This window comes from Helicobacter labetoulli, from assembly GCF_003670275.1.
Lineage (GTDB): Bacteria > Campylobacterota > Campylobacteria > Campylobacterales > Helicobacteraceae > Helicobacter_C > Helicobacter_C labetoulli.
Genome location: NZ_QXJF01000012.1, coordinates 1 through 91,349, shown reverse-complemented (window position 1 = coordinate 91,349; position 91,349 = coordinate 1). Strand labels below are relative to the sequence as shown.

General features: G+C 39.0%; 98 protein-coding genes, 4 tRNA genes and 2 pseudogenes. 38 read left to right on the top strand and 66 right to left on the bottom strand.

Annotated features, from left to right (window positions below; translation table 11 throughout):
• The first annotated feature begins 74 nt into the window (after window positions 1-74).
• From EBF12_RS07680 to EBF12_RS07660, 6 genes are all read left to right on the top strand, one after another.
• Window positions 75-299 carry a hypothetical protein gene (locus tag EBF12_RS07680; RefSeq protein ID WP_121727127.1) on the top strand — a complete coding sequence of 75 codons (225 nt, stop codon included), beginning with the start codon at window positions 75-77 and terminating at the stop codon, window positions 297-299.
• On the top strand, window positions 286-660 hold the full coding sequence (locus tag EBF12_RS07675) for a type II toxin-antitoxin system PemK/MazF family toxin (protein WP_121727126.1): 375 nt from the start codon (window positions 286-288) through the stop codon (window positions 658-660). The genes EBF12_RS07680 and EBF12_RS07675 overlap by 14 nt, the downstream gene beginning before the upstream one ends.
• A gap of 156 nt (window positions 661-816) precedes the next feature.
• The gene (locus tag EBF12_RS07670; RefSeq protein WP_244196452.1) at window positions 817-1,137 is read left to right on the top strand and encodes a hypothetical protein; all 321 of its coding nucleotides are present in this window, start codon (window positions 817-819) and stop codon (window positions 1,135-1,137) included.
• Window positions 1,138-1,162: 25 nt separating this feature from the next.
• Window positions 1,163-1,525 carry a hypothetical protein gene (locus EBF12_RS11905; protein WP_244196451.1) on the top strand — a complete coding sequence of 121 codons (363 nt, stop codon included), beginning with the start codon at window positions 1,163-1,165 and terminating at the stop codon, window positions 1,523-1,525.
• A 382-nt stretch (window positions 1,526-1,907) separates the two neighbouring features.
• The gene (locus tag EBF12_RS11285) at window positions 1,908-2,072 is read left to right on the top strand and encodes a hypothetical protein (RefSeq protein WP_167444797.1); all 165 of its coding nucleotides are present in this window, start codon (window positions 1,908-1,910) and stop codon (window positions 2,070-2,072) included.
• On the top strand, window positions 2,069-2,341 hold the full coding sequence (locus EBF12_RS07660; protein ID WP_121727124.1) for a hypothetical protein: 273 nt from the start codon (window positions 2,069-2,071) through the stop codon (window positions 2,339-2,341). Before EBF12_RS11285 ends, EBF12_RS07660 begins: the two co-directional genes overlap by 4 nt.
• Before the next feature lie 646 nt (window positions 2,342-2,987).
• Here the strand turns inward: EBF12_RS07660 and EBF12_RS07650 are convergent.
• Window positions 2,988-3,065, bottom strand: a tRNA-Pro gene (locus tag EBF12_RS07650).
• Between the two features lie 239 nt (window positions 3,066-3,304).
• On the opposite strand from EBF12_RS07650, the gene EBF12_RS07640 reads away from it, so the two are divergent.
• The 16 genes from EBF12_RS07640 to EBF12_RS07565 are packed head-to-tail and all read left to right on the top strand — an operon-like array spanning window position 3,305 to window position 20,405.
• Window positions 3,305-3,709: an NAD(P)H-quinone oxidoreductase subunit 3 gene (locus EBF12_RS07640; protein ID WP_121727122.1), complete on the top strand. Its 405-nt coding sequence runs from the start codon at window positions 3,305-3,307 to the stop codon at window positions 3,707-3,709.
• Complete coding sequence (locus EBF12_RS07635) at window positions 3,691-4,200, top strand: NuoB/complex I 20 kDa subunit family protein (protein ID WP_034588246.1); 510 nt, start codon at window positions 3,691-3,693, stop codon at window positions 4,198-4,200. Before EBF12_RS07640 ends, EBF12_RS07635 begins: the two co-directional genes overlap by 19 nt.
• A gap of 31 nt (window positions 4,201-4,231) precedes the next feature.
• Window positions 4,232-4,975, top strand: coding sequence for an NADH-quinone oxidoreductase subunit C (locus EBF12_RS07630; protein ID WP_121727121.1), 744 nt, complete (start codon window positions 4,232-4,234; stop codon window positions 4,973-4,975).
• Entirely contained in the window at window positions 4,972-6,201 is a 1,230-nt protein-coding gene (nuoD, locus tag EBF12_RS07625; RefSeq protein WP_121727120.1) for an NADH dehydrogenase (quinone) subunit D, read from the top strand. Before EBF12_RS07630 ends, nuoD begins: the two co-directional genes overlap by 4 nt.
• 10 nt (window positions 6,202-6,211) lie before the next feature.
• Window positions 6,212-6,439, top strand: a complete 228-nt coding sequence (locus EBF12_RS07620) for an NADH-ubiquinone oxidoreductase subunit E family protein (protein ID WP_121727119.1) — start codon at window positions 6,212-6,214, stop codon at window positions 6,437-6,439.
• Entirely contained in the window at window positions 6,436-7,317 is an 882-nt protein-coding gene (locus tag EBF12_RS07615; RefSeq protein WP_121727118.1) for a hypothetical protein, read from the top strand. The genes EBF12_RS07620 and EBF12_RS07615 overlap by 4 nt, the downstream gene beginning before the upstream one ends.
• Window positions 7,314-9,794, top strand: a complete 2,481-nt coding sequence (locus EBF12_RS07610; RefSeq protein WP_121727117.1) for an NADH-quinone oxidoreductase subunit G — start codon at window positions 7,314-7,316, stop codon at window positions 9,792-9,794. Before EBF12_RS07615 ends, EBF12_RS07610 begins: the two co-directional genes overlap by 4 nt.
• Before the next feature lie 5 nt (window positions 9,795-9,799).
• Window positions 9,800-10,789: an NADH-quinone oxidoreductase subunit NuoH gene (nuoH, locus tag EBF12_RS07605; protein ID WP_208630964.1), complete on the top strand. Its 990-nt coding sequence runs from the start codon at window positions 9,800-9,802 to the stop codon at window positions 10,787-10,789.
• 8 nt (window positions 10,790-10,797) lie between these two features.
• Window positions 10,798-11,466 (top strand): NADH-quinone oxidoreductase subunit NuoI, encoded by a 669-nt coding sequence (nuoI, locus tag EBF12_RS07600; RefSeq protein ID WP_121727115.1) that lies wholly within the window; start codon window positions 10,798-10,800, stop codon window positions 11,464-11,466.
• Window positions 11,459-11,980 (top strand): NADH-quinone oxidoreductase subunit J, encoded by a 522-nt coding sequence (locus EBF12_RS07595; protein WP_121727114.1) that lies wholly within the window; start codon window positions 11,459-11,461, stop codon window positions 11,978-11,980. Before nuoI ends, EBF12_RS07595 begins: the two co-directional genes overlap by 8 nt.
• Window positions 11,977-12,279, top strand: coding sequence for an NADH-quinone oxidoreductase subunit NuoK (gene nuoK, locus EBF12_RS07590; RefSeq protein WP_121727113.1), 303 nt, complete (start codon window positions 11,977-11,979; stop codon window positions 12,277-12,279). The genes EBF12_RS07595 and nuoK overlap by 4 nt, the downstream gene beginning before the upstream one ends.
• Before the next feature lie 3 nt (window positions 12,280-12,282).
• Window positions 12,283-14,154, top strand: a complete 1,872-nt coding sequence (gene nuoL / locus EBF12_RS07585; protein ID WP_121727112.1) for an NADH-quinone oxidoreductase subunit L — start codon at window positions 12,283-12,285, stop codon at window positions 14,152-14,154.
• Between the two features lie 3 nt (window positions 14,155-14,157).
• On the top strand, window positions 14,158-15,738 hold the full coding sequence (locus tag EBF12_RS07580; RefSeq protein WP_121727111.1) for an NADH-quinone oxidoreductase subunit M: 1,581 nt from the start codon (window positions 14,158-14,160) through the stop codon (window positions 15,736-15,738).
• A gap of 1 nt (window position 15,739) precedes the next feature.
• Window positions 15,740-17,203 carry an NADH-quinone oxidoreductase subunit NuoN gene (gene nuoN, locus EBF12_RS07575; RefSeq protein ID WP_121727110.1) on the top strand — a complete coding sequence of 488 codons (1,464 nt, stop codon included), beginning with the start codon at window positions 15,740-15,742 and terminating at the stop codon, window positions 17,201-17,203.
• A 37-nt stretch (window positions 17,204-17,240) separates the two neighbouring features.
• Window positions 17,241-19,601, top strand: coding sequence for a DUF7494 domain-containing protein (locus EBF12_RS07570; RefSeq protein WP_121727109.1), 2,361 nt, complete (start codon window positions 17,241-17,243; stop codon window positions 19,599-19,601).
• 3 nt (window positions 19,602-19,604) lie between these two features.
• On the top strand, window positions 19,605-20,405 hold the full coding sequence (locus tag EBF12_RS07565; protein WP_121727134.1) for a HesA/MoeB/ThiF family protein: 801 nt from the start codon (window positions 19,605-19,607) through the stop codon (window positions 20,403-20,405).
• Between the two features lie 92 nt (window positions 20,406-20,497).
• On the opposite strand, the gene glf is transcribed toward EBF12_RS07565, so the two are convergent.
• From glf to EBF12_RS07525, 9 genes and pseudogenes are all read right to left on the bottom strand, one after another.
• The gene (gene glf, locus EBF12_RS07560) at window positions 20,498-21,616 is read right to left on the bottom strand and encodes a UDP-galactopyranose mutase (RefSeq protein ID WP_121727108.1); all 1,119 of its coding nucleotides are present in this window, start codon (window positions 21,614-21,616) and stop codon (window positions 20,498-20,500) included.
• A 19-nt stretch (window positions 21,617-21,635) separates the two neighbouring features.
• Entirely contained in the window at window positions 21,636-22,499 is an 864-nt protein-coding gene (locus EBF12_RS07555) for a radical SAM protein (RefSeq protein WP_157979075.1), read from the bottom strand.
• An 83-nt stretch (window positions 22,500-22,582) separates the two neighbouring features.
• Window positions 22,583-23,107 carry a hypothetical protein gene (locus EBF12_RS11900; RefSeq protein ID WP_244196450.1) on the bottom strand — a complete coding sequence of 175 codons (525 nt, stop codon included), beginning with the start codon at window positions 23,105-23,107 and terminating at the stop codon, window positions 22,583-22,585.
• A gap of 82 nt (window positions 23,108-23,189) precedes the next feature.
• Window positions 23,190-23,681: a glycosyltransferase family 2 protein gene (locus EBF12_RS11895; RefSeq protein WP_244196449.1), complete on the bottom strand. Its 492-nt coding sequence runs from the start codon at window positions 23,679-23,681 to the stop codon at window positions 23,190-23,192.
• Window positions 23,671-25,047: an O-antigen ligase family protein gene (locus EBF12_RS07545; RefSeq protein WP_244196453.1), complete on the bottom strand. Its 1,377-nt coding sequence runs from the start codon at window positions 25,045-25,047 to the stop codon at window positions 23,671-23,673. The genes EBF12_RS11895 and EBF12_RS07545 overlap by 11 nt, the downstream gene beginning before the upstream one ends.
• A 67-nt stretch (window positions 25,048-25,114) precedes the next feature.
• Window positions 25,115-26,021: pseudogene (locus tag EBF12_RS07540) on the bottom strand (DUF4422 domain-containing protein).
• Window positions 26,022-26,221: 200 nt separating this feature from the next.
• Window positions 26,222-26,413 carry a hypothetical protein gene (locus EBF12_RS07535; protein WP_157979074.1) on the bottom strand — a complete coding sequence of 64 codons (192 nt, stop codon included), beginning with the start codon at window positions 26,411-26,413 and terminating at the stop codon, window positions 26,222-26,224.
• Window positions 26,414-26,425: 12 nt separating this feature from the next.
• On the bottom strand, window positions 26,426-27,484 hold the full coding sequence (locus EBF12_RS07530; RefSeq protein ID WP_121727104.1) for a bifunctional 3,4-dihydroxy-2-butanone 4-phosphate synthase/GTP cyclohydrolase II: 1,059 nt from the start codon (window positions 27,482-27,484) through the stop codon (window positions 26,426-26,428).
• Between the two features lie 157 nt (window positions 27,485-27,641).
• Window positions 27,642-28,079, bottom strand: coding sequence for a Dps family protein (locus EBF12_RS07525; protein WP_121727103.1), 438 nt, complete (start codon window positions 28,077-28,079; stop codon window positions 27,642-27,644).
• Window positions 28,080-28,343: 264 nt separating this feature from the next.
• Between EBF12_RS07525 and EBF12_RS07520 the strand changes: the two genes are divergently transcribed.
• From EBF12_RS07520 to EBF12_RS07490, 7 genes are all read left to right on the top strand, one after another.
• Window positions 28,344-28,418 (top strand) — tRNA-Gln (locus EBF12_RS07520).
• Window positions 28,419-28,487: 69 nt separating this feature from the next.
• Window positions 28,488-28,564, top strand: a tRNA-Met gene (locus EBF12_RS07515).
• A 66-nt stretch (window positions 28,565-28,630) separates the two neighbouring features.
• A tRNA-Arg gene (locus tag EBF12_RS07510) sits at window positions 28,631-28,707 on the top strand.
• Window positions 28,708-28,799: 92 nt separating this feature from the next.
• Window positions 28,800-30,194, top strand: a complete 1,395-nt coding sequence (locus EBF12_RS07505; RefSeq protein ID WP_244196448.1) for a glycosyltransferase family 9 protein — start codon at window positions 28,800-28,802, stop codon at window positions 30,192-30,194.
• Window positions 30,191-30,961: a class I SAM-dependent methyltransferase gene (locus tag EBF12_RS07500; RefSeq protein WP_121727102.1), complete on the top strand. Its 771-nt coding sequence runs from the start codon at window positions 30,191-30,193 to the stop codon at window positions 30,959-30,961. Before EBF12_RS07505 ends, EBF12_RS07500 begins: the two co-directional genes overlap by 4 nt.
• A complete protein-coding gene (locus EBF12_RS07495; protein WP_244196447.1) occupies window positions 30,945-31,910 on the top strand; it encodes a hypothetical protein in 966 nt (321 codons plus the stop codon). The genes EBF12_RS07500 and EBF12_RS07495 overlap by 17 nt, the downstream gene beginning before the upstream one ends.
• Window positions 31,911-32,177: 267 nt before the next feature.
• On the top strand, window positions 32,178-32,936 hold the full coding sequence (locus EBF12_RS07490; RefSeq protein ID WP_121727101.1) for an FkbM family methyltransferase: 759 nt from the start codon (window positions 32,178-32,180) through the stop codon (window positions 32,934-32,936).
• Between the two features lie 4 nt (window positions 32,937-32,940).
• Here EBF12_RS07490 and EBF12_RS07485 read toward each other — a convergent pair whose 3' ends face one another.
• Complete coding sequence (locus tag EBF12_RS07485) at window positions 32,941-33,804, bottom strand: purine nucleoside phosphorylase YfiH/LACC1 family protein (RefSeq protein WP_121727100.1); 864 nt, start codon at window positions 33,802-33,804, stop codon at window positions 32,941-32,943.
• A gap of 128 nt (window positions 33,805-33,932) precedes the next feature.
• On the opposite strand from EBF12_RS07485, the gene nrfH reads away from it, so the two are divergent.
• The 4 genes from nrfH to EBF12_RS07465 all read left to right on the top strand — a co-directional run bounded on the left by nrfH (window position 33,933) and on the right by EBF12_RS07465 (window position 37,853).
• Entirely contained in the window at window positions 33,933-34,445 is a 513-nt protein-coding gene (nrfH, locus tag EBF12_RS07480; protein ID WP_002956289.1) for a cytochrome c nitrite reductase small subunit, read from the top strand.
• 24 nt (window positions 34,446-34,469) lie between these two features.
• Window positions 34,470-36,320: an ammonia-forming cytochrome c nitrite reductase subunit c552 gene (locus EBF12_RS07475; protein WP_121727099.1), complete on the top strand. Its 1,851-nt coding sequence runs from the start codon at window positions 34,470-34,472 to the stop codon at window positions 36,318-36,320.
• Between the two features lie 122 nt (window positions 36,321-36,442).
• Window positions 36,443-37,444, top strand: a complete 1,002-nt coding sequence (locus EBF12_RS07470) for a hypothetical protein (protein ID WP_121727098.1) — start codon at window positions 36,443-36,445, stop codon at window positions 37,442-37,444.
• 7 nt (window positions 37,445-37,451) lie between these two features.
• Window positions 37,452-37,853, top strand: coding sequence for a diacylglycerol kinase (locus EBF12_RS07465; protein WP_121727097.1), 402 nt, complete (start codon window positions 37,452-37,454; stop codon window positions 37,851-37,853).
• A gap of 3 nt (window positions 37,854-37,856) precedes the next feature.
• Here EBF12_RS07465 and EBF12_RS07460 read toward each other — a convergent pair whose 3' ends face one another.
• From EBF12_RS07460 to EBF12_RS07395, 13 genes are all read right to left on the bottom strand, one after another.
• Window positions 37,857-38,036 (bottom strand): hypothetical protein, encoded by a 180-nt coding sequence (locus EBF12_RS07460; RefSeq protein ID WP_121727096.1) that lies wholly within the window; start codon window positions 38,034-38,036, stop codon window positions 37,857-37,859.
• 189 nt (window positions 38,037-38,225) lie between these two features.
• Window positions 38,226-38,993, bottom strand: coding sequence for a M15 family metallopeptidase (locus EBF12_RS07455; RefSeq protein WP_244196446.1), 768 nt, complete (start codon window positions 38,991-38,993; stop codon window positions 38,226-38,228).
• Window positions 38,994-39,063: 70 nt separating this feature from the next.
• On the bottom strand, window positions 39,064-42,132 hold the full coding sequence (locus EBF12_RS07450; protein ID WP_121727095.1) for an efflux RND transporter permease subunit: 3,069 nt from the start codon (window positions 42,130-42,132) through the stop codon (window positions 39,064-39,066).
• Entirely contained in the window at window positions 42,132-42,830 is a 699-nt protein-coding gene (locus EBF12_RS07445) for an efflux RND transporter periplasmic adaptor subunit (RefSeq protein WP_121727094.1), read from the bottom strand. Before EBF12_RS07445 ends, EBF12_RS07450 begins: the two co-directional genes overlap by 1 nt.
• A gap of 35 nt (window positions 42,831-42,865) precedes the next feature.
• A complete protein-coding gene (locus tag EBF12_RS07440; protein ID WP_121727093.1) occupies window positions 42,866-44,287 on the bottom strand; it encodes a TolC family protein in 1,422 nt (473 codons plus the stop codon).
• Between the two features lie 108 nt (window positions 44,288-44,395).
• A complete protein-coding gene (gene fdhD, locus EBF12_RS07435; protein WP_121727130.1) occupies window positions 44,396-45,175 on the bottom strand; it encodes a formate dehydrogenase accessory sulfurtransferase FdhD in 780 nt (259 codons plus the stop codon).
• Between the two features lie 44 nt (window positions 45,176-45,219).
• The gene (locus tag EBF12_RS07430; RefSeq protein ID WP_121727092.1) at window positions 45,220-46,248 is read right to left on the bottom strand and encodes a formate dehydrogenase subunit gamma; all 1,029 of its coding nucleotides are present in this window, start codon (window positions 46,246-46,248) and stop codon (window positions 45,220-45,222) included.
• Between the two features lie 17 nt (window positions 46,249-46,265).
• Window positions 46,266-46,901 carry a formate dehydrogenase FDH3 subunit beta gene (gene fdh3B / locus EBF12_RS07425; protein ID WP_121727091.1) on the bottom strand — a complete coding sequence of 212 codons (636 nt, stop codon included), beginning with the start codon at window positions 46,899-46,901 and terminating at the stop codon, window positions 46,266-46,268.
• An 11-nt stretch (window positions 46,902-46,912) separates the two neighbouring features.
• Window positions 46,913-49,732, bottom strand: a complete 2,820-nt coding sequence (locus EBF12_RS07420; RefSeq protein ID WP_244196444.1) for a molybdopterin-dependent oxidoreductase — start codon at window positions 49,730-49,732, stop codon at window positions 46,913-46,915.
• Between the two features lie 16 nt (window positions 49,733-49,748).
• Window positions 49,749-49,964, bottom strand: coding sequence for a twin-arginine translocation signal domain-containing protein (locus EBF12_RS07410; RefSeq protein WP_034586595.1), 216 nt, complete (start codon window positions 49,962-49,964; stop codon window positions 49,749-49,751).
• Between the two features lie 115 nt (window positions 49,965-50,079).
• Window positions 50,080-50,760 carry a molecular chaperone TorD family protein gene (locus tag EBF12_RS07405; protein WP_121727088.1) on the bottom strand — a complete coding sequence of 227 codons (681 nt, stop codon included), beginning with the start codon at window positions 50,758-50,760 and terminating at the stop codon, window positions 50,080-50,082.
• Window positions 50,761-50,762: 2 nt separating this feature from the next.
• On the bottom strand, window positions 50,763-52,283 hold the full coding sequence (locus EBF12_RS07400; RefSeq protein WP_121727087.1) for a 4Fe-4S dicluster domain-containing protein: 1,521 nt from the start codon (window positions 52,281-52,283) through the stop codon (window positions 50,763-50,765).
• Window positions 52,284-52,492: 209 nt separating this feature from the next.
• A complete protein-coding gene (locus tag EBF12_RS07395; RefSeq protein WP_121727129.1) occupies window positions 52,493-53,086 on the bottom strand; it encodes an anthranilate synthase component II in 594 nt (197 codons plus the stop codon).
• A 243-nt stretch (window positions 53,087-53,329) separates the two neighbouring features.
• On the opposite strand from EBF12_RS07395, the gene EBF12_RS07390 reads away from it, so the two are divergent.
• Window positions 53,330-54,202, top strand: a complete 873-nt coding sequence (locus EBF12_RS07390) for a radical SAM family protein (RefSeq protein WP_157979073.1) — start codon at window positions 53,330-53,332, stop codon at window positions 54,200-54,202.
• Here EBF12_RS07390 and EBF12_RS07385 read toward each other — a convergent pair.
• The 36 genes and pseudogenes from EBF12_RS07385 to rplI form a co-directional block, all read right to left on the bottom strand.
• Complete coding sequence (locus EBF12_RS07385; protein ID WP_121727085.1) at window positions 54,199-56,076, bottom strand: chorismate-binding protein; 1,878 nt, start codon at window positions 56,074-56,076, stop codon at window positions 54,199-54,201. The genes EBF12_RS07390 and EBF12_RS07385 overlap by 4 nt on opposite strands.
• A 234-nt stretch (window positions 56,077-56,310) precedes the next feature.
• A complete protein-coding gene (gene rplQ, locus EBF12_RS07380; RefSeq protein WP_121727084.1) occupies window positions 56,311-56,661 on the bottom strand; it encodes a 50S ribosomal protein L17 in 351 nt (116 codons plus the stop codon).
• A gap of 10 nt (window positions 56,662-56,671) precedes the next feature.
• A complete protein-coding gene (locus EBF12_RS07375) occupies window positions 56,672-57,676 on the bottom strand; it encodes a DNA-directed RNA polymerase subunit alpha (protein ID WP_121727083.1) in 1,005 nt (334 codons plus the stop codon).
• A gap of 27 nt (window positions 57,677-57,703) precedes the next feature.
• Window positions 57,704-58,330, bottom strand: coding sequence for a 30S ribosomal protein S4 (gene rpsD, locus EBF12_RS07370; protein WP_034585996.1), 627 nt, complete (start codon window positions 58,328-58,330; stop codon window positions 57,704-57,706).
• 11 nt (window positions 58,331-58,341) lie between these two features.
• A complete protein-coding gene (rpsK, locus tag EBF12_RS07365; protein ID WP_121727082.1) occupies window positions 58,342-58,734 on the bottom strand; it encodes a 30S ribosomal protein S11 in 393 nt (130 codons plus the stop codon).
• 11 nt (window positions 58,735-58,745) lie between these two features.
• Entirely contained in the window at window positions 58,746-59,108 is a 363-nt protein-coding gene (gene rpsM, locus EBF12_RS07360; protein WP_002956267.1) for a 30S ribosomal protein S13, read from the bottom strand.
• Between the two features lie 3 nt (window positions 59,109-59,111).
• Window positions 59,112-59,225, bottom strand: coding sequence for a 50S ribosomal protein L36 (rpmJ, locus tag EBF12_RS07355; protein WP_002956266.1), 114 nt, complete (start codon window positions 59,223-59,225; stop codon window positions 59,112-59,114).
• A gap of 86 nt (window positions 59,226-59,311) precedes the next feature.
• Entirely contained in the window at window positions 59,312-59,530 is a 219-nt protein-coding gene (infA, locus tag EBF12_RS07350; RefSeq protein ID WP_011116239.1) for a translation initiation factor IF-1, read from the bottom strand.
• A 1-nt stretch (window position 59,531) separates the two neighbouring features.
• Entirely contained in the window at window positions 59,532-60,290 is a 759-nt protein-coding gene (map, locus tag EBF12_RS07345; protein ID WP_121727081.1) for a type I methionyl aminopeptidase, read from the bottom strand.
• Between the two features lie 3 nt (window positions 60,291-60,293).
• Window positions 60,294-61,544 (bottom strand): preprotein translocase subunit SecY, encoded by a 1,251-nt coding sequence (gene secY, locus EBF12_RS07340; protein ID WP_121727080.1) that lies wholly within the window; start codon window positions 61,542-61,544, stop codon window positions 60,294-60,296.
• Window positions 61,544-61,942, bottom strand: a complete 399-nt coding sequence (gene rplO, locus EBF12_RS07335) for a 50S ribosomal protein L15 (protein ID WP_121727079.1) — start codon at window positions 61,940-61,942, stop codon at window positions 61,544-61,546. The genes secY and rplO overlap by 1 nt, the downstream gene beginning before the upstream one ends.
• Before the next feature lie 10 nt (window positions 61,943-61,952).
• Window positions 61,953-62,393 (bottom strand): 30S ribosomal protein S5, encoded by a 441-nt coding sequence (gene rpsE, locus EBF12_RS07330; RefSeq protein ID WP_002956261.1) that lies wholly within the window; start codon window positions 62,391-62,393, stop codon window positions 61,953-61,955.
• A gap of 10 nt (window positions 62,394-62,403) precedes the next feature.
• Window positions 62,404-62,760: a 50S ribosomal protein L18 gene (rplR, locus tag EBF12_RS07325; RefSeq protein ID WP_121727078.1), complete on the bottom strand. Its 357-nt coding sequence runs from the start codon at window positions 62,758-62,760 to the stop codon at window positions 62,404-62,406.
• Window positions 62,761-62,774: 14 nt separating this feature from the next.
• On the bottom strand, window positions 62,775-63,311 hold the full coding sequence (gene rplF / locus EBF12_RS07320; protein ID WP_121727077.1) for a 50S ribosomal protein L6: 537 nt from the start codon (window positions 63,309-63,311) through the stop codon (window positions 62,775-62,777).
• A 9-nt stretch (window positions 63,312-63,320) separates the two neighbouring features.
• Window positions 63,321-63,716 carry a 30S ribosomal protein S8 gene (rpsH, locus tag EBF12_RS07315; RefSeq protein WP_121727076.1) on the bottom strand — a complete coding sequence of 132 codons (396 nt, stop codon included), beginning with the start codon at window positions 63,714-63,716 and terminating at the stop codon, window positions 63,321-63,323.
• A 10-nt stretch (window positions 63,717-63,726) separates the two neighbouring features.
• Window positions 63,727-63,912: a type Z 30S ribosomal protein S14 gene (locus tag EBF12_RS07310; protein ID WP_002956257.1), complete on the bottom strand. Its 186-nt coding sequence runs from the start codon at window positions 63,910-63,912 to the stop codon at window positions 63,727-63,729.
• 2 nt (window positions 63,913-63,914) lie between these two features.
• The gene (gene rplE / locus EBF12_RS07305) at window positions 63,915-64,460 is read right to left on the bottom strand and encodes a 50S ribosomal protein L5 (RefSeq protein ID WP_121727075.1); all 546 of its coding nucleotides are present in this window, start codon (window positions 64,458-64,460) and stop codon (window positions 63,915-63,917) included.
• Window positions 64,460-64,696, bottom strand: coding sequence for a 50S ribosomal protein L24 (gene rplX, locus EBF12_RS07300; RefSeq protein WP_121727074.1), 237 nt, complete (start codon window positions 64,694-64,696; stop codon window positions 64,460-64,462). The genes rplE and rplX overlap by 1 nt, the downstream gene beginning before the upstream one ends.
• Entirely contained in the window at window positions 64,696-65,064 is a 369-nt protein-coding gene (rplN, locus tag EBF12_RS07295; protein WP_121727073.1) for a 50S ribosomal protein L14, read from the bottom strand. The genes rplX and rplN overlap by 1 nt, the downstream gene beginning before the upstream one ends.
• Window positions 65,061-65,327 carry a 30S ribosomal protein S17 gene (gene rpsQ, locus EBF12_RS07290; protein WP_121727072.1) on the bottom strand — a complete coding sequence of 89 codons (267 nt, stop codon included), beginning with the start codon at window positions 65,325-65,327 and terminating at the stop codon, window positions 65,061-65,063. The genes rplN and rpsQ overlap by 4 nt, the downstream gene beginning before the upstream one ends.
• 21 nt (window positions 65,328-65,348) lie before the next feature.
• Window positions 65,349-65,537: a 50S ribosomal protein L29 gene (gene rpmC / locus EBF12_RS07285; protein WP_002956252.1), complete on the bottom strand. Its 189-nt coding sequence runs from the start codon at window positions 65,535-65,537 to the stop codon at window positions 65,349-65,351.
• Window positions 65,524-65,949, bottom strand: coding sequence for a 50S ribosomal protein L16 (rplP, locus tag EBF12_RS07280; protein WP_121727071.1), 426 nt, complete (start codon window positions 65,947-65,949; stop codon window positions 65,524-65,526). Before rplP ends, rpmC begins: the two co-directional genes overlap by 14 nt.
• Before the next feature lie 2 nt (window positions 65,950-65,951).
• Window positions 65,952-66,659 (bottom strand): 30S ribosomal protein S3, encoded by a 708-nt coding sequence (gene rpsC / locus EBF12_RS07275; RefSeq protein WP_121727070.1) that lies wholly within the window; start codon window positions 66,657-66,659, stop codon window positions 65,952-65,954.
• 113 nt (window positions 66,660-66,772) lie between these two features.
• Window positions 66,773-67,204 (bottom strand): annotated as a pseudogene (rplV, locus tag EBF12_RS07270) (50S ribosomal protein L22); the annotation flags it as partial.
• Between the two features lie 9 nt (window positions 67,205-67,213).
• Window positions 67,214-67,495, bottom strand: a complete 282-nt coding sequence (gene rpsS / locus EBF12_RS07265; RefSeq protein WP_002956248.1) for a 30S ribosomal protein S19 — start codon at window positions 67,493-67,495, stop codon at window positions 67,214-67,216.
• An 11-nt stretch (window positions 67,496-67,506) separates the two neighbouring features.
• The gene (gene rplB, locus EBF12_RS07260) at window positions 67,507-68,334 is read right to left on the bottom strand and encodes a 50S ribosomal protein L2 (RefSeq protein ID WP_121727068.1); all 828 of its coding nucleotides are present in this window, start codon (window positions 68,332-68,334) and stop codon (window positions 67,507-67,509) included.
• A 10-nt stretch (window positions 68,335-68,344) separates the two neighbouring features.
• Window positions 68,345-68,626 carry a 50S ribosomal protein L23 gene (locus EBF12_RS07255; RefSeq protein ID WP_121727067.1) on the bottom strand — a complete coding sequence of 94 codons (282 nt, stop codon included), beginning with the start codon at window positions 68,624-68,626 and terminating at the stop codon, window positions 68,345-68,347.
• On the bottom strand, window positions 68,627-69,250 hold the full coding sequence (gene rplD, locus EBF12_RS07250) for a 50S ribosomal protein L4 (RefSeq protein WP_121727066.1): 624 nt from the start codon (window positions 69,248-69,250) through the stop codon (window positions 68,627-68,629). It lies immediately after the preceding gene.
• Between the two features lie 11 nt (window positions 69,251-69,261).
• The gene (gene rplC / locus EBF12_RS07245) at window positions 69,262-69,840 is read right to left on the bottom strand and encodes a 50S ribosomal protein L3 (RefSeq protein WP_121727065.1); all 579 of its coding nucleotides are present in this window, start codon (window positions 69,838-69,840) and stop codon (window positions 69,262-69,264) included.
• Window positions 69,841-69,865: 25 nt separating this feature from the next.
• Window positions 69,866-70,177: a 30S ribosomal protein S10 gene (gene rpsJ / locus EBF12_RS07240; protein WP_002956243.1), complete on the bottom strand. Its 312-nt coding sequence runs from the start codon at window positions 70,175-70,177 to the stop codon at window positions 69,866-69,868.
• Window positions 70,178-70,378: 201 nt separating this feature from the next.
• Window positions 70,379-73,867 carry an acyl-[ACP]--phospholipid O-acyltransferase gene (locus EBF12_RS07235; RefSeq protein WP_121727064.1) on the bottom strand — a complete coding sequence of 1,163 codons (3,489 nt, stop codon included), beginning with the start codon at window positions 73,865-73,867 and terminating at the stop codon, window positions 70,379-70,381.
• Window positions 73,868-73,953: 86 nt separating this feature from the next.
• Window positions 73,954-74,961: a L,D-transpeptidase Cds6 family protein gene (locus tag EBF12_RS07230; RefSeq protein ID WP_121727063.1), complete on the bottom strand. Its 1,008-nt coding sequence runs from the start codon at window positions 74,959-74,961 to the stop codon at window positions 73,954-73,956.
• Window positions 74,962-74,978: 17 nt separating this feature from the next.
• A complete protein-coding gene (gene era / locus EBF12_RS07225) occupies window positions 74,979-75,935 on the bottom strand; it encodes a GTPase Era (protein WP_244196443.1) in 957 nt (318 codons plus the stop codon).
• A gap of 41 nt (window positions 75,936-75,976) precedes the next feature.
• Window positions 75,977-77,305: an HslU--HslV peptidase ATPase subunit gene (gene hslU, locus EBF12_RS07220; protein ID WP_121727062.1), complete on the bottom strand. Its 1,329-nt coding sequence runs from the start codon at window positions 77,303-77,305 to the stop codon at window positions 75,977-75,979.
• Window positions 77,306-77,315: 10 nt separating this feature from the next.
• On the bottom strand, window positions 77,316-77,858 hold the full coding sequence (gene hslV / locus EBF12_RS07215) for an ATP-dependent protease subunit HslV (RefSeq protein ID WP_121727061.1): 543 nt from the start codon (window positions 77,856-77,858) through the stop codon (window positions 77,316-77,318).
• Window positions 77,859-77,860: 2 nt separating this feature from the next.
• Window positions 77,861-78,310, bottom strand: coding sequence for a 50S ribosomal protein L9 (rplI, locus tag EBF12_RS07210; RefSeq protein ID WP_121727060.1), 450 nt, complete (start codon window positions 78,308-78,310; stop codon window positions 77,861-77,863).
• A gap of 58 nt (window positions 78,311-78,368) precedes the next feature.
• On the opposite strand from rplI, the gene EBF12_RS07205 reads away from it, so the two are divergent.
• On the top strand, window positions 78,369-79,046 hold the full coding sequence (locus EBF12_RS07205) for a M48 family metallopeptidase (RefSeq protein WP_121727059.1): 678 nt from the start codon (window positions 78,369-78,371) through the stop codon (window positions 79,044-79,046).
• A gap of 7 nt (window positions 79,047-79,053) precedes the next feature.
• On the opposite strand, the gene EBF12_RS07200 is transcribed toward EBF12_RS07205, so the two are convergent.
• The 3 genes from EBF12_RS07200 to lolA are packed head-to-tail and all read right to left on the bottom strand — an operon-like array spanning window position 79,054 to window position 82,798.
• Window positions 79,054-80,658, bottom strand: coding sequence for a bifunctional anthranilate synthase component II/anthranilate phosphoribosyltransferase (locus EBF12_RS07200; protein WP_121727058.1), 1,605 nt, complete (start codon window positions 80,656-80,658; stop codon window positions 79,054-79,056).
• Entirely contained in the window at window positions 80,655-82,238 is a 1,584-nt protein-coding gene (locus EBF12_RS07195; protein WP_121727057.1) for a chorismate-binding protein, read from the bottom strand. Before EBF12_RS07195 ends, EBF12_RS07200 begins: the two co-directional genes overlap by 4 nt.
• Before the next feature lie 23 nt (window positions 82,239-82,261).
• Window positions 82,262-82,798, bottom strand: coding sequence for a LolA-like outer membrane lipoprotein chaperone (gene lolA / locus EBF12_RS07190; RefSeq protein WP_121727056.1), 537 nt, complete (start codon window positions 82,796-82,798; stop codon window positions 82,262-82,264).
• Between the two features lie 133 nt (window positions 82,799-82,931).
• On the opposite strand from lolA, the gene secA reads away from it, so the two are divergent.
• From secA to EBF12_RS07175, 3 genes are all read left to right on the top strand, one after another.
• Window positions 82,932-85,487 (top strand): preprotein translocase subunit SecA, encoded by a 2,556-nt coding sequence (gene secA, locus EBF12_RS07185; protein ID WP_121727055.1) that lies wholly within the window; start codon window positions 82,932-82,934, stop codon window positions 85,485-85,487.
• Window positions 85,487-86,827 carry an FtsX-like permease family protein gene (locus EBF12_RS12335; protein ID WP_121727054.1) on the top strand — a complete coding sequence of 447 codons (1,341 nt, stop codon included), beginning with the start codon at window positions 85,487-85,489 and terminating at the stop codon, window positions 86,825-86,827. Before secA ends, EBF12_RS12335 begins: the two co-directional genes overlap by 1 nt.
• 95 nt (window positions 86,828-86,922) lie before the next feature.
• On the top strand, window positions 86,923-87,168 hold the full coding sequence (locus EBF12_RS07175) for an RNA recognition motif domain-containing protein (RefSeq protein ID WP_121727053.1): 246 nt from the start codon (window positions 86,923-86,925) through the stop codon (window positions 87,166-87,168).
• Window positions 87,169-87,472: 304 nt separating this feature from the next.
• Here EBF12_RS07175 and hypE read toward each other — a convergent pair whose 3' ends face one another.
• From hypE to hypD, 3 genes are read right to left on the bottom strand one after another with little or no spacing between them, the layout of a single operon-like run.
• Window positions 87,473-88,483 carry a hydrogenase expression/formation protein HypE gene (hypE, locus tag EBF12_RS07170; protein ID WP_121727052.1) on the bottom strand — a complete coding sequence of 337 codons (1,011 nt, stop codon included), beginning with the start codon at window positions 88,481-88,483 and terminating at the stop codon, window positions 87,473-87,475.
• Window positions 88,480-90,174: an AAA domain-containing protein gene (locus tag EBF12_RS07165; protein ID WP_121727051.1), complete on the bottom strand. Its 1,695-nt coding sequence runs from the start codon at window positions 90,172-90,174 to the stop codon at window positions 88,480-88,482. Before EBF12_RS07165 ends, hypE begins: the two co-directional genes overlap by 4 nt.
• A 9-nt stretch (window positions 90,175-90,183) precedes the next feature.
• Window positions 90,184-91,299, bottom strand: a complete 1,116-nt coding sequence (gene hypD, locus EBF12_RS07160) for a hydrogenase formation protein HypD (protein ID WP_167444796.1) — start codon at window positions 91,297-91,299, stop codon at window positions 90,184-90,186.
• Window positions 91,300-91,349 lie beyond the last annotated feature (50 nt).

Below are 91,349 nucleotides of genomic sequence, written 5' to 3'. Positions count from 1 at the left end.
CTACAAGACATGCAATATGTTGAGCATAGATTCTTAAAGGAGTTTGAGAGGTTGTTTAGGAATAAAGGAGCAAAATGAGTGAAAATGTGCTAAAATTAGTGCAAGTTACAAAAGGAGCTACGATGACTTCAGAGTTAATTAGCACTGATTTGGAAAAACAAAAACAAGAAAGAAAAGAAAAAGAAGAAAACATTCTGCAACAATATAGAGTGGCATACGCAATATATATAGCAGATGAAGAGAATAGAAAAGAGGAATTGGAGCTTGCAGAAGCTGGAATAGCCGATGGCATTGAATAAAAATACCATTTCTCGCGGAGAAATATGGTATGTAAAATTTGAGCCACAGGTTGGAAATGAAATCAGGAAAATTCGCCCTGCAATAGTGGTGGATGCTGATTTTGGACAACTTGTAGGGCAAGTCGTGCCAATTACTGCTTGGCAAGATAGGCTCTGTATTTTGCCCTATATGGTAAAGATACAAAATTTTGAAAGCCTTGGGCTTTCAAAGCCATCAACTGCAAACTGCAGCCAAATCAAATCTTGTGCTATAGAAAGGTTTATTGAGAAAATTGGTATCGTAGATGATGCTTTTTTGTTCGAGATACACCAAGCAACAGTAAGGATTTGGTCTCCTCTTTATACTCTCAATCATAATTAATTCTTTATTAATTCTTTTTCTTAGTCCCTAGGGGTACATTTTTTCTCCCCTAGGAGATATATTGTGTCCCCTTCATTTGTGTCTAAAACAATAAAGGAGAACACATGACAAAACAAAAAAATTAAAGAAAAAATGAGCCAGAAGCTCGAAAGAGAATTGGCTTATTACGATCATGGCACTTGGAACAATACAAACATTGTGGAGGTTGCTAGTTTGTTCAGCGGTCTCATAGTAATAGAGATTGCTAGAACAAATTTGGGAGACAGATTCAAATGGAATGCCTCGTTGTATTCCGCGAATGTTTGTCAGTTAGACAAACGAGAGCTCATAGCCGAATTTGGCGAAATGACAGCAGAAGATGCTGTTATAAGTGTAGATTCACTAGAGCAAGAAGTAGCAGTAGATACTGCTGCTGAGTGGGCTTACAATGCCCTAAAAAACAACTTTAACATTATAGGTTGGGGTTGTAGGAAATAAAAAATAAAACACAAAGGAGAAAAAAATGAGCGAAAAAATTATCTATGGGATCGTTTCAGAGGCTGTTGAAGTCTCTGATAACAGCACTCTATTTGCAATTTATACGAATAGAGAAATAAGGGATGCAGATTTTGTTGTTATAGCAGATAGTGTCAGACAACAATTTGATGAGGATTGGAATGATCCCATCGAAACCGTGGAAGATGCGGAATGCTTCTTCTGCGAGTCAATAGCCGATATGCCCTATAGATACAAGCGCGTTGAAAATGTGCTTGTAGAAAAGCAGGGAGAAAATTTGCAACACTATGTTGCAATGGGCTGGAAAGATAGCCTATTTAATGGCTATTCTAACAGCCATTCCTGCCTACAAAAGGCGGAAAAGAGCTAAAGAGTGTGATGAAAAGTCACCTCAGGAAGCTTGCTGCTAAGTTACAAGATCCAGACAACCACGAGTTGTCTGAGGAGGAAGATAGCTATACGTGTGCTGCGTATCAGCTAGATTCAGAATTAAGGTTTGCTCGTATCACGAGCTACCTTAATGGGGTAGAAGTTGCAAAGCGGACATATTCCTTTTGCGATTTGATAGATTCTGCCCTAACAGATGATCAAGTTGCTTGGGAGTATTACCCACAGTGCCCACTGGAGAAGTAATATTTCTACTAATAAGTTGTGCTGAATAAGCACTGAGATAGCCAAAGAGGCAGTATTTTTATTGCCTCTTTGGGCGATAAATGCTGTCTTTTTTTTTGGTAACACCAAAGGAGACAACAATGATGAAACAAATTTTAATTATAGGACTTTTCTTGTGTGGAATAGGAAGTGCAGTTGCATTTTCAACTACGCAGGAAAAAGAGAAGGTTTGCAAAATCCAAGGAGACAATGCGAAAGTATTGTTTCAAAGTGGTTTTAATCAAGCCACTGGAGCTTGCAAATGAGCCAAGTGCCACAAAGTAAAATACTCTACAACAGAGTATTTGCAGCGATTCTGCAATATTATGGGCATAACCCAAAAAATATGTGGAAACGCAATGGGATTTTTGGCTGCGGGAATAGTGGCTTTAGATTTTACCCAGATGAACTTACTTTTAGTAAGTGGGAAAAAGTCAGCCACTATGTAGGCGGAAAATACGAACACGAAAGTGTGGAAGTATTTTTCAAGGTGTCTGTTGATGCCAAGGGCATTGAATGGACTAAAGTCTCTTGATATAAATCAAGATGAGAATGGCGAAAGGAGTAAAAATGTCGCCTATATATATGAAGTGTAGCAAACACTTCTGGTAAAGAGTAGAAGAAAGAGGCATTGACCTCTCGGCGGTTGTTGATGTAGCTAAAAAGCTCAACAATGCCAAAATAGGAGAGGTTATTAAAGGAGGCAATGAGCGGACAACGATTATTGCCTCTCGTGATTCTGCTGGACACGCCACATTTATAACGGCGTATCCAAGCAGGAAAGAAAAATCTGTAGAAGTGGTCACAGAAGCACGACTGCAGAAAAAGGGATTAAGAATAGTCTCTAAAAATAAAAAATACCTAAAAAATAATTTTTGGTATTTTTCCTCGGATGAGGTTTTTCTTTTTTATCCTTATTTTTTTCAAATATAAACAAGAACAATAATCAAAATTAAACTATAAATTTTGGAACAAATTTTATGCCTTTTTTTGTTTTAAGTTTTTTGTTCCAAATTTGTTACCAAAAATTTCTATTTTTTTCAAAATGTCAGGAATCCACTCTTTAGGAAAAAAATATCATTTTTTGATTTTCCAAACTTTAGGAAAGCTTACAAAAGGTTATTTAAGTTTTATTCTATTTGTTTTTATTTATCTCTATTTTTGTTTATTTACAAAAGAGATGGTCGGAGTAGCGGGATTCAAACCCACGACCTCACCCACCCCAAGGGTGCGCGCTAATCAGGCTGCGCTATACTCCGCCAAAAGAAGCAAAGGCGACATTATATCAAATTTTGTTAATATACCTAACAAGACCCATACATTTAAGTCATCAAATAACGCTGTGTAGAATCTACCTAAATCAACATCACGCATAGTTTGAGGGTAAAAAAGTAACTCTTTTTTGATATTTGTAAAGTATTTTTTAACCAAAAAGGGTGTTTTTTAGAATCTATACATTACAATCCTCCCAAAAAAAATCAGCAAACAAAGAGAAAAGATGAGTCATTCTGTTTTTGAGCATCCATATTTTGGCGTTTTTGTGCTATTTGTGCTAACAAGCGTTGCTTTCACACTTACCCTAAGACTACAACGCATCATCTCAAGAAAAATGGCAAAAAAGGATAGAGAAAAGCTCAAGCTTTCAACCTATGAGTGCGGTCCCACACCAAACAAACAGCAAAATAGAATCTCCACGCATTTTTTTATCCTTGCTTTACTTTTTATCCTTTTTGATATTGAAGTGATTTTTATGATTCCTTGGGCGATAGATTTCAAGTCTTTCACATATATGGGGCTTGGTGGCTTTGTATTTTTTGAAATGTTAAGCTTTATTGCCTTTTTGATTGTAGGATTTATTTACGCGTGGAAGAAAGGAGCATTATCGTGGCAGAGCATCAAGTAAATTATACGCAAAGTGCGGGGCTTCCTATCGCTCTTAGCAGTGTAGATAAGCTATTAAATTGGAGTAGGAGCAACTCACTTTGGGGGCTTACCTATGGCTTGGCGTGTTGTGCTATTGAAATGATGGCAACAGGTGGCTCTCGCTTTGACCTTGATAGATTTGGGACCATCTTTCGTGCTTCACCTAGACAAGCGGACTTGATGATTGTATCAGGGACGGTTACCAAAAAGCACGCTGAATTTGTTCGCCGACTTTATGATCAAATGCCTGAGCCAAAATGGGTTATCTCTATGGGGAGCTGTGCTAATACAGGCGGAATGTTTAATACTTATTCAACTGTTCAAGGGGTAGATAGGATTATCCCTGTTGATATTTATCTCCCCGGCTGTGCACCTCGCCCAGAGACTTTACAATACGCGGTTATGGTGCTTCAACAAAAGATTCGCAAACAGAAAGCTATTCCACAAATCAAACCAAAGCGACTTGTATGAAAAATATAGCCCAAAACACAAGAGGTGCAAAATGATACGACAAAATCCCCCTAAAGCCAACGCACAAAAAAGTGTGTATTATACAAACCGCTTTGATGTAATGCCCACTTCGCCAATGCTTCCTTTGGGTGAATCTCAATCTTTTCTTCAAGCCTTGCATACGCCTATAACACAAAGCTATATTCAAAATGATCTCACCACACTTTGGGTAGAATCTACGCAGATTTTACCGCTTATCAAAGAGCTATTTGTTTTGGGCTATGACTTTTTGACGGAGATGAGTGCCATTGATAAGCTAGAGGAAAATAATGAATTTGAACTTTTTTACTTACTTCTTAAGCTTGAGGACACAAGCTCAAAGCGTCTTAAAATCAAAACAAAAATTAAAAAAGGAGAGCATATCACCTCACTCACTTCACTTTTTAAAAGTGCGAATTGGAGTGAAAGAGAGTGCTTTGATATGTTTGGGATTATCTTTGATGGACACCCTTATTTGCAACGATTGCTTATGCCAAAAGATTGGGTAGGACACCCATTACTTAAAAGCTATCCTTTACAAGGTGATGAATATGCTGCGTGGTATGAAGTAGATAAAATCTTTGGAAAAGAGTATCGCCAAATTATTGGACCAGAGCAACGCGATAGTGCAAGAATTGATAGAAATGATGATAAAAATTTCTCTGCTATTAGCTTTGAATCTCGCTATCAAGAGAGCAATGCGCCACTACTTATTAAAACTTTTAAATCCGGCAAAGAATTAAAGGAACGCCGATGAGACAAAACTATACCAAACTCAAACCAAACTTTGAAAACATATTTTTTGAAAAAGAAAATGATAAAATGGTGGTCAATTTTGGACCACAGCACCCCTCGGCTCACGGGCAACTCCGCCTTATCCTTGAGCTAGAAAATGAAAAAATCATAAAAGCAACACCTGATATTGGCTACCTTCATCGTGGTATTGAAAAAATGGCTGAAAATATGATTTACAATGAGTTTATGCCAACAACTGACAGGCTTGATTATATTGCTGCAACAAGCAATAACTACGCCTTTGCTCTAGGGGTGGAAAAGCTTATTGGCGTGGAAGTGCCACTGCGTGCTAAAGTCATTCGCACTATGCTTTTAGAGATTAATCGTATTATCTCACACATTTTCTTTCTTGGTGTGCATGGTATGGATGTTGGAGCATTATCCATCTTTTTATATTGTTTTATTGAGCGTGAATATGGGCTTGATTTGATGGAAGATTATTGCGGGGCAAGACTTACACATAATGCTATCCGCATAGGTGGTGTGCCACTTGATTTACCGCAAGGATTCTTACAAAGTGTAGAGAGATTCACCCAAAGTGTGCCTAAAACGCTTGATCTTGTGCGTGGGCTACTTGATAAAAATAGAATCTGGCGTATTCGGCTTGAAAATGTTGGCTATGTCTCACAAGACTTTATCAAGCAATGGGGACTAAGCGGAGTTATGGCACGAGGCAGTGGGATTAAGTGGGATATACGCAAACATAACCCTTATGAGCTATATAATGAGCTTGATTTTGAAGTGCCTGTGGCAAATGAGGGCGATTGCTATGCGCGTTATCAACTCTATATTGAAGAGATTTATGAATCTATTAAGATTCTTAAGCAGCTTATGACTATGTATCCAAGCACACCAAGTGAGATAATGGCAAAAGATGCTCGCTATATCTCCGCTCCAAAAGAAGATATTATGACTCAAAACTATTCTCTTATGCAGCATTTTGTGCTTGTTACACAAGGTATGCGTCCGCCTGTTGGTGAAGTCTATGTGCCAACAGAATCTCCAAAAGGAGAATTAGGGTTCTTTATCAACTCTCAAGGAATGCCTTCCCCGCATAGGCTTAAAATACGCACACCGAGTTTCTATCACACAGGAGCGTTACAGGAACTTTTAGTAGGGCATTATGTCGCGGATATTCCAACTATCATTGGCTCAACAAATATTGTTTTTGGCGAAGTGGATAGGTAAAAGGAGAGATATGAAAAGATACGACTTGCGACACTTGGCAAATGATTTTGAAAAACGCTTAAGTGAGCTGTGTGATGAGCTTTCTCAAGGTGAAGTGGCGATTTTTCTCTTTGAAGTAAGAGATTTTAACAATGTTCAAAAAGCCATTGATTGTGTGCTTAATCGCGGTGATGAGCTACTGAATAGTTTGCGATTTAACGAAGTGGATTGGACTATTGTAGTAAGGAGAGCAAAATGAAAGCATTTGCCCAGACTTTGAGCAATATTTCAAATAAGCCTATACAAACCACTTTGACACAACACGCAACGCTTTTGAGCTTTGGCTATTTATGGGAGAAAATACACATAGATTCTAAGCTCTTTTCTCAACTTTTTATCTTACATCCACTTCCGTTACTTGATGGGCTTGAGAATGACAAACAAATTGCACATTTTGCTAGATATGAGGTTGGCACAGAGTTTGGTGTAGCGTGGCTTTTAGCCCATACGCTTTCATCCACCTTTCAAGCAAACACAGCAGATTCTAATATAGCTCAACTTGACAAACTTCTTAATGACCTTGATGTAGGCTTTCTTGCATCAGAATCTAATCTTGCAGAAGAGGAGCTAGACAAGCTCAAAACTTTTATAAACCCCTCAAGTTTCGCCCTTGTTTTAGGTGCAGAATTAGCACAGCACCCAAATGCCAAAGACATTGCTCACATACTTGGACTTTTAAGCAAAATAACAAATATAGAAATTATTATGCCTGAACTTGCAGATTCTATTAAGCCAAATCAAAGTTTGCAAGCCGAGCTTTCAGTATGTGAGCAACTCCCAGAATCTAATGGCAATTTTATTTATATTATGCCTAAACGCAGCGTTGCTGACATTGCCCTAGATTCACCCATAAATTCACCCTTGCTTAAAACACCGCCCCTTTTTGCCAAAGCATTAAAATTACAAGACAAAACAAGCATTACACTAGGCTTTGAATCCCAGCAGATTCTAACGCAATGCCAATATGATAACTCGCTCAAAGGCACAATTGCCCTTTTGTATCTTCCTAGTCAATCCATCAAACAGCAGGAACTGAATCTAGGCTATCCTTACAAAAAAGTAGAGGTGATATTATGAGTAAAATTACCATTACAATCAATGATCAGGCTATCTCCTGTAATGAAGGAGAGAGTATTTTACAAATTGCTCGTAAAGAGGGCATTGAGATTCCAGCGATTTGCTATCTCTCTGGTTGCTCTCCTACTATGGCGTGTAAGCTCTGTATGATAGATATTGAAGGCAAACGCAGCTATTCTTGTAACACAAAGGCAAAAGATGGTATGAATATCCTTACCCATACGCCCGAGATTATGGAAGAACGCAATGCTATTATGCAAAGCTATGATGTCAATCACCCACTGCAATGCGGTGTGTGCGATAAAAGTGGGGAATGTGAGCTGCAAAACTACACGCTTAAAATGAATGTTACTTCGCAAAATTATCACATTAGAGAAAATGACAAGCCCCATAAAACTTGGGCAAAAGTCGTCTATGACCCTAATCTTTGCATTATGTGTGAGCGATGTGCCACAACCTGTAAGGACAACTTAGGGGAGAATAACTTAAAAGCACAAAAGGCGGATTTAGAGGTGCTTGACACAGCAGTATGGAAAGAGAAAATGCCAAAGGACGCCCTAAGCGTGTGGGCTAGAAAACAGAAGGCTTTAATCGCATTTGTGGGCGAAACGCCTTGCTTTGACTGCGGGGAGTGCATTAGCGTATGTCCTGTGGGGGCATTAAGCACAAATGACTTTAAATACAAAGCCAATGCGTGGGAACTCAAAAAGATAGATTCCACCTGTCCGCACTGCCCTATGGGCTGTAAAATCACCTATGATGTCCGTCATAATGATAGCCTTGGCACACCGCATATTTTCCGCGTAAAAAATGACTTCTACTTTAATCCCATTTGTGGGGCGGGACGCTATGCCTATGATGTCAGCTCAAGCCCGGAGCCTAAGCAGAATCTACAAACTGCTATTAACGCCTTTAAGAACGCAGATTCTATTAATGTAGGCAATCAAACAACAAATGAAGAGGCCTTTGTGCTAAATCACATCGCTAAGATACAGAATCTCACACTTCACAACCAAGAAGCTCTAGATTTTAAAAACTTTATCAATGCCTTTTTGACATACGCTCAAAAAACAAATCTCAATCATCTTGATGAGCTTAAGAATGCACAAAATGTCATTGTTCTAGGCAGTGCGATAAACTACCAAGTGCCAACTTTACGCTATATGCTTAACAACAAACTCAAACTCCAAAAAGGCTCTAACGCTATCTATATGCACCCACTTAATGATACACTAATGACAAGCTTAAGCAAATCTCTCACACATATTGCCTATCGTGAGGACGCCCTAAGCATTGCTATTGGAGCGATTGCCCTTGCATATTTAGACAATAATGACACGCAAGATGTAGAATTTGATACATTACGCGAGATTTTACAGCCACTACTCCAAAGTAAAACGACCATTACAGCACCTGTTGAAAAAGAAGTAAAAAAAATGGTAAAGACTACAAATGAAGCTGGAGAAGAGATTGAGCAAGAAATCATAGAGAGAGTTAAAGAAGTAAAAGAAGAGGTAAAATTCCAAGCCTTACTTGATGCAAACATCAATGAATTTGACACACTTAAACAAATGCTTCAAACCACTCCTTTACTTGTGCTTGGTGCGGAAGTGTATGAGAATCCACAAGCACAGATTCTAGCTCACATTCTTGGAATCTTGGAGCATAAGGGAGTGCTAAAGGTTTTACTCATTCCTCCTTTTGCCAACGCACTTGGACTAGCGATGATTTGTGATTTTACTCCCAAAAAAGCAGATTCTCATTGCAGCATAGGATACCGCACAGGAGGGGACTTTGTATGTGAATCTGATTGTATCAGCATAGATGATAATCAAAAATATGCTACGCAAACACCTGATTTTATTTTGCCCGCTATCAATCAAATGGAGGGTACTTATACGAGCATTGATTGTAGAATCTTACCGCTCAAACCCGCCCTTGTGTTTAAAGGCTATGATTTAAGTGATATTGCCAAGGCTTTTGATATGAAAGGGGAATATCTCATTGATTATACAAGCCTTATTTGTGGTTGCGAATTTGATGACTTTGAAAATAAATTTGCCAACAATGGCACTGATATGAGAGGTTATCGCTTCAAATCAATTGCCCTATCCCCACTGCCACAACTTGAATCTAGTGTGCTAGAATTACCACATTATAAAACTTATAATGCCTACAAGCTTTACTCACCCTCACAATTTAATACCTACACCGCCTCAAGTGTGCATTTGCAAAATAAGATGGGCATTTATGTGGGCAATGCTCTCTTTGCCGAGCTAGGTATCAAAGAGGGAGAGACTATCACGCTTTCAGATTCTATATCACAAGTAAGTGGAGCGTTATACATAGACCACCGCTTAAATGAGCCATATTTTCTTATCAATCCTATGCTTGAAGGAGCGGATAGAATCTTTGCTCAAAATCAATGGGCTAAAGTGGAATTAATGAAAGCCGAAGCTATAAGGAGTGCGTTATGAGTGATTTGAGCGGTAGTATTATTGAAACTATTCTTAAGATTCTAGTCGTTTTGCTTATTTTTTCCGCATTAGCTGGATTTGGCACTTATTTAGAACGCAAGGTGCTAGGCTTCTTTCAAAGACGCATTGGACCAAACTATGTAGGACCCTATGGCTTGTTGCAGGTTATTGCTGATGGGATTAAACTTTTTGCAAAAGAGGACATTATCCCACAAAATGCCATAAAGCCCATATTTATCCTTGCACCCTCAATAGCCGCCATAACGGCTTTTGTCGCTATGGCAGCTATACCTTTTTTTCCTGAATTTGAGCTTTTTGGCTACACTATCCGCCCTATTATTGCTGATATTAATGTAGGGATTTTATTTATCCTAGCTGTTGGCTCTTGTGGGATTTATGCTCCGCTTCTTGCAGGACTAAGCTCTGGTAATAAATGGTCGCTTATCGGTGGGGCAAGGGCGGCTTTGCAATTTTTGAGCTTTGAAGTTATCACTATGCTTTCACTCCTTGCACCTTTAATGATTGTTGAATCTCTATCGCTTGTAGATATCAACAACTATCAGCAAGGCGGCATATTTGATTGGCTTTTGTTTAAGCAGCCTCTTGCCTTTGTGCTTTTTCTCATTGCTGCTTATGTAGAGCTTAACCGCACACCTTTTGACTTGCTTGAACACGAAGCAGAGCTTACAGCTGGATTTGCAAGTGAGTATAGTGGGCTAAAATGGGGAATGTTCTTTATTGGGGAATATGCCAATATGTTCGCAACCGCTTTTATTTTAAGCCTTATTTTCTGCGGTGGATTCAATGATTTAGGCTTTATCCCCGGTGGCATTGCTATTTTACTTAAAGTGTGCTTTTTTATCTTTTTGTTTATGTGGGTGAGAGCTTCATTCCCACATGTGCGACCCGATCAGCTTATGCGTATGTGTTGGAAGGTTATGCTTCCTCTAGCACTTTTAAATGTGCTTATCACTGGCTGCATTTTACTTCTTTAGGAGAGTTTATGAAAACAGAATACAGAATCTTGCCTCCTCGCACCAAACGCGAGAGAGAGCCTTTTCTTACTCGCGTGGCACTCACTTTAAAGATGAGTTTTAGCCTTGACTTGTTAAGTGGGCTAAAAACTGCACTTGGGGCGTTTTTTGCACCAAATGTTACCGTGCAATATCCACTAGAATCCAACCCTTTAAGCCCACGATATAGAGCCATTCATAAGCTACAAAGACTTTTAGAATCTGAAAATGAACGATGTATTGGCTGTGGGCTATGTGAAAAAATCTGCACAAGTAATTGCATACGCATTATTACCGATAGAGGCGAAGATGGGCGTAAAAAAATCTTAGATTATAGTATCAACTTTGGGCGTTGTATTTATTGTGGATTATGTGCTGAGGTCTGCCCTGAACTTGCCATCATACACGGCAATCGTTTTGAAAATGCAAGCGTGCAAAGGGCGCATTTTGGCTTCAAACCTGAACTTTTAGAATCTCAATCTTCACTTATAGAGTATGGTGGATTTGGCTCTGTATCTTACAATGCTAATGAGCGTATGATAAAGACACCTCTAAGCTATGTGCTAGATTCCACAAAGCAAGAAACACAAGAATCTACACAAGCTTCTACGCAACCTAGCCAAACACAACCCTCCCAAAAGGAGAGTAGCAATGTTTGAAACAATTTCATTTTATCTTTTTAGCACATTGTGTATTGTGAGCTTTCTTATTGTGGTTACCTCATCGCGTATCATTTATGCAATGACCGCCCTTGCAGGAGGTATGATTTTTATCTCTGGGATATTCTTTACACTAGGAGCAGAGTTTATAGGGGCGGTGCAAATTGTCGTTTATGGCGGCTCTGTGGTGGCACTCTATGCATTTGCAATGATGTTTTTTGACACTTCAAAAGATGTCATAGAATCTCGCAAAAATGAATGGATAGCCTCCGTGCTGTGTGTGGGGATATGTGTGGTGCTTGTGGCTATGTTTGGTCTGCCTTTACTTGGCAATCAGCTTGAAACTATCGCAGATTCAGTAAATTTGCTTGATTTTGCGGAAATGAATAATATTCAAAAAATTGGCTATGTGCTTTTCACGCAATACCTTATCCCCTTTGAACTTGCCGCACTTATGTTGCTTGTAGCAATGGTTGCGGGCATAGTCCTTAGTGTCAAAAAGGAGCAAAGATGATTAGTCTCAATCATTATCTACTTTTATCTGCCCTGTTGTTTTGTATTGGGCTTTTTGGAATCCTAAGACGAAAGAATATCCTTATGCTGTTTTTCTCAACCGAAATTCTCCTTAATGCCGTCAATATTGGCTTTGTCGCCATTGGTTCATACTTGCGTGATTTAAATGGGGAGATTTTTGCCCTATTCATTATTGCCATTGCCGCAGTTGAAATTGCTGTAGGGCTTGGGCTTGTTGTCATTTGGTATAAAAAGCACCATACGCTTGATATTAGCACACTCACAAGTCTTAAAGGATAGATGATGAAACTTGAAACCCAAACACTCATTTGGCTTATTTATCTCGCACTTTTTGCCCCATTGACTGGTGCTGTATTTGCCGCACTCCTAGGACATAGAGGTAAAATGTTGCTTGCTGGGATTATCCCTACATTGCTCCTTTTTGGCTCTTTGTGTGCATCAATCCTTATCTTTTGGGAAATTTACCATTACAACATTGTCGTTCATATTGATTTTTTAGACTGGATTGAAGCAGGAGATTTTTATAGCTCATTTGGCTTTATGATTGATAGTGTGAGTGCGAGTATGATGCTAGTGGTAAGCCTTGTGTCCGCTATGGTGTTTGTGTATTCCATTGGATATATGAAGCAAGATTCTGGCTTTAATCGCTATTTTAGCTACTTGAGCGGCTTTGTGTTTTCAATGCTATTGCTCGTAATGAGTGATAATTTCCTTGGGCTTTTTGCCGGTTGGGAAGGTGTAGGGCTATGCTCCTATCTACTTGTTGGATTCTGGTATGAAAGAGAGAGAGCAAACTTTGCTTCCATCGAAGCCTTTGTGGCAAATAGAATTGCTGATTTGGCGTTGATTATGGGAATCTTTTTAATCTTTTATGTTTGTGAAAGTTTAAAATATGATGAAGTTTTTCTCGCACTCAAATCAAATGATTTTGATACAAGCACATTAATGTGGATTGGAGCTTTACTCTTTGTGGGAGCTATGGGTAAATCCGCACAATTCCCCTTTCACACTTGGCTTGCTGATGCGATGGAGGGTCCTACACCAGTTTCTGCACTTATTCACGCTGCTACAATGGTAACTGCTGGGGTCTATCTCGTGGTGCGTTGCTTTCCTTTGTATCAAATGATTCCTGATATTGGCTTTTTTATCGCCTCACTTGGAGCTTTTGTAGCAATTTTTGGGGCAAGTATGGCACTTGTCAATAAAGATTTGAAGCGTATTATTGCCTACTCTACTCTCTCTCAACTTGGTTATATGTTTGTCGCTGCTGGGCTTGGGGCGTATGCTATAGCACTTTTTCATCTTATCACACACGCCTTTTTCAAGGCTCTTTTATTCTTGGGAGCTGGGAATGTTATGCACGCAATGAACGACAAACTTAATATTACAAAAATGGGTGGGTTGCATAAAAGTCTGCGTTATACGATGATTATGATGGTTATCGCCTCTCTTGCCTTAGCTGGAATCTACCCATTTGCTGGATTCTTCTCAAAAGATTTAATCTTAGAGGTTGCTTTTACTCAAAACAACACCATTTGGATAATCCTGCTTGTGAGTGCGATTTTCACCGCATTTTATAGTTTTAGACTACTTATGCTTGTATTTTTTGTCAAACAAAATCACCACGAACACCCACACGAAGCGTATTCTTATATGCTTCTTGCAATGCTGCCTTTGATGATTTTAGCTATCATTGCTGGGCTTGGTGGAGTGCTTGAATCTTTCCTTAAGAGTGCCTTTCCTGCTTTCTCATTGACTATTGCACACGATACACATTTATTGCTTATTGGCGGGACTTTGTGGCTTGTGTGCTTAAGTGTGCTATTTGCTATTATCAAATATGCTCGTGGTGGATTTTCACCCTTTTGGGAATCTAACTTTTTATACAAGATTCTAAGCAATCACTACTATATCCCAAAACTTTATGAGATTTTGCTCATTAAGCCATATTATAAATGCGCTCACTTCTTGTGGCAAAAAGTGGAAATTAGATGTATTGATAGATTTGTAGATTCTCTAGCCTTATTGATTAAAGCCCTAGGCGCTAAACTCTCGCTCACGCAAAATGGCTCACTTTCCCGTATGCTTATGCTTATGTGCTTGGGACTTTGTGCTATGCTCATTGCGTGTGGTATTTACTTTATGTGGAGGTAAGAGATGAATTATCTTTTAAATATTGTTATCTTTTTTCCAGCCTTTGCAGCACTTCTACTCTATGTGCTAAAGGGCGAAAATAGCCGTATTTTTGCCATTCTTGTTGCTTCACTTGAGCTACTTTTTGTAGTGTTATTATGGAATGAATTTAATACCAATTATGGCGGGATTCAGTTTGTTACGCACTATGAGCTTATCTCATCTTATAACATCAGCTATTCTGTTGGCATTGATGGCATTTCACTTTTTCTCCTTGCTTTAAACGCCTTTATCACACTCCTTGCACTCTATTTTTTTAAATACTTAAGAACATCACTTATTATTGCAATTTTATTCCTTGAAAGTATTGTTATGGGTGTTTTTAGCGCACTTGATGTGATGATGTTTTATATTTTCTGGGAGCTTTCACTTTTGCCTGTGCTATATATCATCGGTGTCTGGGGTGGAGAAAAAAGAATCTATGCTTCAATCAAATATTTTATCTACACTTTTGGGGCATCTTTAATTATGCTTGTTGGAATCCTGTATTTTGCCTATCAATATTTTCTCATTATGGGGACTTGGAGTTTCAATCTTATTGACTGGTATCAAATCTCGCTTGACCCAGATACACAAAAATGGCTCTTTCTTGCCTTCTTGATTGGTATGGCAGTTAAGATTCCCATTTTTCCACTCCACTCTTGGCAGCCACACGCCTATACTCAAGCCCCAATTGTTGGCTCCGTTCTGCTCTCTGCGGTATTAAGCAAAATGGGGACATATGGGCTATTGCGGCTTGTTTTGCCACTTTTTCCTTTTACAAGCAGTAATATTTCCTTGATTATTGGACTGATTTGTGTGTTTATGGTAGTCTATGGGGCATTTATAGCTCTTGCACAAAAAGATTTAAAAACATTCCTAGCATATAGCTCGCTTTCACATATGGGAATCATTGTGCTTGGAATCTTCTCTCTTAACACTGAAGGACTAAGTGGGGCTGTGTTTTTTATGATAGCTCACGGCGTGGTTGTTGGAGCATTATTTATGCTGATTGGCGTATTGCAAACACGCACACAAACGCAAAGCTTACAAGATGTGCAAGGCATAGCCCATAGTATGCCTCAATATAGCAGTGTTTTTGGTATTGTGATGATGTGCTCACTTGGCTTACCACTGACAATGGGCTTTGTTGGGGAAGTTTTAAGCTTATATGGATTTTTTCAGCTCAATCCAATCATTGCCTTCCTTGCGGGAAGTAGCTTTTTTGTAGGAGCAATCTATATGCTTACAATGTTTAAAAAAGTCTTTTTTGGCTCTGCCCTACCCAAATACACCACTCTAAAAGATTTAAATTTACGAGAAAAAATTGTTTTTGTGCCAATCCTTGTGCTTATTATATGGCTAGGCGTGTATCCAAAGCCCCTGCTTACGCCTATCAGCACAAGTGCAGAGACCCTAAGCCGAACTATCAGTGCAAAAATATCTCTTACACTCACCCAAACGCACGATATGGAAAACATAGAAAGTTTAGAATATCCACTTGGTAATGTGCCACGAGATTTTGATGATGATGGGGTGCTATTTATCCCAAGAATAGGAGAGTAATATGCCAGAATCTATGAGTTTTTCACTAACCCAGCTCAATATATCGCTCCTAATCCCTATGAGCATCTCCTTGCTTGGTGGCATTGTGCTGCTTGGTGTTGGTGTGTTTAATAAAATCAAATCGCGTGATTTGTATATTGCCATCAGTCTTTTGTTTATTATTGTGAATCTAGGCTTCCTTGTGCTTGAGGCAAATCCTCTTCTAGCACCGGGCTTTTTTGGTCTATTGCTCGTTGATGGAATCTCACTCCTTGCCCAAATGATTATGCTTGTTACCACTTTGATTATTTTGCTCTTTTTTATGCGTCAAAATTCTTTTGCAGAGACACAAAATGCAGAGTTTTACGCACTTTTATTGTTTGCTTTAGTTGGCTTTAGCTTTATGGTCTCAAGTCAAAATCTTATCCTTATTTTGCTAGGCTTAGAAACCGCCTCTTTATCAATCTATGCTCTTATTGCGTTACACAATAAGCAAGTCTCCTTTGAATCTTCAATCAAATACTTTGTTATGGGAGCGTTGGCTACGGCATTTTATGCCTTTGGTGCAATGCTTCTTTATGCGACAACAGGCAGTGTGAATCTTGTCAATATTGCGAAGTTTTTGCTTGAGCATAATTATGAGCCATCAATCCTTGTCTTTGCAGGATTCACATTCTTAGTCGCTGCATTTGGATTTAAAATCTCTATAGTGCCTTTTCACACTTGGGTGCCTGATGTCTATGAGGGGTCAAACTCGCTTTTAGCAGCATTTATTGCCATTGTGCCAAAGATTGCCGCTTTTAGTGTGATTATTAGCGTATTTAATATATTTTTAAAATCTCATAACACCTTTGTGGAATACACGCTCTACACGCTCATCATATTAAGCATTACTCTACCAAATCTCATAGCTCTAGTTCAAAAAGATGTCAAAAGAATGCTAGCTTATAGCTCTATTTCCCACTCTGGCTTTGTCCTAGCAGCGATTTTTGTAGGCACACAGCAAGCCTTAGAAGTTGTGTTTTTGTATTGGATCTTATTTCTCTTTGCTAATGTTGGGGCATTTGGAATCTTATGGCTTAGTGCAGATTCCAAATATAATCACTCTTTCAAAAGCTTTGGCGGAATGATAAAAACAAACCCAACACTTGCTATTTTTCTAAGCTTGTTTATGTTTGCCCTTGCTGGGATTCCACCTTTTTCTGTCTTTTGGGGCAAGATGTATTTAATCTTAGAAGTTCTAAGTGCGGATTATATCTTCCTTGCTTTAGCGATGGTGATAAACAGCACTATCGCAGGTTTTTATTACCTTAAACTTGTGGTCTATATCTTTGCTAAAGATTCAAATGGTATTGGGGATTATCAGCCTCCGCTTGAGCTTTCAAGCAAAATTGCTATCGGTATTTGTGCGATTATGAGTGTTGGCTGTATATTTATGGTCCAAAATTTGCTTGATATTATCTCATACTATCTTAAAATATATTAGAATCTAGTGGCTTAGCTAAGCCACCTTAGGAGTGTAAGTGCGGATATTATGGGTGGCTTTATTATGCTGTGTGCCTTTATTTGCTTTAGATGTTACCATAAACTACGGCAAGGAATTAAAAGAGCATTTTTCTGTCCTTAATATTGCCCATAAAGAACCCCTAGAATGCCAAGAGAAATACGACACACAAGGCGAGGTAACGCACATTATCTGCACGCTTGATAGAATGCCTATTGCGAGTTTTTCTCCAACAGAAACACTATTCTTCCGCTTTTGGAGTCGCGTAGTAGATGGGAGATTCTATCTCTATGTTGAACCAAAACACAAAATCAAGCTTTTTGCCTCCCCAAGTGATTTAAAAAAACAAACTCCAATCACAAAAGAGCAACCCCAACTCAGCACATCTTGGCAAATTATCGGCTACAAACAAACAATCCCTTTTCTCAATGACTATGCCAATCAAGCCAAACCAAAAGGGCTTAATTTCCCTATTAAAATAGTGAAAAACAAAGAGCTTTATTTCAAAGATTTAGATATCAATAGAGGTCCCTTACATTATGATGAGGGCGAAGACTTTGAGGCTTACAATCACATTAAAACACTCATTAACAACCACAACCATATTGAGGCTGTCAAAGCCATAGATGAAACACTCATTACCTATCCCAAAACAATTTTCACAAAAGACTTACTCCTGTATCGTTTAAGGGCATTAGAGCATTTTGATTCTGTTGAAAACAGCGATATGATTGTGGATATGGGGACAAAATGGATTAAAAAATATCCCACAGATTCTAATGTCCCAGAAGTGCTATACTACCTTGGCAATGCCTATGCGGATATGAAGATTCCAAATGAGGCAAAATACTACTTTGAACGCACTATAAGCGAATACCCAGAATCTCGCTATATGCCTTTATCTAAAATGGCTTTAGCAAAGCATTTTAATAGCGGATCTGATTCTACTGCTGCTTCAAAGCTTTTTGCTCAAGCCTACCAAGAGGCAAAAGACCTTGATAGTGCAAGTGCTGTGGCTATTGAATGGAGCAAATTTCGTCTGCAAAACCACGACAAAGAACAAGCCCAAAAGCTCTTAGAAACTATGCTTAAAGTCAATCCAAGCTATATTGCAAAATATCCAATGAAATCGTATGAATTTTTAAAATTCCTAGCTGAAGAGCAGCTCTATCTCATTGCTGCAAAACTTGGGGAATATCTCTATGACAATCTCCCAAATGATGATATCTCCGCAGAAGATTTACTCAATAATATTAGCCTTTGGTATCAAGGGGCTAATGCCACACAAGATGCACACAGAATCAACAAAATGTTTTTGCAAGAATTTGAGCATCGTCCAAAAGCCGAAGAGGTAAAAGATAGAGATGATAAACTGCTTTTTGCCCTAGCACAAGATGAGAGTGCGGATTCTAAAATTGAAAAATATGATTATATCATTGAAAATTACGCCAATTCACCAGAGCAAGAAAAAGCCCTTTCACTTAAAGCCCAAACGCTTTTTGATGAGGGCAAATACCAAGAAGTACTAGATTTAAAAGATATGCTCAAAAATGATCCTATCGTTGGCAAATCATATAGTGTTTTATTACACCAAAGCCTAGAGAATAATGACTGCAAACAGGCTTCAAACTACTATTTACAATATCCAAATGCCACTTTGCAAGAAAGTCAAAAAATGCCACTTTTTGACTGCCTTTATGCCCTAGCATTAAACAAACAAGCCGCTCAAATCTCGCAGAATATGGCACAATCAAGCCAAGATGTAGGGCAAAAACTCGCGTGGCTTTATAGAGATACGCTTAATTTTGCTAAACTCGGCGATGAGAAAAGCACAGCTCGTGCAGGGAGAGACACGCTCACTTTAGCTAAAAATCTAAAAAATCCACAATATTATGATGTAGGCTTTGAGCTTTTCAATGCCCTTTCAAGCCTTGAAGACAAGGAAGGTATGCTTGAGACATACGCATTTTTAAAGGAATTTCAAGCTAATAATCCAAAAATGCTTCAGGTCAATCTCACACTGCTTAAAAAAGCAGAATCTCAAAAAGATGAGCTAGGGATTGAGATTTATGCAAAAGATATTTTGCGTTTGCAGAATCTTCTCAATAATACTGCAGATTCTCCTTATGTAGATTTTGCCCTAACGCAGAGCTATATCCGCACACAACGATTAAATGAAGCTCTCAATGTGCTAGATAATCTCTTAAAAAAAGATATAAATGATGACAACAAGCAAAAAACGCTCTATCTTAAAGGCTCTGTGCTGAAAACAAGCGGGCAAGATTCTCGAGCAGCTTTTGAGCAATGTATGCTTATTAATTATGAAGGTGCGTGGAAAAGCCTATGCGCTCAAGCTCTCAATATTCTTAAAGGCAATTAGTTGATGTATAATTTTACCCAAGAGCAGCTAAGACGCTATGCAAGGCACTTTAGTCTAAGAGAGTGCGGATTCAAGGGGCAGGAGAAAATTCTCAAAGCAAAGGTGCTTGTTGTCGGTGCTGGTGGGCTTGGCTCTCCTATTGCGTATTATCTTGCCGCAGCTGGTGTGGGGGAGATTGGCATTATTGATGGCGATAATGTTGATTTAAGCAATCTGCAAAGACAGATTCTGCACTCCACTGAAGATATTGGCATACCAAAGGTAGAATCTGCACTCAAAAAGCTTCAAGCCATTAATCCTGATGTGAAAATCACACCATTTTCGTATATGCTAGATTCTAGCAATGCCCTTGAGGTGCTGTCTCAATTTGATATTATTGTTGATGGATGCGATAATTTTGCAACAAAATTTCTCATAAATGATGCTTGTGTGCTGCTAGACAAGCCTTATTCACACGGGGGAATCTTACGCTTTAGTGGGCAGAGTATGAGCATTAAACCAAAGCAGAGTGCGTGCTATGCGTGTATTTTTGATAGCCCACCACCACAAGGCAGTGTGCCAAACTGTGCGGAAGCTGGGGTATTTGGCTCTATTGCTGGGATTCTAGGCACGATTCAAGCCACAGAGGTGCTAAAAATGATTACAAACATAGGAGGGCCGCTCTACAATCAACTTTTGAGCTTTGATTCACTCACTATGGCTTTTCGCAAGATTAGCTTAAAAAGGAATCCACAATGTCGTGTGTGCGGGGAAAATGGTATTACACAACTCCAAAGCTACGCACAAAGGGAATGTGGATTATAAGAGTGTTACCAACAATAAAAATCTGCAAAACAACTAAAAAGTTTAAAATGACATTGAAAAACATTTACATAATGTCACATAGATTATAGCCCTCACTTTTTCTTAGAATCTCTATATATCTCATCAAAAAGTGAGAGGGCACGAGAGATGACTTTATCCATATCATAATAGCGATATTCCCCAAGTCTGCCGACAAAATACACATTTTTAAGCTTTTCTGCCTTTGCTTTATAGGACTGATACAACACTTGCGATTCTTGATTGGGTATAGGATAATAACGCTCATCTCCTTGAGAATATGCTTTTGGATATTCAAAACTCACAACACTATGTTTGCTTTTTGAATCTAAAAAGTATTTATACTCGCCAATACGCGTATAGTCGTAATTATTTGGATAATTCACCACGGCACTACCCTGAAAATACTCTTTCTCAAAACATACAAAATCAAACTCTAAACTTCTATAAGGTAGCGCTCCAAACTCATAGTCAAAAAATTCATCAATTGCCCCACAAAAAAACAAACGATTATACTTTATATCATTTTTCACTTCGTGCCATTTTGTATTATATTGCACGCTAATATACTTGCTATCAATCATATTTTCACACATTTTTGTATAACCCTGCATAGGAATCCCTTGAAATCTATCGTAAAAATATCTATCATCTTTACTTATAATAATAGGCACACGATTAAGGACGCTAGAATCTAGCTTATTTGGCTCACATTGCCATTGCTTAAGGGTATAATGCAAAAAAATCTTTTCATAAATATATTGACTTAAAAAGGTAAGTTCTGTGATTTTTTGAATATCTATTATTGATACTCTGCTCCCATATGCGTAATGCTTTAAAAGTATAGATTCTAACTCTTGTGCCATACGAATAGGGAATAGCATATAAAGTGAGTTAAGGTTAAAAGGTATAGGTATAAACTGCCCATCTACAAATCCTTTTATTTTGTGTTGGTATGGATAAAAACTAGTAAAAGTATTAAGGTAATTCCACACTTCTCTGTTGTTAGTGTGGAATATATGACTGCCATATTTATGCACCATAATATCGTTATAGCTGTAATCATACACATTGCCGCCTATATGCTCCCTTTTATCTATAATTAAAACTTGCTCGTTTAAATCATTTGCTAGTCTTTCTGCTATGGTTAAACCAGCTAATCCTGCTCCCACTATTACATTTTGATAATGCATATTTTCTCCTTTGAAAGTTTTATTCAAGCCTTAATGTTCTTGTAGTTTGTAATGCGACAGGTATCTCGCCTACCCCCTCCCAAAGATTTGGGCAATAATCACAAGCTTTGTAAAAATCTTGCCGATAGAAGCTAATAATATCTTTACGCAGAGTTTTAGAATGCAGAGATACAAAATCTCCATCAAATTCTTCCTTGTTTCTTAGCTTACTTAATCCAGCGGCAATGGGACATACAAATATGCCACCAAGAGTGTTGTTGTTACCACCTATGAGGCTAATGCATGGCATTTTGCATGCGTGGTAATTCTTGACAATCAACTCTTTGGGTCGATTGCGTTTAAATATTTTGCCCACATCGCGCCAGAGAGAATTGCTATGATAAAATAAATATTTAATATTTCTTTCCTTGAGCAAGTGTAGTATTTCATCGTGTTTTAATCGTTTTATCAACGCGGGATTTGTGCTATAGTCTGAAATGATAACACGAGTTTTGTCATAACATAAAGAATCAAGCAGTTCATCACTAAAGCTTTTTGTACCATTTGTGATAAGCTCAACGCCTTTGATTTGAGGTTGTTTGGCAAGATAGCTCATAACTTGCGGTAGCTCTTTAAAAAGTAGTGGCTCCCCACCGATAACATGCACAAATCCAATGCTTGAGACAGCACTCAAAAGTGCTTCCATATCGTTTTGAAGACGCATAAAGCTTGTGTCAAAATGCTCATTTGGCAAAAAATATTGCATTAAATTGCTGCACGATTCGCATTTGAGAGTGCATTTTGTTGTGAGAATAATTGTGAGCTGTGGAATATCAACCATACCGAACAATACCCTTAATCTAAAATATGTGCCACCAAATCGCTTGATGAACCTATAAAACAAAGAGGTCCCCCCCCCCCATATAATCAAGCACATAGAGCAAAGCAGCCTTGTTACGGCGGATATAACGCTCTTTAAAGAGCTTATCATACCAAATAGTCTTCATCGCAATTCCTTTTATAGAGAGTAAAGCCAAAGATTCTAATAATTGTCTTTTTACCTCTTAGGTGTATCCAAAATATGCCTCTTGTGTCAAAAGGCTTTGTGCGGTTTAGCTTGTGTAGCCAAAGCGGTATGGAGAGAATGTAGTGTAGTTTGTTGTGGTTTGCTGGGTGAATAAAAAAATCACGCGGTTTTGAGGCTATTCCCAACTGGTAAAGCTCCCTTTTAAGTGCCTTGAACAATATGCAATGCCCCTTTTCACCAAGTGTTTGTAAATGCCAAAAACAAAAATCCAAGCTCCAATTTACAAAGCTTCTCTCTACATTATCAAAAGTGCCATTTTTAATAAGCCTTGTGCGCAAGGCATATAATGCTTCAAAAAATACAAGCGGATTCTTGTCTCTACTATTTTCCAAAGAATATGGATTTTGTGTGCGATGATAAAAAAGCACACTATCTATAACACTTATAGAATCTGCCTCTACTAGCGAAGAAAAGACAAAATACAAATCATTACTTGATCTAATCTCTTGAAACTTCAGCCCACGAGTATAGGTAAACTCTCTTTTATAGAGTTTATCCCACGCCCAGTCAACACAAAAACCAAAAATATAATCCCCCCATATCTTTATAATTAAACACTAGCTTTTCAGGCAAAAGTTCAAATCGCAATGCCCAATTCATATCTACCAAAGTGGTATCCTGCAGTCTATATTCTTTACTCCTAGCAATTACAATTTGTGCTTGCGTATCCTCCGCCCTCTCCACAAGCTTATAGATTGCATTTTCATTCATATAGTCATCAGAATCAAAAAATAAAACATACTTGCCACGGGCAGATTCTAAGCCTTTGTTTCTTGCTGCCCCAGCACCCATATTATCCTGTCTAATAAGACAAATTCTACTATCTTGATCTACATATCTTTGAGCTATACTCGTGCTCTCATCATTGCTCCCATCATCAACAAGAATAATCTCAAGCCTCTTGTAGCTTTGTGCCAAAATAGAATCTAAGCACTCTGGTAGATAAGCAGCAGTATTATAAAAAGGGATAATTATGGATACAAGTGCTTTATCTCGCATATCTTATCCCCAAAAATACACCAAGCAATATAAACAACACAATTTCTCCATCACGCACGGGGATACAATCAAATAGATTACTCACAAATAAAGCGATAAGCATAATGCTCACGCTTATAATAATGACATTTTTTGAATCTCCTTTGCCATATGCATCACACCTAATCTTTGCCCTATATCCACTCCAAACGAAATAAGAGAAAAATAACATACTCGCTATAAAACCAATCACCCCAAGCTCAAACCATATAGACATAATATAATTATGATTGTGAGCGTGAGCTAATATGATTTTATTGTCATTGGTATATTTGAACGGAAAAGGGTGATTAGGAGAATTGATAGCAAATATATTTTGAATATTGTAAGGAAATTGCTGAAAATGATAACCATTTGGACGCCAAGGATTGTCCGCTATGGCAAGAAGTGTAGATTTTAACAAAGAGATTCTAATAAGGCTTGAATCTTCCCATCTAACAGATGAATATTCATTTGTAGAATGAATAGAACATACCAGCCATTTACCACAACCATAGCTAAATTTTCCCATTTCAGCAGGATCACTCTTCCACACTTGATGAAAATTTTGTGCCATATTGTAAAAATTAAATCTCATCTGCCAAGATTGACTAAGCTTATATACACCAAACACAGCAATTACACAAAGCAAACTTATGCCAAATAACACTCTTACTTTTGTTTTATAAACACATAACACAAAAGGACTAAGACACATAACCACACACGCCAAAAGAGCGAAGCGTCCACCATTACAGAAAAAAGCAAAAACACATATTATGCTTAATATGAAAAATACAATTTTCAATATCCCCCTTGTTTGCAAAAAGATACCAAGCACAAAACTAAAAGATACAATAAGATAAAAAGCATACACTGTGGCTGGAGTATGATAAGCAGGTAACATAGCACGATAATCTCCAAAACTTCCATTGTGAGATAAAAAATCATAAATTGTTACTATGGGGTGATAAGACAATGCCAAAAAAATAGCACAAATAAAATAGAAAAAACTCTTTCTATCAAGCCCTTTTACCACATAATACGCTAATAACATAAAAAGAAATGGCTCCAACAAATACTGCCTTATAACAAGAAATGTTGAATTGCTATCAGTAGCAAACAATAAGGAGACAAATGCCATACATATCACAACAACATAACACACCAAGGGAAAGGTTATATTTTTTATATCCTTAAGCTTAAATTGCTTATAACACAGCACAACAAATAAAATCAGGGCAAGATACAAAAGATTGAGCGGAAGCCTTATAGAAACAACACTATAACTCAAAGGTAAAAGTGCTATGGCCACCGCCATAAGCATAGAACAAATCAAACTTACCACTCTAACAAAAGAAGGATGCGTACTATATTGTTTAAAATTCTTCAATCGCCTATTCATACCAAATCTTTTACAATCGCTTTTTTAAAATCCGAATCTTACAAACAAAAAACCGCTTTACATTGCCATCTTGCACCCAACCTAGCCATCTTCTTTTAGATTTTAACCTAAAAACTACTAGCGGCAACTCTTTAATAACCAAGTTTGTTTGTGTTTGCCTTTTATACTCTATCCATATATTCAAAAGTCGTTCGGACAAAAAGCCAAAAACTCTTGCTTGATGAGTGTCATAAGAGTGATAAGGAATCTTACCTTGCACTCCGAATAAAATATCAAAAATCCACTCACAATACTCAAAATACAATTCTTTTTTCATAATACACATATTCGCAATATGCCAATACAATGGTTTATGGTGAATTGTTTGCATAGCAATTGTATGCATATCAGGATACTTTGAAGCAATATACTCCAAACAAACATCTAAATCTTTAATATAATGAACAACATCATACAGCTCATATAGCGACAAATTTTCTGCTCTTTTTCTCTGTCCGTGGTCAATCACCTTTTTTGGCAAGACAATATCACAATCCCTGCAGACATCTATAATGTCTTGAGAATCTAGCTTATATTGCCCTATGATATTTGTTTTGTCGCTTATAGTTTCTTTTCTTGGCATTTGCGACGCATAAGAATCTTTGAAATCAAAGATTCTACGATAATGAAACAATCCATAATAGTCAGAATCCAAGTTTTTCCAAGCCCAATACATCGCCGTCAGCTCACAAAAGTGAGGAAATATTATCTCCACTATCATCACGCCATAAACTTACTCCTTTTTGCTTGCAAAGATTCTCTAGTTCGCTAACACTCTCTTCTTTCACACTTGATGCCCCAACCAAAATAGGCAATAGACATTCATTAGCAAAAACAATGCTTGGCTTGTGGTAACACACGAGTATCCGACACTTCATTATCATTCTCCTTTTTCCATCATAATTTTGATAAACCATAATTTATAAAAAGGAGACTGAACATACAAAAGAAAACAAACAAAAAGAAATTGTATAGAAAGAATTATTTGCCACGACCTTTATAGAATGACAAGCTTGTGGAAATGAATTTTTGATAGAAAAAGAGAATAAAGAAGCCCAAGATACAACACTATGAGATTCTAAGCTATAAAGCCCCCCCCCCCCGCAACACTAACTAACATACGCACACTTCGTGGGAAAATGATACTTACGATAAACAAAATGCTAGGTGTAAGAATGCTAACTATATTGATCTTTTGTGCAAACTGCAAAGATTCCATAAAAACCCCGATGTCCATATTCAAGAGACAAATTTCACTTTTTTTACACATATTCATTTCCTCCTACACCTCAACACTCTTTTGCAAATGCAAGTCAAAGCCACTTAAGGCATTATAGTTATTATTAGCATAAGTAGAGCTTAATAGGACAAAGTCTTTCACACCAAGTGTTTTTAGAATCTGTGCGCCGATTCCAAAGTCTTTAATATCACCGCAATTTTTTGCGATACTCCCACTTGCAACATTCTTTGCAGTAGTATCAAGGCAGATGAGATAGCCACCTTGCTGTGAAAGTAGCTCTATGCTTTTTTGCAAGGCTTGCCACTCGCTAGAATCTGTCAAAAGAGCAATATCACTGCTTGTGCTGTGGAATCTAATAAGCGGTGTTGTCGCCTGCGGACTAAAGCTAAAGGCGATGTGTTCATTGTCTAAATGGTCTAAAAAGGTGATTTTCTCGCATTCTTTATCCATAAATACCACTTTTTCGCGGCGGATTTCACGCACAAGATTCTCAAAATTTAAGCGATATTGAATAATGTCGCTAACATAGAGAATCTTTAAATTATGAATCTTGGCAAAATCAAGAAGGAATTTATCCCCCCGTCCAGCCATTGTGCCATCTTTTTTCATAATCTCACATATCACGCTAATGGGTGCAAGACCAGCAAGCCTACAAATATCCACACTCGCTTCTGTATGCCCTGTGCGAATAAGTGTGCCACCACTTTTTGCAATAAGGGGGAAAATATGCCCCGGACGCACAAAATCGCTAGGCTTTGCGTTGCTATCACACATTAGACGGATTGTTAAATCCCGCTCGTATGCGGAAATCCCTGTCTTTGCTTCCTTAGCGTCAATGGATATGGTAAAGGCGGTTTCGTGGTTGCTATCATTTCTTTGCACCATTGGGGGTAGGTCTAGCTTATGAGCTAGCTCTTGTGTGATAGATACACAGATTAGCCCCCTTGCCTCTTGTGCCATAAAGTTTATTTTCTCTGGTGCAGAAAAGATTCCAGCCATTACCAAATCGCCCTCATTCTCCCTATCTTCATCGTCCATTATGATAATCATTTCACCTTTTTTAATCGCTTCTATAGCTTCTTTCATACGCGTTTGATACATTAAACTATCCTTAGGATTTTTAAGTTTTTTAAAATGTTGTGATTGTATAAAAATAAAACAAATTACTAGACATTTATTGAGATTAAAGTTAGATTCTAGTTTATAGCCTAAGCCCTCTTTAGAATCTAATTTACACAATTCTAAAGAGGTATCAAACCTATGCAAGTTGAGATTTTAGCATCCAAATTGCTTTTTGTAGCTCTCCTGTTTTATCATCAGCATACGCTGCACTGACCTTATCCCCTTGGCTATCTGCTTGGGCTGAAAGCTCCACAAAAAGCTTGAGAAAATACTCATAATCAGCCAAAACTGCCTGAGCAATTTCCTTTGAATTAAAGCTTGTTTTGCTCTCCTCTTTAATTTTTGCTGCTTTCAGCATATCGCTAACCGTTACATAAGGCATTCCGCCAAGCTGCAATACACGCTCTGCTACATCATCAAAAACATCAGCAAACTGCTCATAAATCTCTTGCGTTGCCTTATGTGTAGGGTGAAAATCCATACCCTTCACATTCCAATGAAAATTATGCACCTTGACATAAAATACCGATGCATCTGCTTGAATCTGTTTTAGAAGTTCCACCACTTTACTCATAGTTACTTTCCTTTTTTTAATTAAATTTTCCTTGACACAAATGATGGCTAAAATCACCACTATTGTTTCTCCAAGGAATAGAATTGATTGTAAAATAATGGGGCTAACCTATGGTAAATATAAAATCAAGTTACCAAGGTAGCACTCAAGGTAGCACTCATCAAACTTCACAAAAAACATCAAAAATCTCCGCGTTTATTATGAGTGATTTCCATCTCTTGACAAATCGCAACAAACTCGCTAGAATTGCACCTCGTTTTTCATTGGGGTATCGCCAAGCGGTAAGGCACCTGGTTTTGGTCCAGGCATTCAGAGGTTCGAATCCTTTTACCCCAGCCACTTCTTTAATTTAACTCACAGGGTTTTCACATATTTTCTAGCACTTTTGCAATAGTGGTGTTAGTTTGACGCGGGATAGAGCAGTCCGGTAGCTCGTTGGGCTCATAACCCAAAGGTCGGGGGTTCAAATCCCTCTCCCGCAACCAAGGTTTGTCTTAAGCATTTGGCTTTTTTAATGTCTAAGCCTTTTGAAGCAACACGAGAATAGATGTGCGCTCATAGCTCAGCTGGATAGAGCAACGGCCTTCTAAGCCGTAGGTCAGAGGTTCGAATCCTCTTGGGCGTACCACTTCACAAAGACAAATTTAGAAAATTATTGTAGATTGTGCTGTTTTATGATTGATCTGAATTGAAACTAAACTTTATTTGGGAGCTACGCAAGTGAGAATTATACACCTTGTTAGTCAAGATGATGGTGGAGCTGGTAGAGCTTGTATTAGACTACACAAAATATTACCAAAAGCATGTGCAAGTTTTGTGATACAAACTCTATGTCTAAATTGCACGAGGATTCAGCTATGCTCCATATTTCATAAACTCTTTCAAAATCATACAAAAATTATTAATCAATCTCTTATTGAGACTTATGGCACAATGCTAAAACTCATTCTGCGTTCGGTTTTGTCACCCATTATAGAGCTATCTATCAAAATCTTAACTTTCACACCCAAACGCATCTGCACGCCACAATCACTTGTCATTCTCCGCACTGATGCCATAGGGGATTACCTGCTTTTTCGTGCCTTTTTAAGTGAAGTGAGAAAAGCCTATCCTAACTACCACATCACACTTATTGGCAATAGTGCGTGGAAGCCCTTGTATGAGTATTTTGACTCATCATATTGTGATAATTGCATTTGGATTAACACAGCACATTTTCAAACAAAACATATTTATAAGAAAATTACAATCCTACGCCAAATCAAGCAAATAGGCTATGAGCTACTCATAAACCCCGTGCATTCTCGCGACAAGCTCAATACCACCCTTGCTTCACATATCAATGCCCTAAACAAAATCGCTCCACAAGGCGATGATGTCAATCTCTCTCCACGCAAAAAAACACGCCACGATAGAATCTACACAACCCTAACACCAAGCACCAAGGATATTATATTTGAGTTTTATCGTAATAAAGAGTTTTTTGAGTATGTATTACAAAAGCCCCTTGAGACTTCTCCAAAGCTTCATCTCCACTACCCACCCACACGAGCAATACCCACCAAAAAGCCTTATAGCGTGTTATTCATAGGGGCAAGTGCAAAATATCGCCAATGGAGCATAGAGCATTTTGCAGAAGTTGGAGCATATCTTATGCAAAACTACAAGCACAATATCCTTATATGCGGAGGGAGTGCGGATAGGGAATCTGGAGCAAAACTCACGCAAATTTTACAACCCATAGCAAAAGGGTGTGGGCAATCCCTATGTAATTTAGCGGGGAAAACTACTTTGGTGGATTTGGCATTTCTCGTGTATAACGGCAACCTGCTTGTTTCGAATGAAACAAGCGTGGTGCATTTATGTGCCTTGTTAGACACGACGATAATTGTCGTCGTGTCTAACGGCAACCATTTGGGTAGATTTATCCCCTATCCTAAAGAGATAAGGGATAAATACTACCCTGTGTTGCACCCCTTTATCACGGCAAATTACGCCAGATACAAGGAGTTAAGCAATGCCTTTGCCTACAAAAGCACACTTGATATTAACGACATACAGCCTAAGCAGGTTATTGATGTCATAGAGCAAATCTACACAAAGGAGCAACAATGAGTGAATATTTTGAAGCAAGGGGCGTGAGCCCAGAGACCTACAAGGAAGCAAAGTTGCCTGCGTATTTTAAGGAAGCGATTTGCCAACTACCAAAAAACGCTAGAATCTTAGATTTTGGCTGTGGCTTTGGGCAAAATCTTTTAGCAATCAAAGAGCATAATTATAACTTTATAGATTCTAGCGGGGGGGGGCGAAATAACTCTAGTAAGCCCTACTTGCTTGGGATTGACATCAACCCACACGCCATTGCCTATGTGCAAAGCTTAGGGATAGAATCTATGGTGTGTGAAAATATTATAGATTTTAGACCACAGGAGAAGTTTGACCTAGTGATTGCGACACATATTTTAGAGCATTTACCAAAGGAGCGCGTGGTAGAGATCCTAGCTCATTTTAGGAAGCATATTTTGAAAGAAGGCGGAAAAATGTTTATAGCAGTGCCAAATGCCCAAAGCCATACAGGCTGCTACTGGGCGTATGAAGATTTTACTCACAATACACTCTTTACCGCTGGAAGCTTGATATATGTGCTAAAAATGGCAGGCTTTACCCACATAGACATCATAGATCAAGATGCTCTTGCAGGGACAAAAGGTGTAAAAAGAATTATCCGCAAGATCTTTTTACAACTCTACAAACTTAACTTTGCCTTTTGGAATCGTATAACAAATAGTGCTTTCCACGCACCAAGTCCGCAGATTTTCAGCTATGAGATAAAAGCCCTAGCCTACCAACCAAAAAGGAGCAGCAATGAAAAAAATTCTTAAAAAAATATTAAAAAAGTTGAGAATCTACTTCACCAGTGGGCTAGATTCTAAGCTTGATAAATCAACTATGCTACACGCAAATCTCCTATCAACCCAACATAAACAGCTTTATAGACAGCAAATAATAGGGGGGGGGGGGCAAGTAGATATTCGTGATTTTGAGTTTAGTGCATATTCGCAAAATGGAGAGGATGGAATCTTGGATTTACTGATTGAAGCTTTAGAGCTAGATGTTCCACACTCTTCATATCCTCGTGCTTTTGTAGAATTTGGAGTGCAAGATTATACAGAATCCAACACTCGCTATCTTTTGAAAAAGCGGAATTTTATGGGATTTATTATGGATGGAAGTGCGATACATATTGAATCTATCAAACAAGATGATATATATTGGAAGCACGATTTAGAGGCACAATGTGCTTTTATCACAAAGGATAATATAAACACTCTAATCAAGCAATGGTTAGATTCTAGAAAGCTAGATAATATCGCTATTTTAAGCATTGATATTGACGGGGTGGATTATTTTGTATGGGAAGCCATAGAGTGTGTAAAACCTGCTATCGTGGTGGTGGAGTATAATGCGATATTTGGGGAAAATCTTAGTGTCAGTGTGCCATACAGGGCGGATTTTGAGCGATTTAGTGTGCATCATAGTGGGTTATATTTTGGTGCAAGTATAAAGGCTTTAATCGCACTTGGCAAAAAGAAAGGATATGTGTTTGTGGGGGCGGATTCTAGCGGGACAAATGTATTTTTTATCCACGAAAGCCTAGAATCTAAACTTGCATTTACCACTGCCCCTTTGCAAGAGTATTGCTTCACGCACCACGCAAGGCAAAGTCGCGACATATTTGGCAATCTTTCATTTTTGCAAGGAGATGAAAGACTTAAAGCCATAAAGCATTTGCCCTTGCATACTTGCAAGGATTTTGAAACCAAAGAATAAACAAACTTAACACCAATAATGGTAACCCAGTTATAAGATTCTAAATACTTACCAAGTTTAACAAAAGAGTTTATCTTGCTTTTCTTTTTACAAGATATCTCTCTTATCTCACGAAGAACAATCAACCTTTACGCTCAAAAACACTTGAGTTTGCAATTTTTTTGCCTCCACAAAGTGCAAAGATGATATATATGTTATTGGTTAAAAATTATCCAATCATTTTTTTTTTTTTTGTAGGATTGTAAAATTTTTCATAGGAGATTTTATATGGGGTTTTGGGACAAACTTAAACTTAATAGACCAGTAAACAAAAAAGATATGTTAAGGATTACAGATTTCAATACACTTCTTATTGGGGCGATAGCTGATCCAAATGGCTTAGGAAAACTTGATATTATGATGCATAATGCCTATATGCCAAGGCATTATTGGAAGATTTTTCATCAAATGTATGTGTATGGTAATGCTTATGGTAATAATGAGAAAATACAAAGGGAAATCTGCATTGATTGTGGCGGGCATATTGGCGTATTTACAGATGTTGCCCTGCATTGCGGTGCAATTGTGTATGTCTTTGAGCCAAATAAATATCTTTTTGCCTTTTTACAAAACAAATATAAAGATAATCCAAATGTGATATTACATAATCAAGCAGTTTCAAATAGAAATTACCAAACGCAATTTTTAATTGATGAGTGTGGTGAGCTATCGCAGGGAAATCGCATTGTAGAAAGTGCGGATAATACACAAAAATCCTATGAAGTAGAAGTCATTGACTTAAGTCAATATATTAAAGAGCATATCTTGCCAAAGCACAACAAGATAGGTTTTTTAAAGCTTGATGTGGAAGGAAGTGAATTTGATATTATGGAATCTTTATTAGAGCAAGACTTGCATAAACATATAGACTATATTGCTTGTGAGACACACGAAAGATTCTTTAGTGATGGGACAAAAAAACTAGCAAAACTTAAACAAAACATACAAGATAAGTCTGCAAAAAATGTATTTTTAGATTGGATTTAATCTTTTAGTGTCCATCTTTATCTGCTAGCATCACTAAAAGCCCAAATCGCCCTGTGGAATGCTCTCTCCTATACGAGTATAGCCCCTCTTCGCAACTTGAGCAAAAGGGGCTTATCTCTATATGTTTGGGATTTAAGCCCAGATTCTCACTTTGCTGCTTGAGACACGCAATCAAGTCAAGATTTTTCCCCCTAAACACATCATTAAATCCTAGAATCTCCGCTTGTTTATGTATCTCATCACCCACTTCATAACAACAAGAACGAATAGAAGCCCCTACATACATCAAGCAATCCTCCACCATCGTGCCATACACTTCACTCATACGCTTAAAAACAAAGGGCAAAATCCCATCAAACACACCCTTACGCCCAGCGTGTATCACACTCACAACCCCATTTTTCCTATCATAAAGCAAAATAGGGTTGCAATCTGCCACCATAACAAAAATGAGCACATTTGACAAATGCGTAATAATCGCATCTGCCTCCCCAAGACACATACTCCTCCCATCACACCGCCCATATTTTGAAACAAGATTCTCATCTACAACCACACTTTTTGTGCTATGAATCTGCTGACAATAAAACATAGGGACATTTTTAGTAAAATCTCTATCCATTCCATTCTCACCAGCTGCACAAACCCCAAGCCCAACCCTAGAATCTGCCTTGCCAAAAGTTTTTACAAACGCTTCTTTCACACGCCTATGATTTGTATCTACACTTTGCTGGCAATCCCCCACGCCATAGCCAAGATTTAGCCCATCAAACACCCCTTTACTCACTCCACCATACCTATCACTCAAAGCAAAACATACATTTTCATTCTTAAAAAGTGGAGATTCTAAACTTGTATAAAAAAACATAACACCTATTCCTTTATTTTTGATGTAAATCAAATCATTTTCAATATGATAATAATAAAATTCTAGCGAGTATTTTCTTAAATTCTCACTCAACAACACAAATAAGGCAACAACTTAAGGAGGGTCTATTGAAACAAAGCCAACAAAAAAAGTCCTTCTCTCTCATCTCAAGCATTTTTGCCATTCTGCTTGTTGTGATACTTATCCTAGCGTGTTATACTTTCTACAACGCAAAGGGAATGTCCTATCTTAGCAACGATTCAGAAGCGTGCAATAACTGCCACATTATGAATGAGGTGTATAGCGACTATCTTAGTGCGCCCCACTCGCAAAAGATTGCAGGGCAACCAAGGGCTACTTGCAATGACTGCCACCTGCCACACGGATTTGTTTCTAAATGGATTGCTAAAGCAAAAAGTGGTGTAGGACACGCTTATGCTTTCACTTTTGAGCTTGAATCTCTACCAACCAATCTTAGTGCAAACGAGGCAAGTAAGCAAATGGTGCAGGATAATTGTGTGCGATGTCATATTGAATATGTCCAAAATGCGGTCAATCCCACAACCATACCCGGACACGATAGCAGTGCTTTAAGCTGTGTATCTTGCCACGAAGGCGTTGGGCATAAGCGCGGATTTTAAATAAACTTACTAAAGGAGGAAAAAATGCAGAAAAAGAAAGGAATGCTACCTATACTTGTTGTTGTAGCTGTTGTTGTGATTGTTGGGCTTTTATGGCTCAATCAAGACATTTCATCAAAACAGGCGGGAAATACGGGGGTTATCTCAAAGCAGCTTGTAGAGCTAACTGATGAGAATCCAACTTTTGACTTTTGGGGTAAAAACTTCCCAGAATACCTTGATATGTATCTCAAAGTAGAGACAGAAGCACCAAAATATACAAATTTTGGTGGGAATCTTGCCTACTCAAAGCTTATCCGCTATCCGCAATTAACAATTTTGTGGGCAGGGTATCCATTCAGCCTTGATGCGAATGAAGAGAGAGGGCATTTTTGGATTCAAGTAGATCAAATGGATACGGCAAGAAATAATAAAGATTTCTTAAACGCACACGGATTTGCAAAATTTGGCGGACAACCTGCTGCGTGTATGAACTGCCATAGCGGCTGGACACCTTGGCTTATCAACAATGTAGCTAAAGGTGACTTTACCGCATTTAATAGCACAAAATACTGGACAATGATTAAAAATGTCCCTACACGCAATGGTATAGAGGAAGGCTCTGCTGAACACGGCGGACCACACGGAGGCAAGAGAATGGGTGTAACCTGTGCAGACTGCCATAATCCTGATGATATGAGCCTAAGAGTGGTGCGTCCAGCTCTTATTAATTCACTTGTGGATAGGGGCTATCAAACAGATCCTGTTCAAGGTATCAAAGCAGATAGAAAAGAGATGAGAACACTTGTTTGTGCGCAATGCCATGTGGAATACTACTTTAAGCCCACAGGCGAAAAGGTTAAAGTTATGGGAGAAAGCATCGCAAGTGATAGTAGTCAAAAATGGTGGAATGGCACACAAAAGACTTACGATGAGTATGAGCATTGGAGAAATGGTAATAAAGCTACTGAAATAGAGGTAGATGGCATTAATCTCACATTCCCTTGGAGTGCATGGAAAAAAGATGAGCCTTTTAGAATTGAGATGTTTGATGCTCACTATGATGCAGTGCGACCGATATTTAAAGAGGATTGGACACATAAAGAAACTAAAGCCTCTATGATCAAGATTCAACACCCAGAGTATGAGATGTTTAGCGGTGGGGTGCACGCAGCCAATGGCGTGAGCTGTGCGGATTGCCATATGCCTTATGTTAAAGGTGCAGGTGGCAAGAAAGTTACGCAGCACAATGTTACATCGCCACTCTTTGATATTAACTCCGCGTGTAAAACTTGCCATACTCAAAGTGAAGAATATCTCAAAAAGCAAATTGCTGATATTCAAAAATCTGTTGCCTTTGATTTAAGAAGTGCAGAGTATGCAACTGTGAGCCTTATCTTTGATATTAAGAAAATGCGTGAGGAGCTAGGCAAACTTCCTGCATATCAAACTGATGGCAAGCCAGATGATGCAAAAATTTCAAAAGCACTAGCCGAGCCACTTGAACTTCATAGAAGAGGGCAAATGCGAGGGGATTTTGTTGGAGCGGAAAACTCCACAGGATTCCACAATCCAAGGGAAGCGAGTCGTATGCTACTTCAAGCGGTAGAAATGGCTCGTATGGGACAAACAAAGCTTGTTGAAATTGCTAATCAAAATGGCATTAAAAACTTTAAAACTTCAAATCTTGGCTTTGAGGAGATTCAGAAGTTTAATCCCGGCGAGATTGTGTATAAGATTGATCTCAATGGACACACAGCGGGTGAGCGATACTACAAACATCACGAAGTTAATGGCGAAGCTCCAAAGGAACTTTTAGAGCTTGACAAAAATACAAAGCCTTATAATTTCAGTGAAATTGATAAAACTTCTGCTAGTGCTATAAGCACAAAATAGCCTTTCTTTAATCTCTAGCCTAGCCTTGACATAGGGCTTGGGCTAGAATCTCTTTCTTTTTTTCATTACGATTATATGTTATAATCTGCAAATTCCATTACTTCATACCAAAAGGAAAAACAATGAATAAAAAGCTAGTTGCTCTTATTTTGGGTTTAGGTGCATTGATTGCATTAAGTTTGGGAGTGTTTCTCTCATTCAAAACAAAGGATACAAAATCACATATAGAAAAAACGCTCAATGAAAAATTTGAATCTTTTGCCCAAGAGAGTGGTTATATTGCGGAGTGGGAGCCTTTCTCTTGTAGTGGGCTTGTAAGTATAGGCTGTTATAGTCCAAAGATTGTCGCCACAGATGGAGAGGGTGTTTTAACACTTAAAAATATGGGATTTGATATAGATTCAATAGATAATACTTCACTTCAAGCGTCATTAAATATCAAAGACATAGTATTTGAAGTGAAAGATATTGATGCAGATGATAAGGGTTCTAAAGAGAATCTTGTTCTTTTTTCATCTTTTTTTCCCAATAATGTAAAATGTGCCATCTCACTTAAACAAAATGATGACAAACTGACTGAAGATCTTGACTGCACCATTACTGCCAAGAATGCAACCTACCAAATACAAGGCGTTGATACCTATCAGCACGAGAGCTTCAAAACACAAAATATCGCTAAGATTCTACAAGATTTCTATTTTGATGCGTTTATCAATGAGGAGAGTTCTGTGCATTTTGAAGAATACAAATATGCCCTTAACAATGTTGCATTTAAGCTTAAAGACAATGGCTTTAGCAAGGATATATATAAGTATTATGAGCTACAAAGCAATGCCAAAGGGCTGCCTGTTAGCCAAGAGGGATTTGAGCAAAGTGCCAAAAATGTGAATATGTTAGCAACAATCGGGCTAAGTTTAATGATGGGCGATATGTATCATAATGAAATTATAGAGCTTGGCAATGCCCTTGAAAGCCTTATATTAGGTAAGAGTAAGCAGATTGGTTTCTTATTTCAACACAAAGCAGATTCACAAGAAGAGTTTATCTCTCTTAAAGAGTTTTTGCTCAATCCTTATACCTCTTACCTTGCAGATAACTTTGTTTTTGACATCATCTCACAATAGGTGCAAAATGGAAAATACGAACAACTATCAACGCAACGACAAAAAAGGCAAGAAAGGCTTTAAGCGTTTGTATAATGCCTTTTTTTTCTCGCTTGATGGCATTAAGGCTGCGTGGAAGGAAGAAGAGGGCTTTAGGCAGGTTTTCATCGTTGGGCTTGTGCTAAGTATCGCCGCTTTCTTTCTCGCACAAAATTGGCAGGAGCTTATCTTGTTGATTCTGCCTTGTATGCTTTCCGTGATTGTAGAGCTTATCAATTCTGCGATTGAAAATGCTATTGACTTTACAAGCCTTGAGATTCACCCACTCGCCAAGAAAGCAAAAGATATGGGCAGTGCTATTCAGCTTATGGCGTGTTTGTTTGTGGCATTTGTATGGGGTAGCTATTTACTTATGCGATTTGTATTGTAGATTCTATTTTTTACTATTATCACGGATAATCTTAAGACTATCGCGAATCTCGCATAGAATATTAACAACATAAACAAAAGCTATCCAACTTAAGATAAACACTATAATAGAAAAAAACTCCCTACTTGCTCTATCTTCAACAATAGATGACCACCCAATAAATAATCTTGCAATAAAATCCATTCTTAACTCCTTTTTTACAAAATAAAGAGTTATTCTAACAGGGGGGGGGGCAATCAAAAGTTAATATTTCTCAAAAACCCAAAAATAGCAAACCTACCCTTAAACCAATAATCAATCACACAAATCAAAGTGAAATAAGAATCTTGAAGTGATCATATTATTTTGCACCACACAAACACACAACAGATTCTACCGCAATGGCTTAAAATTCCTCGCATAGCAAATAATCTCTGGGCGATACTCAAAGTGCATTGTGTCATAATGCCACCATCGCCCACCCCACACAAAACCCTCCGCCTCAAATGCCTGAACAATCTCTAAGGGGATTTGATTTTCATATTGATACTCATTGCGTTCTTTTCTATCCCAAAGCCAATACTTTGAAAACTGCGTATTAATATCCAGAGCAATCCCAAAACTATGTGGAGAGAGGTTTGGAGAATCTGCAATATTACGCCAATAAAAAGCATCTTGGTCGCTCAAAAACTGATGGTATGCTTGGGGTATATTCTCTAACCTCTGCATTACACGAGCAAAGGCTTCGCTCACGCCATTGAGCGTTGTAACAACCACAAATCCCTTTTCAAAACGATGTGGAAACCACGGCAACTTCACAAGATGAGTTTTCACTTCATCTGCTGAGTGTCCATAAATCTCTTTATAGAATCCTAAATGCCTTACCCTTGAAGTATCTTTATTGCGATCCAGCACATTGCCTTGAAGTGGATAAGGATAGCTAAAAGCATCATTCATATCAGGGGATAGAATCTTCTCATCATAGTCCTTCTCCCTGCCATCATTCCATACAAATCTTGCCCCAGATTCAAGCACCACCTCATTATCGGCAATCCTCTCCACCTGCGGATAATACCGCTTAATGCACTCTTGGGCTAGGGCATCATCTATCTCGTGTGCGCCAAGCCATACAAACATACATAAACATACTATTTGCTTCATATCCTCGCCCTAGAATCTAGCTCATATCGCAATTATAGCTTGTTTTTGTATATTGTATCGCACCTCTTTGTTAAAACTTATCCTCCGCCTTAGGTTTGTAGAATCTCTGCAACCAATCATCAATTGGCACAAGCAACCGATACAACGCAGGCACAATAAGCAAACTCAAAAACATAGAGAAAAGTAGCCCTCCAATAATACAAATCCCCATAGGCGATTTCATACCAGCACCCGAGCCAACAGAAATAGCCAAAGGTATCATACCAAACACCATAGCAATTGTTGTCATAAGAATTGGACGCAGCCGAGATTCTCCAGCGAGTATAAGTGCTTCATCGGTGCTATACCCCTCTTTTCTTTTCTCATTTGCCACATCAATAAGCAAAGTCGCATTTTTCCCAACAAGCCCCATAAGAATCATAAGCCCCATAAGTGAGAACATACTGAAAGGCTGCCCCACAACAAAGAGTGCGATAAATGCACCAGAAAAGCTAAAAGGCAAGGTCATCATAATAACAATGGGCTGCAAGAAGCTCTCATACAACGCCGCAAGGATAAGATAAATAAGCACAATAGCCGTTAAAACCGCTACAAGAAAAGCTACCATCATCTCTTGTGCGTTTTCTGCTTCACCTTGAAGCCTAAAAGTCGCTCCAGATTCAAGCCACTCGCCCTGCTTTTGAGCAGTAATTTTCATCATATCCCCCAAAGAGATTCCAGAATCCTTTATCGGGTAGGCATACACGGTAAGTGATCTTTGCCTATCAAGACGCGTAATAACTGATGGTGCAGTTGTAGATTCTATCTCTACAAGCCCTTCTACAAACATCAACTCGCCATTGCCATTTTTCACTTGAAGCTTTTTAATATCATTAATGGAGATTCTATCCGTATCAGGCACGCGTATGGTAATATCATACTCTTTTCCACGCTCTTTATAATACCCAATAGCAGCTTCCCCAGAGAATGCCCCTCGCACTACATTCCCAATCTCTTTTGCACTCACGCCATAGCGACTTGCATTTTGTTTTAGCACCTTTAAGCGATATTCAGGCAGATTATCCGCAGCATTGATATGGATATTATCTACCTTTCCTGCAAGAATGGGGTCATTTTTAAGCAATGCAATGAGATTGTCTTTTGACTTATGCAATGCCTCATCATTTGGTGCAAGAATCGCCACCTGATAAGGGGAATTATCCCCTCCGCCTATATCGGAGACTTCTGATAGTGAAATGACAAACTCATTAGCCAACTCACTATTTTTAAGCTTTTCACCCACCTCAGCCATAATCTCAAACTGCGAAAGTTTCCGCTCCTTAATCGGTTTTAATTGCGCATAAATTTGAGCCTTAAAGATATTTTTCTCATTTGTATAGCCAATCTGCAATGAAGTAAATTCAACATTCTCATTTGCCATAACAATATCTTGTAAGATTCCCGTTTTTTCTTTCATTGCACTCATACTAATGCCGGGCTTTGTCTCCAAAAAGACTTGAAACTCACTCTTATCATCAGGGATAATAAACTCCATACCAATCTTAGTCAAAAGCATAATGGAGAGAAAAAACACCCCCACAATGCCCACAATCACCTTAACCTTATTCCGCAATACAAGGGCAAGGGTTTTGACATAATAGCTATCAAGTGCTTTAAAAAATGGCTCTGTGCGATAATAGAATCTTGAGTGCTTGGGATTTACCACGATTGAAGAAACCATAGGGATAATAGTGATAACAACAATATATGAGATTCCAATAGCTGCTGCCACGGTTATCCCAAAGCTTTGGAAGAATCTCCCAACAATCCCACTCATACTTCCCACAGGGATAAATACCGAAAGCAACATAGCCGAGATAGCAATCAACGCAAAACCAATCTCACGCACACCCTCATAGGCTGCCTCACGCTTACGCATACCAGATTCTAACTTTTTGTGAATATTCTCAATCACAACAATGGCATCATCAATAATAATCCCAATAGCAAGAGCCACAGCAAGAAGTGTTAGCATATTAAGCGAAAATCCAAAGAAATTCATTAAAGCAAAAGTCCCAAAAATAGAAATAGGAATACTCATAGCTGACACAAGCGTAATAGTCGCACTCCTTAGGAACATAAACACAACAAACACTGCCAAAAATACGCCCAACAACACATCAAATTCCACAGAAGAGATAGCCGAACGGACATTTTGTGTTGTATCTTTAAATGCCCTCACCTCATAATCAGGGCTAATTGCCTGAATCTGCGGAAGCACTTTCATCACCCCATCAGCAATAGAAATATCATTTGCTCCAGAAATTTTTTGCACTTCAAAGATAACGCCGGGTGTTTTATCTAAGGACGCAAAAGTCTTATCTTCTTCAATCCCATCTTCAATAGTCGCAATATCCCCTAATCTAATGCCTTCAGCTACGCGAATATTCCCCACATCACTTAAATCCGTGCTTTGTGCGTCTGTGGTAATCGCCCACTCTTGCAGTGTGCCAATAAGCCTACCGCCATCTATTTCAAGATTTTCTAGCCCAATTTTATTAGAAATATCCGTATAGGTTAAACCATATTTATTAAGCATACTAGGGCTTACAAAGATTCTAATTTGACGCTCTCTATGCCCCCTCATCTCAACGCCACCAACGCCAGATATTTTTTGCAATAAAGGCTTAATATTATCCTTAGCGTGTCGCATAAGCTCAGCCGAACTCACCTTATCGCTTGTAAGAAAAATTGAAACTATCGGCATAGAAGAACTATCAAATTTATTGATACTTGGTGTCTTTACTCCAGAATCTAGCTGCAAAGACCCTACCTTATCCCGCACATCATTGACTGCACTATCAAGGGGCTTTTCTAGCTCAAACTGCACAATAACCATACTCACATTTCGTGCTGAACTAGAAGTTACTTTTTTTATCCCATCAATCCCCATAACTGCTTCTTCAATCTTATCAGTTACCTTTGTCTCCACAATCTCCGCACTTGCCCCCGGATAGCTTGTAATCACCACAGCCACAGGAAAATCAATATCCGGAAAAAGTGAAGTTGGCATTTTTTTCACACCCAAAAACCCAAAAAACAAAATAGCCAAAGCAAACATCAAGGTTGTAATTGGGCGAGTAATGGCAAACTTATACATTATTTTGTCCTTATATAGCCATCACCAAATGTCCCGGGAATCACACCTTGGACTATGGCTTCAGCTTTGACTTTGCGTGTGTTTGTGCTGGCAGTTGGATAAATTTTGCTAATAGTTGTGTGCAAATCCTCTTTTCTCCCATCAATGCGGAAGTCAAATCTATCACCTACCTTAACCTTACTGATGTATTTAAAATCAAATTCAAGCACAAGCTTTACATCTTTAGTTATCAGCCTAAAAAGCTTTGTGCTATTGGCACTCACACCATCGCCTAGCTCAATCTCTTTAGAAGCGATTACACCATCAAAAGGGGCTTTAAGCTGCGTTTTGCTTAACATCGCCATTTGGTAAGAATAGTCCGCCTCAAGCTTTTTATATTCTGATTTATACCTATCAAGTGTGTTTCTATCCACAGCTCCACCACTTCTTTGATATCGTTCATATTGTTTTTTAGCAAAGATATATTGCTGCTCTGTTGAACGCGCTTGAGATTCTATATCTTGGTTAAAAAGTGTGAGAAGTAAATCTCCTTTTTTTACTTCACTCCCCACATCAACTAAAATATTTGATACAATCCCGCTCGTTGCGAGATTCAAATTCGCATCTTTTATCGCTTCAGCATTAAAAATCGCATACACATCTTCGCCCGCATACATATGCGATAATAACATTAATCCCACCAATAGAATCTTTCTCATCTTTTCTCCTTTTTTTTGTTGCTTACTACTCAATTTTATTCAATGTGTTGAGCCAAATCTTGTCCGCTATAATAAATATAATATGCTTTTTGCATTTCATAGTTATTTAACGCCTGATTATAAGTCGCCTCCGCCTCTACCTTTTTTGTCAAAGACTGCAAATAATCCGTAAAGTTTAGAATCTGTGCGTCATATTTTTTAGCCACATTGTCAAAAGCAATATTTGCTGAACGCAGTGCTGCCTCACTTGCCTTAATCTTTGCTACGGCAATCTCTAGGCTTTTACGATACATTCTTTCATCTTTTTTCTGCTCTTCTTTTTTATAGGCAAGCTCTTTAAGTGATTTCATATAGCCAAGTCGTGCTGCTTCATTTTGACGATAGATTGTTAGGGCATCAAGACGAATGGTTGCACTTATCATAATTTGATTTTGATTGAGTGGGAATGAACGCTGAATCATAGGAAGCATATCATTTGCATTCATACCCGGTGGCAAGTCCTTGAATGCAAGAGAGCCATTTTTAGTAATATCACTATTAATCACATAGGTATCACTCACGCTTACAATCGGTAAATAATTAATCTGTCTTGCTTGATATTTAGCACTTTGGGCTTGGAAATTAAGCATATTCAAATCGTGCCTATTCTCATCAAGCTTGAAAAGTGGTGTTTTGATACTCTTGCGTTCTAACGCTTCTACTTCCGTGTTTGATAAAAGTGAAAGCATAAATTTATTTTTTTCAATCTCCATTTTAATATTAGCAAGTTCGTGTTCTGTGGCAAGGACTTCTGCACGCAAAGATTCTACATCATCAATGGTTGTAAGCCCTGCATTATACAAACGCTCCACGCGTTTAATACTAGATTCAAGTTGTGTGCGTTTCTGCTCAAGGCTTAAAAGCTGTGCGCGATTAGTAAAATATCCATAATACTGCTCAATGATATTTAAAAATAATTGATCTTTTGTATGCTCCTTATCCTCAATACTTGCACGATACAACAAGCCTTTTTCACGCACTTTATTATAAGTCTTAAATCCGCTAAAAATCTCCCAATTCGCCTTTGCACTGCTTGTGTGGGCTTTGAGCCGCATACTTGGATTATCCGTATCTTGGTATTGATATGCGCCATCAAGTGTGGGCAAAAACTCACCATACGCTGCACGATTCACCGCTTGAGCTTGTAGAATCGCTAACTCCTTAGCCTCAAGATTGTAATTTTTCTTTGCTCCCTCTAACAATTCTATCAAGGTAAAAAGTCGCCCTGAAGTCTTGTTTGTCTCGCGTTCATCAGTTGAGATTTGAGTGTCTCCTTGAGCTTTGGAATCCTCCTTTGCAGATTCACTCACCTCCTCAAACTGATATACTTGTTCTGGCTCAAAATTATCATCTTGAATCTCCGCAAACATCTGCGAAGCAAAGAAAAACACCATACATAAAATACCTTTTCTCATCATATAGCTCCTAAATAATGATTGTGAAAATTTGGAGTGGGATTCTAACCAAATTTTGTAAATAGTTGTATATGCAACTATTTACAAAATAGGTAAAAAACACTGAATATTCTAACATACAATGCGTGAAGTATGTGTGTAAAGATTAAGCGTATCGCCACGAGCAAAACCCACAAGACTTACCCCCAAAAGCTGTGCGGATTTAATACCAAGGTGTGTTGTCGCTGCACGAGAAATCACCATAGGAATATCACTCATTGCCGCTTTTATAACCATTTCCATCGAAAGCCTTCCACTTACTATGAGAATAGAATCTTGCAAACTCAAATGACTTAGCCTTGCCATACCGATGACTTTATCAATAGCATTATGTCGCCCCACATCTTCGCATATAAGCGTTTTTTTACACACAAGCATAGCCTTATGCACACAGCCTGTCTGCGAAAAAAGCTCACTTGGGGCATTAAACTCATCAATCAACTCAAAGATTCTATCCGCACTCACTCGCATTGTTGAAGCGATAAATTTTTGCGTAATCTCACCATCAAAATTCGCACTCACCCCCACACAGCAACCTGTTGTTAAAGTTTTTTCCTTATGGAGATGAGCGAGTTTAGATTCTTTAATCTTAGCTTGCATATACACGCTTAAGCCATCTTTAGCAATTTCAAGCGAGATAATATCATTTACAGATTCTAACACGCCCTCATTGAGTAAAAAACCTACCAAATGAGCGTCTTGGTGATAAGGCAAACTCATCACCGACAAAAGCTTTGTGCCATTAAGATAAAAGGCTATGCGTTGCTCCTCAATGACATCATCTTGTAATGTCTCCGCCCTGCCATCTCTATGGATTCTTAACATACGCATTTTATGCACGACTTTTTTCAACACAAGCCCTTTTGCAACATACACTCTTTTTGTGGCACAAGCCCTTAATGTTTAAACCGCATAGAATCTAGCTTACCTTGAGCCTTTAAATCTTTGTAATAAAGGCTATGAAGCATAGAGAGTTCTTCCTCACCCATTTTGCCATTGATGATAGATTCCATAGCACCTTCAATGGCAAAGACTGCCATATAAATATGCGTTATCAAAAGAGCAATGACAGCAAAACCAAGCACATTATGCAAAATCGCCATAAGTCGCAAGGTATTAATATCTGTGCATTGGAAAAACATAACCGCACCGGTAAAAACCATCACGCCTCCACCAAGTGTAGCCACCCAAAACCACATCTTTTGCCCGGCATTAAATTTATGTGCGGGGACTTCGCGATTAACCTTATCTAAATAACCGCCTAAAATCATCATCCACTTAATATCATAGGATTTAAACAGACAATCTTTTGCCCACATCAAAAACATTAGTGTCCCAAACACAGCAAAAAACAATGTGGCAAACCCATGCACATCTCTTGCAAATCGTATCAATGCACCCCCACCAAGCTTATCACCAAAAACCATCATAAGCCCAGTGAGACAGAGCATTACAAAAGGCACTGCTGCACACCAATGCACGATAATGTTATATTTTGTAAAAACAACCAAAAAGCTATCGTGCGAATAATGTCTCTTTCCAACAATTTTATAATGCCCATAAAACGCCATTGGCACAAAAATCACAATCAACAAAAAGATAAGGGCAAAATACTGCTCTTGCAAAATTGTAAAAAGCTCTCCCAAACCATTCCAGCCACGAATCCCGCCAATATCTTTGCCGTGAGTGAGAGGCTCTATACTCCCACCCTTGCCTACAACAACGCTAGATTCTATAACCCCAGCTGTGTTTGTGCCTAAGCCCCAATTCTTAATTGCCTCAATTTGTGCCGTGCCATAAATATCGGTATTTGTCTTAAACTCAATCGCACCCTTTGGCTCACTCACACTCACTGAATCTCCCGCACCATACGCATTAAGCAGACTTAACACACACCCAAGCAATACTATAAAGATATGTTTCATTCATCACTCCTTATAGATTAATCACCATAGGCTTTTTGCCAAGTATGCGGTGTCCTTGCAGGATCTAGCCCTTTTTTCAAAGCACGCTCACGGATAATGGCACTTACATCATCACTTCCACCTGCTAAAAGTGCCTTTGTAGAACACATCGCCGCACACGCAGGGACTTTGCCCTCAGCAATGCGATTTTGCCCATATAGGCGATATTCTTCTTCGCTATTTGTCTCTTCAGGACCACCAGCACAGAATGTGCATTTATCCATTGAGCCGCGTGAGCCAAATACATCAGATTTGGGGAATTGCGGCGCACCAAAAGGACAAGCATAAAGGCAATATCCACAGCCAATGCAAGTTTTCTTATCGTGCAACACAATGCCATCTGCACGGATATAGAAGCAATCCACAGGGCAGACTTTTGCACAAGGTGCATCAGCACAATGCATACAAGCAATTGATATAGATTTTTCCGCACCTTCAATCCCATCATTGAGCGTTACAACGCGTCTTCTATTAATCCCCACAGGCAAGTGGTGAGCTTCCTTACACGCTACATCACAGCCGTGGCAGTCAATACAGCGATTATCATCGCAATAAAACTTGATTCTTGCGTGTCCAAGATCATTTAAGCCCGTTTTTAATAAAGTATCACTCATCGCCTACCTCCCTACGCTTTCTCAATGCGGCATAATCCGCATTTTGTCTCCGGACAAGCTGTGTTATAGTCAAATCCATAGCTTGAAATCATATTTGCAGATTCACCGATTGCATAAGCAGCCGTGCCTTCTGGATATTTATCAAGGCGACTTTGCCCTTGATCAAGCCCAGAGAAGTTTTGAGGCATCCACACACTATTGACATCAACACGATATGAGAGTTTAGCCTTAATCAATGCACGAGTATCCATTGTGCCATACACCCACACCATATCACCATCTTTAATACCTAGCTCAAAAGCTTTATCGGGGTGAATCTCAACAAACATTTCACTATGCACTTCAGCCAAATACTTTGCACTTCGCGTTTCTGTCCCTGTTCCCATATGTGAGACTAAACGCCCACTTAGCATATTGATAGGGAATTCTTTTACCCAATCTTTTTCAATCTGTCGTGAGCGGTATTTGATATTTGCCCTAAAATGATTTGGCTTATCTGGGAAGTTAGGATATTTATCCACCAAATCCCCACGCACAGAGTGGATAGGCTCACGATGTAATGGAATCTTATCATACCAATTCCACACAACCGCCCTAGCTCTTCCATTACCATAAGGACAAAGTCCTGCTTCAAGTGCCTTTTCAGCTAAAATATTATTACCAAAGCCAAGAGCATAAGTGCTACCTTCAACCGCCTTTTTCTCTTCGGCACTTAATTTTAAGCCTAAAGATTCAGCATTTGCTGCACTCACAGGCGGATGTCCGGCGATTTTAGAGCTGGGCAATGAACGCGCTGAAAACATACTTTTCCCATCTGGAGAGGTATCGCCCCAATTCACCCTAAAGCCCATACCACCACGCATAACAGGAATGGTATCATTATAAAATACCGGTGTTCCGGGGTGTTTATCACTCCAGCAAGGCCAAGGCAACCCATAATACTCGCCCTTAAATGGACCCTTACCTTCCAGTGTTACCTTATCAAACATATGCCAATTTTCTTGGTGTGCTTTTAGCCTTTTGGGACTCATACCTTGCAAACCGATACTGCGGATACTTTGCGTTAGCTCTGTTGTTGCATCTTCTGGCCATATAAATTCACTTCGCCCATCTTTTTTAGCAATCTCATACAAGCTTCTTTGATACTCTTCTAAGAATCCAAACCGCTTAGCAAACTCAAAGAGAATCTCTTGATCTTCCTTGCATTCAAAAAGTGGCTCCATCACCTTAGAACGCCATTGATAGCTTCTATTTGTTGCCGCTACTGAACCAGAGCTTTCCATTTGACTAGCCGCAGGGAGTAAGAATAAATCATTATCTCTATCACTATAAATTGCTAAGTCATTCACATATGGATCAATAAACACCACAAGCTCTAGCTTATCCATCGCTTTTTTTTGCAAATCAAGCAAGGATACAGAAGTCATACCCGTGCCAATAACCACCAATGCACGCAACATTGTATCGCCATTGTTTGCCGCATTTTCAGGTTCTAGCACACCAAACTTCCAAGTAGAATGTGCATAACCGCTAGATTCCATCATCTTTTTATCTTTAAAGCGTGAGAGTAGCCATTCATATTCAACATACCAATGCTTTGCAAAATGTCGCCAAGAGGCTTCATTTAACGCATAATATCCGGGCAAGACATCAGGGTTTGCTGCCATATCTGAACTTCCTTGCACATTATCGTGTCCGCGTAGGATATTCACACCCCCGCCATTTTTACCCATATTGCCTAAGAACATCTGTAAAATCGGCATAATCCGCGTATTGCTTGTGCCAACTGTGTGCTGTGTTAGCCCTTGATTCCAAATAAGGCTTGCAGGCTTTGCCTTTGCCATATCTTCAGCAATATGACGGATTGTATCAGCGGGAATCCCAGTAATATTACTTGCCTCTTCAGGCGTCATTTTCATCGCTTCCTTGATGATTTCCTCATAGCCATAAATCCGCTCTTGCAAGAATTTCTTATCGTGCAAGTCATTTTTAATAATATGATGAAGCATACCATACACAAGGGCAATATCAGTCCCACTTCGGATTCTATGATACTCATCAGCCTTTGCCGCAGTCTTACTAAAATGCGGATCTACAACAACAATTTTCGCTCCAGCCTCTTTGGCACGCAAAATATGCACCATAGACACAGGGTGATTCACTGCAGGATTTGCACCGATAATAAAGATGTATTTTGAAAACATCATATCAGCAATATGGTTTGACATTCCACCAAATCCAAATGTATTCGCCACACCGGCGACTGTTGGGGAGTGTCAAACGCGATTGCAGTGATCTAGGTTATTTGTCCCAAAAAACGCAGAAAACTTACGCAAATAATAAGCTTGTTCGTTTGAGAGCTTCGCACTTCCTATCCACATTACCGCATCAGGTCCGCTCTCTTCACGAATCTTGCTTAATTTTGAAGCGATTTTATCCATCGCACTATCCCAATTTGTGCGTTCCCATTTACCATTGACTTTTTCAAGTGGATAACGCAAACGCGTCTCACTTCTTGCCCTATCAATCAAATCCGCACCCTTGCAGCAGTGTCCGCCAAGTGAAATGGGGTGATCTTGGGCGACTTCTTGACGCACCCACACGCCATCTTGCACTTCAGCGATAATCCCACAGCCCACAGAGCAGTGTGTGCATATTGTCTTTACGCGTTTTGCATTAGGATAACGCTCCTTTAGCTCCGCCTCACTTGCCTTTCTAATAACACGCTCACTCTCATTCCCAAAAGCACTACTCACACCAGCCACAGAAGCCAATGCGGAAAGCTTAAGGAACGAGCGTCTTGCGTTGCGTCTTTCATTCACTTCACTCATTTTCACTCCTTATGTGTTATTTGGCAACGGAAAAATATGTCTGCCAATACTGCGTATCACTGCGATACAGAATCTCTTGCTTTTTGCTTTTGCCCTTGATGACTTCTTTTTGTTTATGTTCTCCAGAACATCCATTCAAACTAAGGGAGCCTATCGCAACCACAGCACCACCAATCCCGGCAGTTTTTAAAAACTTACGCCTTGATTGATTGTCTTCTTGCGTTTTACTCATAGAGCCTCCTTTGCTTTTTGACTTTTGGGATAAACCCATTTGAACTTTTAAGACTAAAAGCTCAAATCAGCCTACCACTTATACATATTCCATTGCGACTTGGCACTACCCCACTTTAGAGCAAGGCAGATTCTACCTGCAAAAAGCTTTTTAGCAACTCTCCTACACTAGAATAATAGCTCAAATCCTCCCTTTGTTGTAATGCTTTGCTTACATACTCGCCCAAAGGCAACACAAGCTCATTTGCCACTTCTATGCTTAAACTTTTATCATTCTCATCATTTGACAACAAAAGATGTCGCATAAGCAAGAGTAAAAATCCCAAATGCTCCTCGCTCTCTTTACACTCTTTGCTATTAAGTCTAAAGGTGCTTTGCTTAGTTAGTCCTCGTGCCTTTAGCAGGGATTTACCATTTAAACAGCCCTCAGTATAATGTGAGAGATAAAGCATTACACGCCCTACACTCTGGGAATGTATATTAGATTCTAGCTCGTTAGAATCTCGCCTTTTTCTTTGAGGCAAAGGTGTGTTTGGCAAAGGAACATCAAAGGGCAAAATAAAAGTTCGTGTATATTCATCAAGTAGCCCTTTTATGCCTTTGTGTGTTATTTCACTTTCTAAAAGCTCAAAATGCACTTTATCACTTTCATTGAGCGGATTTTCCTTTAAGATTCTTAGCTGTTCTAAAAGCACACTACCACGCTCACTCAACAACTCATACAAAAATAAACCTGCAAAAAAGTCATAATACAACGCCCTTGCTTTTGCCAAAGATTCTACGCTACCTTGTGTCATTTTTATCCTTCAAACATAACTTTCACTTTGCAATCAGCACAGCATTCTAAAGTCCTAAGCTTTAAGCTATCATTGCCAAAGCTAGGCATTAGAATCTGCTTAATCTTATTGATACTTTTTTGTGTGGCAAATACCTTATCACACTCCACACATCTAAAAGGCTCATCACTCGCAATAGGTGTGTAAGCAAAACTTTTCTCTTCTAATACTAGACTAGAAGATTCTAAACTTAGCACCTGCTCCGCACAGCTTGCTACACAATATCCGCAATCCGTGCAAAGGGCAGGTTTATACAAAAGCTCAAAACGACTTTGATTATTGACTAATGCCTTTGTATTACACGCCTCCACACAGCTAAGACATAAAGTGCATTGCTCGGCATTAATCCCCAAAATCCCAAAGCCTTGAATCTTAACCTTACCATAGCTCTCTTGCTTTACCCAAAATCGCATTCTCTCGGCAAATATGTCTTTGCTATTCTCATTTTCCCTTGGCGTATAGATATAGTGGCTTTGTGGCAGGGGCTTTAATATAGATATATCATCTATCTCGCTAAGCTCCATAATGGCTATTGAAGAAAAAATTCTTTGATATATTTCATTTATAGAATCTTTATCGGCATTTGTGTGTTCGCCAAGTGGAGTGTATAGAATGATAGGAGAGCCACTCTCTTGCAACAATGTCAAAAAATACACACTATTTAGCATATCTGGCACACTCAATACAAAAGGCAGGATAAGGGGATTTTGCTCTTTTAGAATCTTAAGATTCTCTATAAACTCACTACTCTCAAAGACTTCTCTTCCCACCACAAGCGGAATATAGCCCTTATACAATCTCGCCTTATAAGTAAAAGCCTCTAGCCCATCGCCCTGCCGCTGCACACTCCCTGTGGGGCAGACACTCACACATCGCCCACACGCGATACAATCAATCGCTGAAAGCTCTAAGATTCTAGCGTTTTTATCACTTGTGATACCAATAGTTGGGCATACATCCACGCAACTATGACATACGCTCTCCCCATTTGCCAAAGGGCGTCTTAGCTGAAATTGACAATGTGTAGGGTTAAAAATAATATTCCTCTCATAGCCCTGCTCTCCACAAAATCCCAAAAGAGCTTGTAGCATTTGCTCGGCACTCTCATACATATTTGGCTTATGCACACCCTTGCATTCAGGCAAATCAAGCGGAGCAAAACATACAACCTGTGCGGTTTGAAGACTTTCTATCTCGCCATTAGCATTTTTAAATCGTAAGCTAAAAGCTCCCAAATGCCCCTTTAAACTCACAAAATCCTGCGGTAAAAGCTGTGAGACTTCCAAAACATAAGAATGCTCTTTTTCCACGCAAAGAGACAAAAACGCATCGCATAAATCCCCATAGCCTATCACCACACATTGCGGAGCAATAACGCTTATAGAATCTTTATTGAGTGAGGTAAAATCAAGGGTCAGCTCATCACACTCGTGCAGAATCTCCACTTCTTGTGCGTTCAAAGCCATTTCTGTGTGTTGTGTCATTATCCTTATCCTGAGCTTATTTGTTGTAAGTTGTTTGTTTGCTGTTTTCTAAGGCGAAATGATACACTATCTTTGCAAAAATGAAAATATTATTTTACCCATTGTATCTTTGTATATTTTTTAACATATCCTTTTTGGTAACAAACATTTAAAAAGCATCATAAACCCTTGCAATCACAATACTCATTTGCCACACTTTTTTTTGCTTATCAATCTAGAGCTAGAAAATTTTTCATAAGCCTTTTACCCTTTTGCTGCAAGATAGATTCGGGGTGAAACTGCACACCATAGCAGTCATAGCCCTTTGCCTTAAGAACCATAAGCACATTATGCTCACTATACCCCAATGCTTCACACTCCCCAAGTTTGCTTACATAAAGTGAATGATAGAGTGCTACTTGTATGCCTTGAGGAATACCCTCAAACAAAGGATTTGGCACAAAATGTAGCCCTGCACTCTTTGCGTGAGTTGGATTTGGCATTGAGATAACTTCTCCGCCAAAGGCTTGAGCGATACATTGATGTCCCAAGCAAATCCCTAGAATCTTATGCGTTTGAGCAAAGGTTTTAATCGCCTCCAAGCACACACCAGAATCTAGTGGGTGGCTAGGACCGGGTGAGATGATAAGATGAGAAAAGATAAGTTTTTTAAGATGTGAGAGCGGCGTGTCATTTGGCACAATTTGAGGCTTAATCCCAAGGGTTGAGAGCAAATACACGATATTGTAAGTAAAAGAGTCGTAGTTATCAATGATTAACACCTTTTTGTGTGAAAACCTGCCTTTTGCTATGTTGTTTTTCATCTTATTCTCTCGCTTATTACCATCTTGTCTCATTGCTCCAGATTCACCTGCACCACGCCACGAACGGAATTAAGACAAAAGATTCTATCCGCCTTTTTCAAACAACAATGCTATATATCATCGGTTAACAATGCGTTTTTTTTTTTTTGTAAGGTCATATTGAGGAATGCAAAAGTGCAACAAAAAAAGTGTCTTTTGCTTCCATCCAACAAATTTGCCTACAGAAAGGAGCTTTTTATCCCTATGAACATACTTAACAATTTAAAAACACGCATCAAGCAGAAGTATTTTGACCGTTATTTAACTATTGATCAGGCCAAGCGTATAACACCCCAGGCATTTTTAGAAAGCATAGGTGTGCATTTAGCACATCATTGCAATCTCCATTGTTATAGTTGTGATAATTTTTCCCAACTCTCCAAGCCCGGATATTACGATATAGAGGTTTTTGAGCGTGATTTAGAAAGACTTCAATCCATTACAAATGGAATGATACGAGAATTTTACCTTCTTGGTGGAGAACCATTGCTCAATAAACAATGTTCCTCATATTTCAATATTGTTAGAAAATATTTTCACCATACTGAAATACATATGATTACAAATGCCATTCTGCTCCCTAAACAAAATCAGCATTTTTGGGATTCAGCTCGCGTAAATAAAGTACACATTCGCCCAACAAAATATCCAATAGACATTGATTGGGAAACCATCAAGAATAAGTGTAAGGAAGAGGGTGTTGCGCTTGAATTTTTTAATGATGAAAAGGTAGAGAAGCTCAGCTTCAAAACTTCTCTTGACCCAGAAGGCAAATCTATACCATTTGAAAGCTTTGTGAATTGCCATAGGGCAAATGCTTGCACTCAACTCTATAACGGAAAGATATATCCTTGTCCACCATTGGCGTATATTAATATCTTCAATGAGAAGTTTTCTCAAAATCTTAAGCAAACACCGGAGGATTATATTGACATTTATCAAGATGGTATTACATATGAGAAAATTTTAGATTTTCTTGCAAGACCCGTACCTTTTTGTCGTTATTGCAAGACAAAAAAAATGGTATATCGGCCGTGGCTACGCTCCCAAAAAACACTGGATGAATATTTTTCTTAAAAAGGTTGCAGATTCACCTGCACCACGCCACGAACGGAATTAAGACAAAAGATTCTATCCGCCTTTTTCAAATGCTTGATTGTAAGTTTTTTTTGAGCAATTAACCCATAGTGTAAAAGCACATTACGCAATGTGCCTTGCAAAAGCCCACTTTGTGAGTGTGGCGTGTAGAATCTCCCATCAATCTCGCATACAATATTGCTTCTACTACCTTCTGTAATCTCACCCTTTTGATTATAAAAAATCATATCAAAAACTTCACCTCGTTCAATCATCTTTTGTGCTATTGCAAAGTGTGGGCGATGAGTTGTTTTATGCGAAGTTAGCAAATGTGTAGAATCTAATGCTTTTGGAGACAAAGTAACGCGTTGATTAGACACTGGAAGCAAAGGCAAAGATTCTATTTCTAAGCTTCCATTGTGCCACAAAACAAGTCGCAATATACACTCTCCTGCAAGCTCCATCTTTAATAGCTCACGCAATCGCCCCAAATCCTGCCACATTTCATTCTTTGCATAAGGTAAATCTTTATATTGCAGTAAAAAATCATTAAAATGAGCCAACTTTAGCCCATTTGTCTTTGGCGTATTTAGCGATGAAGTAAGCTTTGTCAGCTGCTCTATATTAAAGCCCAATGTCAATGCACTGCTCTGCAATCGCTTCATATGTGCATCAAGCAAAAAAACACAGCCATTTTTGTAAAGCATTGTTTCAAATAAATCATACTGCTGAGTTTTAGCGTTCAAAAACTTGCTTTTTAGATTTAATTCAGCAAATTCATCTTCACACACAGAATCCCACACTACACCACTCCCCACACCATAGCGATATACCTTTTCTGTATGAATCTTACTCAAAGTGCGGATAGGCACGCAAAAAGAAACTTCCTTATGTGTAATCAGCCCCAATGCCCCGCAATACACGCCTCTTGGGTGAGATTCTAGCCGAGAGATAATCTCCATTGTTTTGAGTTTTGGCGCACCTGTGATTGAGCCACACGGAAAAAGTGCTTGAAAAATGTGTGAAAGCAAAAAGTTGTTTTTCAAACGCCCTTTAATTGTAGAAACCATTTGATGCACAGAGGGATAAGAATGAATGACACACAGCTCTTTGACTTGCAGTGAATCTGGCATAATCACTTTGCTTAAATCATTACGCAACAAATCAACAATCATCAAATTTTCACTGCGATTCTTACTATCTCTTTGCAAAGTAAGTTTTAAAGCCTTATCTTTTGCCTTTTGCTCCTTTATGCTTAGATTTTCATCGTGCAATGCCCTTTTTATCGTGCCTTTCATAGGCTGGGTGGTAATAATATTATTTTTTATTTTAAAGAATAGTTCCGGTGAAAAGCACAGAACTTTAAGAAAAGCATTGCTAATGTATGCCTTGTATGGGGTGTTTTGATTTAAAGCAAGGTGCTTGAAGAGTTGTTTTGATGGGATTGTAGAATGAAGCAAAATCTCTTGCGTGTAGTTAAGCTGATAGGTATGTCCATTTTTGATGTTTTCTTTGATTGCAAGAAAATCTTTCTCATAGCTCTTTTGCCTTAAGCCACAAGCAATGCTTAGAGGGAACTTTTCTTGGCTTTGTTTTAATTTGATTTTTTTTCGTTTGTGATACAGGGCAAAATACAATAGAGGTTGCTTTTTATCCTTGTAGGCTGTTGCAGACAGGGCAGAATAAGCACTTGCAAGATGTGCCTGCAGCAAAACTCCAGCCTCATAAGTCATATAGCCCACAAAGTAGCCCTTTTGCTTTGTGTTTATAAAAGCATCTAGAATCTGCAGTCCTTGAAGCACTCCATTTATATCAAAAGCATAGATTTTTCGCACACAATGGGTGTAGCTATAATCTCCATAAACTGCTTTCATTTCTACGCTCCCCTTGCTTGTCAAAACCCGAATTTTTAATATAAAAATGTAAAGTATAGCCTAGATTCTAAAATCACATAGCAAAAAACATCAAACACAATAAGACAAATAAGTAATATAAAAAGTAAATGTCTTACAGAAGCTTATCGCAGTAAAATAACTAACCCTAAAAAGAGCTATCAAAAAAGGTGGGGGAAACACTAGGTGATAGGCAATAAACCTATCACTCAAAGCTTACACAAGCTCGATAATCGCCATTTGCGAAGCATCGCCTCTTCGCAATCTTGTGCGTTGGATTCTCGTGTAACCACCATTGCGATCTGCATACCTAGGAGCAATCTCTGTAACAAGTTTTTTTGTCGCTGTCTTATCTTGCAAATATGCAAACACATAGCGATGTGCATTCAAATCATTAGCTCGTGCAGCCGTAATGAGTTTTTCAATATAGCTTTGTAACTCTTTTGCCTTAAACACACCTGTTTCTATCTTGCCGTGTGTAACAAGGGCAATTGCAAGATTCTTAAGCAATGCTTTGCGATGCGATGAAGTCCGCCCTAACTTCCTATATCCGTGTCTATGTCTCATATCCTACTCCCTAACTATTTCTAATTTTCGCCAATTTACGATTAAGAAGCTGTAAAATATCTTCAGCAATCTCCCCGCCAACAGGGTATCCAAGCTCCTCTAACTTCTCAGCTATCTCATCATACGATTTTTTACCCATATTTTTGATGTTTTTAAGCTCATTCTCACTCATAATGACAAGCTCTCCAACATACTTCAATCCCGACCTATCAAGGCAGTTAAAGCACCTTGCGCTAAGATTAAGTGTATCAATCTTAATCATTAATGTCTTAAGCTCACCAGAATCTTCAGCAATGCTTTTGCTGCCATTTGGAGTAGCACTTAAATCAACGCCAAAAATACTCATTTGCTTGTGCATTACCGCTATCGCTTCTCTAAAAGCAGTGAGCGGCTCAATCTGTCCATCTGTCTCAATGTCAAAGATAATCTTCTCATAGTTTGGATTATCCTCAACAAGGACATTTTCAATCTCATACACAGCCTTTTTTACAGGTGTGAAATATGCATCAAGTGGAATATAATCCTCTGCGATTGTCCCACGAATACTTTCACTTGGCACATAACCAATACCTTTTTGCACTACAAGCGAAAAACTCATTGAAGCATTCTCATTAATTGTGGCAAGATACGCATCAGAATTTACGACATCAACACTCTCATTGGCAAGCTCATTTGCACTCAACACCATAGGTCCTTTAAACTCATAATGAAGCTGGACATTATCAAGCGTACTGTCTTTAATCATAAAGCGAATATTCTTAAGATTACTTATGAAATGAGATACATCCTCAACAATCCCTCTAATAGAATCAAACTCGTGTGTTACACCCTGAATCTTCAATGCTGTAGGAGCATATCCCACGGAGCTTGAAAGCAATAAGCGACGCAACGGGTGTGCCAAAGTAACAGCATAACCAGATTCAAAGGGATAGGCACTTATCTTGATTCTATTGCTTGAAACTTCTTCAATACTTATATCCGTGGGGATATAAGGCTCAATTTTAATCATATTCATTCTGCGACCATCCTTATGTTTTATTTATTACTTAGAGTAGAGCTCGACGATCAATCTCTCTTCAATAGGTATCACCACCTCTTCTCGTTGTGGAAAACGCGTGAAAATACCAAATTTCTTCTCTTTATCCACATCTACCCAAGGAACAATCCCTGTCTGTGCAGTCAAGTCAATAGCACGAACAACTTGAGGATTATTCTTGCTCTTTTCCTTAACTTCAATTTTTTGTCCGGGTTTTACCATATATGAGGGAATATCCACACGCTTACCATTAACAAGAATATGCCCGTGAGTAACAAGCTGACGCGCAAAACGACGAGTTGTAGCAAATCCCATACGATACACAACATTATCAAGTCTCTGCTCAATAATACGCACAAGGTTTTCACCCGTATTACCTTCCTGCCTATTTGCTTCTCTAAACAACGCACGGAACTGCTTTTCACTCACACCATACATAATTTTAGCTTTTTGCTTTTCACGAAGTTGCAAGCCATATTCAGAAATCTTGCCTCGCTTTTGTCCGTGTTGCCCAGGTCCATAAGGACGCTTATCAAGCGCACTTTTACCTGCTAGTCTCCTCTCACCCTTCAATGCAAGAGAGACACCAAAGCGTCTTTCTAATTTTTCAACCGGTCCTCTATATCGTGCCATTTACTACTCCCTTACACTCTTCTTCTTTTTGGTGGTCTGCACCCATTGTGTGGCAATGGCGTAACATCTTTAAGCCACAACACCTTAATACCTTCAATTGCACCAACGCTTTTTACAGCCGTCTCGCGTCCGCTTCCTGGTCCTTGCACCTTAATGCCGACTTCTTTAATACCGCATTCTTTTGCTTTTTCCATAGCAGATTCTACAGCTTGTTGCGCTGCATAAGGAGTGGATTTTTTACTCCCTTTGAATCCCAAACCACCAGCAGTAGCCCAGCACAATACATTACCCATTTCATCAGTAACAGTTACATTTGTATTGTTAAATGACGCAGAAATACACACTATGCCTCGTGCGATATTCTTTTTAGCACCTTTCTTTTTTGTTACACTTTTTTTTGCCATTTGACTACTCCTTACTTGCTACCAACTGTTTTTTTCTTACCCTTGCGTGTGCGGGCATTATTTTTAGTTGTCTGTCCGCGAACAGGTAACCCTTTTCTATGTCTTAAACCACGATAGCTTCCTAAATCCATTAAGGCTTTAATATCCATTGTTACCTTTTTACGAAGGTCGCCCTCCACCATATAACTCTCTTGAATCTTTTTCGCAATTGATGAAACTTCATCTTCGCTGAGATCAAAAACTCGCTTATCAAAAGAAATATTTACAGCCTTAAGAATATCTCTTGAACTTTTAAGTCCAATGCCGTAAATATAAGTGAGAGCATACTCTACTCTTTTCTTTTTTGGCAAATCTACACCAGCAATTCTAGCCATTGTTTATCCTTGTCTTTGTTTATGTTTTGGGGTTGAGCAAATCACTCTCACCACGCCTTTACGCTTAATAACCTTGCATTTGTCACACATCTTTTTGACTGAAGGTCGAACTTTCATACCTACTCCTTTTTCATTTTTTAACTTTTTTGAGTTAAAACCGCGGATTCTACAGAAAAAATATTTAAAAACTACTTACACATATATTATTTGTGTCTATAAGTAATCCTACCCTTATCTAAACTATAAGGTGTAAGCTCAATTTTTACCATATCACCGGGCAGAATCTTAATATAGTGCATACGCATTTTTCCAGCAATATGACACAACACTATATGTCCATTTTCAAGCTGAACACGAAAGGTTGCATTCGGCAATGCCTCAATCACCTTTCCATCAACCTCAATCACATCATCTTTTGCCATTTTATACCTCCGTTAAAATCTCTGCCTTGCCACCCACAATGGCAATTGTATGCTCATAATGACTACCATTTAATCCATCTTTAGCCACCACAGACCATTTATCACCTAAAATCACAGGCTCACCATCTCTTTGAGCAATCATAGGCTCTATACAAAACACCATACCTTCCTTAATCTTTGGACCCTGCTTGATATTAGGGGATTCTATATAGTTTGGAATCTCTGGCTCTTCGTGAGGCACTCTCCCTATCCCGTGTCCGCAAAAACCACGCAATGGCACAAAACCTCTCTTAACAATAGAATCTTGCAAAAAAAAGCTCAGTTCCTTAAACCGCATACCCACCTTAATTTGAGAAATAGCCTCATACAGCACATCTTTTGCACACGCAATAAGTTTCTTATCCATCGTGCTTATCTCACCAATCCCTATGCTAATTGCGGCATCACCATACCAACCACCATATTCCACGCCAATATCAATCCCTAAAATATCGCCATTTTGTAAACGATACTCATTGGGAATGCCGTGGATAATGACTTGATTCAGTGATGTGCAGATTGATTGTGGGAATCCATAAAGTTTATAAAAAGCAGCCCTGCCACCTTGTGAAGCGATAAAGTCTTTTGCCATACTATCAAGCTCAAGGAGAGAGACTCCCTCTTTTGCTTGAGAAGCTAAAAGTTGTAAGGTTTGAGCGACAATCCTATTTGGTATCCGCAAAGATTCTATATCTTTTTTACTCTTGATACTGATTGCCATACTCTAGAGCCCTACGGCACTTAGTGTTTGATATTTGCTCATATAGATTTGAGCCTCAATACGCCTCATTGTATCAATGGCAACCTGCACAACAATCAGCACAGCTGTCCCACCAAAATAGAAAGGCACACCTGTAAATTTGACAAGCACCCAAGGAAGTGTAGAGACAAGAGCCAAATACAATGAACCCCAAAAGGTAAGGTTACTCGCGACATTATTAAGGAAATTTGTCGTTCCTTCCCCCGGACGCAAACCGGGTATAAAGCCACCTTGTCTTTTAAGATTATCCGCAATATCCTTTGCATTAAATACAATAGAAGCATAAAAATACGCAAAGAAAATTACAAAAATAAACATCAAAAGATTATACACATAACCATCGGGTCTCAAAATATCAGCCACAGCTTGAATCACGCTATTTGAAGATGCTTGTAAAATCGTAGATGGAAACACAAGCAACGCAGAGGCAAAAATAGGAGGAATAACTCCACTTAAGTTCATCTTTACCGGAATATAATTCATAATGCGTTTATTTTGATTTTGCATAACCACCTTGCGAGCATATGAGACAGGTATGCGTCTTTCAGCAAGTTCAATGAAAATGATCACCCCAATGGTCGCAAGAATTACCACAAGCAAAATAAGAAGCATAAAGACATTAATTTGACCCGTATTTACGAGATTGAAAGTCTTGCCAATATCCGAAGGAATTGCCGAAACAATACCAGCAAAAATAATAAGACTTATCCCATTGCCAACGCCTCGTTGAGTGATTTGCTCACCAATCCACATAAGCAACATTGTCCCTGTTAGCATAGAAAATACAGCCACAACAATGAACAGATTCAAATCAATCTTAACCGCTCCATTACTCATACTATTTAGCCCAATACTCACACTCACTGCTTGGATAATTGTAATTCCAATAGTAGCATAACGCACAATTTGCATATACTTTTGCATACCATCGCGTTCTTTTTTCATTTTTGCAAGATTGGGGAAAGTTGCTGCGAGAAGCTCCATAATGATAGAAGCTGTGATATAAGGCATAATACCCAAAGAGATAATACTAAAACGCTCTACTGCATTACCACTAAACATATTAAACAAGCCCAAGGCGTTATTGGCATTATCATCAATAAAAGACTTGATAATAGCCACATCAACACCCGGAACTGTTATATACGCCAAGATTCTGTATGCAAATAAAAAAGCAAGTGTGATGAGAATCTTATTTATAATGCCTTTTGTCATTACTTACTTCCACTTGTTTTAATGCACTCATCTTTAATTTTAGATACCAAAGCTTTGGCTTTTGTGCCAATAAGCTTTACGCTTGTCGCATTTTTAGGGATACTAAAATGTTTGCGTAAAGTCTCCATATCAATTCGTGCCAATGAGTCAAAGATTTGTGATTTATCCACATTAATGACGATAGGTTTTTCCACGCGAGAAGTGAAGCCAATTTTTGGCAAACGCCTTTGCAATGGTTGTTGTCCACCTTCAAATCCTCTTTTTGCTTTGTAGCCACTTCTAGCAGTTTGTCCCTTACCACCACGCGTAGATGTCTTACCCATACCGCTACCTTGTCCTCTACCTACACGCTTAATGTCTTTTGTGCTTCCTTGCGCTGGTTTAATTTTCTCTAGCATAGGTTACTCCTTAGGCTTTAATTCGTGCAAGCGCATCAATAGTCGCACGCACTACATTATAAGGATTATTTGAGCCAAGTGATTTTGTCAAAATGTCCTTAATACCTGCAAGCTCAATCACTGGTCGCGTAGAACCACCAGCAATAACACCCGTTCCCTCACTTGCTGGTTTGAGTAGAATCTTGCTTGCATTGTATTTATGCTCAATATCGTGAGCGATTGTTGTGCCTTTGATATTGACCTTAATAATATTCTTAAACGCATCATCAATGGCTTTTTTTATCGCATCTGGAACTTCCTTAGCCTTGCCAAGTCCAAAACCAACAAGTCCATTTTTATTACCTACAACAACAAGTGCATTAAAGCGGAATCTACGACCACCCTTCACGACTTTTGTTACTCTGCCAATATTCACAACAACTTCACTGAATTCTTCTCTGTTGATTTCCATACGCTTCCTTTTATAGCTTTATGCCGTTTTCACGCAAAGTATCAGCAAAAGCTGCTACAACGCCGTGATAAAGGTATCCATTTCTGTCAAATACTGCCTCTGTAATCTTAGCCTTTTTGAGTGCTGCTGCAAACTCACTTGCAATTTGCTTTGCGTTCTCTTTATTATTGCCCAAGCCAAGCTTTTTTCCATCCACACTTGCCAATGTTACACCCGCTTCATCATTAATAGCCTGTGCGTAAAGATATTTATTTGACTTAAACATACTTATGCGTGGCTTATCTGCCACACCAAAAATCTTACCTCTTGTGCGTAGCTTCCTTTTTGCTTTGAGAAGCAACTTTTGTTTTAACACTTTTTCTGTCATTTTACACCCTCACGCTATTTTTTAGAAGTTTTACCAGCTTTGCGGACAATCGTCTCATCGCTATACTTGATGCCCTTACCCTTATATGGCTCAGGTGGTCTAAACTCACGAATTTCAGCGGCAATCTGCCCTACTTGCTGTTTATCAGCACCCTTAATAGTAATTGTGTTTTTTTCCACACTCATTTCGATTCCAGCAGGAATAGGATACACAACTGGATGAGAAAAACCCAATGCCATTTCTAGATTCTTACCATTAATGCTTGCCTTATAACCAACACCATTAATTTCAAGCGCCTTGCTAAAGCCCTGACTTAAACCCACAACGATATTATTTGCTAATGCACGATATGTCCCCCAATACGCACGAGACTGCGCTTGAGAATCAAGACAAGAAAAGCTCAACGCATCGCCTTGCAAATCAATCTTAACGCGTCCGTGAGTTTCTAGCTCTTTTTGCTCTTTTGCACCCTTAAACAGAATCTTGCTTCCCTGCAAAGATACTTCAACACCCTTTGGGATACTAATAGGTTTTTTTCCAACTCTTGACATAATTCTCTCCTACCATATGCTACAAAGTGCTTCGCCACCGACATTTGCCTTATAAGCTTCATCGTTGCCGATTACACCCTTACTTGTGCTTACCACTATCGTGCCATAGCCATTTTTAAAGCGTTTCAATTCACTCCTTGCTTTATAAACACGGCGTCCGGGCTTACTGATACGCTTAATCTCATTGATTGCACTCCTACCTCGCTCATCATAAGCAAGTTGCACCATAATAGACTGCTTACCATCTTTATCATTAACTTTGTAATCCTTAATAAAACCTCTGCTCTTAAAGACTTCCAAAATTGAAACAACAATTTTTGCATAATACAAAGTCGTAACTTCCAAGCGTCTCATAGAGGCATTACGAATCCTTGTTAAAGAATCTGCAATAATATCATTTACCATTACTCTCTCCTTACCAACTTGCTTTACGCAATCCGGGTATTAAGCCCTCATTGCCCATTTTTCGCAAACATACTCTACATAATCCAAAATCCCTATACACAGAATGAGGTCTCCCGCATACCTGACACCTTGTATATGCTCTTGCACTAAATTTTGCTTTTCTCTTTGCTTTTGCAATAATTGATTTCTTTGCCATATTTATCGTCCTTTCGTAAAAGGCATACCAAGCAGCTCAAGCAACTTAAACGCCTCTTTATCACTTTGAGTAGAAGTTACAAGTGTAATATTCATTCCGTGTGTTACCATAATGTCATCATATACGACTTCTGGGAACATAAGCTGCTCATTCAAACCAAAGCTATAATTTCCACGCCCATCAAAGCCATTGCGTTTTACACCTCTAAAGTCTTTCACACGAGGCAACGCAATGACAATCAGTTTTTCAAGAAAGTTATACATCATTTTACCACGCAAGGTTACTTTCACGCCCATAGGCATACCCTCACGCATCTTGAATCCTGCAACAGACTTTTTAGCTAAAGTAATGACTGCTTTTTGTCCTGCTATAAGTGAGATTGTATCGGCGATATTTTGCATAATCTTAGAATCTTTTGCGTGATCACCCGCTCCCACACTGATGACAATTTTTTCAAGCTTTGGCAACAACATAGTGTTGCTTATATTAAGCTCACTTTTAAGCTGAGGGATAATCTCATTTTTATACTTATCTCTTAAAGCAAACATTAATTATCTCCTTCCGCTTTTTTGACATTTGAAATGCTCATCGGCATTTCTTTTGACACAAAACCACCTTTTGGATTTTTTTCACTTGCTTTTATTGATTTTTTTGCAAGTTTGCAACCCTCTACAATAACTTGCGCACTCTTAGGCAAAACCTGCAATACTTTTGCTTTCTTGCCCTTATCATCTCCTGTGATAACTTGCACCATATCGCCTTTTTTAATTTTAAACTTTGCCACTATAACACCTCCGGAGCTAACGATACTATTTTCATAAAGTTGGCGTATCGCACTTCTCTACTTACTGGTCCAAAGATTCTCGTGCCAATAGGCTCACGCTTAGCATCAAGAATCACCGCCGCATTATCATCAAAACGCATCAAAGAGCCATTTTCACGATGAATCTCTTTTTTTGTCCTTACAACAACCGCTTTAACAACCTGTCCTTTTTTCACCTTTCCATTAGGAATAGCCTTCTTCACCGATGCAACAATCACATCGCCCACACGCGCATATCGTCTATGGCTTCCACCTAGAATCTTAATACACATAATCTCTTTTGCACCGCTATTATCAGCAACGCTCAATCTTGTAAAACTTTGTATCATAGCTCTACTCCTGCGGTAATAATTTCTTTGAATCTAAACGCTTTTGTTTTTGAAATAGGCTTACATTCAATTGCACTCACCACATCACCAATCTTTGTTTCGTGATTCTCATCGTGAATAGTGTATTTCTTGAAACGCTTAACAATCTTACGATACTTTGAATGAACAACTTTGCGTTCCACCAAAATCACCACGCTTTTGTTACCAGCCTTACTGACAACCTTACCCTGAATTACTCTCTTATGTGCTTGCTTTTCACTCATTGTCAATCCTTAATCTTTCCATTAATTTTTTTTGGCACTCAAGGCTGTGTTAATTCTAGCAATATCCTTGCGAATTGTTTTGATTTCGCTTGGATTGGTGAGTTGCATAGTTTTGAGTTGCAATCTTTTTTCAAAAAGCAACGACTTCTTTTCTTTCAACATTTTTTGCAATTCCGCAATGTCCTTATCTTGTAATTCAGTAAATTTCATTTTCACTCTCACTCGTTATGATTTTGGTTTTAAAGGGAAGTTTGCTTTGGGCTAAAGCCAAAGCCTCTCTTGCCAAAGCTTCATCAATCCCAGCCATTTCATAAATCATACGACCGGGCTTTATGTTCATAACCCACTTTTCTACACCACCTTTACCTTTACCCATTCTTGTTTCAAGTGGCTTTGCTGTTAAAGGTTTATCTGGGAAAACGCGTATCCACACCTTTCCTGCCCTTTTAATATGACGCGTCATTGCAATACGAGCAGATTCTATTTGTCTTGAATCTATGCGTCCGTGTTCTACTGCCTTAATTCCAATATCACCAAATGCCAAAGACACTCCACGGAAAGACTTTCCGCGATTGCGACCTTTCATCTGCTTTCTATATTTAGTTCGTTTTGGCATTAACATAATTACTGCCTCCCTCTTCTTGATTTAGGACGCTCTTTATCTCCGCCCTTGCTCTCTTCTCGCTTCTCAGGCACAATGCCCTTATGCAATACTTCACCCTTGAAAATCCACACTTTAACACCAATGATTCCATATGTCGTCATCGCTTCAGCAAAACCATAATCTATCTTAGCACGCAATGTATGCAAAGGCACACGCCCTTCCATATACCATTCTGTTCTTGCCATTTCAGCCCCAGCCAAACGACCAGAAACCTTAACCTTAATTCCTTTTGCACCAGCCTTCATCGCCGCTTGCATTACCTTTTTCATAGCACGCCTAAAAGCTACACGCTTTTCAAGCTGTGTTGCAATATTTTCAGCCGCAAGCTGTGCGTTTGCTTGAGGGCGTTTAGCCTCTTTGATATTAATAAACACTTCTTTGTGAAGAATCTTCTTTAAAGCTTCTTTATGCTTATCAATATCTACACCCTTCTTACCGATAATCAAGCCCGGACGAGAAGCCACCACAGTTACACGAATCTTGTTTGCGGCTCGCTCAATAATAATCTCACTCACACCCGCATAATACATTTCACGCTTTAAAAATTTACGAATCCTGTGATCCTCGAGAATATTTGAAGGTGTCGCTTGGGACACAGAAAACCATCGAGAAGACCAGTTGCGATTGATACCTAATCTTAAACCTATTGGATTAACTTTTTGACCCATTGTTATTTTTCCTCACCTTCAGTTTTTTTCTTCGCTGTCGTATTTTTTGCCGCAGAAGCCTTTGGAGCAGTCTTTGGCTTATCTTCTTTAGATTCTACTTTAGCAGCTGGGGCTTTTTGTGTTGCTTTTGCCTTTGGAGCTGGTTTTTTGGCACTTTTAGCTTCCGTATTTTTAGAATCTGCCACTTTTGAATCCTTGCTCTTAGATTCTACTTTCTTAGCTTGGACTTTTTGTGTGCCTACTTCAACCAAAATGTGTGCTGTTGGCTTTCTAATAGGAGTGGCTCTACCCTTAGCTCGTGGCATAAACCTTCTCAATACAGGACCAGCATCAACACGGCAAGAAGTTACAATCACATCTTGAGCATCATAACCACCATTTGCCACCGCAGAAGCAATCACCTTTGAGATCAACTTAGCTGCCTTGTTTGGTGTAAATTCTAAACTTGCAATTGCAAGCTCTGCATTCATACCTTGCACCTCTCTTGCAATGAGCCGTGCCTTTGTTGGAGATAACCGAATGTATCTTAATAATGCTTTACTCATCTTATCCCCTTACTTACCAATTTTCTTTTGGACACTGCCTTTATGTCCCTTAAATGTCCGCGTAGGTGCAAACTCGCCAAGCTTATAGCCAACGTGATTTTCAGTAATATAAACAGGCACAAATGCTCTACCATTATGGACATTAAAAGTCAGTCCTATCATATCTGGTAAAATTGTGCTTCGTCTTGACCAAGTTTTGATAGGTTTATTGTCCTTGCCTTCTTTTGCTTTCTCAACTTTTTTGATGAGATAATCATCAACAAAAGGACCTTTCTTAATTGATCTTGCCATACTTCCCTACCTTATTTTTTCTTTCTTGAGATGATTAGTCTATCACTCGCTTTTTTCTTGCGAGTTTTAAAGCCTTTAGCTGGGGTTCCCCACGGAGAAACAGGATGTCCGCTTGAGCCGGTTTTACCCTCACCACCACCATGTGGGTGATCAACGGGGTTCATCGCACTACCACGAGTTTGTGGGCGGATACCACGATGACGATTGCGTCCAGCCTTACCAATAGAGATGTTGGCAAAATCCTCATTACCAACAACACCAATAGTTGCCATACATTCCTCTAAAATGTATCTCATCTCACCACTTGGCATTCTAAGGATAATGTATTTCCCCTCACGCCCCATAATCTGCGTACTCGCACCTGCACTTCTAGCAAGTTGCCCACCAGCACCCGGATGCATTTCTATATTATGCACAATTGTCCCAATAGGTATGCTTTTAAGCTTCATTGCAAAACCTGTTTTGATATCTAAGCCAGATTCAGCTGCAAACACTACATCGCCAACCTTTAACCCACTTGGCTGAATAATATATCTTTTCTCACCATCAACATAATGAATAAGCGCGATACGACAATTTCTATAAGGATCATACTCAATCGCAGCAACCTTTCCTTTAATATTAAACTTATTACGCTTAAAGTCAATGATTCGGTATAGCTTTTTGGCTCCACCCTCTTTATGACGACTTGTAATACGCCCATTATTATTTCTTCCCGCACTTACGGGTAATTTAATAAGCAACCCTCTCACACTCGCCTTGCCGGTAATATCCTTTGAGCTAAGATTGCTCATAAATCTTCGGCTTGGAGTATAAGGCTTATATGTTTTTACTGCCATATCCTACTCCTTATACTGATAGCGCATCAAGTTTTGCGCCCTCTGGAACTTTTACATAAAATTTCTTAAAAGATGTACGCTGACCGATTTTTCCTCTGAATCTCTTCACTTTGCCTTCTTGACGCAAAGAATTGATTCTTACAGGTGTAATCCCAAAATACTCTTTAAAAATCTCTTTAAGCTGGTTTTTGCTTACACTTGTAGCTGTTTGCACCACCAAAACGCCACTTTCTTGGAGAGAAAGAGATTTTTCTGTATAGAGGATTGATTTAATATCTGTAATGTCTGCCATCTATTCCCCCTTCTTATCTGCAATGATTTCATCAAACACTGCTTTTTCAATCACAACTGAACGGAAAGCCGCCACCAAATACGCATTCAGCTCATTAGCATCAGCCAAATAGCATTGTTGCAAATTCCTAAATGCCAAGAAAGTTGGCTCATCACTCATCTGTGCCACAAATAGAGTGCTTCGTTGTTTTAATGCCTTAAACATCGCATACGCATCTTTAGTTTTACCACTTGGCATCGCCACTGAATCCACCACAAACAGCTTACCTTCTTGTGTTTTTTGATACAAAGCACACTCAAGAGCAAGCCGCTTTTGTTTTTTATTAATCTTAAGGTTATAGTTTCTATCATTGCTTGGTCCGTGAGACACACCACCACCAACAAAAACTGGTGAAGTAATACTTCCCGCGCGTGCTCTACCGCCACCTTTTTGATTCCAAGGCTTTTTACCACCGCCGCTCACTTCGCCACGCTTCTTTGCACGAGCATTGTTTGCTCTAAGTGAAGCAAGATAAGATTTTACATACAAATAAAGATTGTGTTCTTTGATTTGCGTATATCTCTCAGGCAATGCGATTTCACTGCTTTGCTGAAGCTTTTTATCTAACAAAATTGCTTTACTCATTCTGTCTTACCTTATTTTATGATTTGTATTCTGCCAAATGCACCATTGAATCCGGCTACTGAACCCTTTAGCACTAAAATAGCACTCTCTTTGTCAAATGACATTACATCATTTTTTGCACTCACTTGTTCATTTCCATAATGCCCAGCCATTTTTTTACCCGGCTGAACGCGTCCTGGCCACTCACGATTACCAATAGACCCTAATCGTCTATGAAATCTACTTCCGTGTGCTGCTGGACCACCTTGAAAATTCCATCGCTTCATCGCACCGCTAAAACCGCGTCCCTTAGTTCTAAAGCTCACTTGAACGCGTTTTGCTTCACCCAAAACACCCGTATCAAGCTCACCTATTTCCTTGTTACTAAGCTTCAAAGTGGCAAAGCGATTAAACTCTTTACTTAAGTTATACTTCTTTTGTTGCCCTGCAACAGCCTTGTTTGTAGCCTTTCCTTGTGAATATGCCACAAGCCCTTTGCCATTTTCATACACCTCGCACACCTTTGCACCAAGCACACGAAGTAATGTTACTGCCTCGCTCTTTGTGCCAATTGTGCGACTCATACCGATTTTTTCAACTATAAATTCCATTCTCAAAATCCTTAATGCTTTGGTATTACTTACTCATAGACATAACTTCGACATCCACTTCAGGTGCCAAATCAAGCTTCATAAGGCTATCCACGGTATCAGGAGTAGCTGACATAATGTCAATAATACGATGATGCACTCTGATTTCAAACTGCTCACGAGAATCTTTGTTGATATGTGGCGAACGAAGAACCGTATATCTCTTCTTTTTGGTAGGAAGTGGCACTGGACCTCTTATCTCTGAACCTGTCCTCTTAACTGCTTCTATGATAGATGCAACGGACCTATCAAGAACCCTATGATCATAAGCTTTGAGCCTAAGTCGTATTCTTTCCATACTTTTTCCTTATCTAAAGAACTCACCAAAATAATTTGATGTTTTTGGCTCGTGATTATAATCAATTTTGAGAAAAAATGTCAAGCACTTTGCCTATTTTTAGACATTTTTCAATTTTTTATCTTCCTTTTTATAAGGATAATTTTGCAAAATTCAAAATCTATCCAATATGTTCAATAATACCTCTATCTTCAATTTTCGCTACCCGCAAAGCCCTTTTGCTAAATCCTTTGCTCCCTTTAAATCGACCTTACCCGAGCCCAGCACAGGAATTGTCTCTACATACAAAATCTTTGAGGGCTTAAAGAGTGTAGGCAGGGCAGAATCTTTTAACGCAGATTCTAGCTTTTGGCATTGCTCTTGCTCCCCACTCACAAGCAGCACTACACTCTCACCCTTTTTGCTATCTTCAAGTGCCACAGCGACATATTTTACGCTCTCATCAATCTCTTCTTTTTTAATAATCTTAGCAATCTCTTCTTCAATCCCCCCAAGGCTCACCATCTCTCCGCCAATCTTAGCAAAACGCGAATACCTATCCACAATATGAATAAAGCCATTGCTATCCAAATGCCCCTTATCTCCGCTCTTATACCACCGAATCCCATCAAGCTCCACAATCACTTCGCGCGTTTTCTCTTCATCATTAAGATAGCCTACCATTACTTGATGTCCGCCAATGAGAATTAAGCCATCTTCTCCCACAGGAAGCTCCTGCATTGTATTTGGATCAACAATCCTAATGGCACTTCCGGGCAATGGCATACCCACACTTCCATCTTTACTTGCCTTATGTAGCTCCCAATTATCTGCATCAAACTCACTTGGCAGATTCACACTTGCCACAGGTGTAGTCTCTGTCGCCCCATAGCCCTCATAAATTTCCTTATTAAACTTCATCACAAAGGCTTCTTTGACATCTTTTTTAAGCTTTTCTGCCCCAGCCACAACAAGCCTTAAAGAATCAAACATCATCTTATCCACCTTACTGTTTCTTGCATAAATCCCCAAAAATGTAGATGTCCCACACATTACACTCACTTTATTTTTTGCTACCGCTTTGGCAATACCCACTGCATCAGTTGGGTCTGCGTGGGTAACTGAAAGCATTCCCTCAAGCAAAGGCATAAGCATTGTAACGGTGAGTCCAAAAGCGTGAAAAGGTGGCAAAGATGAAAGCATAGAATCTTCGCTTCTAGCGTGAATCACATCTGAAATTTGCAAAATATTGCTCATAATATTAAGATGAGAGAGCATAACCCCCTTTGGCTTCCCCTCACTTCCGCTACTAAAAAGAATTGCCGCCACATCGGTATTTTGCACCCCCTTAGCATACAGCCATTTAAGCATAAATGAAGGAAGCAAAATTGCCTGAATCATCTTGCAGATAAAATCTGTCTTGTTTGATTTAACAATGCCGATTAAATCCTCCATATACAGCACTTTCACATTTTGTGGAAAGCTTAAAGCCACCCCCTTACCCTCAAGCTTATCCATAAACTTTTGCGAAGTATAAATAGTCCTAATCTGTGCTGAAGCAATGGCAGCATCAATGGCTTTTTGTCCTGCGGTGAAATTTAGATTCACAATAGTTTTTGTCGCCATAAGCAAAGAGAGATTACACAACGAGCTTGCAAGTGAAGCTGGAAGTATAATCCCCACATTTTGCTCTCCCTTTGTTTGATTGGCAAAAAGTTTGGAGAGAATAAGCGTAAGGCTAAGCATTCTTGTATAGCTCATAGAGCCGCTCATACTATCTACAATCGCCACTTCACTTCCCCATTTTTTTGCAGAATCTATCCACGCCTTGCCAAGCGTTGGTAAGGATTCACACTGAGACTTCCACGCACTAAAAGAAAGCTCAAAAACCTTAGCCTTAACCTGCTGGGCGTTTGAGTGAATATCTAAAGATTCTCCAAAGGCAATGGTAATATTGCGTTTAGCAAAGCTTTTGCGTCTCTCTTGGAATCCTGTGTGGCTACGCGAAAACGCACTCCCCCACAAACCGCGGATATAAAAGGGCAAAATCACTGCTTGATGAGATTCTAGGTGTTTGGCTGCTAACTCAAAGCCACTTTTAAACTCATTCAAATGTCCGTGCCGAGAAATTGACCCTTCAGGGAAAAGGCAGACCATATGCCCCTCTTGCAGTTTTTGTGCGATAGATTCTAATGCCCTTTTACTCCCCGCATTTGAGACAGGAATCACCCCAAAAAAATCAAGGAAAATGCGTATATACCATCTATCATAATAGCTTCGCTCCATTACAAAATACACTTTTCTAGGCAAAGCAAGCTGCACCATCGCCCAATCCACAAAAGAAATATGATTACCTAGCAAAAACACACCGCCCTGTTCGGGTATATTCTCAAAGCCTTCAACATTCAAGCGATAGCGTTGAAAAAAAGCGAGAGTAACAAGCATTCTAACCAAAGAAAAAGGCAGAAGTCTCACAACATAAATCATTCCGCCAATGGCTACAACCATACAAAGATAAAATAAATAGCTCACTTCAATTTGTGCTAATGACGCGATTGTCCCAATGGCTAAGAATCCCAGCATTCCAATATTTTGAATAAAGTTATTCCCTGCCAAAACCTTACCTAGCTCACCCTCTTTTGCGTGAAACTGAATGAGTGCATTAAGCGGTATCACAAACAACGCCCCACCCATACCAAAAAGAAAAAACACAATCGCATAAGGTGTGAGTGAAGAAAAACTTAAAAGCAAAAGTATCATTAGACACACAAGCAAAGCTCCTAAGGGGATAAGACCCGTTTCAATATATTGCTTAGAAAATCGCCCCGCAATAATTGAGCCAACAATAATCCCAAGCCCAGAAAAACCTATAATCATTTGCACCTTGAAAGTATTGAGTTCATTAAACTCGGCTTTCACATAGGTTGGAAATGAGGCGAGTAAAAGCTGTGAGATTGACCAAAATACGGCTATGCCAACGACAGAAAGCCAAATATTGCGATGAGATTGTAAAAGGGCAAGATTCCTCTTCAGCGATTTACCGCTTAAATATGCTTCTTTATCAAAGCTTTCACTGCTACCTTGTGTCATTGTAGGCAAACGATAGCATAAATATAGCTCCGCCACAGCACACGCCATAAGAACAAAACCAAGTGGAGCAATGCTTTGTAAAATCTCACCTTTTGTCGCTAAAAATCCCAAGCCACTTGCACTATACATTGTCTCAAAAAAGAGTGAAAACACACTCATACCTGCCAAAATCGCCACGATAGCCGTTGCCTGCATAGCTCCATTTCCCCAAGCAAGCATATCTTTGCCTGCCAAATCTTTAATAAAACCATACTTCGCAGGAGAGTAAATCGCTGATTGCACCGCCATAAGCAATGTAGCAATAAATGCAAGCCAAAACCAGCCCATAAAATAACACAGCGTAATAAAGCTCACAATCCCCACAGAAAACCACGCACTCACACGCATAACGATATTTTTAGGAAATTTATCAGCCAAGAATCCAGAAGGCGTAAAAAGCAGAATAAAAGGCAGTAAAATAAGGGCGTTAATAATACTTGTAAGCAATGTCAATTCACTGCCATCATAGACTTTATACAGCGTATTTTGGATAGTGATTTTATGCCCCAAATCCACAAAAGCATTAATGAAAGCCACTAAAACAAATGGTGTAAATCCAGCAATTTTCCATAGTTTATTCATAGCACTTCGCTCCTTAATATGATATAGTTTCATTGCAGTTAGACTCTACCTGAATTAAACAAAAAACAACGCAGGATAGGCAGATTCTACCTTTCACTTAGAATCTTCATTTTACCATTCTCCACCACAACATACATATCTTTCTTGCCCACAGAGCTAAAGCTTGGCTTACCTTTAAGTGTGGCTTTGTAATCCTGCATAAAGCTAATGCGATACATATTTCTATGGGCTTCATTTGGATAGATTAAGACATTTACAAGTGAGATTCTAATCACCTTATCTTCATTTTTAGCAAAAATATTTTTCTTATGCTCCCTAAAAGATTTAAAGCTCATACCATCGGGGCGATAGAAGTCCTTTTCATCATAAAAGGCAAGATAGCTTGTCAAATCACTTTTTTGCCACGCATTTTTCCACTGATACAAGCTTGAAAGCACAAGGGCGAGTTCATCAACATCAGCAGGTTTTAACTCCCCCTCATAAGTGATAAGCATTGTTTTTTTCCAATCAATGAGCCTATCATACTTTTTCAACAACTCATTGTCAATGGCAATACAGCCCCGCGTATTCAGCTCTTCCCTATTGCCATTTAAAGGTAATCCGTGAATCCAGATTCCGCCGCCTGTTTTTTTGAGTGATTGATCGTACACATTTGGGTAGCTTGTAGAAAATGCCAAAGGTCCATAGTATTGATCAAGCCCGGTTAATCGTGCATTTAAATCATACGAACCAATGGGCGTTGTCAAATCACCCTCTTTTTTCTTATTGCCCTTACCTTTTGCCACAAGAGCTGAAGAGCTGCCAAGCTCGTGCAATACAGAATCTTTAAATTGATACAAATGCAGTGATGGAGCAGATTTGTTTGATACAAATAAAAATTTCAAATCCTCAAAATACCCATATTCTGTCGCGTTTCCTTTAAGATACTCTGCCCAATATTCTTTGCTTGTCAAATACCCTTCAAGCTTAGATTCTATACTGCCTATGCCATTTTTTTTATATTCATTGACTAATGCTACAAGCTGTGGATCTAGGGCATATACACACCCCACACACATCGCCATACATATAAGCACTTTTTTCACAAATCCCATACTTTTCACTCCTTTATTTATAAAGTAAAATCATACCCTATTTTTTTCAATAGGTCTTTTTGCTTACTCCAGCCTTTATACACGCTCACATCAAGCTTGAGATACACAGACTTTGGGCTTAAAGCTAAAATTTTTTCTCTCGCACATTTGCTAATGCGTTTAATACTAGAACCACCCTTGCCTATCACAACGCCCTTTTGACTTTGCTTCTCCACAATAATTTCCGCAAAAATTCTATCTAGCTTTTCCCCCTCCTCAAATCGCTTTAACATCACATCTGCTTCATAAGGAATCTCATCACTGAGATTCTCAAATAAACTTTCCCGTATCATTTCTTTATAAATTTCTTTAATTGAAGATGGTGTTAGCAACTCATTATCATAATAAAAGGGCGATTGTGGCAGAAAACTCGCAATGCTCTTTAAAAGCAAATCCCTATCAAAACCCTTTTTTACACTAAAAGGCAAAAGGGCTAAAAAATGCTCATCAAATTTTTGATATTCTGCCATTTTTGCGAGTATCGCTTCATTGCTGCAAGTATCACTTTTACTTAAAAGTAAAATATGTTTGCCCTGATAGAGTTCTAAAAAAAGCTGATAATGCTTCACATCATCGGTAATCGGTGCAAGATAGAGTGCCAAATCACAATCGCCCATAGCCTTCAAAGCCTGTGAAAGCATATATTGATTAAGCAGTTTTTCTTGATGATGAATCCCGGGTGTATCTACAAACACTATTTGTGTGTTAAGCGGGGCATAAGGCACAATGATTTGGAGTTGCTTACGCGTGGCGTTTGCTTTATGTGAAACAAGGGCTAGATTTTCCCCTAGAAGATGATTTAAAAGCGTTGATTTCCCAGCATTTGGTCTGCCAAGTGTAGCCACAAACCCAGAACGGGTAGGCAGATTCACACTAGATTCTAAACTCACTTGAGATTCTATATTTTCATAAGATTCTAAACAAGATTTAGACATATAATCCCCTTGTTAATCCCTGCCTAGAGCCACAGAAACGCCTAGAGAATATATCGTGCCAAATCCACATTTTCTACCACATCTCCTAATCGCTCTTTCACCATCTCCGCGGTAATGGTAACTTCCTTGCCCTGATAGGTATCAATATCAAAGCTAATCTCTTCTAGCACTCGTTCAATAGTCGTATGCAACCGCCTTGCACCAATATCTTCTGTGCGTTCATTTGCACTATGAGAGAGCTTTGCTATCTCGCGTATAGCTTCATCGCTAAATTCAAGCCTAATATTTTCTGTATCAAGTAAGAGTTGATACTGCCGCAAAAGTGAGCTTTTAGTTTGGGTGAGAATCTTGTACAAACTCTCTTCGTTGAGTGAATCTAGCTCCACACGCAAGGGAAATCGCCCCTGCAATTCTGGTATCAAATCACTTGGTTTGCTAAAGTGAAACGCCCCTGCGGCGATAAATAAAATATAATCTGTCTTTATCTGCCCATATTTTGTATTGACCACACTGCCCTCAACAATAGGCAACAAATCCCTTTGTACGCCCTCTTTACTAGGATCCTGCCTTGAGCTATCTTTGCTCCCCACGGCGACCTTATCAATCTCATCAATAAAAATTACACCATTAGATTCTGCCCTTTTTAGCCCCTCTGCTCGTATAGCTTCTGAATCTAACACAGATTCTGTGGCTTCATACATCAAAGCTTCTTTTGCCTCTTTGACACTCACTTCCTTTTTAACCTTATCATTTGTAACATTTAGCACCTTAAAAATGGACTCTTGGACTTTTATCATATCTGGTGGCAGATTATCATCGCCCACCTGTGTCTTTTTGCTTATCTCTATTTCAATCTTTAGCTCATCAACCTCACCTTTAAGCACCCTTTGCTTCATTTTAGCAAAGCTTATGTCATATTCATTTTGCTTAGATTCACTCGCCCCTTGCGGCAATGGTGGCAAAAGCTTTTTGGTAATTTTTTCAATAATGTAGTCATTAATCTCCGCTTGTGCTTTTTGTCTATGCTCATTTTCCACAAGATTCACACTCGCTAAAACCAAATCTCGCACCATAGATTCTACATCACGCCCTACAAAGCCCACTTCCGTGTATTTACTCGCTTCTACTTTGACAAAGGGCAATCCCATCATTTTTGCCATTCTCCGTGCAATTTCCGTTTTTCCCACACCTGTTGAGCCAATCATCAAAATATTTTTAGGCGTTATCTCATCTTGCACTTCCTTATCAAGCTTCATTCTACGATAGCGGTTTCTTAACGCAATCGCCACAGCCTTTTTAGCATCATTTTGCCCTATAATATAGCCATCAAGATATTCTACAATCTGCTTTGGTGTCATATTTTCTTTCATTTTTGCTCCATTAAAGTTCTAAGATTCTAATATTTGTATTTGTGTAGATACATAGCTCCCCTGCGATATGCAAAGACTTCTCCACAAGCTCCTTTGGCGGAATCTGCGCGTATCTATCTAACGCCCTAGCCGCACTTAGAGCATAGTTCCCCCCACTGCCAATCGCAGCAATTCTGCCATCTTCTGGCTCTACCACATCACCTGTGCCACTTAAAATATAAATATGTTCGGTATTAAGAACAACCATCATCGCTTCAAGCTTTCGCAAATACTTGTCCTTACGCCATTCCTTGCTAAACTCAAGCACACTCCGCACCAAATCGCCCTTGCGTCCCTCTAAGATTCTCTCAAACATATCAAATAAAGAAAACGCATCAGCCGTGCTTCCCGCAAAGCCACTTAGAATCTGCCCATTATACAAAGTGCGGATTTTTGTGGCATTATTTTTCAATACACAATTCCCAAAGGTTACCTGCCCATCGCCGCCGATAATAGCACATTTCTTCCCTTCAAATTCGCCCTTATAGCCAAGTATGGTTGTCGCTTCAAACATTATTAATCCTTTTGTGCTTTGATAGTGAGTTTAAGCGTAGCATTTATGCTATGACCAAGCTTTACAAGAGCGGAAAAATCGCCAATATGTTTTATTGCCTTATCAATCTCAATATGCTTTTTGTCAATGCTTATCTTATGACTTAGGAGTGCTTGAGCAATCTCATCTTTTGTAATAGAGCCAAAAAGCGTATCATTTGCACCGACTTTTTTCTCTAAAATAAGATGCAAAGATTCTAGGCTTTGCTTTAACTGCTTGAGTTCGGCAATCTCAAGTGCTTCAATCTCAGCTAGTTTTCTTTGCTCTGCCTTATATTTATTAATCACTTCATTTGTAGCGTGCTTTGCCTTGCCCTTAGCAATAAGGAAGTTTTGTCCATAGCCATCTTTGACTTCCACAATCTCGCCTTTCTTACCAAGCCCTTGCACATTCTCTATAAGTAAAACTTTCATAATATTCTCCATTTCGTTATAATGAAAAGGAAAAATTATAACTAAAAGTGGCAATATTATGATAAAAGCTTTACAAAATTCCTATCCCAACGCAAAATCCATTCATATTGAATCTAAAGCAATCGCTTATCCACGCATTGTGATTAAGGCGGATTTATCTCTATATGTGCGTGTGCCTAAAGCCTTTAGCCAAGAGCAGATTCTAGATTTTATCAATACGCATAAGAGCTGGATTCATACCACACTTGCTAAACTTCAAGCACACAAGCAAGATATTGATATTTTTTTACAATCCCACACAGGACAAATCCTTGTCTTTGGAGAGTGGCTAGAATATGACAAGATTCTTTCACAAGCACATTTGCAATCTTTGCAACACAGTCTTAAAAATACCCTACACACTTTGCTTTTAGAATACATCACACAAAGTTGTGCTTTTTATGCTGCAAAAATGGAGCTAGCATATAAGGATATAAAAATCACAAATGCCCTTAGTCGCTTTGGTAGCTGCACTTTTGATAATCGCTTAAGATTCTCATTTATGCTTATTTTTGCGGATAAAAAACTCATTGATTATGTGATTATCCACGAGTTAAGCCATATCGTGCATAAAAATCATTCACAAAGTTTTTGGAATCTTGTAGAGAGATTTTGCCCAAATGCCAAAATTTATCGCAAAGCCTTACGCAAACAAGCGAGATTCTACCCTGCCTTAATGCAAAGGCTTTCTTTATAAGTTTCATTTATTGATGTGATAGCCTAACAAATTCATCTAAAATTTCAAAAACACGCCTAGATTCTAGAATCTTTTGTGCTAAAAAATAGCCCTCCTTTATACTCTCTGCCTTTCCTGCAAGGTATAATCCAGCACCAGTATTCAATGCGACAAGCTGAGCTTTTGGAGAAGAACCCACAGGGGCTTTTAGACTAAAAATATCAAGCGTGATTTGCTTATTTTCCTCACAAGTGCCGCCTTTTAGCACGCTATAAGGGACAAAATCTAGCCCCACAACAGCTGGATTAAACACATAACTGTGAATCTTACCATTATCTAACTCTGTTATTTGTGTGGGGGCGGAGAGTGAAATCTCATCATAGCTATCAAATCCACTCACCACAATAGCCCTTTTTATCCCCAAAATCGCCAAAGCCCTAGCCATAATCTCCGTATAAGACTTATCAAACACACCAATGAATTGATGGGTTACACTCGCAGGATTTGCCAAAGGACCGATAAGGTTAAAGGCTGTCTTAAAGCCCAAACTTGCCCTTGCTGGAGCGGCAAAACGCATAGCAGCGTGAAATTTTTGAGCAAATAAAAATGTAATGCCTAGCTCATTATAAACATTTTGGCAAGTGTGAATCTCCATATTGATATTTACACCCAAAGCTTGAAGCAAGTCAGCCGAGCCAGATTTTGAGGTAATAGCCTTGTTGCCGTGCTTGATGATTTTTACCCCACCAGCTGCAAGGAGCAAGGCACTTGTTGTTGAGACATTAAAAGTCTTATTGGGACTGCCACCTGTGCCAACCATATCAAGTCGCACCTCATCGCTTTTAGGCAAAGTAAAAGAAATTGCCTTTTTCTTTAGCACACTTGCAAATCCAGCCAACTCCTCCTCATTGACACCTTTTATCTCAAGACTTGTGAGAATACTCCCAATTTGAGCATCACTCAAATTCCCCTCTGTAATCTCATCCATCACATCATAAGCTTGTTTGAAGCTAAGATTTTTACCTTGCAATGTGCTTTTGAGATAATCTTTTATGGGGATAATCTCATTTCTATAATGCAAGAAATTCAGCAGCATTTTCTCACCCTCTAATGTGCCAATAGATTCTGGGTGAAACTGCACACCTACAAGATGATAAGATTTATGGGCAATCGCCATAATCTCGCCATCTTCACTCCACGCACTCACTTCTAAGCAATCAGGCAAATCCTGCACTTTTCCTACAAGCGAATGATACCGCACAATAGGCGTGTTTGGCGTGATATTGCGAAAAAGCCCTTTTTGATTATGTTTGAGTGGCTCAACCTTGCCGTGAATGATATTTTTAGCATTGATTATCTCCATACCAAAAGCCGCCATAATCGCCTGATGTCCTAGACAGATTCCAAGAATGGGGATAATACCTTGAAACTCTTTGACAATCTCAATGGAAATACCCGCTTCCTTTGGGCTTTTGGGACCCGGACCAATGATGATATACTGCGGATTCATATCTTTTATATCTTGAATGCTTATCTTATCGCTCCTTGCGACTTGAATAGGAAAACCAAAGCGATAAAAAGCTTGATAAATATTAAAGGTAAAAGAATCATAATTATCAATAAGTAAAATCATTCTATCCCTCCTTGATTTTGCCCCTTTGGCATAAGCATATCTAGCAAAGATTGAATCTTATTTTGTGTCTCAAGGTATTCTGCCCTAGGATTTGAATCTTGCACCACACCAGCCCCCGAACGCACATAATATACACCATTTTGATACACAGCAGTGCGTATAGCAATGGCAAAATCCATATCTTCATTATGCGTAAAATACCCTATCGCTCCGCCATATATACCTCTACGCGTAGATTCTAAAGATTCTATAAGCTCTATGGCTGTAATCTTTGGCGCACCGCTTAATGTCCCAGCGGGAAAGACAGCCTTGAATGCATCTCTTTTTGCAAAATGTTTAGAATCTAGCTCTCCTTGCACAGATGAGACAATATGCATAACGCGAGAATACCGCTCAATCTTATTCCTTGCTACAACGCTCACACCTCCGCCCACACTCACTTTTCCTGCATCATTTCTTGCCAAATCTAAGAGCATTAAATGCTCGGCATTTTCCTTTTCATCACCTAAAAGCTCTTTTTCAAGCTCCAAATCCTCAGCTACACTTTTCCCTCTTGGGCGTGTCCCAGCAATTGGTCGCAGGATAAAATGACTCATATCATCACTTGTTTTTAGGCGAATCATAATCTCAGGGCTTGCCCCCAAAATCACAAAATCATCAAAATCATAATAAAACATATACGGACTAGGATTTTGATGACGCAAATTTCTATACGCTTGAAGCGGAGAGAGAGAAGAGCGGATTTTCATATATTGGCTTGGCACACACTGGAGCAAATCCCCTTTATAGATTGAATCTTTAATTTTTTCTACCATAGATTCATATTCTTGCTGGGAAGTGGCATCTTGTATCTCATAATTTTGTGTCTGTGAATCTTGCTCTAAAGATTCTAATAATGAATCTAAAGATGAATATGCTAATGATTTAAGCTTTGCGGCAACTTGAGTAATCCTTTGTGCCACATCAATGCTTTCTTTTTCATATGCATAGCTCACGCTCACAATATGCAATCTATCAAAAAGATGGTCAAAAATAAGAAAATCTCTCCCAAAGATAAAGCCACATTCAGGTGCATTATACAGCACAGGATTTGTAAATCTCACCTCCTCAATCTCGGCAAAAAACTCATAACCAATATATCCTGCTCCACCAAGCGGCAAGGGTAAATCTAGCGGCAAATGCGGACTTTGCTCGGCATTTGGCTTTGGGGCAAGGCTTCTTACAATAGCCAAATCCTCTAAAAAATCTTGCTTAGAATCTACGCTTTTAGAATCTGCAAAATCCGCCTTTATACCTAAAGATTTTTTTACATCTTCATTACACATATACTCTTGCATCGCTTCTTGCAAAAGCGTTTTGTTACCATTTGCGATAAGATAATGCTCACCCTCTTCCTTACACACCCTAAAGGCTTCATTTAAAATCACAAGCGAATATCTATCCTTACCCGTTTCATTATACGCAGATTCTAAAAGCACCTTTGCTTTAAGTGCAAAAAGCACAGATAAAGGCGTGAGACTATCACACAGCACTTCTTTATGTGCGATTTGTGGCTTATTTTGTGCGTGAAAATCAAACATCACTTTTCCTTTTTTTATCGCAATTATCGCGTTTTTATATCTACAACCTCAACGCCTTTGGGAATGCTAAACTCAAAAATTTTATCTTGAATCTTTGGATTTATCTTTACTTTTGTAAGTTTTAAAATCGTCTTTGACCCCATAGAATCTACAAATTCAATGCGTTCTGGTATGTTATTTTTATCCACAAAAAGCACATATTGTGTGCCTTCAATTTTTGTGTGATATGTGCCATCGGGCTGTTTTTTGGCGGATTTGATAATAGAGATAAAATCCGTCTTCTCTCTTAAATGTGAGCGACTCACCTGCTCAAGACTAGGCTCATAAATAAGCACGGCGTTATCTTTCATATAGATTTCTTTTTTAAGCGGATTTGTATAATCCCATTTGACTTTATTAGGAGCTTTTCCATAGATTTTACCCTCATAATGTGCTGGAATCCCTTCTTCACTGACAATAAACTGCTCAAAATCTGCCTCAATACTTTGGAGATTTTCCCCCAAAGCAAAACTAAAGCTAAAACCCAACAACATCAACACGCAGATTCTAAAAACTTTCATCTTTTTGTCCTTTAATCTTTGTTTTAGGGCTGGGATTTTACCCAAAGTATGTTAAAAGTATGCTAGAATACTTCCCAATTTTTAAGGTTTGCTAAATTTTAAACCAAAAACTTTTCATACCAAAGGCTTTTCAATGCTAAAATCTCTCGTTTCAAAAATACTTGGCTCACGCAATAATAAACTTATCAAACTCTACACCAAAGAGGTGCAAAAAATCAACGCTTTAGAATCTAGCTACGCTTCGCTGAGTGATGTAGAGCTACAAAATGCTTTTAATGAACTCAAAACGCTTGTGCAAAATGGCGAATCTTCACTCCAAGATGTTTTACATAAAAGCTTTGCTATCACGCGTGAGGCGAGCAAACGCACACTTGGTATGCGGCATTTTGATGTGCAGCTTATCGGCGGTATGACGCTTAATGATGGACGCATAGCGGAAATGAAAACAGGAGAAGGAAAAACGCTTGTTGCTACCCTTGCAGTGTGCTTAAATGCACTTTGTGGGCGAGGGGTTCATGTAGTAACTGTGAATGACTACCTTGCCAACCGCGATGCTAGGGAGCTAGAGCCATTGTATAACTTTCTTGGTTTTAGTGTGGGGATTATTACAAATGATTTGCGTGATGATAATGCACGACTTGAAGCTTACAGGGCTGATATTGTCTATGGCACAAATAATGAATTTGGCTTTGATTATTTGCGTGATAATATGAAATATGACCTTAGCCAAAAAGTCCAAAGGGAGCATTATTTTGCCATTATTGATGAAGTAGATTCTATTCTTATTGATGAGGCAAGAACACCCCTTATCATCTCCGGTCCTGTTAATCGCACACTAGAGCATTATCAAATCGCCAATAGCGTAGCCCAAAAGCTCAAAAATGAAACAGACTTTACCATAGATGAGAAAAATCGCGTGATTTTACTCACTGAAGAGGGGATTAAAAATGCTGAATCTTTATTTAAAGTAGATAATCTTTATAGCATAGAAAATGCTACCTTATCCCACCACCTAGACCAAGCTTTGAAAGCAAACTATCTTTTTATTAAAGATAAAGACTATGTGGTGCAGGATAATGAAGTGGTGATTGTTGATGAATTTACCGGGAGACTAAGTGAGGGCAGACGCTTTAGCGAGGGGCTACACCAAGCCATTGAAGCAAAGGAAAAAGTGGATATTAAAGAAGAAAGCCAAACCTTAGCTGATATTACATTCCAAAATTATTTCCGTCTCTATGAAAAACTCTCCGGTATGACAGGAACAGCACAAACCGAAGCTACTGAATTTTTACAAATCTATAATCTTGAAGTGGTGAGTATCCCTACAAATGTCCCTGTGCAACGCAAGGATTTAAATGATTTAATTTATAAAAGCGAAAGAGAGAAGTTTAATGCTGTTATAAGCAAGATTGAAGAGTTACACAAAAAAGGGCAACCCGTGCTTGTAGGGACAGCAAGTATTGAAAAGAGTGAGATTCTCCACGAACTCCTAAAAAAATGCAGAATCCCACATACAATTTTAAATGCTAAACAGCACAGCAAAGAAGCAGAAATCATTAAAGATGCAGGGGTTAAAGGAGCAGTAACCATTGCTACAAATATGGCAGGACGCGGTGTTGATATAAAAATCACAGACGAGATTAGGGAGCTTGGAGGGCTATATATCATCGGCACAGAGCGACACGAGAGTCGCCGCATTGACAATCAGCTACGCGGTAGGGCTGGAAGACAGGGCGATCCGGGAGTGAGCCAATTTTATTTAAGCCTAGAAGATTCACTGCTTAGAATCTTTGGGAGCGATAAGATTAAAGGCATTATGGAGCGGCTAGGCTTGAAAGAAGGCGAACATATAGAATCTGGACTTGTTACACGCTCGGTGGAGAGTGCGCAAAAAAAGGTGGAAAATCTCCATTTTGAATCTAGAAAGCATTTGCTTGAATATGATGATGTGGCAAATGAGCAAAGAAAGGCGGTGTATAAGCTAAGAAATGAGCTACTAAGTGAAGATTTTTCCCTTGAAGAGCGTATCAAAACAAACCGCGAACTCACCGCACAAACCCTGCTCTATAAAGCACAGATATTACCCGGTGATGATAGTGCTAATTTTGATTTATCTTCTCTCCAAGCACAGCTGAGTGAAGAGCTAGGACTGAAACTAGAATCTTGTGAAAACCTAAGCTATGATGAGCTTTTGGAAAAAATTATTACGCAAATGAGCCAAAGCTATGAAGAGAAAATGTCAAAGCTAGAATCTGCCCAACGCGCACAGATTGAGCGTATAATCTATTTACAGGTGCTTGATAGCTCTTGGCGAGAGCATCTCTACACAATGGATAATCTCAAAACCGGCATAGGCTTAAGGGGCTATAATCAAAAAGATCCATTGGTGGAATACAAAAAAGAAAGCTATAATCTCTTTTTGGAATTTATAGAGAATCTAAAAACCGAGACAACAAGAATGCTTCATATTATTCAGTTGCGAGAGCAAGAGGAGAAAGTTGCTGATAAAATGCTCCAAGATATGCAAGAAGAACTCAATGAAGATTTACAAACTTTTGAAGCACAAGATTCAAGTTCAAAGCCCCAAAAAGCAAAAATCTCTCGCAACGACCCTTGCCCTTGTGGTAGTGGCAAAAAATACAAACTATGCCACGGCAAGAGCGGACCAAAAAAAGGGCTACTTGCTTAATGAAAGCTTTGATTCTCTATTTACTGCCACGATATTTACGCTTTGATAAGACACAGCCTTTTATCTCTATCACGGCACTTTTAGCGTTTTTTGGCGTTGGCATTGGTGTAATGGTGCTGTGCGTGGCGATGGCTATAATGAATGGAATGACAAAGGAGTTTGAACGCAAACTTTTTGTGATGAATTACCCTTTGAGCGTGTATTCTATGACTTATGCGGGTGTTGATGATGAGATTTTGCAAGCTTTAAAGAAGCAGTTTCCGCAATTTCTCTTTAGCCCATATTTGCGTTATCAAGCTGTTGGCAAGGTGGGCAACACAATGAATGCGGCAATGGTCTTTGGCGTAGATATGAATGCAGAATCTCAAATCAATGAAGTGGTAAGAAAGGCTCTAGAATCACAAGAGATTTTGCAAGATTCTGCAGAATCTCAAAGCTTCAATGTTTCTCAAAAAACAAATAACACGCAAGATTCTAGCCAAACGCTTAAAAACACACCGCAACATATAAGGGAGCAAAATATCCTTGCTTTTAGTCAAAAAGAGTTTTCAATCCTTATTGGCAAGGGCTTTGAAGAAAATTTTGGCTTAGAAGTTAATGATAAGCTTGATTTATTTTTCACACAACTTGAGCCTTCCGGCTTTGGCTATACACCTATTACAAAACGATTTAATGTTGCTGGATTCTTTGAATCTGGGCTTAGGGCGTATGATGAAGCCTATACTTATACAAATCTAAGTGCTTTGCAGAAAATCCGCAGACTGCCACCGGGCATTTATGATGGTATCCATATCCACACGCCAAAACCTATGGAGGATATTACGCCTATCCGCAACTTTTTAGAGATAGAGTTTCCACAAAGGGCTGGGATTGAGGGCTGGTGGCAGCAAAATGGCAATTTTTTCTCTGCTATGGAGCTTGAAAAACGCGCTCTTTTTATTGTGCTTATGCTCATTATTGTAATGGCTAGTTTAAATATTATTAGCTCATTACTTATGGTTGTGATGAATCGTAGAAAAGAAATCGCCCTGCTTCTCTCGCTTGGTGCAAGTAAGCAGGAGATTAAAGGAGTGTTTTTCTGGGTTGGCAACACTATTGGCTTAAGCGGAATAGTGCTGGGAATAGTGCTTGCTGGTGTAGCATTATATGTGCTAGATACTTTTCCTATCATTTCCCTACCCGCTGATGTGTATGGTAGCTCAAAACTTCCACTTGACTTATCATTGCTAGATTTTTCACTCACCATTCTTGGAGCAATAATCATCGTCTGCCTCTCATCATATTATCCTGCAAAAAAAGCATCTATGGTGGATACCTTGCAAGTTTTACGCAATGAATGATGTAAAGTGTGCTTTTTAAGAGATTTGTAAGTAAATAAATCTTAGCATAGCACACGCCCAAGAAATGCGGGTATCACTTTATTTTAGGAGTTCCTTTGAAAACACTTTATGTAGGAAATTTGGTCTATGCTGTTACACGCGATGAACTCAAAGAGTTATTTTCTCAATTTGGCGAGGTTTTTTCTGTAAAGCTTATTAATGATAGAGAAAGTGGAAAACCAAAAGGTTTTGGTTTTGTTGAAATGGAAGATGCCGATGCGTTAAAAGCCATTGAAGTACTTAATGAAAAGGATTTTCTCGGACGCAATTTGCGGGTAAATGAAGCACGACCCAGAGAATAAAAGGACTTTACCTTTCTTAAATCTATAACGCTTTTGTCATTACGAGTTTAAGCAGAATTAAGTGTCTATGTTTTGCTACAAAAAGCTCACTTAAGAACACTGCTCGTGCGTAAGCACTTAGTCCAAACCTGCAAAACAAAAAGCAAACTCCCTGAAAAGCACCCAAGAGACACCGCTCTGGCAATTCTAAGATTTTTGATGATAAATGGGGGTTGTAAGAAAAAGTGCAAGGGAGTTTATTAAACATAAATGACCGCAGTGATTTTTCGTAGCTTCCCCATTTATTGCAAAAAGCTGAATTGCTTTAGCAGATTCTAGGTAGCAGCTCCCCTTGTGGATATTCCACATATCGCCTCGCTCCCCACGCATTAGAGAGAATCACACGAGCATTTTTGGCATTATCCGCCTTTTTGGTAACCCGCCCTATCACACAAGCATTTTTACCAAGACTATGAGAACGCAGGATTTGCAAAATTTTTTGGCTCTCCCCTTGTGGTGTAGCTATCACACACACACCTTCATTTGCAAGGCTTAATGCCTCTAGTCCTAGTATCTCACACACACCCTTCACTTGTGGCAAGATAGGAATGCTTGGCTCATTGATTTCTATCTCCACACACGCAGTGTTTGCCCATTCATTCAGCACCGCTGCTAATCCCCCTCTTGTCGCATCACGCATACTATGAATCTTGCATTCCTTCAACCCCTCAAGCATTGGGTAAAGCTGAACGCAATCGCTTTGCAAATCGCTTTGCAAATTTATCTCATTTCTTTGGCAAAAAATCACCGCGCCGTGTGTGCCAATAGCTCCACTTACGATAATCTCATCGCCTAGTGCTAGATTTTTCACACTATATTCCGCATTGTGAATCTGCCCCACTGCTGTGGTATTAATAAAGATTTTATCTGCACTTCCCTTTGGCACGACTTTTGTATCCCCAGATAGAATCTTTAGCCCACCTATAAGGGCTTCTTGCTTAATGGAATACAAAATCTTTTTTAAAGATTCTATACTAAAGCCCTCTTCAAGTATGAAGCCTAGTGTAAGATACATAGGCTTTGCCCCACGCATTGCCACATCATTGCTTGAGCCACATACACAGAGTTTGCCAATATCGCCACCGGGGAAAAAAATCGGGCTAATCACATAGCTATCCGTGCTAATAGCTAAAGGCATTTTGCTTTCAAACACACCAGCATCTTCACCATTATGCACAAGCACTTCACCCAAAATCTCATATATAATCCCCTCTATAAGCGAGTTAGATTCCAATCCTCCGCTGCCGTGAGAAAGCATAATTTGTGTTTGTTTCATAATATATCCTCTAAAGTAATAAGTTTAGCTTGTTGCAATATCGCATAAAGTAGCTGTCCTTTTTGCCTACTCCAAAACGCATAATCACATACAATAAAAAGTCGCTTTTTTACACGCGAAATAGCCACATTCAACGCATAAAGCGCGTGAGTTTGATGTGAGTTTGTCAAATGATAGTGCAAACTCACCGGAGAAAACACGACATTATCAAACTCCTGCCCTTGCGAACCGTGAATGGTAAAAATCCTATCTCGTGGAATCTTAAATCCAAGTTTTTGTCTCTGTTTGACAAAAGGTGTGATTATAGCATACTCACTTGCCTTAAGCTTTGTGCTTAAAATCTCACATACCATTACTTCACTTTGACTTATTTGTGTCTCTCCCTCTTGCTTTGCCCCACTATCAATAGCAAAAATCTCCATAGGCTCATCTTTGCCCCTTAGCCCCATATGATATACATATTTATCTAGAATCTGTGCGAGATTGTCCCCATAGCGATGTGTGCGACTTAAGCCCACACAACACATCTGCTTAAAAGATGGGATATTGCCACTCCTTTCATATTCTTGTGCTAATTTTTTAGGCATATCTCCGTTAAAAAAAGATTCTAAAAACAAAGCAGAGAGATTCCACGCAAAAGCATTTTCATTCTCTTTTTGCAAAAGAGCATTTTTAGGCATTTCACACACCGGAGAGAGCTGCTTATGATCACCAAAAAGTGCTAGTGGTGTGCCCTCCACGCATAACGCACAAGTCTTAATAAGCGGTGCATACGCACATTCATCTAAAAAAACATGGCTAAAACTTAGCTCCAAACTCTCATATCGTTTAATAAAACCATCAAGTGTTACTCCCACTACACACGCGGTTTTCAAACGCGTTTTCAGCGTATCTTGAAAATTAAAAAGATTAGTAGAACCCTTTTGTTGCAAAAGGCTAGGATCACAAGTCTGCCAATACGCATTCATATAGCCCATAGTAGGTGTGCCAAGCCGTAAAATACTGCTCCGCTCTAACCCTAGCTCATCAAACTGCCTAATAAGCGTAACAAGCACCTGCTCTAGGGCATTGTTTGTTGTGGTTACAACAGCTACCTTTTTACCCTGCCTCATATAATGCAGCAACGCCTCAAATAGCACCTTTTGTGTTTTGCCCGTTCCCGGTGGTCCCCACACATAGCTTAAAGGCTCACTTAGCACCATTTTTAGAGCATTATTTTGCTCATCACTCAAAGTTGGAATAGGGCTTATGACACTAGATTTGGTATGCGGGGATTGCAGTTGTGTAGGTAGCCTGAGCCTATCGCCAAAATTTTCAAAAAATTCCTCCACATTTTTTACCAAAAACTTCAAATCACTAAAAAGTCTAAGCTTTTTTAGATTCTTGTTAATATGCCCTATGAGCGTGGAATCTAGGGCAAGATAGATGACTTTTTGACGCTCATCATAAAATTGCAGCTCAATGCCCTCTCCCTCTGCTATCATATAATGCGTAGAATCCACCTCTAAAATCAAAGCCGCACTTAGCTTTAAATCCATATCCGCCACATTCCCTCTAAGCGATAAGACAAGCACAGATTCTTGCAATGTAGATGAACTAATGGGAACTTCACTCAAGCCAAGATTGTGAGATGAAAGATAGGCATAATACTCTTTTGCCCCATTACACAGCCGCTCTTTTAGCTCACTCATAGCCTAGCCTTATTGCAATGCACCATATTTATAATATGCCGCACACGCTCCCTCACTGCTTACCATACAGCTCCCTAGAGGGTTGCTTGGCGTGCAGGCTTTAGCAAAAACCTTACAATCAAAAGGCTTTGCCACTCCACGCAGTATATCACCACAGCGACAAGCCTTATTATCCGCCACAGAATCTTTACTCAAAATCTCATCAAACACCACTTCAGCGTCCATATGTGCGTATTGCGTTTTTAGCCTTAATGCAGAATCTGCAATGTTGCCAAGCCCACGCCATTGAAAAGATTCACGCTTGGTAAAATATTTCTCCACCAACGCTTGAGCTTTGAGGTTGCCCTGATAACTTACCACGCGTTTATATTGAATCTCAAGCCTAGCTTGATTTTCTACCTTTTGTTTCACAAGCTTATACACACTCTCCATCATATCCACCGGCTCAAAACCACTCACCACCGCAGGAATACGATATTTCTCTACAATATCTTCATAAATCTTTGCTCCACTTATCACGCTCACGTGAGATGGGGCGATTAGGGCATTAATGCGTGAGTTTTTAGAATCTAAAATCGCACATAATGGCGGGGGAACAAGCACGTGATTGATATGAAAAAATAAATTTTTTACATTCTCCTGCAGGGCTTTTTCTATCAAAGCAGCACTCATAGGTGTTGTTGTCTCAAAGCCTATGGCAAAAAACACAACCTTTTTGTGCGGATTTTCTTTTGCAATCTCTAGGGCTTGAAGGGGTGAATACAAAAACTGCACGCTAGCCCCCCTTGCTCTTGCATCTGCTAAACTCCCAAAAGAACCCGGAATCTTAATCATATCGCCAAGACTTAATAAAATTGTGTCTTTTTGCATAGCAATGTCATAGGCTTGATTAATACGATTTTTAGGCATTACACACACAGGACAGCCCGGTCCGTGGATAAACTCAATATTTTTTGGCATAAGTTGGTTTAAACCATAACGCATAATTGTATGCGTGTGTCCGCCACACACCTCCATAATCACAAGCTTTTCTCTCAATCCTTGTGAAAGAATGGCAATTTTTTTAGCAAAACCCTCAATCACATCTTTGTCGCGAAAATTCTCAATTAAATCTAAAGTTGGCATATCACACTCCATATTTTTAACCCTTTTTAAATATGTCTTTGCTTTTTAGC

Excerpts from the sequence above, each read along its gene's own strand:
- EBF12_RS11905 (WP_244196451.1), top strand. The coding sequence starts at position 1,163 with ATGAGCGAAAAAATTATCTATGGGATCGTTTCAGAGGCTGTTGAAGTC.
- EBF12_RS07595 (WP_121727114.1), top strand. The coding sequence starts at position 11,459 with ATGTTTGAAACAATTTCATTTTATCTTTTTAGCACATTGTGTATTGTG.
- lolA (WP_121727056.1), bottom strand. The coding sequence starts at position 82,798 with ATGAAAGTTTTTAGAATCTGCGTGTTGATGTTGTTGGGTTTTAGCTTT.
- EBF12_RS07460 (WP_121727096.1), bottom strand. The coding sequence starts at position 38,036 with ATGGATTTTATTGCAAGATTATTTATTGGGTGGTCATCTATTGTTGAA.
- EBF12_RS07620 (WP_121727119.1), top strand. The coding sequence starts at position 6,212 with ATGAAAAGATACGACTTGCGACACTTGGCAAATGATTTTGAAAAACGC.
- EBF12_RS07375 (WP_121727083.1), bottom strand. The coding sequence starts at position 57,676 with ATGAATATGATTAAAATTGAGCCTTATATCCCCACGGATATAAGTATT.
- EBF12_RS07615 (WP_121727118.1), top strand. The coding sequence starts at position 6,436 with ATGAAAGCATTTGCCCAGACTTTGAGCAATATTTCAAATAAGCCTATA.
- era (WP_244196443.1), bottom strand. The coding sequence starts at position 75,935 with ATGTCTAAATCTTGTTTAGAATCTTATGAAAATATAGAATCTCAAGTG.
- rpmC (WP_002956252.1), bottom strand. The coding sequence starts at position 65,537 with ATGAAATTTACTGAATTACAAGATAAGGACATTGCGGAATTGCAAAAA.
- infA (WP_011116239.1), bottom strand. The coding sequence starts at position 59,530 with ATGGCAAAAGATGATGTGATTGAGGTTGATGGAAAGGTGATTGAGGCA.
- rpsK (WP_121727082.1), bottom strand. The coding sequence starts at position 58,734 with ATGGCAAAAAAAAGTGTAACAAAAAAGAAAGGTGCTAAAAAGAATATC.
- EBF12_RS07405 (WP_121727088.1), bottom strand. The coding sequence starts at position 50,760 with ATGACACAAGGTAGCGTAGAATCTTTGGCAAAAGCAAGGGCGTTGTAT.
- nuoK (WP_121727113.1), top strand. The coding sequence starts at position 11,977 with ATGATTAGTCTCAATCATTATCTACTTTTATCTGCCCTGTTGTTTTGT.
- rpsD (WP_034585996.1), bottom strand. The coding sequence starts at position 58,330 with ATGGCACGATATAGAGGACCGGTTGAAAAATTAGAAAGACGCTTTGGT.
- rplN (WP_121727073.1), bottom strand. The coding sequence starts at position 65,064 with ATGATACAAAGTTTTACAAGATTGAGCGTTGCTGATAATAGCGGTGCA.
- EBF12_RS07470 (WP_121727098.1), top strand. The coding sequence starts at position 36,443 with ATGAATAAAAAGCTAGTTGCTCTTATTTTGGGTTTAGGTGCATTGATT.
- rpsQ (WP_121727072.1), bottom strand. The coding sequence starts at position 65,327 with ATGAGTGAAAAGCAAGCACATAAGAGAGTAATTCAGGGTAAGGTTGTC.
- EBF12_RS07530 (WP_121727104.1), bottom strand. The coding sequence starts at position 27,484 with ATGTATCAAACGCGTATGAAAGAAGCTATAGAAGCGATTAAAAAAGGT.
- EBF12_RS07455 (WP_244196446.1), bottom strand. The coding sequence starts at position 38,993 with ATGAAGCAAATAGTATGTTTATGTATGTTTGTATGGCTTGGCGCACAC.
- EBF12_RS07440 (WP_121727093.1), bottom strand. The coding sequence starts at position 44,287 with ATGATGAGAAAAGGTATTTTATGTATGGTGTTTTTCTTTGCTTCGCAG.
- EBF12_RS07445 (WP_121727094.1), bottom strand. The coding sequence starts at position 42,830 with ATGAGAAAGATTCTATTGGTGGGATTAATGTTATTATCGCATATGTAT.
- EBF12_RS07580 (WP_121727111.1), top strand. The coding sequence starts at position 14,158 with ATGAATTATCTTTTAAATATTGTTATCTTTTTTCCAGCCTTTGCAGCA.
- rplO (WP_121727079.1), bottom strand. The coding sequence starts at position 61,942 with ATGCTAGAGAAAATTAAACCAGCGCAAGGAAGCACAAAAGACATTAAG.
- EBF12_RS12335 (WP_121727054.1), top strand. The coding sequence starts at position 85,487 with ATGAAAGCTTTGATTCTCTATTTACTGCCACGATATTTACGCTTTGAT.
- EBF12_RS07395 (WP_121727129.1), bottom strand. The coding sequence starts at position 53,086 with ATGAAAAACAACATAGCAAAAGGCAGGTTTTCACACAAAAAGGTGTTA.
- fdh3B (WP_121727091.1), bottom strand. The coding sequence starts at position 46,901 with ATGAGTGATACTTTATTAAAAACGGGCTTAAATGATCTTGGACACGCA.
- EBF12_RS07660 (WP_121727124.1), top strand. The coding sequence starts at position 2,069 with ATGAGCCAAGTGCCACAAAGTAAAATACTCTACAACAGAGTATTTGCA.
- rpsC (WP_121727070.1), bottom strand. The coding sequence starts at position 66,659 with ATGGGTCAAAAAGTTAATCCAATAGGTTTAAGATTAGGTATCAATCGC.
- EBF12_RS07255 (WP_121727067.1), bottom strand. The coding sequence starts at position 68,626 with ATGGCAGACATTACAGATATTAAATCAATCCTCTATACAGAAAAATCT.
- EBF12_RS07495 (WP_244196447.1), top strand. The coding sequence starts at position 30,945 with ATGAAAAAAATTCTTAAAAAAATATTAAAAAAGTTGAGAATCTACTTC.
- EBF12_RS07410 (WP_034586595.1), bottom strand. The coding sequence starts at position 49,964 with ATGAGTAAAACGCAAGAAGACAATCAATCAAGGCGTAAGTTTTTAAAA.
- EBF12_RS07680 (WP_121727127.1), top strand. The coding sequence starts at position 75 with ATGAGTGAAAATGTGCTAAAATTAGTGCAAGTTACAAAAGGAGCTACG.
- rplE (WP_121727075.1), bottom strand. The coding sequence starts at position 64,460 with ATGTTTGCTTTAAGAGATAAGTATAAAAATGAGATTATCCCTCAGCTT.
- EBF12_RS07230 (WP_121727063.1), bottom strand. The coding sequence starts at position 74,961 with ATGGGATTTGTGAAAAAAGTGCTTATATGTATGGCGATGTGTGTGGGG.
- rpmJ (WP_002956266.1), bottom strand. The coding sequence starts at position 59,225 with ATGAAAGTTCGACCTTCAGTCAAAAAGATGTGTGACAAATGCAAGGTT.
- EBF12_RS07490 (WP_121727101.1), top strand. The coding sequence starts at position 32,178 with ATGGGGTTTTGGGACAAACTTAAACTTAATAGACCAGTAAACAAAAAA.
- EBF12_RS11285 (WP_167444797.1), top strand. The coding sequence starts at position 1,908 with ATGATGAAACAAATTTTAATTATAGGACTTTTCTTGTGTGGAATAGGA.
- hslV (WP_121727061.1), bottom strand. The coding sequence starts at position 77,858 with ATGTTTGAAGCGACAACCATACTTGGCTATAAGGGCGAATTTGAAGGG.
- EBF12_RS07485 (WP_121727100.1), bottom strand. The coding sequence starts at position 33,804 with ATGTTTTTTTATACAAGTTTAGAATCTCCACTTTTTAAGAATGAAAAT.
- hypE (WP_121727052.1), bottom strand. The coding sequence starts at position 88,483 with ATGAAACAAACACAAATTATGCTTTCTCACGGCAGCGGAGGATTGGAA.
- EBF12_RS07500 (WP_121727102.1), top strand. The coding sequence starts at position 30,191 with ATGAGTGAATATTTTGAAGCAAGGGGCGTGAGCCCAGAGACCTACAAG.
- EBF12_RS11895 (WP_244196449.1), bottom strand. The coding sequence starts at position 23,681 with ATGCGAGATAAAGCACTTGTATCCATAATTATCCCTTTTTATAATACT.
- EBF12_RS07200 (WP_121727058.1), bottom strand. The coding sequence starts at position 80,658 with ATGATTTTACTTATTGATAATTATGATTCTTTTACCTTTAATATTTAT.
- EBF12_RS07610 (WP_121727117.1), top strand. The coding sequence starts at position 7,314 with ATGAGTAAAATTACCATTACAATCAATGATCAGGCTATCTCCTGTAAT.
- EBF12_RS07165 (WP_121727051.1), bottom strand. The coding sequence starts at position 90,174 with ATGAGTGAGCTAAAAGAGCGGCTGTGTAATGGGGCAAAAGAGTATTAT.
- EBF12_RS07195 (WP_121727057.1), bottom strand. The coding sequence starts at position 82,238 with ATGTTTGATTTTCACGCACAAAATAAGCCACAAATCGCACATAAAGAA.
- rpsE (WP_002956261.1), bottom strand. The coding sequence starts at position 62,393 with ATGGAAATCAACAGAGAAGAATTCAGTGAAGTTGTTGTGAATATTGGC.
- hypD (WP_167444796.1), bottom strand. The coding sequence starts at position 91,299 with ATGCCAACTTTAGATTTAATTGAGAATTTTCGCGACAAAGATGTGATT.
- secY (WP_121727080.1), bottom strand. The coding sequence starts at position 61,544 with ATGACAAAAGGCATTATAAATAAGATTCTCATCACACTTGCTTTTTTA.
- rplQ (WP_121727084.1), bottom strand. The coding sequence starts at position 56,661 with ATGAGACATAGACACGGATATAGGAAGTTAGGGCGGACTTCATCGCAT.
- EBF12_RS07640 (WP_121727122.1), top strand. The coding sequence starts at position 3,305 with ATGAGTCATTCTGTTTTTGAGCATCCATATTTTGGCGTTTTTGTGCTA.
- rpsH (WP_121727076.1), bottom strand. The coding sequence starts at position 63,716 with ATGGTAAATGATATTATTGCAGATTCTTTAACAAGGATTCGTAATGCC.
- nuoL (WP_121727112.1), top strand. The coding sequence starts at position 12,283 with ATGAAACTTGAAACCCAAACACTCATTTGGCTTATTTATCTCGCACTT.
- nuoN (WP_121727110.1), top strand. The coding sequence starts at position 15,740 with ATGCCAGAATCTATGAGTTTTTCACTAACCCAGCTCAATATATCGCTC.
- nuoD (WP_121727120.1), top strand. The coding sequence starts at position 4,972 with ATGAGACAAAACTATACCAAACTCAAACCAAACTTTGAAAACATATTT.
- EBF12_RS07525 (WP_121727103.1), bottom strand. The coding sequence starts at position 28,079 with ATGAGTAAAGTGGTGGAACTTCTAAAACAGATTCAAGCAGATGCATCG.
- secA (WP_121727055.1), top strand. The coding sequence starts at position 82,932 with ATGCTAAAATCTCTCGTTTCAAAAATACTTGGCTCACGCAATAATAAA.
- rplC (WP_121727065.1), bottom strand. The coding sequence starts at position 69,840 with ATGGAATTTATAGTTGAAAAAATCGGTATGAGTCGCACAATTGGCACA.
- EBF12_RS07450 (WP_121727095.1), bottom strand. The coding sequence starts at position 42,132 with ATGTATAAGTTTGCCATTACTCGCCCAATTACAACCTTGATGTTTGCT.
- EBF12_RS07310 (WP_002956257.1), bottom strand. The coding sequence starts at position 63,912 with ATGGCAAAGAAATCAATTATTGCAAAAGCAAAGAGAAAAGCAAAATTT.
- EBF12_RS07475 (WP_121727099.1), top strand. The coding sequence starts at position 34,470 with ATGCAGAAAAAGAAAGGAATGCTACCTATACTTGTTGTTGTAGCTGTT.
- glf (WP_121727108.1), bottom strand. The coding sequence starts at position 21,616 with ATGCATTATCAAAATGTAATAGTGGGAGCAGGATTAGCTGGTTTAACC.
- rplD (WP_121727066.1), bottom strand. The coding sequence starts at position 69,250 with ATGAGTAAAGCAATTTTGTTAGATAAAAAGCTTCAGCAAAGCAGTGAA.
- nuoI (WP_121727115.1), top strand. The coding sequence starts at position 10,798 with ATGAAAACAGAATACAGAATCTTGCCTCCTCGCACCAAACGCGAGAGA.
- rpsM (WP_002956267.1), bottom strand. The coding sequence starts at position 59,108 with ATGGCTAGAATTGCTGGTGTAGATTTGCCAAAAAAGAAAAGAGTAGAG.
- EBF12_RS07630 (WP_121727121.1), top strand. The coding sequence starts at position 4,232 with ATGATACGACAAAATCCCCCTAAAGCCAACGCACAAAAAAGTGTGTAT.
- EBF12_RS07390 (WP_157979073.1), top strand. The coding sequence starts at position 53,330 with ATGAACATACTTAACAATTTAAAAACACGCATCAAGCAGAAGTATTTT.
- rplI (WP_121727060.1), bottom strand. The coding sequence starts at position 78,310 with ATGAAAGTTTTACTTATAGAGAATGTGCAAGGGCTTGGTAAGAAAGGC.
- hslU (WP_121727062.1), bottom strand. The coding sequence starts at position 77,305 with ATGAAAGAAAATATGACACCAAAGCAGATTGTAGAATATCTTGATGGC.
- EBF12_RS07565 (WP_121727134.1), top strand. The coding sequence starts at position 19,605 with ATGTATAATTTTACCCAAGAGCAGCTAAGACGCTATGCAAGGCACTTT.
- map (WP_121727081.1), bottom strand. The coding sequence starts at position 60,290 with ATGGCAATCAGTATCAAGAGTAAAAAAGATATAGAATCTTTGCGGATA.
- EBF12_RS07535 (WP_157979074.1), bottom strand. The coding sequence starts at position 26,413 with ATGTGTAAAAAAAGTGAAATTTGTCTCTTGAATATGGACATCGGGGTT.
- EBF12_RS07400 (WP_121727087.1), bottom strand. The coding sequence starts at position 52,283 with ATGACACAACACACAGAAATGGCTTTGAACGCACAAGAAGTGGAGATT.
- rpsS (WP_002956248.1), bottom strand. The coding sequence starts at position 67,495 with ATGGCAAGATCAATTAAGAAAGGTCCTTTTGTTGATGATTATCTCATC.
- rplP (WP_121727071.1), bottom strand. The coding sequence starts at position 65,949 with ATGTTAATGCCAAAACGAACTAAATATAGAAAGCAGATGAAAGGTCGC.
- rplF (WP_121727077.1), bottom strand. The coding sequence starts at position 63,311 with ATGTCAAGAGTTGGAAAAAAACCTATTAGTATCCCAAAGGGTGTTGAA.
- rplB (WP_121727068.1), bottom strand. The coding sequence starts at position 68,334 with ATGGCAGTAAAAACATATAAGCCTTATACTCCAAGCCGAAGATTTATG.
- rpsJ (WP_002956243.1), bottom strand. The coding sequence starts at position 70,177 with ATGGAAAGAATACGACTTAGGCTCAAAGCTTATGATCATAGGGTTCTT.
- EBF12_RS07675 (WP_121727126.1), top strand. The coding sequence starts at position 286 with ATGGCATTGAATAAAAATACCATTTCTCGCGGAGAAATATGGTATGTA.
- EBF12_RS07430 (WP_121727092.1), bottom strand. The coding sequence starts at position 46,248 with ATGAAACATATCTTTATAGTATTGCTTGGGTGTGTGTTAAGTCTGCTT.
- rplR (WP_121727078.1), bottom strand. The coding sequence starts at position 62,760 with ATGACAGAAAAAGTGTTAAAACAAAAGTTGCTTCTCAAAGCAAAAAGG.
- EBF12_RS07235 (WP_121727064.1), bottom strand. The coding sequence starts at position 73,867 with ATGAATAAACTATGGAAAATTGCTGGATTTACACCATTTGTTTTAGTG.
- EBF12_RS07385 (WP_121727085.1), bottom strand. The coding sequence starts at position 56,076 with ATGAAAGCAGTTTATGGAGATTATAGCTACACCCATTGTGTGCGAAAA.
- EBF12_RS07465 (WP_121727097.1), top strand. The coding sequence starts at position 37,452 with ATGGAAAATACGAACAACTATCAACGCAACGACAAAAAAGGCAAGAAA.
- EBF12_RS07205 (WP_121727059.1), top strand. The coding sequence starts at position 78,369 with ATGATAAAAGCTTTACAAAATTCCTATCCCAACGCAAAATCCATTCAT.